This is a genomic window from Pseudomonas sp. P179, assembly GCF_000478485.2.
GTDB classification, from domain to species: domain Bacteria; phylum Pseudomonadota; class Gammaproteobacteria; order Pseudomonadales; family Pseudomonadaceae; genus Pseudomonas; species Pseudomonas aeruginosa.
Map to the genome: position 1 here is coordinate 5,129,762 of NZ_KI517354.1, position 110,357 is coordinate 5,240,118.

Below are 110,357 nucleotides of genomic sequence, written 5' to 3' on the forward strand. Positions count from 1 at the left end.
ACCTGCGCATCGCTTATCGAGACCGGCGAGGGCAGGGCATGGATGGCGCGGATATAGCTGGCGAGCGAATGCATCAGGTGATCCACGGACCGCAGCATTTCTTCAGCTTGCCGCCGGCGCCGCAGGGGCAGGGATCGTTGCGGCCGAGTTTCAGGGCCACGGTCGGATCGAGGAAGTACCAGCGACCGTTGCGCTGGACGAAGCCGGAACATTCGCGATGGGCATGTTCCCCGTCGGCGTCGTGCCAGCGCGCGACGAAGGTGACTCGCGCATGCTCCGGCTGGCCGCCGAGCACCTCGTGGTTTTCCACCTCCAGACCGAGCCAGGTGCTGCCGTGGCTCCAGGCGCGGATGCCGTCGAGATCGAGGCCGGCCTGTTGCGCCGGCAGCGTGGTGTCGCGCAGATAGTCCACCAGTCCGAGGGCGTAGGCGCTGTAGCGCGAGCGCATCAGGGCTTCCGCGGTAGGCGCGGGATGTCCCTGGTGATAGCGGCCGCAGCAATCGTCGAGCGGGTCGCCGCTGCCGCAGGGGCAGGAGGGTTGGGTCATGGTTACCACCAGTACTTGCCGAAGTTTTCCGGGTTGGCCCAGAACTTGGCGTTCAGCCAATCGGGGACCTGCTTGTATTCGTACAGGTCGTAGGTGTACAGGGTCAGCGTCTGGCCTTCGCGCTGGAAGCGTTCGCTGTTCTGCATGGCGAGGGCGAAGAAGTCGGTTTCCTGCCAGTCGCTGGCCTCGAGGTCGACCAGTACGGCGACCCGGCTGGCGTTCAGGTTGCGCACGCCCGCGAGCAACTGCAGACCGGTGCGCTGCGGCAGGTGTTCCAGGCAATCGACGAACAGCGCCAGGTCGAAGCGCTGGCCGGCCAGTTCGGCGGGCAATGCCGCCGCCGGGCTGTGCGCCAGTTGGCACTGGGGATGGTTGTGGATGAAGGCCTCCACCGCCGGCAGCCGGCTGGCGCCGACCAGCAGCAAGCGCTTCGGCGCGTAGCGGGCGAGCAACGCGGCCAGGGCCTGCTGCGGGGTGCGGGGAGAAATCGGTTCGCTCATGGGAAAACACTCTCCTGGGATTCGCCAAGACTAGCCTGAAGCGCCTGCATGGCCTAGTGCTGGCGCTTTTTTCGGCTGGGGTCTTTACTCCCTATTTGTCGGTTACAACCGATCCACGAGGAGAGTTCCAATGAGCATCACGAGGACCGCTTTACCCCTGATTCTGGTCAGCGGCTTGCTGACCGGTTGCGCAGGGTTGCAGAAAAGCGACTGGCCGACCTGTGCGGCGGTCGGTGGTGTTACCGGCGCCGGCCTGGGCGCGATCGAAAGCAGCAGCTGGGCCGGCTGGGGCGCCCTGATCGGCGGTGGCGTCGGTGCCGCCTATTGCTGGGTGCACGGTGCCGGCGAACAGGTCGCGCCGCCGCCTCCGCAGCCGGTCGAGGAAGTCGCGCCGCCGCCTCCCGTCGTCAAGGAAGAAACCATTGTCGTGCGCGACCTGCACTTCGCCTTCGATTCGTCGAAGGTGGACGCCGCCGACAGCGAGAAGCTCAACGGCATCGCCGAACGCCTGAAAGGCGAGGCGGCCAGTACGCGCCTGAGTATCACCGGGCATACCGACAGCGTCGGTTCCGATGCCTACAACCAGAAGCTGTCGGAACGGCGCGCGAATGCCGTTGCGAACTATCTGATCGATGCCGGGGTGCCTTCGAGCATCATCGTCGGCGTGCAGGGATTGGGCGAAAGCCAGCCGGTCGCCGACAACAAGACTCGCGAAGGGCGGGCCGAGAATCGCCGGGTGGAAATCCTCATCAAGCGCGAATGACGCAGGCGGCGCGGAGCAGAACGGGGGCGTCGAAGCCCCCGTTTTCGTTCATGGCTGGCGCCGCGGCGGGCTGGCGAGTATGTTCCCCCGCACACGATGTCTTGGGGGGAGTTCCATGAAAGCGTTTCTCGGGCTGGGCAAGCTCGTGACCCTGGTGTTCTGGGGCGCGGTGCTGGTCAATCTGCTGCATCCGTTCGCCTATCCGCTGAACTGGCTGTTGTCGATAGCCGGCGGCCTGATCCTGTTGATCCACCTGATCGAGATTCTCGTCCTCGGAGGACGCCTGAAAGCGCGCGCGCATCCCTGGCTGGATCGTCTCCAGGTCTTGCTGTTCGGGGTCTTCCACATGCTTGCGTTGCCGGCGTTGAGCCCGGCCAGCGAGTTACCGCAGGACAAGGAGGACGATCATGCGTAAGGCCATGCTCGGATTGTTCCTGGTCGTTCCCCTGGCCTGGGCTGGCGCCGTGTTTTCGGCCGAGGCGCCGCCGGCACGCCAGCAGGGTATCGGCGGAACCGTGAAGGTGCAGGCGAACTCGGTGATGCGCCTGCCCAAGCGGGCCCAGGAGCTGCGCCTGCGCAGAGTGGAGATCGGCGAGGATGCCGCCCTGCTGATTCCGCTGGAGGTCAGCGTCCTGCGCATCGAGGAACTGCACATGGCGAAGAACGCCCGGATCGGCGTGGCGCCAGGCGAGGAGCGAATCAGCATCGAAGTCGTCAGCGGCCGCCTGGCCGATGGCAGCATCATTTCCGCGCCCGGCGCGACCGGCACCTTCCGGCAAAGCGCCGGTAACGGCCGCGACCTGACCTTGCGCCTGCAGGCGGTGGAGGTGGAAAGCCTGCTGCTGGACGCCCGCGGTGGCGTCGGCGCTCCAGGCTACGATGGCCTGGACGGGGCTTCCGGCAAGGCCTCCGGCTGCCTCTGGGGCAGCGCGCTGAAAGGTGGCGACGGCCAATCCGGAAGCGACGGCGGTCCGGGCGGGGCGGGCGGTCGGATTCGTCTGGAAGTGCCGGGCGATTTTCCTCTGGAGCGCTTGCAAACCCGTCTGCAAGGCGGCGTCGGCGGCGCTGGAGGCAAGGCCGGCAAACCGGGTGCGGCGGATAACGCCACCGGTTGCTGGATCTACTCGGTGGATGCCGGTCGTGCGGGGCGCAGCGGAGAGGACGGCGCGAACGGCACCAACGGCAGCGACGGCAGCCTGGACGTCGTGCGCTTCTGAGGAGAGGCCGGCAGCACGGCTTCCGGCGCATCGCCGGTTCAGAGGCTCGGGCGTGCCGCTACCAGGGCTATCAGCAACAGGCCGAGGAGCAGGTTGAAGCCGACGGTGCGGCGGATCTTCCCCAGCGCCTGCCCGCCTGCCGGCCAGTCCTGGGCCTGCACCGCGCGGCGCAGTTCCGGCACTTGCAGCGCCTGCACCCGCAGGAACAGTGCCAGCATGGCGACGTAGAGCCCCATCATTACCTGTACGTAGCGCGGCGCGCCGGCGAAACCGTTGAAGCTCAGGTGCAGCATGCCGACGCCGCTGATCGGTAGCAGGATCACCGCCGCCCAGACCCAATGGAAGAAACGGCGGAACACCTCCAGCCACAGGCCCAGGCGGGCTGGGGCCTCCAGCGCGGCGACGGCCGCCGGACGAAGTATCGTCCAGGCGAAGAACATGCCTCCGACCCAGACTAGGGCGGCCAGGACATGCAGGGCGTAGACGAGGGCGTAGGGGGTCATTCGGCGATCTCCGCTGGCGGTTGTGACGAAGCGCGTTATCATAGCCGCCCTGTCGAACCACTGAAAATTTATCCAGCTATGGCGCGCCGGCGGATTCGCCTTCCGCTGCGCGCCGGGCCCAGGAATTCCATGCTCAGCGCCGAACTCAAGTCCCAGATCCAGGGTGCCTACACCCGCTTTCTCGAAGCCAAGGAGCTGAAGCCTCGCTATGGCCAGCGCCTGATGATCGCCGAAGTGGCCAAGGCCCTCGGCGTGATCAAGGAGGACGAGGAGGGGCACCGCGAGGGCGAGCCGGCGGTGGTCGCGGTGGAGGCCGGAACCGGTACCGGCAAGACCGTGGCCTACAGCCTGGCGGCGATCGCCTGCGCCAAGGCCAGTGGCAAGCGCCTGGTGATAGCCACCGCGACCGTCGCCCTGCAGGAGCAAATCGTCCACAAGGATCTTCCCGACCTGCTGCGCAACAGCGGGCTGGCCTTCAGCTTCGCCCTGGCCAAGGGCCGCGGGCGCTACCTGTGCCTGTCCAAGCTCGACGTGCTGCTGCAGGAAGGCCAGGCGCAGAGCGCGACGGCGCAACTGTTCGCCGACGACGGTTTCAACATCGATGTCGACGAGACCAGCAGCAAGCTGTTCAACCAGATGATCGAACGCCTGGCCGGCAACCGCTGGGACGGCGACCGCGACAGCTGGCCGGAGGCGATCGACGACGCGCATTGGGCGCAGCTCACCACCGATCACAGCCAGTGCACCAACCGACATTGCCCGAACTTCCAGCAGTGCGCCTTCTACAAGGCGCGCGAAGGGATGACCAAGGTCGACGTGATCGTCACCAACCACGACCTGGTCCTGGCTGACCTGGCCCTGGGCGGCGGCGCCATCCTGCCCGATCCGCGCGAGACCCTCTACGTGTTCGACGAGGGCCATCACCTGCCGGACAAGGCGATTGGCCATTTCGCCCATTTCACCCGCCTGCGCGCTACCGCCGACTGGCTGGAGCAGATCGCCAAGAACCTCACCAAGCTGCTCGCCCAGCACCCGCTGCCGGGCGACCTCGGCCGCCTGATCGAACAGGTGCCGGAGCTGGCCCGGGAGATCAAGACCCAGCAGCAGTTCATGTTCACCGCCTGCGAAGAGATCGGCGATTTCCGCGCCGGCGAGGACATGGAGGGTCGCGAGCGGCCGCGTCACCGTTTCGTCGGCGGGGTGGTCCCCGAGCATATCCGCGAGATGGGCATCGAGCTGAAGAAAGGCTTCTCCAAGCTGACCGACCTGTTCACCCGCCTCACCGATATCCTCAAGGAGGCGATGGACGGCGAAGGCGCCGGCGGCATCGCCAGCCACCAGGCGGAGGAGTGGTACCCGCTGTTCGGTAGTCTTTTGGCGCGCGCCCAGGGCAACTGGGAACTGTGGACCGCCTTCACCTGCGAGGACCCGCAGGACAGCCCGCCGATGGCGCGCTGGCTGACCCTCGCCGAGAGCGGCAGCTTCTACGACATCGAAGCCAACGCCAGCCCGATCCTCGCCGCCGAGACCCTGCGCCGCAACCTGTGGAACGTCGCCTATGGCGTGCTGGTGACCTCGGCGACCCTGACCGCGTTGGGCACCTTCGACCGCTACCGCATGCGCGCGGGCCTGCCGCGCAACGCGGTCACCGCGGTGGTGCCGAGCCCCTTCCACCATGCCGAGGCCGGGGTATTGCGGGTCCCCGACCTCAAGGCGGATCCGCGCAACGCCGCCGAGCACACCGCGGCGATCATTCGCGAGCTGCCGGAACTGGTGAAGGGCGCGCGCGGCAGCCTGGTGCTGTTCTCCTCGCGCAAGCAGATGCAGGAAGTCTTCGACGGTCTCGACCGCGACTGGCGCAAGCGGGTGTTCATCCAGGGCAACCTGTCCAAGCAGGAAACCCTGAACAAGCACAAGTCGCGAGTCGACGACGGCGAGGACAGCGTGCTCTTCGGCCTCGCCAGTTTCGCCGAAGGCGTGGACCTGCCGGGGGCCTATTGCGAACACGTGGTGATCGCCAAGATTCCCTTCGCGGTACCCGACGACCCGGTGGAGGCGGCGCTGGCCGAGTGGATCGAGGCGCGCGGCGGCAATCCGTTCATGGAGATCGCCGTGCCAGACGCCTCGCTGCGGTTGGTCCAGGCCTGCGGGCGGCTGCTGCGCACCGAGCAGGACCGCGGCACCATCACCCTGCTGGACCGCCGCGTGGTCACCCAGCGCTACGGCAAGGCTATCCTCAATGCATTGCCGCCGTTCCGCCGGGAAATCGCCTGACGCGCTGGCCTGCGCGGGAGGGCGCCAGCCTTCACGTCCGAGCCGCATCAGGAATTCCCGGCATTTGCCCAGGCCGGGATGGAGTTAAGGAAAACAGGCTTCATGATCCGTTCGCGTTGGCATCTTCCCCTGCTTCTCGGCCTGCTCGCGGTGGCCACGCCGCTGGCGGCGAGCGACACCCAGCAGGTGCTGTTCAACTTCGTCAAGCCAATGGCCGTGGTCGGCATCACCCTTGAGGATGCCGACCTGCCCAGCGCGACGGCGGAGGCCACCCCGGAGGGCGACATTCTCCGTCGCGTCACCTTCAGCCCGGCGCAACGGCCCACCTTGCGCATGAGTCCGGCGCTGGGCCGTTGGGACTGGTCCGCAGCGGACTACGTGAGCCTGCGCATCCAGAACGCGATGAGCTGGGACATGACCCTGGAGGTCGCGATCGAGGGCGAGCAGGGCGCGCCGGGGCTGCAGGCATCCATCGAGCTACCGGCAGGCCCGCCGCAGACCCTGCTGGTGCCGTTGCGGGCGGTTTCGCCAGAGGCTCTGGGCATGCGTGCGGGGCCGCCGATGCCACAGATGGTCGAAGGCCAGCGGGTGCTGCTGGCGCCACGCGTGGAGGGCTCGCTGGACCGCGCCAGGGTCGGAGCGCTGAGCCTGTCCCTGCGCTCGCCGCAAGCTCCCCGGAGTATCCTGCTCGGACGTTTCGGCATACGCACAGGGAGGGCGGTGGAGCGGAGCATCCTGACCGGCCTGATCGATCGCTATGGCCAGTACAGCCGCGCCGACTGGCCGGAAAAGATTCGTTCCGACGAACAGTTGCGCAGCGCCTATGCGGCCGAGGCCGCACAGCTCCGCGACTGGGAACGGCAGACACCGGCGCGCGACCGTTTCGGCGGCCTGCTGGGTGGGCCGGTGTTCGAAGCCAGCGGTTTCTTCCGCACGGAAAAACGTGGCGGGCGCTGGTGGCTGGTTACTCCGGAAGGACATCCGTTCTGGTCGCTGGGCGTTAATGCGGTGACCGCCGACGGCAGCCGGACCTACGTCGAAGGACGCGAGCCGATGTTCGCCGAACTGCCGGCGGAGGGTGAGCCGCTGGCCGCATTCTTCGGTGAGGGCGACGACCGCCGCGGCGTCGCCGCGCAGGCCGGGCGGCGCTTCGGGCATGGCCGCTGGTTCGATTTCCTCGGTGCCAATCGCCAGCGCATCGCTCCCCAGGCGAGTGCCGACCAGCTCGCCGGCGAATGGCGCCAGCGCACCCTGGAGCGCCTCTCGGCATGGGGTTTCAACAGCCTCGGCAACTGGAGCGATCCGGCGCTCGCCGCACAGGCGCGGATGCCCTACAGCCTGCCGCTGTCGATCGCCGGCGACTACGCCACGGTCAGCAGCGGTTTCGACTGGTGGGGAGCCATGCCCGATCCCTTCGACCCGCGCTTCGCCATGGCCGCCGAGCGCGTCATCGCCATCGCTGCTCGCGACCACCGCGACGATCCCTGGCTGCTCGGCTACTACGCCGACAACGAACTGGCCTGGGCCGGGCGCGACGGCTCGGCCCAGGCGCGCTACGGCCTCGCTTTCGGAGCCTTGACGCTGTCCATGGACAGTCCGGCGAAGCGCGCCTTCGTCAAGCAATTGAAAGCCAAGTACCTGGGCCATGAGGCATTGGCCGAGGCCTGGGGCATCGAGCTGGCCGCCTGGGAGGCCCTGGAGGCGCCGGGCTACGCGGCTCCGCTGCCGGGCGAGGGGCATCCGGCCATCGCCGAGGACTACAGCGCCTTCCTCCGGCTGTATGCCGACGCTTACTTCAAGACCCTGCGCGACGCCCTGCAATGGCACGCACCGAACCACCTCCTGCTCGGCGGCCGCTTCGCCGTCAGCACTCCCGAGGCGATCACCTCCTGCGCCCGGTATTGCGACCTGCTCAGTTTCAACCTCTATACGCCGTTGCCCGGGCAGGGCCTGGACGACTCCCTGCTGGCGCGGCTGGACAAGCCGGTGCTGATCAGCGAGTTCCACTTCGGCTCGCGGGATCGCGGTCCGTTCTGGGGTGGTGTCAGCGAGGCGGCCAATGAGCGGGCGCGCGGCGACTCCTACCGAACGTTCCTGGAGGCGGCGCTGAAGAGTCCGTATATCGTCGGCGCCCACTGGTTCCAGTACCTCGACCAACCGGCCAGCGGGCGTCTGCTGGACGGCGAGAACGGCCATATAGGCCTGGTCGGGATCACGGGCTTGCCGTTCGCCGGCTTCGTCGACACGGTGCGCCGAAGCAACCTTGCCGCCCTGTCGCGACTGTCGGCGATGGCCAGGTCCATGCCTGCCGTCGAGCCTCTGCCGCCGCGCGAGGATTCAGCCGGTTCATGAGCGCGCATTCACCGCCGCCCTCTTGCGGCGAACCCCTCTTATGTCAGGGTTCACAAGGCCGCCGAGGGCTGGAAGAATGCCCCGACCACTTTCCCACCGGAACTTGCCCATGACGCCCCAAGGCCACTGTGACAGCCGTTTCGCCCCGCTTGCCGAGGCCTTCGCCCGGCTTTTCGACAATCCGCAGGAGCGCGGCGCGGCGTTGTGCCTGGAGGTCGGTGGCGAGACGGTGGTCGACCTCTGGGGCGGCGTCGCGGACAAGGACGGCGAGCAGCCCTGGCAGCGCGACACCATCCTCAATCTGTTCTCCTGCACCAAGACCTTCACCGCCGTTGCCGTGCTGCAACTGGTGGCCGAGGGCAAGCTCGAACTGGACGCGCCGGTGGCACGCTACTGGCCCGAGTTCGCCGCGGCCGGCAAGGCAGCGATCAGCGTGCGCCAGTTGCTCTGCCATCGCGCCGGCCTGCCGGCGCTGCGCGAGCAGATGCCGCCCGAGGCACTCTACGACTGGCAGGCGATGACCACGGCACTGGCCGCCGAGGAGCCCTGGTGGACGCCTGGCGAAGCGCACGGCTATGCACCGATTACCTATGGCTGGCTGCTCGGCGAGGTGATCCGCCGGGTCGACGGCCGCGAGCCGGGCGAGGCCATCGTGGCGCGCACCGCGGCACCGCTGGGCCTGGATTTCCATGTCGGCCTGGACGACAGCCAGTTCGGCCGCGTCGCCCACATGGCACGGAGCAAGGGCAGCCTCGGCGACGCTGCCGCCCAGCGCATGCTGAAGACCATGATGAGCGAGCCATTGGCGCTGACCACCCGTGCCTTCACCAATCCGCCGTCGATCCTCACCAGCACCAACAAGCCGGAATGGCGACGCATGCAGCAGCCGGCCGCCAATGGCCATGGCAACGCGCGCGCGCTCGCCGGCTTCTATAGCGGCCTGTTGCAGGGACGTTTGCTGGAAGATGAACTGCTGGGCCAGTTGGCCCACGAACACGCGGTAGGCGAGGATCGGACCTTGCTGACCCGGACCCGCTTCGGCCTCGGCACCATGCTCGACCAACCGGGCGTGGCCAATGCGACCTACGGACTCGGCCCCAAGGCCTTCGGCCACCCTGGGGCGGGTGGCTCGATCGGCTTCGCCGATCCCGAGCGCGACCTGGCTTTTTCCTTTGTCAGCAACGCCTTGGGGCCGTATGTGCTGATGGATCCGCGGGCGCAGCAGCTGGCGCGTGTCGCGGGGGAGTGTCTGTAATCCGTTGGTTAACTTTTAACCGCTTGTCGGCTCGACGCTAAATTTCATTGCCAAATAATGGCTTAGCGACACAATCTAAAGCGTCGTATGAGATAGGGCGTTGCCGGGGCAGTGGATCGACTCCGGCATCGCTGCGATGTGACCGGCGGTTGAGCCGAACGTTCCATCGGGCTCGCCTTCTTTCACTTCCAACGGACCCCGACGTATGAAACTGCTTAAGACCTCGACGCTTCTTCTCTGCATGACCGCCTCCGGCTGCAGCTATTTCCAGACCCAGGACGCTTCCTCGCAGCCAGCCAAGGCTCCGGCCGAGCAGGCTTCCAGCCATTCATGGTGGCCGTTCGGCAAGGACGACGGACAGACCGTCGCCAAGCAGGCCACGGAACAGAAGGCCGAAGCCGAGCATGTCGGCTCCAGCCACTGGTGGTGGCCGTTCGGCAAGGACGAAGGCGGTCGGGACGTAGCCGCCAAGGCTGCGGAGCAGAAGGCCGAGATCGCCGCGGCGAAGAAAGAAGTCGCCGCCGCAGCCGAGCCGAAGGCCGCCAACCCCTGGTGGTGGCCGTTCGGCGCCAGCTCGGCGAGCAAGGCGTCGGGCAAGCCGGCACTGGTCCAGCAGAAGGTCACCAAGGAGTGGCTGGATGCCCATGAGAAAGCCCTGCGCGAAGCGATCGCCGGTAGCGAGTTTACCCTCGAACGCCGCGACAACGCATTGATCGTCATCGCCCCCGCCGACTACTCGTTCAATCCCAAGCGCCACACCATGCTGATGCCGATCACCCTCAACCCGCTGGGCAAGGTCGCCAAGATGGCCCAGGCCGATCCGCAGAGCGGTATCCTGGTACTCGGCCATACCGACAGCACCGGCAGCAAGGCGGTCAACGACAAGCTGAGCTTCGAGCGTGCCCAGTCGGTGGCGGCGATCTTCCGCCTCAGCGGCCTGAAAGGCGACCAATTGCGCCTGAAGGGGGTCGGTTCCGACATGCCGCGCGCGGACAACGCCAGCGCCGCCGGCCGCGCCCAGAACCGTCGCGTCGAAGTGCTCTATACCCAGCGCGCCAGCCTGCTGTCCCTGGCCCAGGGCAACTGAGCCGAACCGGGGCAGGGCGCTTGGCGCCATTGTCCCGGATCAAGCGCGAGGCGGAGTCTGCGGTTAAGCTATGGCGCATTTCCCCCTGGAGATGCGCCATGACCCAGTCCCTGGCCGATATGCGCCGCGAGTACACCCGCGATGGCCTCAGCGAGGCCAACGCCCCTAGCGATCCCTTCAGCCTGTTCCGCCAGTGGTTCGACGACGCGGTGAAGACCGAGCGCCTGCCGGTCGAACCCAACGCCATGACCCTGGCCACCGTCGACGCCGACGGCTATCCGCATTGCCGTATCCTCCTGCTCAAGGGCCTCGACGAGCGCGGCTTCACCTTCTTCACCAACTACGAAAGCGCCAAGGGCCGGCAACTGGCGGCCAATCCGCGGGCGGCCATGACCTTCTTCTGGCCGGCGCTGGAGCGCCAGGTGCGCATCGAAGGCAGCGTCGAGAAGGTCACTCCCGAGGAATCCGACGCCTACTACCAGGTGCGTCCGCTGGGCAGTCGCCTGGGCGCCTGGGCCTCGCCGCAGAGCCGGGTCATCGCCGATCGCGCCGAGCTGGAACGGCTGCTCGCGGACACCGAGCGGCGTTTCGCCGACCAGCCGCCGAGCTGTCCCGAGCACTGGGGCGGCTACCGTCTCCTGCCGCAGCGCATCGAGTTCTGGCAGGGGCGGCCGAGCCGCCTGCACGACCGTCTCGACTATCGACGCCAGGACGGCGGCTGGCTGCGCGAACGCCTGGCGCCCTGAATCCTCCATGTTCGAACTGGATTCGACGCTGGCGCAGCACATCGTCGATCGGGCGATGGCGATCCTGCCGCACAACATCAATGTGATGGATGCCCAGGGCATGATCATCGGCAGCGGCGATCCATCGCGCCTGCATACCCGCCACGAAGGGGCGCAACTGGTGCTGGCCAACCGGCGGGTGGTGGAAATCGACGAGCAGGCCGCCGCCTGCCTGCGCGGGGTGCGGCCAGGGGTGAACCTGCCGTTGCTGCACGCCGAGCGGCTGGTCGGCGTGCTCGGCATCACCGGCGCGCCGGAGGTGGTCCGGCCCTATGCCGAGCTGGTGCGGATGGCAGCGGAAATGCTCATGGAACAGCGCCAGATGCAGGACGAGCGACACTGGCAACGCCAGCGTCACGAAGCCTGGCTGCGCCAGTTGCTCGATCCCGGCCACGGCCTCGGGGCGCTGGCGGCCGATGCCGAACACCTGGGGCTGGCCATGCACTGGCCGCGCCAGGCGGTCTTCCTGGAGCTGCCCGAGCATGCCGATCCGCTGCCTTGCCAGGCTCGCCTGCTGGCGGCACTCGGCGGCCGGGCGGAGCACTGGAGCGCGGCGCTGGGCGAGCGCCTGGTGTTCTGGTGCCGGCCGGTAGCCCACGCAGATACGCTCGAGCACTGGCTGGAGCGCGCCGACGCGCGCGGCTGGGGCGTGGCGCGCCTGTGTGCCGGCGACCCGGCGCATGACCTGGCCGAGCTGCGCGCCTCGGCCTGCGCCGCGCGCGACCTGCTGGACTATGCGCGCAGCCGGTTGCCCGGTCGGCGGGTCGTGACCCTGGACGGACACCGCCTCGCCAGCCTGCTGTTCAGCCAGCGCGACAGTTGGCAGGTGCGGCAGCTGCTGGCGCCCTTGCAGCGGTTGCTCGACCACGATCCGCAAGGTTCGCTGGCCGCTACCCTGGAGTCCTGGTGCGCCCATGACGGGCACGCCCAGGCCTGTGCCCAGGCGCTGGGAATCCATCGCAACAGCCTGCGCTACCGACTGGAGCGCATCGCTTCGATCAGCGGGCTCGATCTCGCTCGCCTGGAGCACCGCCAGCAATTGTTGCTGGGGCTGCAATTGCTCGTTCCGCGCCGCGGGTAACGGGCGATCAATCGATTCACTGTGCAGTCGCACAAAATGTTCCCCTTCCAGCGCCGTCTTCCTCTGGCCGTTGCACAAGGCGTGTCCGGTCCCGACGGAGCGAAAATGACCCGCCCCTGGGCGCCCATCCCACACCCATAACAACAAGGAGGCGGCTCATGACCCTGGTCCTGATCCTGCTGGCGTTGATCGCCTTTATCGTCCTGTCCACCACGCGACTCAAGCTGCACCCGTTCCTCGCCCTGCTGGCGGCCGCGCTGATCGCCGGCTTCGCCTACCAGGTACCCACGGCGGAAATCGTCAAGACCGTTACCGGCGGCTTCGGCAGCATCCTCGGCTACATCGGCATCGTCATCGTGCTCGGCACCATCATCGGGGTGATCCTCGAGCGCAGCGGTGCGGCGATCACCATGGCGGAAAGCGTGATCCGCCTGCTCGGCGAACGCTTCCCGACCCTGACCATGTCGATCATCGGCTACCTGGTGTCGATCCCGGTGTTCTGCGATTCCGGCTTCGTCATCCTCAACTCGCTGAAGAACGCCCTGGCGGCGCGGATGAAGATATCCACCATCGCCATGAGCGTGGCCCTGGCCACCGGTCTCTACGCCACCCACACCTTCGTGCCGCCGACCCCGGGACCGATCGCCGCGGCCGGCAACCTCGGCCTGGACGCCAGCCTTGGCCTGGTGATCGTGGTCGGCCTGGTGGTCGCCTTCGTCACCGCGATGGCCGGCATGTGGTGGGCCAATCGCTTCGTCGGCAAGGACATTCCCCTGGTCGACGACGGCCAGGTCGTCCAGACCGAAGAGGATTTCAGCGAGCTGCGTGCCCGCTACGGCAAGCTGCCCAGCGCGACCCAGGCGTTCGCGCCGATCTTCGTACCGATCCTGTTGATCTGCCTTGGCTCGGTCGCGGTATTCCCGAGCAAGCCGCTGGGCGAGGGCGTACTGTTCGCCTGCCTGAACTTCCTCGGTCAACCGGTGATCGCCCTGCTGGTCGGCCTGGCGCTGGCCTGCACCCTGCTCAAGGACCAGAGCAAGCGCGAGGAATTCCATGAGCGCGTGGTGGAAGGCATCCAGTCGGCCGCGCCGATCCTGCTGATCACCGGCGCCGGCGGCGCCTTCGGTGCGATGCTGAAGATCACTCCGCTCGGCGACTACCTGGGCAGCACCCTGTCAGCGTTGGGCATCGGCCTGTTCATGCCGTTCGTGGTGGCGGCCGCGCTGAAGACCGCACAGGGCTCGACCACCGTGGCGCTGGTCACCACCTCGGCGCTGGTCGCTCCGCTGCTGCCGCAGCTCGGCCTGGACAGCGAGATGGGCCGGGTGCTGACGGTCATGGCGATCGGTGCCGGAGCGATGACGGTGTCCCACGCCAATGACAGCTTCTTCTGGGTGGTCACACAGTTCAGCCGCATGACCGTATCCACTGCCTATCGCGCCCAGACCCTGGCGACCCTGGTCCAGGGTATCGCCGGTATGCTCGCGGTATGGCTGCTCAGCCTTGTGCTGCTCTGATTGAAGCGGGGCCGGGGACTCCCGGCCCTGCGAGGTGACTGATGAAAATCGTGATTGCTCCTGATTCGTTCAAGGAAAGCCTGTCCGCGCCCGACGTCGCCGAGGCTATCGCCCGCGGCTGGCGGCGAGTCTTCCCGCAGGCCGAGGTGTTGCTGCGGCCACTGGCGGACGGCGGCGAAGGCACGGTCGATGCGGTACTCGCCGCCACCGCCGGCGAACGTCGCGAATGCCGTGTCGAAGGCCCGCTCGGTGAGCCGACCCTGGCGCACTGGGGCTGGCTGGACGACGCCACCGCAGTGATCGAAATGGCTTCCGCCAGCGGCTTGCACCTGGTCCCGCGCGACCGCCGCGACGCCACGCGCAGCAGCAGCCGTGGCACTGGCGAGCTGATCCGTGCGGCGCTGGACGCCGGGGCGCGGAAGATTATCCTCGGCCTCGGCGGCAGCGCTACCAACGATGCCGGCGCCGGCCTGCTGGGCGCGCTCGGCGTGCGTTTCCTGGCTGCCGACGGCGAGGAACTGGCGCCCGGCGGCGCCGCGCTGGCTGGCCTGCACAGTCTCGACCTGGGCGGGCTGGATCCGCGCCTGGTGGATGTCGCGGTGGAAGTCGCCGCAGACGTCGACAACCCGCTATGCGGGCCGCGCGGCGCGTCGGCGGTGTTCGGTCCGCAGAAGGGCGCCAGCGCCGAACAGGTGGCGCAACTGGATGCCGCCCTGGCGCACTTCGCCAAGGTGGTCGCGGCGACCCTTGGCGAGGACTTCAGCCGGGTGCCGGGCGTCGGCGCCGCCGGCGGCCTGGGTTTCGCCGCGAGGGCATTCCTCCGCGCGCGTTTCCGCCCAGGCATCGAACTGGTGGCGGAGCTGGCCGGGCTGGCCGATGCGCTGGTCGGTGCCGACCTGGTGCTGACCGGCGAGGGCCGCCTGGATGCGCAGAGCCTGCACGGCAAGACCCCGGTGGGCGTGGCGCGAATCGCGCGCCAGGCCGGCGTTCCCGTGGTAGCCCTGGCCGGCAGCCTGGGCGACGGCTACCAGCGCCTGCACGACGCCGGCATCGATGCGGCGTTCAGCCTGGCGCCGGGACCGATCAGCCTGGAGCAGGCCTGTGCCGGAGCGGCGGCGGAACTGGAGGCGCGCGCCGAGCAGATCGCCCGGCTCTGGCGCCTGGCTCAGGCTTCGCGGGAAGGGTAGTCGGCGGCGGCGCGCTCCAGCCAGGCCGGCAGGTCGCGCCGCTTCACCTTGCTGGCCTTGGCCTCGGCCAGTCGCTGTAACAGATAGTCACGCTTTTGCGGGTCGTCGCCGGCGAATGACAGCGCCAGGTCGCGGTCCATCCAGCGGCGGATGCGCCAGTAGATCCACCAGTGGAAATACAGGCCGGCGGCGGTGGTGACGACGATGATGAAATAGTCCATGGCTGTTCCTTCTGCGGGCGCTCACCCTAGCCGATCGGTCCCGCCGATGAAAGCGGGAGGGTTCGGTCGAAACTGAACGAACCTGTACCATTGCTGAATCGATTCGATTATCTCGCGCCGGCCAGGTGACAGGAGCGGCTGCGGGAGAGTCTAATATTCGTCAGTTATCCCTTTCGGAGATGCCGTTATGCGCAAGTCTGCCTTGATCGTTGCTTCCTTCACCGCCATGGCCCTGGCTCTTGGCGGCTGCCAATCCAGCCTCACCGGCGATACCTACAGCCGTGAGGAAGCCCGTACCGTGCAGACTGTACGCATGGGCACCATCCAGGCCTTGCGCCCGGTCAAGATCGAAGGCACCAAGACCCCGATCGGTTCCATCGCCGGTGCCGGCGTCGGCGGTGTCGCCGGCAGCGCGGTGGGCGGCGGCAAGGGCAGCTACGTCGCGGCCATCATCGGCGCGGTCGCTGGCGGCCTGCTGGGCGCGGCTACCGAAGAAGGCCTGACGCGCACCCAGGGCGTCGAGATCACCGTGCGCGAAGACGACGGCAGCACCCGCGCCTATGTCCAGCAGGTCGACCAGGGCCAGATCTTCCGCGTCGGCGAGCGCGTGCGCATCCTGACCGTCAACGGCACCAGCCGCGTCGCCCACTGATTCTTCCCACGTTATCCCGCGGCCGGCATTTCGCCGGCCGTTTTCGTTGTAGCGCCGAACCACTGCCGGCGTTGTCTTGCTAAGCTTCAAGTCGTTGCCGTTGCAGAGTTTTTTTCGGCTTTCCGGCAGTCGGAACGCCTGAATTTTGTAATAATTCAATCCATGACGTTCGTTCGATAGATTGCGATAATCGTAGTTCCGTCGCGCCGCGCCTGCCGGTGGCCGATGGGGCTTCGAGCTGCTGGCGATCCGGCCGCGCACCGACAACCGCGGGGAAGCACCGCCGGCCAGGCATGCCGGGGGCTCCGCCATCGAAGAGGAGTAGCCCATGATTCTGGCGCTGATCATCGCGCTGCCGTTCATGGGGGCGTTGTTGCCCCTGCTTGCCGAGCGTGGCGGCCGCACCTTGTGCGCGGCGTCCGCCGGCGTGGCGCCGCTGATCGGCCTGATCCTGTTGCTCGGGCAGCGCGGCACGGTGTTGGCCGGGCAGACCCTGACCGCCAGCTATTCCTGGCTGCCGGAAATCGGCATCAACCTCAGCCTGCGCCTGGACGGCCTCGGTTTCCTCTTCGCCCTGCTGATCCTCGGCATCGGCCTGCTGGTGATCCTCTACGCCCGCTACTACCTCTCCGAACAGGAGCCGATGGGGCGTTTCTTCGCTTTCCTGCTGCTGTTCATGGGCTCCATGCTCGGCGTGGTGCTCGCGGAAAATCTCTTGCTGATGATGCTCTTCTGGGAGCTGACCAGCCTGTCCTCGTTCCTGCTCATCGGCTTCTGGGGCAGCCGTTCCGACGCCCGCAAGGGTGCGAGGATGGCCCTGACCGTTACCGGAGGGGGCGGCCTGGCGCTGCTGGCCGGGGTGCTGCTGCTCGGCCACATCGCCGGCAGCTTCGAACTCACCGAGGTCCTCGCGGCTGGCGAGCTGATCCGCGCCCACGCTCTGTATCCGCTGGTGCTGATACTGATCCTGCTCGGCGTGTTCACCAAGTCGGCGCAGTTTCCCTTCCATTTCTGGCTGCCCCACGCGATGGCGGCGCCGACCCCGGTTTCCGCGTACCTGCACTCGGCGACCATGGTCAAGGCCGGCGTATTCCTGCTGGCCCGGCTGTATCCGGCGCTGGCCGGCACCGAGTGGTTCTTCTACCTGGTCAGCCTGAGCGGCCTGGTGACGCTGTTGCTGGGGGCCGGCATGGCACTGTTCCAGCATGACCTGAAGGGGCTGCTGGCCTACTCGACGATCAGCCACCTGGGCCTGATCACCCTGCTGTTCGGCCTCGACTCCCCGCTGTCGAACGTCGCCGCGGTGTTCCACATCATCAACCACGCGACCTTCAAGGCCTCGCTGTTCATGGCCGCCGGGATCATCGACCACGAGACCGGCAGCCGCGACATGCGCCTGATCAACGGGATGTGGAAGTACCTGCCGCATACCGCGGTGCTGGCCATCGTCGCCTCCCTGGCGATGGCCGGGGTGCCGCTGCTGAACGGCTTCCTCAGCAAGGAGATGTTCTTCGGCGAAACCCTCAGCCAGAACCTGCTGGGCAGCTTCAACTGGCTGGTGCCGGCGGTGGCGACCCTGGCCGGCGTGTTCTCGGTGGCCTATTCGCTGCGTTTCATCCACGACGTGTTCTTCAACGGCGAGCCGGCCCGGTTGCCGAAGTTCCCGCCCCACGAGCCGCCGCGCTACATGAAGGTACCGGTGGAGATCCTGGTGTTCCTCTGCCTGTTGGTCGGCATGCTGCCGGCCTACACCGTGGCGCCGCTGCTGGCCGCCGCCGCCAGTGCCAGCCTTGGCGGGCAACTGCCGGAATACAGCCTGGCGATCTGGCACGGTTTCAACCTGCCATTGCTGATGAGCGTGGTGGCGCTGGTTGGCGGTGTGCTGGTCTATGTCCTGCGCAAGCCGCTGTTCAACTGGTACGCCGGGTTACCGGAGGTGGACGCCAAGCTGGTCTTCGAGCAGCAGGTGCAACGTGTGGTGGCCCTGGCCGCGCGCCTGACCGCCTGGCTGGAGAACGGGTCACTGCAGCGCTACCTGGCCTGGCTGCTGGGCGCGGCGCTGGTCGTGGTGGCGGTCGAGCTGGCACCGCTGGCGAGGCTGACCGGCTCGCGCGGCCTGACCCCGCTGGACGGTATCACCGCCCTGGGCATGCTGGTGCTGGCCTTCAGCGGCCTGGCCACGGCGCTGTTCCATCGCATGCGCCTGGTCGCGCTATTGATCCTCAGCGTCGCCGGCCTGCTGGTGGCCCTGGCCTTCGCTCGCTTCTCGGCCCCGGACCTGGCGCTGACCCAGTTGTCGGTGGAAGTGGTGACCATGGTCCTGCTGATGCTGGCGCTGTATTTCCTGCCCTCGCGCACTCCGGCGGAGTCCTCCAGCCTGCGCGGCTTGCGCGACGTGGCGCTGGCCGGCGGGGTCGGCATGCTGGTGGCGCTGCTGGCCTACGCGGTGCTGACCCGGCCCTACGAGAGCATCGCCGGATTCTTCGTCGAGAACAGCGTCTCCGGGGGCGGCGGCTACAACGTGGTCAACGTCATCCTGGTGGACTTCCGTGGTTTCGATACCCTCGGCGAGATCAGCGTGCTGGCGATCGCCGGCGTCGGCATCTACGCGATGCTCGCCGGTTTCGCCCTGCACAAGCCGACCTGCGACCCGCAGGGTCGCAACTGGGCCCACGCCAAGCACCCGCTGATCCTGGAAACCCTGTCGCGGGTGCTGCTGCCGCTGGCGTTGCTGATCTCGGTGTTCATCTTCCTGCGCGGCCACAACCTGCCGGGCGGAGGTTTCATCGCCGGCCTGGTGACTGCCATCGCCCTGGTGCTGCAGTACATCGCCAGCGGCTCGCAGTGGGTCGAGCAGCGCCTGCCGCTGAACTATGCGGCCATGGCTGGCGCCGGAGTGCTGATCGCCGGGCTCACCGGGCTCGGCAGCTGGCTGTTCGGCTATCCGTTCCTGACTTCCGCGTTCGGCCACTTCGAGTTGCCGCTGATCGGCGAGATCGAGCTGGCCACGGCGATGCTGTTCGACCTCGGCGTGTACCTCACCGTGGTCGGTGCCGCGCTGCTGATCCTGTCCTACCTCGGCAAGCTCAGCCTGATGCCTGAACCCGTCGCACAAGAGGAGGCGCTCTGATGGAAGCCCTGTTCGCCATCACCCTCGGCCTGCTCACCGCCAGCGGCGTCTACCTGCTGCTGCGGGCGAGGACTTTCCCGGTGGTGCTCGGTCTCACGCTGATCTCCTACGCGGTCAACCTGTTCCTGTTCGCCATGGGCCGACTCGGCGGCAGCGTCGCGGTGATCGGCACTCCCGGGGAGTATGGTGATCCGTTGCCCCAGGCGCTGGTGCTGACCGCCATCGTCATCGGCTTCGCCATGACCGCCTTTGTCGTTGTCCTGGCCCTGCGTGGCCTCGGTGACCTCGGCAGCGACCACGTAGATGGCCGTCCGGACGAGGAGGAGCCGCGCCCATGAGCCATTGGCTGATCCTGCCGATCCTGCTCCCCCTGTTTGCCGGCAGCCTGCTGCTGTTGCCGCTGGCCGAGCGCTGGCAGCGCGGCCTGTCGTTGCTCGCGGCGCTGGCACTGATCCCCCTGAGCCTGCTGCTGATACGTACGGCCGCCAGCGGCGACCTGAGCGTCTATGCCTTGGGCAACTGGGCCGCGCCGTTCGGCATCGTGCTCATGCTCGATCGTCTCGCCGCCCTGATGCTGCTGGCCACCGCGGTGCTCGGCAGCGCCGCGCTGATCTACGCGCTGCGTGGCGACGACCGCCTGGGCAAGCATTTCCACGCGTTGTTCCAGTTCCAGCTGCTCGGTATCAACGGCGCCTTCCTGACCGGCGACCTGTTCAACCTGTTCGTGTTCTTCGAGATACTCCTGATCGCCTCCTACGCGTTGCTCCTGCATGGCGGCGGCGCGGAGCGGGTGCGCTCGGGCTTGCACTACGTGATCCTAAACCTGGTCGGCTCGGCGTTCTTCCTGATCGCCGTGGGTACCCTGTATGGCCTCACCGGCACCCTGAACATGGCCGACATGGCGCAGAAGATCGCCATGGCAGATGCCGAGCGCGCGCCGCTGCTGGCGGCAGCCGGGCTCCTGCTGCTGGTGGTGTTCGCCCTGAAGGCGGCGCTGTTGCCGCTGTACTTCTGGCTGCCGCGCGCCTATGCCGCGGCCAGCGCGCCGGTGGCGGCGCTGTTCGCGATCATGACCAAGGTCGGCATCTACTCGATCCTGCGGGTCTACACGCTGGTCTTCGGCGATGCCGCCGGCGAGCTGGCCAACCTGGCGCAGGCCTGGCTCTGGCCGCTGGCCCTGGCGACCCTCGGCCTGGGCGCGATCGGTGCCTTGGCGGCGCGGACCCTGCAAGGCCTGCTGGCCTACCTGGTGGTGGTCTCCGCCGGAACCCTCCTGGCTGGCGTGGCGTTGGGCAGCGAGCGGGCGCTGGCGGCGTCGCTGTACTACCTGCTGCACAGTACCTGGATCGCCGGTGGCCTGTTCCTGCTCGCCGACCTGGTCGCCCGCCAGCGCGGCGACAAGGCCGGCGACCTGGTCCAGGGCCCGGCGTTGCAGAATCCTCGGTTGCTCGGCGGGGCTTTCTTCATCGGCGCCATCGCCGTTGCCGGTCTGCCGCCATTGTCGGGGTTCTTCGGCAAGGTCATGCTTTTGCAGTCGGTCGCTCCCGGCAGCCAGGCGCTGGCCCTGTGGAGCGTGGTACTGGGCAGCGGCCTGGTGGCGCTGGTGGCGTTGAGCCGGGCCGGCAGCACGCTGTTCTGGCGCACCGGGCATACCGTGCTCGGTAGCGCCGAACTGGACCACGGCCGCTTGTTCGCCTGCATCCTGTTGCTCTCCGCCGGCCCGTTGCTGGTGTTCGCCGCGAAGCCGCTGCTGGCCTACGTCCAGGCCACCGCGGCGCAGTTGCACGACCTCGACCTGTATCGCCAGATCATCACCCGCGGAGGTGCCGCATGATCAGCCGTTCGTTGCCGCGTCCGCTTCTTCGCGTACTGCCTCATCCCGTGCTTAGTGTCCTGCTGTTGCTGGTCTGGTTGCTGCTGGTGGATTCCTTCGCCATCGGCCACTGGCTGCTCGGCGCCTTCCTCGGCGTGTGCATTCCGCTGCTGACCAACCGCCTGCTGGTCGGGCGCAGCCAGGAGTGGCATCCGTTGCTGCTGTTGAAGCTGCTGGTGCTGGTGATGTGGGACATCCTCGTCGCCAACATCCAGGTCGCCCGCCTGACCCTCGGACCGATCGAGCGCTTGCGTCCGGCCTTCGTCGAGGTGCCGATCGAGCTGGAGAACGACCTCGCCATCAGCGTGCTGGTGAGCATCGTCTCGCTGACCCCGGGGTCGGTGTCGTCGGACCTCAGCGACGACCGCAAGACCTTGCTGGTGCACGGCCTCGACGTGCCGGACAAGGCGGCGCTGATCGCCGAGATCAAGCAACGCTACGAAGCGCCGCTGAAGGAGATCTTCCCATGCTCGCTTACGTGATCCCGCTGTGCCTGGCGCTGCTCGGCCTGGCCCTGTTGCTGACCCTGGCGCGCCTGGTCAAGGGGCCGTGCCTGCCGGACCGGGCGCTGGCGCTGGACACCCTCTACGTGAACGCCATCGCGCTGCTGGTGCTGTACGGCATTTGGCGCGACAGCGACCTGTTCTTCGAGGCGGCGCTGCTGATCGCGGTGCTCGGCTTCGTCGGTACGGTGGCGGTGGCCAAATACATGCTGCGCGGAGACATCATCGAATGACTGGCGAACCCCTGAGCCTGTGGCTGGAAATCATCGTCTCGGCGTTCCTCCTGCTGGGCAGCGCCTTCGTCCTGATCGGCGCGATCGGCCTGTACCGCCTGCCGGACTTCTTCATGCGCCTGCACGGGCCGACCAAGGCCACCACCCTCGGGGTCGGCGGGGTGATCGTCGCCTCGCTGATCTATTTCTCCAACCGCCAGGCGGGCATCAGCCTGCACGAATTGCTGATCAGCCTGTTCCTCTTCATCAGCGCCCCGGTCAGCGCCTACATGCTGGCCAAGGCCGCGGTGCTGCAGCAGTTGCCGCTGGAGAAGAAGACTCGCGGCAAGCCCTGGGAGCAGTGAGGCCCGGCGCAACAGTTTTGCCCGCTTTCTGTGCCTGTCGGCGCAGCTAGCCGGCTGCCTATACTGGGAGTCCTTTTTCCGGCGCCGCGGCGGCGCCCGTGGTGGAGATTCCCTTGACTCGGACGCGCTGGTTCGCCCTGGCCTGCCTGATCCTGGCGATGGCGCTGTGGGGCAGTTCGTACGTGGTGCTGAAGGTCGCTTTCCGCGAACTGCCGCCGCTCTGGGTGATCTTCGGTCGCATGGCCCTCGGCAGCCTGGTGTTCCTCGTTGCCTGGCGCTGGCGCGGACGCATCGACTACCGCCCGGGCGACTGGAAGTACCTGCTCGGCCTGGCCGTCTGCGAACCCTGCCTGTACTTCCTCTGCGAATCCTTCGCCCTGCAATACACCAGCGCGGCCCAGGCCGGGATGATCACCGCGCTGCTGCCGTTGCTGGTGGCGGTGGGGGCCTGGTTGCTGCTGCACGAACGGATCGGCCGGATGACCTGGATCGGCTTTGGCCTGGCGGTGCTCGGTTCGATCTGGCTGAGCCTCGCCGGCGAGCCCGACCTGCACGCGCCGCAGCCGCTGCTGGGCAACTTCTTCGAACTTCTCGCGATGCTCTGCGCCACCGGCTATACCCTGTTGCTGAAGCACCTTTCGGCGCGCTACTCGGCATTCGCCCTGACCGCCATGCAGGCCTTCGTCGGCACGCTGTTCTTCCTGCCGCTGGCGCTGGCCAGCGCCGACCTGCCGAGCCAGCCCAGCGCGCTGGGGATCCAGGCGGTGGTGTATCTCGGCGTGGTGGTCACGGTGGGCGCCTACGGCCTGTACAACTTCGGCGTCGGTCGACTGCCGGCCAGCCAGGCCTCGGGCTTCATCAACCTGATCCCGGTCTTCACCCTGGTATTCGCCGCGCTGTTCCTCGGCGAAACCCTCAACGGCCCGCAGATGCTCGCTGCCGGCCTGGTCTTCATCGGCGTCGCCATCAGCCAGTGGCGCAGCGCTCCGCCGCCGCCTCCGGCCGGCGTCCTGAACTGAAGGAGTTTCCATGACCGTCGACCACCGCCAATGGGCCCGCGAGGCGATCCGCATCATCGAAGCGGATTTCCAGCGCAGCGCCGATACCCATTTGATCCCCCTGGAGACTCCCGGCCTGCCTGGCGTCGAACTGTACTTCAAGGACGAGTCCAGCCACCCCACCGGCAGCCTCAAGCATCGCCTGGCGCGCTCGCTGTTCCTCTATGCGCTGTGCAACGGCTGGCTCAGGCCGGCCGCGCCGGTGATCGAGGCATCGAGCGGTTCCACGGCGATTTCCGAAGCCTATTTCGCACGCCTGCTGGGCCTGCCCTTCATCGCCGTGATGCCGGCCAGCACCTCGAAGGAAAAGATCGCCCAGATCGCCTTCTACGGCGGCCAGAGCCACCTGGTGGAGGACCCCACCCAGATCTACGCCGAGTCCGAACGCCTGGCGCGGGAGAGCGGTGGCCATTTCATGGACCAGTTCACCTATGCCGAGCGCGCCACCGACTGGCGGGCGAACAACAACATCGCCGAATCGATCTTCCAGCAGATGCGCCACGAGCCGTACCCGACCCCGACCTGGCTGATCTCCAGCCCCGGTACCGGCGGCACCCTGGCGACCCTCGGCCGCTACGTGCGCTATCGCCAGCACTGCACCCGGGTACTCTGCGCCGACGCCGAGCGTTCGGTGTTCTTCGACGCCTATGTCAGCGGCGACCGTGGCCTAACCCTGGATTGCGGTTCGCGGATCGAGGGCATCGGCCGGCCGCGGGTCGAGGCGTCCTTCCTGCCGGAAGTGATCGACGCGATGGTCAAGGTGCCGGACGCCTGGTCGCTGGCGGCCATGCATTACCTGGCCCGACGCCTGGGGCGGCGGGTCGGCGGCTCCAGCGGAACCAACCTGATCGGCGCCCTGGTGGCCGCACGGCAAATGGTCGCGGCCGGCGAGAAGGGTTCGCTGGTGGCGATTCTCTGCGACGGCGGCGAACGCTATGCGACCACCTATTACGATCCGGTCTGGCTGGCCAGGCAGGGCTATGCGCTGGAACCCCTGGTCGAGGCGCTGGCTGCCTGCATCGAGCGGGGCGTGGCGTTGCCCGACGGGCTGCTGGTGGCTGGACTTTGAAGGAGTGGATATGCACCGTTTGCGAGCTGCCGAAACCGGCGATATCGAGGCCATGACCGACCTGTTGCTGCGCCACGGGCCGAATCCCTGGAACCATTTGCCGGAGGAGGGGGTGCGTGCGCATCTGCGAGCCATCGCCGACGGCGAGGTACGTGCCGTCCTGGCCGAGCGCGACGATCGGCTGCTGGGGTTCGCCAGCTTCCGTCGCACCGAGGATTTCGCCCATTACCAGCCGCAGCGTGCCGATGCGCCGCGGGCCTACATCTGCGAGGCGGTAGTGCATCCGGCGGCGGCCGGCCAGGGGCTCGGCAGCGCGTTGCTGGAGGCGGTGCTGGCCCAACTGGCCGACGAAGGCATCGAGGACGTCTATATCGATCGTCACGAAGAGAACCTGGCGTCGGCGGGAATGATGCGCAAGGCCGGCTTCGTCGAGCTGGAAACCTACGCCGATCCGGCGCGGCGACCGAACGGCTCGGGGCGCTCGACAGTGTGCCATCGCAATCTTTCCCTCCAGCGCAGAGCCGTGCGATGAGTTTCATCCGCCTCAAGGTGCGCGCCGCCTTCATGGTCCACGGCTACGACGCGGACAACCGGGAAATCGTCGAGCAGATCGGCGAGGAACGCTTCGTCGAGAAACTGCTGCGCATCGAACGGATCCAGTCGATCAGCGAGAAATACCTGCTGGTCAGCGCCTCCCACGGGCGCGTCGCCTACTGGGAATACGAGGGCGGCCTGACGGCGCTGCGGCGGCGCCTGGAGCAGGCCGGACTGCTCTTGTAGGGAAGGGCCGCCGCTGCGCGGCCCCTCGCTTCACTTGCCCAGTGCGCCCGGATAGGCGCAGCCGCGCAGCGTCTCGCCATCGATGCGCAGTTCGGCGGAGTAGCTGCTGAAGGCGCCGCTCATGCTGTCGGTGCAGGACGACGGGGCGATCCACAATTCGACCTTCTTGCCGTTCGCCTCGCTGGAATAGCTGGTGCTGCCGTTCGGCAGTTCCTCGGCGACGTAAGGCAAGGCCAGGGTCTCGTGTTCGGGGCGGTCCAGGCGCAGGCCCTGGTTGTTCACCCTGGCGCTCCAGAAGGGTTCGTTGCCGTTGGCGGCGAAGGTCAGCAGCTTGAAGTTCGGGTCGTCGCAGCCGGGGCCCTCGTTCTGCACGCGGTACAGTCGGCTGACCTCCAGCTTGCCGTCGGTACCGCGGACCTTGGCCGGTCCCATGGTGCCGCGCAGGTCGACGAACAGGCCCTGGGCGCCGTCGTCGAACAGGCTGTCGGCTTCGCGGCGCAGGCCGGTATTGGCCACGTCCTCGATGCTGAACAGGCGCTTCTCGGTACAGGGGCGGAATTGCAGCGCGCCGTTGATCTTCACCAGTTCGCCCTGGAAGCGGGTGTCTACACTGGTGCTCGGCGATTCGGGCTTCCACACCTGGCAGGCGGCGAACAAGGGGAGCAGGCTGTAGACCAGCAGACGGGCAGGGCGCATAGGGAAGACTCCATCGAAAATGCGCCCACGTTACCGAGCGTCCGGGCCTAGCTCAAGTCCGGATCGGACTTCATCGCAACCAGGGAGTCGATCGATGATCCAATGCAAGCGTGTATACGAACCGGCGTCGCCCGCCGATGGCCGGCGCGTACTGGTGGACCGGCTGTGGCCGCGGGGCATCCGCAAGGAGGCCCTGGCCATGGACGACTGGCTGAAGGACGTGGCGCCCTCCAACGAGGTGCGCAAGCAGTTCTGCCACGATCCGGCACTCTTCGACAGCTTCCGCGAACACTACCGCGCCGAGTTGCAGGCGCACCCGGAACATTGGTGGGGCCTGCTCGACAGCGCTCGCGAGGGCACCCTGACGCTGCTCTACGGCGCCCACGACCAGCAGCACAACAATGCCGTGGTGCTGGCCGAGTTCCTCGAGGAGGAGCTGGACCGCCAGCAGCCGGGCAGTTCGCCGACCTGCTACGCCGACCGCCTCTCCTGAGAAATATCGCTTACCAGATGCGGTACACCTGGCCGGTCTGCGCGCCTTCCACGCTGCGTGCGTAACCCAGCGCGGCGTCCGCCGCCGGAACCGGCTTGAAGCCACGGAAGTAGGGCGCGTAGCCGGGCAGCGCCTCGCTGACCACGGTCGGGCTGACGGCGTTGATGCGCAGGCCGCGCGGCAACTCCAGGGCTGCGCCGCGGACGAAGCCCTCGACGGCGCAGTTGACCATGCTCGCCGAACTGCCGAAGCGGATCGGCTGCTCGGCGAGCACGCCGCTGGTGAGGGTGAAGGAGCCCCCGTCGTTGGCGTACTCGCGGCCGAGCAGTACCAGGTTGACCTGGCCCATCAGCTTGGCGCGCAGGCCGAGCTGGTATTGCGCCTCGCCCATTTCCTCCAGGGCGCCGAAGTGCACCTTGCCGACCGCGGCGACCAGCGCGTCGAAGCGACCGGTTTTCTCGAACAGGGCGCGAATGGAGTCTGAGTCGCTGATGTCGACCTGGAAATCGCCGCTGCTGTTGCCTACCCGGACGATCTCGTGGCGCTCGCAGAGTTCTTTGTCGATACCCTTGCCAAGGGTGCCGCTGGCGCCGATCAGGATGATTTTCATACAGGCCTCTCGTTGAGTGAAGGTGAGTGGTTTCCAGTGTAGAGTCGCTTTTGCCATGGATAATCCTGTCAATCGACAACCTACCGTTTTCATAGGGAAACAATCGTGAAGGACCTGGACGATCTCGCCGCCTTCGCCGTACTCCACGACCTGGGCAGTTTCACCCGCGCCGCCGAGCGTCTCGGTTGCAGCAAGGGCCAACTGTCGAAGTGCATTGGCGTCCTCGAGCAGAAGCTCGGCGTGACCCTCTTGCACCGCACCACCCGCCGTCTTTCGCTGACCGCCGCCGGCGCCGCGCTGCTGCCCGAGGCGCAGGCCTTGCTGGTGCAGGCCGAGCGCGCGCGGCAGGCGGTGGCGCGCTTGCAGGAGCGAGCGGAAGGACGGGTGCGGGTGACCCTCCCGGTCTCGCTGGGCGAGACCCTGTTCGATGCACTGCTGGAGGACTTCCAGGAACGCCATCCGCTGCTGCGCGTCGAGCTGGACCTGTACAACGGCCTGCGCGACCTGGTTGGCGAGGGCTTCGACCTGGCGATTCGCTCTGGGGTCGAGCAGGACGCCCGGCTGGTGGCGCGGCCGCTGTTCGTCCTGCAGGAAATCACCTGCGCCAGTCCCGCCTACCTGGCGCGACACGGCGAGCCGCAACGCCCGGCCGAGCTGGCCGAGCGCGAGTGCCTGCTGAACTCGCACTACAGCGGCCACGAGGAGTGGCTCTATCACCGCCACCATCGGCTGGAGCGGGTACGGGTTGCCGGCTTTCTCGCCAGCAACCACTACAGCCTGTTGAAGAAGGCCGCGCTGGCCGGCACCGGCATCGCCCGGCTGCCGTCATACATGGTCCACGACGAACTGGGCGACGGCCGCCTGGCCTGGTTGCTGCGCGACTACCAGACGCGCAGCACGCCGATGTTCCTCGTCCATCCGTTCCAGGGCGGCCTGCCGCGGCGCACCCAGGTACTCGCCGATTACCTGCTCGACTGGTTCGAGCGCAGCCGGCGACAATTGATCGGCCTGGAGGGTTGAACATTTCGCCGCGACGCGGCTCTATTGCACTCCGGGCAGCTTCCATGCGGCCTGAAGCTCATCGCGGGCACGCCGTTGCACAAGGAACGTGACGGAACGTGGCAGAATCCCGCACCGGACCGCTCGCGTGCGAGCGGACGCCATTCATCGAACGCTTGGATAGGGACATGCAAAGCAGCTTTCCGCAATCGAACACTCCCCAGATCCGTCGCGCCGGAGTCGACCTCAACGGCGTGATGTCGGTGCTCAGCAAGCACCTCTATTCCACGCCCACCGTGGCGTTGCGCGAGCTGGTGCAGAACGCCCACGACTCGATCCTCCGTCGCCGCCTGGAGCAGCCCGACTGGCAAGGGCCGTCGCGAATCGAGGTGATCGGCGACAGTGCCAGCAACACCGTGCGCATCGTCGACACCGGCGCCGGGCTCACCGAGCACGAAATCCACGCCTACCTGGCCACCGTCGGCGTCGGCTACACCCGCGGACTGCGCCAGTCCGGCCACGAGGACAGCGGGCTGATCGGCATGTTCGGCCTGGGCTTCCTCTCCGCTTTCGTCCTGGCCCGCCGGGTCAGCGTGCGGACCACGTCCTACCAGCAGCCGGAACTGGGCTTCTGCTACGTCTCCAGCAACGCCGAGCAATACAGCGTGACGCCGATGCCGGCGCGCCCGGTAGGCACCGAGATCACCCTCGAACTGCAGGACGAATACAGTGCGCTGACCCAGGCCGCGCGCCTGCGCGAGATCCTCGAACGCTACTGCGTGCTGTTGCGCGAGCCGATCCACGTCGGCGGCGACGCCCAGCCGATCAACCCGGAGCCGCCGCCGTGGCGGCTGGCCGCCGACGCCGCGCTGCACCCGCTGCAACGGCAGCGCCGCGACCTGGAGTTCGCCGCGCGTTTCGAACATGACTTCGAACCGATCTGCTGCCTGCCGGTGCGCCCGGACGAGCGGGTCGACGTGCAGGGCCTGCTGTGGATCCAGGACGGCGGCACCTATGGCACCAGCGACAACCGCAATCTCTCGGTTTTCCTCCGCGGCATGCTGCTCGACGATGACGCCCGCGACCTGCTGCCGTCCTGGGCCGGGTTCGTCGGCGGGGTGATCGAATCGAACCGCCTGACGCCCACCGCCAGCCGCGAGGACCTGCAGCGTGACGACCATTACGCGGCGATCCAGCATGCGCTGGCCGAGGCGCTGATCGCTGGGCTCGGCGAGGTGGCGCGGCAGCAGCCGGAGGCCTGGCGGCGGGTCCTGCTGCGGCACAACGAGGCCCTGCTGGGAGCGGCGTTGTGCGACGAGCGTCTGTTCGCGCTGATGATGGACAGCCTGCGCGTACCCACCTCCCAGGGCGACCTCCCGGCTTCCGAACTCCTTTCGCGCGGAGCGGTGCATGTGCTGCTGGACAACGACAGCGGCTTCGAGGAAATGCTGTTCCGTGCCATGGGCGTACCGGTGGCCCATGGCAATCGCTATGCGGTGGTACCCTTCCTCCGTCGCTGGGCGCAGGCCAAGGGGATGCGCCTGGTGGAGCTGGGCACCGAGCAGGGCAACCGCCAGTTGTTCCGCCTCGACCGACTGCCCGAGCACGAGACCGGCTGGCTGGCCGAACACCTGGGCGGCGCCGAGGAGCAACTGGTGATCGCCCGCTTCAGCCCCGAGGAATTGCCGCTTGTGGTGGTGCCCGACCGCGACGCCGAACTCAAGCGGCGACTGGAGGACGACGAGGCCGACAAGCGTATTTCCACCGCGGCGTTGCGCCTGGCCCGGCAGTTCACCCGCAAGCTCGACAATCGCCAGCCGAGCCGGCTCTACGTCAACCTCGACAATCCGGCGGTGCAGGCGCTGCTCGCGGCCGTCGGCGAGGAACGCGACGAAGCGGCCCATGCGGCGTTGCTGCTGCGCTCGTTCAAAGTGATCATCGCCGGACAGGGACGCGGCCAGCCCGCGACCTCGCTGAACCAGGCCCTGGCCGGACTCGCCGATTCGGTGAAGCGCCTGCTGGAGCAATAAGAAAATTCGCAACACGCCTGATGGAGACTGAAGCATATGGATATCTGGAACTGGGTGGAGAAGCTCCGCGCCGACCTGCGTGAGGCCGGCCAGGAGCAGAGTGCGCGGCTGATCGACGAACTCACCGCGTACGTCTGCGACCTCGAGGTGGAGCGCGCCGAGGCGCTGTTGCCGGAGGTCAAGGCGCTGAGCCGGACGTTGAACAACCCGTGGCTGGAAATCTTCGTCCGCCACTGGGAAATGCGTAACCGGGTCGGCAACCAACTGGAGGGTGAGACCGCCCTGGCCGACGCCGTTTCCCTGTTCGAACTGGCCAACCGCGACGACACCCAGGCCTGCCCGCAGTCGGTCTGCGTGACCCAGGACCTGGCGTCGTGCTACGCCAACGTCGACGGCCCGGGCTGGGTGGAGGAACGCATCGAGGTGTGCGACGAGACCCTGGCGCGGATCGACCCGACCTGGGCCTGCTTCCACTGTCTGAGCAACGAGAAGGCCGAGGCGCTGCTCGACGACGGGCGCGGCGAAGATGCCCTGGCCTTCCTGGCCGAACAGGAGAAGAAGATCCTCGCCGCCGGCGAGGAGGTATTCGACAGCCTCCTGGAGATGCGCGTGGCGATCCTGCTGAACCTGGGGCGCGCGGAACAGGCGCTGGCCCTGATCGGCGAGATGGAGGAGAAGGTCGAGGGCGCGGAGTGGAACAACATCAGCCAGCCACGGCGTCTGTACAAGGCCCACGGCCTGGCGTTGCTGGGGCGCGACGAGGAGGCCCTGGAGGCGCTGCTGCCGTTCTCCGAGATTGCCCCGCGCTACCGTACGATCTGGCTGCGCGCCGTCTACCTGCTGCTGCAACGGACCCCTGAGCGCAACACCTGGGACTTCGGCGGGCGCCTGCAGCAGATGCTCGAACACTACTCGCAGAAGGGCGCGCACCGGGTGGTCATCGATGTTGCCAGCCAGGCCATCCGCCTCGCGTTGCAACGCGGTTCGGTATGGAGCGCCAGGCGCCACCTGGCGCTGGCCGAACAGCATGCTCAACAGTTGCAGCGCGATCGGGGCGCCAGCCAGTTGCTCGCCGGGTTGAGGGAGGAGATCGATGCCGCGCCGCAGCAGCAGGAGCTGCCGGTGCCGGCTGCGGAGTTGCTCGACTGGCTGGCTGCTCAGGGCAGCGAAGACGCGCCGCGCAACCCGGAGAAAGAAGTGCAGTGGCTGCTCCAGGCGCTGGCCGAGCGGCCCGACGACACCGCCTTGCGCGAAGTGGCCGCCTCGGCGCTACAGGCCTGCTCCGCCGACGACGAGGCCATCGACCTGCTCTGGGAGTACGTCGAGCGCCACACCGACGAGGAGCAGCAACTGGCCTACTACCTGCTCAATGCCTTGCTGGCCCGCGGCGAGTACGACCAGGTCAAGCGCCTCGGCCGGCTCTACGCCGACAGCGTGCCGCTGATCGCGCTGTGGAGCGAAGTCAAGCTGGCCGAGAAACTCAACGACTGGCCGGAGCTGGAGCGCGCCTGCCAATCGGTGCTGGAAATTTCTCCCGGCTCGCTGGGAGCCCACAGCCTGCTGGGTAAGGCGCTGATGGAGCAGGATCGCTTCGCCGAGGCGGCGCTGGCCTACCAGCGTCTGGCCGGCAAGCTGGAGGAGCCGCAGTCGGTGCAGTGGGACCAGATGACCGCCGCCAGCGCCGCGCGCGACTGGACGATGCTGCGCGAGGTCGCTGCCGGCATGGGCATGGAGTTCGCCGCCGGCGACGGACCGATCGAGGAAGACTGGGGCTGGGTGATCGTCCGCTACATCGAGGATGGCGAAGCGCTCGACTACTACGCCCGGCGCACCGGCCCGGTGACCGCGCGGGTCCTCGAGAACGCGCCGGGCAATCGCAGCCAGCGGGTCGGTGACTGGGTGGTGTTCGACGCCGGCCTGATCTATCCGGCTCCGGAAGACGAGGAGGAGCGCAAGCGTTTTGTTCCCACCTATGCGGTGGTGCACGTCCTCGAGAGCGGTGGTTACTCGCCGAGCTGGCTGGTGGACGGCGTCTATCCGGGCGACGAGGCCTTCGACGCCTTCCGCGAAACGCTCGACGCGCGCGGCTGGAAGGTCTGGGTGCACAGCAACCGCGACTACCAGGTCACCGATGCCAGCAGCGGCGAGGAACTGCGGGCGATCTACTTCACCGTCGCGACACCCGCGCAGCAGGCGCCGCGCGACCTGCACCAGGCGTTGCAGGAGGCCACCGGGCAATGGCCGCACCGCATGTGCTGGCTGCGCCTGGCGGAAGCGGCGGAGGTCGACACCCAGCCGCACCTGGACGCTATCGAGCGCTACGGCCTGTAGCCGGTACGCCTCGGCATAAAAAACGGCCCGTGAGGGCCGTTTTCGTATGCGCTGAAGTCTCCGGCGGGACGGTGCTCAGCCGCCGAGGTAGGCGTCGCGCACCTTCGGGTTGGTCAGCAGGGCGGCGCCGGTGTCGTGCATGACGATCCGGCCGTTCTCCAGCACGTAGGCGCGATCGGCGAGCTTCAACGCCTGGTTGGCGTTCTGCTCGACGAGGAACACGGTGACGCCTTCGCGACGCAACTGCTCGATGATCTCGAAGATCTGCTGGATGATGATCGGCGCCAGGCCGAGCGAAGGTTCGTCCAACAGCAACAGCTTTGGCTTGCTCATCAGCGCGCGGCCGATGGCGAGCATCTGCTGTTCGCCGCCGGACATGGTCCCGGCGCGCTGTTCGTAGCGTTCCTTCAGGCGCGGGAAGAGTTCCAGCACCTTGTCCATCTGCACCTGGTAGTCGTCCTTGTCGGTGAAGAAGCCGCCCATCGCCAGGTTTTCTTCCACCGTCAGGCGGGAGAAGACCCGGCGGCCTTCCGGGACCACCGCGATGCTCTTGCGCATGATGGTGGAGGAGGGCAGGCCGACCAGTTCCTCGCCTTCGTAGCGGATGCTGCCGCTGGCCGCCTGCGGCGAGCCGCAGAGCGTCATCAGCAGGGTCGACTTGCCGGCGCCGTTGGCGCCGATCAGGGTGACGATCTCGCCCTTCTTCACTTCCACGCTGACGTCGTGCAGCGCCTGGATCTTGCCGTAGTAGGTGGAAACCTTGTCGAAACTCAGCATGCTCACGCTTCCCCCAGATAAGCCTTGATCACGTCCGGGTTGTCGCGGATCTGCTCCGGCGTCCCGTCGGCCAGGGGGGCGCCCTGGTTGATCACCACGATATGGTCGGAAATGCTCATCACCAGCTTCATGTCGTGCTCGATCAGCAATACCGTCACGTTGTGCTCGCTGCGCAGCTTGGCGATCAGCGCCTTGAGGTCGTCGGTCTCCTTCGGGTTGAGGCCGGCGGCCGGCTCGTCGAGCATGAGGATCCGCGGGCGGGTCATCATGCAGCGGGCAATCTCCAGGCGTCGCTGCTGGCCGTAGGCGAGGGTGCCGGCGCTGCGGTTGGCGAACTCGGTAAGGTTGACTTCCTCCAGCCAGTGCGCGGCGTACTCCATGGCCTCGCGCTCGCTGCGGCGGAATGCCGGGGTCTTGAACAGGCCGGCGAGGAAGTTGGTGTTGAGGTGGCGGTGCTGGGCGACCAGCAGGTTCTCCACCGCGGTCATTTCCTTGAACAGGCGGACGTTCTGGAAGGTCCGCACCACGCCCTTGCGAGCGATCTTGTGACCGGGCAGGCCCTGGATCTCCTCGCCGTCGAGGCGGATCAGGCCGCCGGTGGGCTGGTAGAAGCCGGTCAGGCAGTTGAACACGGTGGTCTTGCCGGCGCCGTTCGGGCCGATCATCGAGACCACCTGCTTTTCCTCGACCTTCAGGTTGACGCCGTTGACGGCCAGCAGGCCGCCGAAGCGCATGGTCAGGCCGCTCACTTCGAGAATCGGTCGGCTCATGGCTTCAGCTCCAGGTGCGGGCGTTGCATCGGCAGCAGTCCCTGGGGACGCCAGATCATCATCACGATCATGGTCAGGCCGAAGATCAGCATGCGGTATTCGTTGAACCCGCGCATTTCCTGGAGCAGCACCATCACCACCGCGGCGAGTATCACGCCGAGCTGCGAACCCATGCCGCCGAGCACGACGATCGCAAGGATCATCGCCGACTCGATGAAGGTGAAGGACTCAGGCGTCACCAGGCCCTGGCGGGCGGCGAAGAAGCTGCCGGCGAAACCGGCGAAGCTGGCGCCGATGGTGAAGGCGGAGAGCTTGACGATGGTCGGGTTGAGACCGAGAGCGCGGCAGGCCACTTCGTCCTCGCGCAGCGCTTCCCAGGCGCGACCGATCGGCATGCGCATCAGCCGGTTGATCACGAACAGGGCCAGCAGCACCAGCAGCAGGGCCACCACGTAGAGCAGGATGACCTTGTAGTTGGTGTTGTAGGCGATGCCGAAGAACTCGTGGAAGGTCTGCATGCCTTCCGGCGCGCGGCGTTCGAAGGTCAGGCCGAACAGGGTCGGCTTGGGGATCGAGCCGATGCCGTTGGGGCCGCCGGTGATCTCGGTCATGTTGCGCAGCAGGATGCGGATGATCTCGCCGAAGCCGAGGGTCACGATCGCCAGGTAGTCGCCGCGCAGGCGCAGCACCGGGAAGCCGAGGAGGAAGCCGAACAGCGCGGCCATCATCCCGGCGATCGGCAGGGCGGTCCAGAAGCCGAACCCGGCGTACTCGGCGAGCAGCGCGTAGGTGTAGGCACCTACCGCGTAGAAGCCGACGTAGCCGAGATCGAGCAGGCCGGCCAGGCCGACCACGATGTTCAGGCCGATGCCGAGCATCACGTAGATCAGGATCAGGGTGGCGATGTCCACCGCCCCGCGCGAGGCGAAGAACGGCCAGACGAAAGCCACCACGACCAGGGCGAGGACCGCCCAGCGCTGGGTCGATGGCAGGCTGAGGAAGTTCTTCAGGCCGCTGCCGTTGACCTTGTAGCCGACGCCGCGACCCAGCTTGAGCGGGATGCGGTCGCGGAACAGCTGCCAGACGAACATGGCCAGGGCGGCCGCGGCGATGGTCCAGAGGGTCTGCGCATCGGCGCCGAGGACCTCGAGCTTGATGCCGACGGTGCGCAGCTTCAGGCCTAGGATCGGATAGGACACCAGGATCACGAGGAGGGCGCTGAACAGCGCGCGCTTGAGGGACTGGCTCATACTTTTTCCACCTCCGGACGACCGAGGATGCCGGTAGGTCGGAACAGCAGCACCAGGATCAGCAGGCCGAAGGCCACCACGTCCTTGTACTGGTCGCCGAACACGTCGGCGCCGAAGGCTTCGGCGACGCCCAGCAGCAGGCCGCCGAGCATGGCGCCGGGGATGCTGCCGATGCCGCCGAGCACCGCGGCGGTGAACGCCTTGATCCCGGCGAGGAAGCCGATCCCGGGGTTGATCACGCCGTACTGCATGCCCAGCAGCACCGCGGCGACGGCGGCCAGGGCGGCGCCGATGACGAAGGTGAGGGCGATGATGTTGTTGCTGTTGATACCCAGCAGGTTGGTCATCTTCAGGTCCTCGGCGCAGGCGCGGCAGGCGCGGCCCAGGCGGGAGCGGGAGATGAACAGGGTGAGGCCGAACATCACCAGGAAGGTGACGACGAAGATCAGGATCTGCATATAGGAGATCACCACGCCGTTCATGCTGCTTTCGCCGAACACGAAGTTGCCGGGCAGCAGGGTCGGGATGGCCTTTTCCTTGGAGTCCTGCGAGAGCATCACGGCGTTCTGCAGGAAGATCGACATGCCGATCGCGGAGATCAGCGGGATCAGGCGGTTGCCGCCGCGCAACGGGCGGTAGGCGACCCGCTCGATGCTGTAGCCGAAGGCACTGGTGACGATGATGCTGGCGGCGAATGCGGCGAGCATCATCAGCGGAACGCTGTCCAGCCCCATCATCGCCAGCAGGGTGATGGCGATGAAGGCGATGTACGAGCCGATCATGTACACCTCGCCGTGGGCGAAGTTGATCATGCCGATGATGCCGTAGACCATGGTGTAGCCGATCGCGATCAGCGCATAGGTGCTGCCGACGGTCAGGCCGTTAACCAATTGTTGTAGGTAATGATAAATCTCGGGCATGGGACTCTCTCGCTAAACGCCCGCCGTTGTACGGCAGGTAGACGTTCGGCTCGCGGGTGTGGGGCCGGAACGCTGCTGAGACCCGTCACGATCCGGCGCGCGGCGGGCCGGCGGGAGGCAGGGGAAAGCCGCGCTCCCGTCCACCAGGAGTGAACGCTGCCGGTCTTCGCCTGCCCTTGCCGGGCCGCCGCTCGCGGAATCATGCGGGTACTAAAACAAAGCCCACGGTGGGTGACGTGGGCTCCGTACTGCAACGATGCTTACTTGACCTCGGTCCGGGTGGCGTCCTTGTGCCACTCGTAGACGGTGAAGTCGAAGTTCTTCAGGTCGCCCTTCTCGTCGAACCCGAGGTTCCCGGTGGGAGTCTCGAAGGTGTTGGCGCGCAGGGCCTCGGCGACCTTCTCCGGATCGGCCTCGCCGGCTTTCTCGATGCCCTTGGCGATCACGGTGACCGCGGAGTAGGCGGGCAGGACGAAGATGCCGCTCGGATCCTGGTTCTTCGCCTTGAAGGCGTCGATCAGGGCCTTGTTCTTCGGATCCTGCTCGAAGGCGCGCGGCAGGGTCGCCAGCATGCCTTCCGAAGCGTCGCCGGCGATCGCGGTGATTTCGCTGTTGCCGACCCCTTCCGGGCCCATGAAGCGCGCGTCCAGCCCGGCCTGCTTGGCCTGGCGCAGCAGCAGGCCCATTTCCGGGTGGTAGCCGCCGAAGTAGACGAACTGCACGCCGGCTTTCTTCAGCTTGCTGATCAGCGCGTTGAAGTCCTTGTCGCCGGCGTTCAGGCCTTCGAAGACGGCAACCTTGATGCCGGCGTCTTCCACGGTCTTCTTCACCTCGGTGGCGATGCCTTCGCCGTACTGCTGCTTGTCGTGCAGTACCGCGATGGTCTTGTCCTTGTAGCGTTCGGCGATGAACTTGCCGGCCACCGGGCCCTGCATGTTGTCCAGGCCGATCGTGCGGAAGATCAGCTTGTAGCCGCGCGAGGTGATTTCCGGGGCGGTGGCCGACGGGGTGATCATCAGCACGCCTTCGTCTTCGTAGATGTCGGTGGCGGGTTGGGTGGAGCTGGAGCAGACATGGCCGACCACGAACTTGACGCCGTCGTTGACCACCTTGTTGGCGACCGCCACGGCCTGCTTGGGATCGCAGGCGTCGTCGTAGATCACGCCTTCGAGTTGCGCGCCGTTCACGCCGCCTGCCTTGTTGATCTGTTCGATTGCCATCAGCGCACCGGCGCGCTGCATGTCGCCGTACTGGGCTACCGGACCGGTGACCGGGCCAGCCAGGGCGATCTTGATGGTGTCGGCGGCCATGGAGTAGCTGGCGAACCCGGCAATGGCCATCGCGGCGAACAGGCGGGATAGACGCTGAGTACCCTTCTTCATAGTGCTCCACTCTTCTTGTGTGTTGTCATTGTTGTAGTCTCGCGGCCGCGGGGGCCGGAGGAGACCGGGTGATCGTCATGGACGGACCCCGGGAACTGTACCGGTACAGTGTAGAGCGGCGCTTCGTCGCTTGAAAAGCACGGCACGGCGAGCTCCCGTGAGTCGTGTCGCCTGGTTGACATAAACGTATAGAAAAACGGCGCGGACCTGCCTCACCTCCCTGGGCCCGGTTTCCCTTCGGCTGTCGTGGGCTACCGGCGGGCGTTATCATGGCGCCCATGCAATCCAGGTAGATCCCATGACAGAACAAACTAGCACCCTCTATGCCAAGCTGCTCGGCGAGACCGCGGTCATTTCCTGGGCCGAGCTGCAACCGTTTTTCGCCCGTGGCGCCTTGCTCCAGGTCGATGCCGCGCTGGACCTGGTGGAAGTCGCCGAGGCCCTGGCCGGGGACGACCGCGAGAAGGTCGCCGCCTGGCTTTCCGGCGGCGGCCTGAGCAAGGTCGGGGAGGATGCGGCCAAGGACTTCCTCGAACGCGACCCGACCCTCTGGGCGGTGGTGGTGGCGCCCTGGGTGGTCATTCAGGAACGCGCGGAAAAAGCGACGTTGCACTGATCCAGGGCGGTTTTCTTTCGCTCGACCCTGGCTAGACTGATTCCGATTCCCACCAGGAGATTCGTCATGTTCGAACCAGGCCACCTCCATCTGGTCAGCCTGCCCGGCCTCGACCAGCAGGACATCAATATCCATATCCGCTACGAGGTGCGGCAGAACGCCGAATCCGGCGCCTATGTGCACTTCGACATGGACGGCGAGATCGACGGCAAGCCGTTCAGCGACTCCTTCGAGCTGCCGCGCGATACCGCCTTCAACTTCGCCAGCGATGCCACGCGGGTCGCCCAGAAGCACGGCCTGCACCCGAAGTTCGGCGCGATCACCCGGGTGCACAAGGAATACGATGCGATGTTCGAGGACATTCGCGCCAAGCTGCATGCCCATCCCGGCGAACCGGTGGATCTCGAGCGGATCATTCGCCACGAGTGAGCCGTGTCCCTGGCGGCCGGAAGCATGGGAAAGGTCCGATATCGACGATATCGGGCCTTTTTTCGTTTGCCGGAGAAGCCGTTCCAGGGGCTTGCCACCCTTGCCGGCAAGCGGAAACGGCTTGCCGCTTGCCGCTTCCGGGTTGCCCTTAAATAAACTCAAGTTATTGAATATAAAGGTTTTTAATAATTTGGCACGGGCCTTGCTGAAGTGTTGGCGACGAAAGCCACACCGGCAAACAGGTTCGCAGCCATGAGCATCAGTTTCGACAGAGCACTCGGTATCCACCAGCAGGCCCTCAGCTTCCGCGCCCAGCGCGCCGAAGTGCTGGCCAACAACCTGGCCAACGCCGATACCCCGAACTACAAGGCTCGCGACCTGGACTTCGCCGCGGTTCTCGCCGAGCAGAAGGACAAGGCCGCCAAGGGTACCTTCGCCACCCGCACCACCAACGAGCGGCATATCGCCGCCGAAGGTTTCGGCATGGGCGAGGGCAGCCTGCAGTACCGCATCCCGGTCCAGCCGTCGATCGACCAGAACACTGTCGACGCCCAGATCGAGCAGGCCAACTACGCCGAGAACGCCATGCACTTCCAGGCGTCCTTCACCTTCCTCAACAGCAAATTCAAAGGGCTGGTCAGCGCCCTGCGTGGAGAGTAACCGCCATGTCCCTCGCCAGTGTCTTCAACATTGCCGGTAGCGGCATGAGCGCCCAGAGCACCCGCCTGAACACCGTGGCCAGCAACATCGCCAACGCCGAGACGGTTTCCTCCAGCGTCGACAAGACCTACCGCGCCCGCCATCCGGTGTTCTCCACCATGTTCCAGCAGGCCCAGGGCGACAGCGGCTCGCTGTTCGCCGACCAGGACAGCTCCGGCGCCGGCGTGCAGGTGCTGGGCATCGTCGAGGACCAGAGTTCGCTGATGCCGCGCTACGAGCCGAACCATCCGGCCGCGGATGCCAACGGCTACGTGTATTACCCCAATGTGAACGTGGTCGAGGAAATGGCCGACATGATTTCCGCCAGCCGTGCCTTCCAGACCAACGCGGAAATGATGAATACCGCCAAACAGATGATGCAGAAGGTCCTGACCCTGGGTCAGTGAGCGGAGTAGAGCATGAGCATCGATAACGTCAGCGGCACCAGCAGCAACACCGGCAACGTCAACGGCAGCAAGCGCGCCGCCGGCAGCGGCGCCACCGAGACCGGGCAGAGCGTCAAGGGCAGCAGCAACCTTGGCAAGGACGAATTCCTCAAGCTGCTGGTGGCCCAGTTGAAGAACCAGGACCCGATGTCGCCGCAGCAGAACGGCGAGTTCATCGCCCAACTGGCCCAGTTCAGCACCGTGGAAGGCGTGCAGTCGCTGAACAAGAGCATGGAGAGCATTCTCTCCAACTACCAGTCGTCGCAGGCCCTGCAAGCCTCGTCGCTGGTGGGGCGGAAGGTCATCGTGGCGACCGACAAGTCGGTGGTGGACACCAAGGACACCTTCAAGGCGTCCCTCAACCTGCCGGTCTCCAGCAGCAACGTATGGGTCAACGTCTACGACGACAAGGGCACCGTGGTCAATCGCATCAACCTCGGCCAGCAGGCTGCCGGCAGCGTCAGCTTCATGTGGGACGGCAAGGACAGCAGCGGCAACATCATGCCGCCGGGCACCTACAAGTTCGAGGCGCAGACCTCGATCGACGGCAAGACCTACGGGCTCCAGACCTACCTGCCGGCCAACGTCGACAGCGTCACCCTGGGGCAGAACGGCGGCGAGCTGATGCTCAACCTCGCAGGCCTGGGCAGCATCGCGCTGTCCAAAGTACAGATCATCGGCCAGTAAGCCGGCGTTTCCGGCAAGGAGCTATCCATGAGTTTCAACATCGGCCTGAGCGGCATCCAGGCGGCCTCCAGCGGCCTGAACGTCACCGGCAACAACATCGCCAACGCCGGCACCGTAGGCTTCAAGCAATCCCGCGCGGAGTTCGCCGACGTCTACGCCGCCTCGGTGCTGGGTTCGGGCAGCAACCCGCAGGGCAGCGGCGTGCTGCTCTCGGACGTCTCGCAGATGTTCAAGCAGGGCAACATCGACTCGACCAACAGCGTGCTGGACCTGGCCATCAACGGCAACGGCTTCTTCGTCACCAGCAACAACGGGGCGATCAGCTACACCCGCGCCGGCTACTTCAATACCGACAAGCAGGATTTCATCGTCGACAACAACGGCTACCGCCTGCAGGGCTATGCCGTCGGGCCGAACGGCCAGTTGCAGAACGGCGTGGTCACCGACCTCAAGGTCGAGCGCGCCAATCAGGCGCCGCAGGCCACCTCGAGCATCCAGCAGTCGTACAACCTCAACTCGACGCTGAAGCCGCCGACCGTGACGCCGTTCGATCCGTCCGACGCCGCTACCTACAACTCGTCCTCTTCGCTGGGCATCTATGACAGCCAGGGCAACTCCCACACCATGAGCCAGTTCTTCATCAAGAACGAGCCGGACCCGAATGCGACCCCGCCGATTCCGGAGAACAGCTGGACCATGAAAGTGCTGATCGACGGCGTCAATCCGCTCGATCCGTCGAACAAGACGCCGATGAGCTTCAACGTCACCTTCGACGCCAGCGGCCAGATGACCTCGGTTCGGGCGCCGGACGGCAGCACCAGCGGGCCGGGCTTCAGCATCGACGCGACCACCAACGTGATCCAGTTCAGTCCGGCCACCGGCAATCCGCCGACTCCCGGCACCGGCTGGATTCCGGCGGCCTCGGACGGCAAGACCCCGCCGACCTACGCCTGGAACGGCGCGACCGGTGCCGCCAGCGGCATCTCCTTCGACATGCGCAAGACCACCCAGTACTCCACCGCGTTCGCCCAGAGCAACCCGATCCAGGACGGCTACACCACCGGTCAGCTGGCAGGCCTGGAAATCGACGACACCGGGGTGATCTTCGCCCGCTACACCAACGGCCAGTCCAAGGTGCAGGGCCAGGTGGTGCTGGCCAACTTCGCCAACATCCAGGGCCTGACGCCGATCGGCAAGACCTCCTGGGTGCAGTCCTCGGAGTCCGGCGAGCCGGCGGTCGGCGCGCCGCGCTCGGGCACCCTGGGGGCGTTGCAATCCGGCGCGCTGGAAGCGTCCAACGTGGACATCTCCAACGAACTGGTGAACCTCATCGTCCACCAGCGCAACTACCAGGCCAATGCCAAGACCATCCAGACCGAGGATGCGGTGACCCAGACCATCATCAACCTGCGCTGATGACGGCGTGCCGGTGCCGTCCGGGCACCGGCAAGGCCCTTGCCGCCAGCGGCAACCCCTGGCCAGGGGTTGCCCCCGAAGCCTCCGAAAGGAGGCTTTCTGTTTTATAAAATCCTTTTAAATCAATGTATTAATTGTTTTTTCGAATTCTGGCACGGCGCTTGCTGGATAACCTGCAAGAAAGCCCGGCGGATTGTGCCGGTGCCTGGAGGATTCGATGGACAAGATGCTGTACGTCTCCATGAGCGGGGCCAGCCAGAACACCCTGGCGATGCGTGCTCATGCCAACAACCTGGCGAACATCTCGACCAGCGGCTTTCGTCGCGACTTCGAGCAGGCGCGTTCGATGCAGGTGTTCGGCGACAGCTTCCCGGCGCGGGTATTCGCCATGAGCGAGCGGCCCGGTACCGATTTCAGCCATGGCAGCCTCCAGGAAACCGGCAACGAGCTGGACATCGCCATCGACGGCGACGGCTTCGTCGCGGTCCAGGCGCCGGATGGCAGCGAGGCCTACGTGCGTACCGCCGGCATGCATATCGACGCCCTCGGCATGCTGCGCACCGGCGACGGCTTGCCGGTGCTCGGCAACGGTGGGCCGATCGCCGTGCCGCCGGAGGAAAAGGTGGAGATCGGCCAGGACGGCACCATCAGCATCCGCGCCCTTGGCGAGAACCCCAACGTGGTCGCCGTGGTGGACCGGATCAAACTGGTCAACCCGAACCTGAAGCAGATGGAGAAGGGTACCGACGGCCTGCTGCACTACAAGCCGCAGCCGGGCGAGCAGGCGCCGCTGGCCGACGCCAACGTGAAGGTGGTCTCCGGTTTCCTGGAAAGCAGCAACGTGAACGCGGTGGAAGAGATGACCGCGATCCTCTCGCTGTCCCGTCAATTCGAGCTGCACGTGAAGATGATGCGCACCGCCGAGGACGATTCGGCGGCCATGGCGCGGGTTTTGCAAATCAGCTAATCACTTGAGCGTGGTGCCATAAAACCGGCACCCGAGGAGCACGACGATGTTATCGGCACTGTGGGTCAGCAAGACCGGTCTGTCCGCCCAGGACATGAACCTGACCACCATTTCCAACAACCTGGCCAACGTATCCACCACCGGCTTCAAGCGCGACCGCGCGGAGTTCCAGGACCTGCTGTACCAGATCCGGCGCCAGCCGGGCGGCCAGTCGACCCAGGACAGCGAGCTGCCTTCGGGCCTGCAATTGGGTACCGGTGTGCGCGTCGTCGGCACCCAGAAGATCTTCACCCCGGGCAGCCTGCAGACCACCGAGCAGCCGCTGGACATGGCGGTCAACGGGCGCGGCTTCTTCCAGGTCCTGCTGCCGGACGGCACCGTGTCCTACACCCGCGACGGCAGCTTCCACCTGAACTCCGACGGGCAGATCGTCACCTCCAACGGCTTCGCCCTGGAGCCAGCGATCGTGGTGCCCAACGAGACCCAGACCTTCACCGTCGGCCAGGACGGCACCGTCTCGGTGACCACCACCGGCAACGCCCAGCCGCAGGTGATCGGCAACATCCAGACCGCCGACTTCATCAACCCGGCCGGCCTGCAGGCCATCGGCAACAACCTGTTCCTGGAAACCGGCTCCAGCGGCGCGCCCCAGGTCGGTACGCCGGGTCTCAACGGCCTCGGCACGGTTGCCCAGAACACCCTGGAAAACTCCAACGTCAACGTGGTCGAGGAACTGGTGAACATGATCACCACCCAGCGCGCCTACGAGATGAACTCCAAGGTCATCTCCACCGCCGACCAGATGTTGTCCTTCGTCACCCAGAATCTTTGACGGGCCCTGACCGGGCCCTGGCTGTACGCCGCGAGGTAGCTTGATATGAACCGGCTGATGATCGTCTCCCTGCTTGGCATCGCCACCGCCCTGGGCGGTTGCGTCAATCCACCGCCGAAGCCGAACGATCCGTACTACGCGCCGGTGCTGCCGCGCACCCCGCTGCCCGCCGCGCAGAACAACGGCGCGATCTACCAGGCCGGTTTCGAGCAGAACCTCTACGACGACCGCAAGGCCTTCCGCGTGGGCGACATCATCACCATCACCCTCAACGAGAAGACCCAGGCGAGCAAGAAAGCCAACTCCGATATCCAGAAGGACAGCAAGACCAAGATGGGGCTGACCTCGCTGTTCGGCAGCGGCATGACCACCAACAACCCGATCGGCGGCGGCGACCTCAGCCTCAGCGCCGAATACGGCGGCTCGCGCGACGCCAAGGGCGATAGCCAGGCGGGGCAGAGCAACAGCCTGACCGGCTCGATCACCGTGACCGTGGCCGAGGTGCTGCCCAACGGCATCCTCTCCGTGCGCGGCGAGAAGTGGATGACCCTGAACACCGGCAACGAGCTGGTGCGCATCGCCGGCCTGGTCCGCGCCGACGATATCGCCACCGACAACACCGTGTCCTCGACCCGCGTGGCCGACGCCCGGATCACCTATTCCGGCACCGGCGCCTTCGCCGATGCCAGTCAGCCGGGCTGGCTGGACCGCTTCTTCCTCAGCCCGCTGTGGCCGTTCTGAGGACGCTCGCGATGACCAAGTTCAAGCACCTGCTGGCCCTCGCCGCGCTGCTCCTGGCCGCCGGCGCGGCCCAGGCCGAGCGGTTGAAGGATATCGCCAGCATCCAGGGCGTGCGGACCAACCAGTTGATCGGCTATGGCCTGGTGGTCGGCCTGAGCGGCAGCGGCGACCAGACCACGCAGACGCCGTTCACCCTGCAGACCTTCAACAACATGCTGGCGCAGTTCGGCATCAAGGTGCCGGCCAACGTCGGCAACGTGCAGTTGAAGAACGTCGCCGCGGTATCGGTGCATGCCGACCTGCCGCCGTTCGCCAAGCCGGGCCAGCCGATCGACGTCACCGTGTCGTCCATCGGCAACGCCAAGAGCCTGCGCGGCGGCAGCCTGCTGATGACTCCGCTGAAAGGTATCGACGGCCAGGTCTACGCGGTCGCCCAGGGCAACCTGGTGGTCGGCGGCTTCGACGCCGAAGGCCGCGACGGCTCGAAGATCACCGTCAACGTACCGTCCGCCGGACGTATCCCGGCCGGCGCCACCGTCGAACGCGCGGTGCCGAGCGGCTTCGACCAGGGCAACAGCCTGACGCTGAACCTCAACCGCCCGGACTTCACCACTGCCAAGCGCATCGTCGACCGCATCAACGAACTGCTCGGTCCGGGCGTCGCCCATGCGGTGGACGGCGGCTCGGTGCGGGTCAGCGCGCCGCTCGACCCGAACCAGCGGGTCGACTACCTGTCGATCCTGGAGAACCTCGACGTGCAGCCGGGCGAGGCGGTGGCCAAGGTCATCATCAATTCGCGCACCGGCACCATCGTCATCGGCCAGAACGTCAAGGTATCGCCGGCCGCCGTCACCCACGGCAGCCTGACCGTGAGCATCACCGAGGACCCGATCGTCAGCCAGCCCGGTGCCTTCTCCAACGGCCAGACCGCGGTGGTGCCGCGCTCGCGGGTGAACGCCGAGGAGGAGACCAAGCCGATGTTCAAGTTCGGTCCCGGCACCACCCTGGACGACATCGTCCGCGCGGTGAACCAGGTCGGCGCCGCGCCGAGCGACCTGATGGCGATCCTCGAAGCCCTGAAGCAGGCCGGCGCGTTGCAGGCCGACCTGATCGTGATTTGAGGACGACGCCATGGATTCCCGTTTGCTCAGCGGTATCGGCGCAGGCCCCGACAGCGGCTCCTATACCGATCTCAACCGCCTCAACCAGCTCAAGGTCGGCAAGGACCGCGACGGCGAGGCGAACATCCGCAAGGTCGCCCAGGAATTCGAATCGCTGTTCCTCAACGAGATGCTCAAATCCATGCGTTCGGCCAACGAAGCGCTGGGCGACGGCAATTTCATGAACAGCCAGACCACCAAGCAGTACCAGGACATGTACGACCAGCAACTGTCGGTGAGCCTGTCGAAGAATGCCGGCGGCATCGGCCTGGCCGACGTGCTGGTGCGCCAGTTGTCGAAGATGAAGCAAGGCTCCAGGGGCAACGGCGAAAACCCGTTCGCCCGGGTCGCCGAGAACGGCGCCGGTCGCTGGCCGAGCAACCCCAGCGCGCAGGCCGGCAAGGCCCTGCCGATGCCGGAAGCCGGCCGCGACGACTCGAAGCTGCTCAACCAGAGGCGCCTGGCGCTGCCGGGCAAGCTGACCGAGCGCATGCTCGCCGGCATCGTTCCCTCCGCCTCGCCGGCCGCCAGCCAGATGCAGAGCCTGGGCCAGGACAGCTACCTGCCGGCGCAGAGCTACCCGGCGGCGAGCCGCCGCGGTTTCTCCACCGATGGCGTCGACAGCCAGGGCAGCCGGCGCATCGCCCAGCCGCCGCTGGCCAGGGGCAAGTCGATGTTCGCCTCGGCCGACGAGTTCATCGCCACCATGCTGCCGATGGCCCAGAAGGCCGCCGAGCGGATCGGCGTCGATGCCCGCTACCTGGTGGCCCAGGCCGCGCTGGAGACCGGCTGGGGCAAATCGATCATCCGCCAGCAGGATGGCGGCAGCAGCCACAACCTGTTCGGCATCAAGACCGGCAGCCGCTGGGATGGTGCCTCGGCGCGCGCTCTCACCACCGAATACGAAGGCGGCAAGGCGGTCAAGGAAGTCGCGGCGTTCCGCTCCTACTCGTCGTTCGAGCAGAGCTTCCACGACTACGTCAGCTTCCTCCAGGGCAACGACCGCTACCAGAACGCCCTGGACAGCGCCGCCAACCCCGAGCGCTTCATGCAGGAACTGCAGCGCGCCGGCTACGCCACCGATCCGCAGTACGCCCGCAAGGTGGCGCAGATCGCCAGACAGATGCAGACCTACCAGGCCGTCGCCGCCGCCGGCACGCCGCCTCTGGGTTGAGCAAGGAGGAACTGACCCATGTCCGACCTACTCTCGATAGGCCTGTCCGGCCTCGGCACCAGCCAGACCTGGCTGACTGTCACCGGGCACAACATCACCAACGTCAAGACGCCGGGCTACAGCCGCCAGGATGCCATCCAGCAGACCCGGATCCCGCAGTTCAGCGGTGCCGGCTACATGGGCTCGGGCAGCCAGATCGTCGACGTGCGCCGCCTGGCCAGCGACTTCCTCACCGGCCAGTTGCGCAACGCCACCAGCCAGAACAGCGAGCTGAACGCTTTCCTGGGCCAGATCGACCAGCTCAACTCGCTGCTGGCGGATAACACCACCGGGGTCAGCCCGGCGATGCAGCGTTTCTTTTCCGCCTTGCAGACCGCTGCGCAGAACCCGTCCTCGACCGAGGCGCGCGAGGCGGTGCTGGCCCAGGCGCAGGGCCTGAGCAAGACCTTCAATACCCTCTACGACCAACTGGACAAGCAGAACAGCCTGATCAACCAGCAGTTGGGTGCCCTGACCTCGCAGGTGAACAATCTCAGCCAGAGCGTGGCCGAGTACAACGATGCCATCGCCAAGGCGAAATCCGCCGGGGCCGTGCCCAACGATCTGCTGGACGCGCGCGACGAAGCGGTGCGCAAGCTCTCCGAGATGGTCGGCGTGACCGCGGTCACCCAGGACGACAACAGCGTCAGCCTGTTCATCGGCAGCGGCCAGCCGTTGGTGGTGGGCAATACCGTTTCGACGCTGAGCGTGGTGCCGGGGCTGGACGACCCGACCCGCTACCAGGTGCAGCTCACGCTTGGCGACTCCACGCAAAACGTGACCCGGTTGGTCTCCGGCGGGCAGATGGGCGGCCTGCTGGCGTATCGCGATACCGTCCTGGATAGCTCCTACAACAAGCTCGGCCAACTTGCGCTGACCTTCGCCGATACCGTCAACAAGCAACTGGGGCAGGGCCTGGACCTGGCGGGCAAGGCCGGCGCCAACCTGTTCGGCGACATCAACGATCCGGACATCACGGCGCTGCGGGTCCTGGCGAAGAACGGCAACACCGGCAATGTCCACGCCAACCTGAACATCACCGATACCAGCAAGCTGAATTCCAGCGATTTCCGCCTGGACTTCGACGGCACCAATTTCACCGCGCGGCGCCTGGGCGACGACGCAAGCATGCAGGTCACGGTCAGCGGTACCGGTCCCTACACCCTCTCGTTCAAGGATGCCAACGGCGTCGACCAGGGCTTCAGCGTGACCCTCGACCAACTGCCGGCCGCGGGCGACCGCTTCACCCTGCAGCCGACCCGGCGCGGCGCCAGCGATATCGAGACAACCCTGAAGAACGCTTCGCAACTGGCTTTCGCCGGGTCCGCTCGCGCCGAGGCGACCACCAACAACCGCGGCAGCGGCGCCATCGGCCAGCCGAACCTGGTCGGCGGACCGTCGCCGATCGATCCGGCGGTTCTGCAGAACGCCTTCGGCGCCAATGGTCTGCCGCTGAGCGCGACGGTCAGCGCGGATGGCAAGACCTACACCATGACCTCGCCGCTGCCGGCCGGTTGGAGTTATGTCGACAAGGACGGCAACGCGCTGCCCGGCAGTCCGACGCTGAACAGCGGTACCAGCAACAGCGTGCGCATGGCCTATACCGATCCGGGCAGCGGCCAGACCTATACCTACGAGTTCAACCTGTCCAACGTGCCGCAGACTGGCGACAGTTTCACCCTGAGCTTCAACAAGGACGGCATTTCGGACAACCGCAACGCCCTCAACCTGAATGCCTTGCAGACCAAGCCGACGGTGGGCGGTACCGGCAGCACGGGGTCTACCTACAACGACGCCTACGGTGGGCTGGTGGAGCGGGTCGGCACCCTGACCGCCCAGGCGCGCGCCAGCGCCGACGCCTCGCAGACCGTGCTCAAGCAGGCGCAGGACAGCCGCGACTCGCTGTCCGGGGTGAGCCTCGACGAAGAGGCGGCCAACCTGATCCAGTTCCAGCAGTACTACAGCGCGTCGGCCCAGGTCATTCAAGTTGCCCGCTCGCTGTTCGATACCCTGATAGGCGCGTTCCGCTGAGCGCCTTAACCGAGAGACCGTCGTCATGCGCATTTCAACGATCCAGGCTTTCAACAACTCGGTCAGTGGCATCTCCCGCAACTATGCCGACCTGACGCGCACCCAGGCCGAAATCAGTGCCGGCAAGCGCCTGCTGACCCCGGCCGACGACCCGGTCGGCGCCGTCCGGCTGCTTCAGCTGAACCAGGAGCAGGCGCTCAACAGTCAGTACAAATCGGGCATCACGGCAGCGAAGAACAGCCTGCAGCAGGAGGAGACCATCCTCAATTCGGTCGGCACGGTCATCCATCGTATCCGCGAGATCGCCGTGCAGGCCGGCAACGGCGGCCTCGACGCCTCGGACAAGAACGCGCTGGCCACCGAACTGGCGCAGCGCGAGGACGAACTGCTGAACCTGCTCAACAGCCGCGATGCCAGCGGCAAGTACTTGTTCTCCGGCAGCCAGGGCGATACCCAGCCGTTCGTTCGCAACCCGGACGGTACCTACTCCTACAACGGCGACGAAGGCCAGCGTGAGGTACAGATCGCCAGCAGCACCTTCATTGCCATCAGCGACAACGGCAAGATCCTTTTCGAAAGCGGCAGCAACGCCAACCGGGTCTCCACCGGCAAGGGCGCCGCAGGCCTGGACGCCAGCGGCAACCCCAGCGACAGCAGCATCTCCCTGGGCCTGGTGACGGACAAGGAAGCCTACGACACTGTGTTCCCGTCGAGCACGCCACCGCTGGCCAGCGATGGCGTCGGTATCCACTTCACCGACGCGAAGAACTACGTGGTCTACGACCTCAAGACGATCCCGCCGGGCTACGACTGGAGCACCAGCGACCCCAACCCGCCGAGCTTCGCCACGCTCGCCAGCGGCAAGATCGACGACAACGCCCAGACCAGCGACTTCATCACCTTCGGCGGCGTCAAGGTACAGATCGACGGCGAGCCGCAGGGCGGCGACACCTTCAGTATCAAGCGCCAGCCGGACCAGGAAAAGCGCAGCTTGCTCAATACCGTGTCGGACTTGCGCAAGGCCCTGCTCAGCGCCGAGGACACGCCGGCTGGAAACCTGGCTATCCGCGACGCGGTGGGGGTGGCGATCTCCAACCTGGACTCTTCGAACTCGCAGATCCTCACGGGCCAGGGACGCATCGGCGCGCGGATGAACGTCGCCGAATCGACGGAAACCTTCATCGACGACGTGACCCTGGTGAATACCGCCGTGATCTCGCAGATCCAGGATCTGGACTACCCTGAAGCGCTGTCACGGCTGACCCTGCAATCCACCATCATGGATGCGGCGCAGCAGAGTTTCGTCAAGATTCGCGGCTTGAGCCTGTTCAACTACCTGAGTTAAGCGGATGACAAGCGATAGCCCTGTAGGGGCGCGGAGTCGACAGCAGGCTACGGAATGACCGACAAACAACGGATAAAGGGCAGGCCTGTCGCTATCGACTACGAAAGCACGCTGGCTTTCTTCGAAGGTCGGGCCGCCCGCGAATATCGCAATGCCCTGAGTTCGACGATGTATCAGGACCAGCAGCCGGAACTGGTCGAGGAGCGCGATCGGCGCGAGAAACTGCGCGTCGCTCCGGGACTCGCCCTCGGTATGGCCCGGCGGGTCCTCGACATCGGCTGCGGTATCGGGCGCTGGGGCTGGCTGCTGGCCGAGGAAGCGCCGCAGGCCGATTACCTGGGCATCGACTTCTCCGCCGCGCTGGTGGAGAAAGCCTGCGACGAGGCACGGCAGCGCGGCTACGAGCGGCTGCTTTTCCAGCGGATGTCGGCGACCGACATCCGTCCCGCCGAGCTGGCGCTCAGTCCTCCCTACGACCTGCTGCTGGTCTCGGGACTACTCATCTATCTCAACGACAGCGACTGCCAGGAACTGTTGCGCCAGGCGCTGCAGCTGTGCGCACCGGGCGGGCGGATCTACCTGCGCGAACCGGTAGCCGTGGAACAGCGCCTGACCCTGGATCGCTTCTTTTCGAAGGAACTTGAACACGAGTATTCGGCGGTCTATCGCACCGTCGCCGAACTCAAGGACATGCTCGTACAGGCCGGCGGAGGGGAAGGGCCTGCGATTCTCGAAGAGGACTGCCTGTTCGCCGAAGCGCTGGAAAAGCGTGTGGAGACCCGCCAGTACTTCATGATCCTGCAGCGACGGGGATGACTCTGTGCGCACTGCCTACTGCTTCGACCTGGATGGAACCCTGACCCGTCAGGAACTGTTGCCGCTGATCGCGTCGTCCGTCGGTCTCGAAGACGAGATCGAGGTGCTGACCCAGGCCACCATCGACGGTTTCCTGCCGTTCGACAAATCCTTCAAGCTGCGTGTCCGCTTGCTGCGCGACGCGAACCTGGAGTGGATCCACAGCGCCCTGCGTCAGCAGGTGGAGCTGGACCCGCATATCCAGGCGTTCATTTCCGCGCGCCCTCGGCAATGCTTCGTCGTGACCGGCAACCTGGACCTCTGGGTCGAGCCGGTGCTCGAACGCCTCGGAGTGCGCAGCTTCACCTCGCGGGCGCGGATGCGCGACGGACGTCTGGAGGGAGTCGAGGAGATCCTCCACAAGGGCGACGCGGTGACCTCCCTGCGCGGCGAGTTCGAGCGCATCGTCGCTGTCGGCGAAGGGATGAACGACGTGCCGATGTTCGAGGCCGCCGATCTGCGCGTGGCCTACGGCGGAGTGCATGTGCCGAACCGGGTGCTGACCGGCCTGAGCGATTTCGTGGTCCATGAAGGAGAAGCCCTGTGTCGCCTATTGAACATGCTGTGATCAGCGCGGCGGGCATCGGCTCTCGTCTGGGACTGAACAAACCCAAGTGCCTGGTCGAGGTTGGTGGCAAGACGCTGCTGGCCCAGCACCTCGAGCGCCTGGCGGAGATCCCGAACGTCTGGGTCGTGGTGGGGTTCCAGGAGGAACTGGTCATCGAGCAGGTGCGCAACCTGCGCAGGGACGCGATCATCGTGCGCAACCCCGATTTCGACCGAACCAATACCTTGCAGAGCATCCACCGGGTTTCGCGCTATCTCGACCGGCGCTTCCTCGCCGTGGATGGCGACACCTTCATCGAGAATCGCTCGTTCGAACGCTTTCTCCGCGCTGCCGCCGGGCAGGCGGGCCTGATCGGCGTCTCGCGCTACACCACCAGCGATGGCGTGCGCGTTCTGCTGGACGCGGGTGGCGAGGCGGTCACCGCTTTCACCCGCGAGCCGCAGCACGCCTACGAATGGACGGGTATCGCGATTCTCCGGCCGGACATGGTGGTGGACCGGCCGATATACGTGTACCAGGCGCTCGAACCGTACCTGCCGCTGCCCGCGCAGGAACTCGACGCCTTCGACATCGATACCGCCAGCGACCTGGATATGGCGCGGCGCGTGCACCTGAATAACTGGAACCTGAATGATTGAGGACAGCGTGAGCGAACCCGGCCGGCGCGACGGCGGGGATGCCGGGAAGCGATTGGCCTGGCTGCAGCGGCAGGTCTTGCCGGTGCTGGAGGAGGGGGACGCGGTCTGGGTTTCCGGGCTGGACGGCGCGCCGTTCGCCGGGGGCGCACACAAGGTCGTCGAGGCTTCCGTCGCTGGCGAGCTGCCTGGCAACGAGCGTTTCCGCCTGGCTTGCCTGGGCGGGGCGGTGGGAGGCGTGGCGGACGACTGGCAGGCCATGCGCCTGCTCCTGCGCGCGGTGGAGAGCCTGGAGGATCGCGGCTGGCTGCTGCTGGAGGAGGCTCTCTCGGTATGCGCCGCAGGCGCTTGCCGGAGTCCCCAGGCGCAGGCCCGCCTGGCGCTTTCCCTGGGCTTGCGGCAGGTCGCGGAACTGCGCCTGGGCGCGCCGGACGACGGCGGACGCCAGCGGGTGCTGCAACTGTTCCGGCAGGACCTGGCGGTTGCGCGCATGCAGCGCTACTCGGGCCTGAGGGTCGCCTGTTACGGCAACATGCCTTTCCACTACCGCTCGTTGCGTCCTTTGGCCGAGTGTTTCGAGGACAGCCTCCTGAGCCTCGACATCGATGAAGTCATGGCCTGGAAACCGGACGTGATAGCGGTGGCCGACGGCTGGTCGGTGGAGTTCTGGCGCGACTACTGCGATGCGCACAACGTATTGCTGGTCGGCATGCGCCATGGCTCGGTCACCCGCTACGGATTCGCCGAGGGCACCTACCGCTACGCCGACTATCTGTGCGGCAGCGCCTGGGACATCGACGACACCCTGGCTTCCTCGGTGATGCCGCGCAACGGTTTCCTGCTGACCGGCAACGCCTGGTGCGACGAGGTGTTCCGGCTGCCCGCGAGAACCCCGGCGGAGAACGCGCCGACCATCCTCTTCGCCCCCACCTACAACCCCGAGATCAGCGCCGCCGTCCACCTCGGCGAGCGTGTGGTGGCATTGATCCGCAAGGTCTATCCCGCGTCGCGGATCATCATCAAGCCGCATCCCGCCATCGTCCAGCACGAACATGCGTTCGTCAGCGACAAGGATCTGTTCCGCGACCTCATGAAGCTCTGGCGCGAACAGTCACGCACGGACCCGCTGGTCACTCTGGTGGACGACCCCGAGGCGAGCATCGCGGCCAGCTTCGCCGAAGCCGACATTCTGCTGGCGGACCGTTCTTCGCTGATCTTCGAGTTCATGACGCTCGACCGACCGATCCTGCTGTTCTCCCGCGAACAGCGGATCGCCCGCTGGGCCTACAACCCGGAGGCTCCAGGGAACGCCTGGCGCGATATCGGACTGGAGTTCGCCGACGACGAGCAACTGCTCGACCTGCTGGCCAATGCCTTTACCCGGCACGCGGAGAGTCGCGATACCCAGGAGAACCGCACGCAGCAGCTGTACGGCCGGTTTCGCGACGGACGCAGCGTCCAGAGGGTCGCCGCAGCGATCGCCGAGGCGCCGCGCTTGCAGATCGTGCTCGACGCGCGGGCCGCTGCGGATGGCGGGCAGCGCCTGGCCGAACATTATGCGGCCTGCTTCGCCCATCGCCGTATCGACCTGATCGCTCCGTCCGGCGCGGCATTGCCGGCCGACGTGCGGCGCTTCGATTCGTGGCGGGCCTGGTGCGACGCGGAGGCTGCCACGCTCGAACGCAGGGCTTCGGCGGTGCTTCTGGTGGAAGACGACGGCCAGTTGCTGCCGGGCAGCGCGCATCAGGTAAGCGCGCTCCTGCCGGCCATCGCCATGGGCCAGTTGCGGCATGCCCGGCTGGCGTTGGAAGAGCGCGAGGCCGGGCCCGCTGGCGAAACCGACTGGAGCGCTCGCCGCCTGCACAGGTTGCTCGCCCGCCTGCAGCCGAAGCCGGCCTGGCGTCTGCTGGCGCCCGCGCTGTTGCGCGAGGAACTGGCCGACCTGCCGGACGAAGCGGAGCAGCCGTTGTGGCTGCGCGCCGTGGCGGCAGCCGAGGCGCCGGTCGAATGGCCCGTCGGGCAGTTGAACCTGTTCGCCGAAGAGGGACTGTTGCGCCAGGGCGACGTGCATATGCTCTGCGCGCGCGCTCGGCTGCGCGCGGTTCCTTGCGTGTCGGGCCTGCCGCTGCGCCAGCGCCAGGTCGTCCTGCAGGTCACGCCCTTCGCCAGCCAGCTTTACGACCGCTTCCCGTTCCAGTTGCGCGTGTGCCTCAACGGCCAGCTCTTCAGCCGCGTGAGCGTCGAGGACGCGCGAGCGAAGTCGCTGGTCCTGCCGTTCCGGGGTGACGAACGCGGTGGCATGACGATCGAACTGGAGTGCGACGGCAGCTATCCGGCTTTCGAAGGCGTTTCCACGCCGGTCTCCCTGCTGCTCCAGACCGCGTTCCAGCCGGCGCCGGGAGACTATTGCGCGGCCCTCGCGGCCGGCGCAGCGAGCCCGGAGGCGGGGGAGGACTTCCGCAGCGAATACGAGACCTGGCTGCACGGGCGCGAAGTGGAGCCGGCCCGCTACCGTCCCTTCATCGACGCTTTGCGACGCGACTCGCGGATCGAAGTCCTGGTGCTTGCCGAGGAGGCCGAGGACGCAGACCTCCAGCGCAGCCTGGCGAGCATCGACGGCCAGGCCTTGCCGGCCTGGCGCACGCGGATACTGGGCAGAGCCCCGGCGTTTGCGCGCAAGGGCCTGGCGTGGCTGGCCGAGGGTGGTTCCGCCGCCGAGCGGATCAACCTGGCGGCGGCCGCCAGCGACGCCGACTGGCTGATCGTCATCCATGCCGGAGACGAACTGGCGCGTTCCGCGTTGCTCCTGCTGGCGGAAAAGATCCGTACGGAAACCGCGCTGCTGTGCTGCTACAGCGATGAAGACCATGTGTGCGACGGACGCTACGAGGCACCGTTGCTGAAGCCCGACTTCAACCTCGACCTTCTGCGCAGCTACCCCTACTGCGGTCGTTCCCTGGCCTTCCAGCGTGCCGCCTTGCTGGCGCAGGGCGGCTTGCAGGAAGGCTTCGGCGATCTGGCGTTGCAGGACTTCATGTTCCGCCTGGCGGAGCGGGAGGGCCTGGATCGTATCGGCCATCTCGCCGAGGTCCTCTACCACAGCGCTCGCGCCTTCGGAGAATGGCTGGCGAGCGCCGCCGTGCGCCCGTTCATCGCGAGCGTGGTTGACGAGCACCTGAACCGCCTCGGGGTTCCGCATCGAATCGAGCCGGGCCGGCTGGCGGTGATCAACCGCATCGCCTACGACTATCCGGGGACGCCGGCAGTGTCCCTGCTGCTTCCCGTGGGAGACAGCCTGAGCGCTCTCCAGCGCAGCGTGGAAAGCTTCCTGGAGAACACCGACTACCCGTCCTACGAATTACTGCTGGTCGCCTCCGGCCCGCTGGCGCCCGACATGGCCGCCTGGCTGGAGGCGGTCCAGGGACTGGGGAGCGAGCAGATCCGGGTGCTCAGCCCGCAGGCTTCGAGCCTTGCCGGGTGCCTCAACCTCTGCGTGGCCGAGGCCCGAGGCGAATTCCTCCTGTCGTTGGGGGCGGGGGTCGTGGCCCTTCGTCCGGACTGGTTGCGCGAGTTGCTCAACCACGGCCACCGCCCGGAGGTCGGGGCGGTCGGCGGCAAGCTCCTGGGCCTGGACGGAACGATTCGCGAGGCGGGCCTGGTGCTTGGCCTGGGCGGCACGGCGGGCCGCGCGTTCGCCGGCGAGGCGGGAGACAGCGCCGGCTACATGCATCGCCTGCTGGTCGTCCAGAATCACACGGCTCTGTCGGCTTCCTGCCTGTTGTTCAAGCGCTCGCTGCACGACGAACTCGGCGGCTTCGACGAGAACGACTTCGCTCATGGCCACGCCGACGTCGATTTCAGCCTGCGTGCCCGCCAGCTCGGCTACCTGTCGGTGTGGACGCCCTATGCAATCCTGGCCCAGAACGGAAACGTCGAGCTGCCTTCCATGGAGGCCGATGAGTCGCTCTACCGGCGCTGGCTACCGGCATTGGCGCGGGATCCCGCGTACAACCGCAATCTCAGCCTGGAGGGGGCCGGGTTCGCCCTGGAGCGCCCCGAGGTACCGGCCTGGCAACCGCTGTTCGGACGGTCGCCGCTGCCGCGGGTCCTGGCGCATCCTGCCGATCCCTACGGTTGTGGCCACTATCGCGTGCGTCAGCCGTTCCGCGCGCTGCACGACGCCGGCCTGCTGGACGGCATGCTCAGCGAGTCGCTCCTGCAGCCGGTGGCGTTGGAGCGCCTGGAGGTCGACAGCGTGATTCTCCAGCGGCAGATCAGCGAAGAGCAGTTGCGGGCCATTTCCCGGATGCAGTCGTTCAACCGCGCCTTCCGGGTCTACGAACTGGACGACTATCTGCCCGAGCTGCCGCTGAAGAGCCTGCATCGGGCCGAGATGCCCGGCGACATTCGCCAGATCCTCGGTCGTGCCCTGGGCCTGGCGGACCGTTTCGTGGTCTCGACCGAACCGTTGGCGGAGGCATTCCGGCGCATGCACGGGGACATCCGGGTCGTGCCGAACCGCCTTCCGTTGCCCTGGTGGCGCGACCTTTCCAGTCGGCGCCGGGACGCAGAGCGGCCACGGGTCGGATGGGCCGGCGGGATCGGCCATGGCGGCGATCTCGAGGTGATCGCCGAGGTCGTGCGCGAGCTGGCGGACGAGGTGGACTGGGTGTTCTTCGGATTCTGCCCGGATGCCTTGCGTCCCTATGTGCGCGAATACCATCCGGGGGTGGAGATCGAACGCTATCCCGCCTACCTGGCCAGCCTCGACCTCGATCTCGCCCTGGCGCCGCTGGAGCAGAACCGCTTCAACGAGTGCAAGAGCAACCTGCGCCTCCTGGAGTACGGCGTGCTCGGCTTCCCGGTGATCTGCAGCGACGTGCTCTGCTATCGCGACAGTCTCCCGGTCACGCGGGTGAAGAACCGTTCCAGGGACTGGCTGGAGGCGATCCGCTCGCACCTGGCCGATGCGGACGCCAACGCCGCAGCCGGCGCGCAGTTGCGCGAGGCGGTGCGCCGCGACTGGATGCTCGAAGGCGCGCATCTCGAGGCATGGGCGGCAGCCTGGCTGCCGGACTGAATCCGGGGTTTTCTCGAACGAGGCCGGTGGCGCAAGCCATCGGCCTTTTTTCATGCCCGGCGTGCCCTGTTGCACGGGAGGGCTAAAGAAAATCGCCGGGGGGTCGATGCAATGGGTGTCGGAACTTCCACCCTCTGCCGGACCAACCGGGGGCGGTTCAGGACCGATATTGGCGAGTCCTCTTCGAAGCATGTAACCCACTGAAGAGGAAGAGAAAAAGAAAATGTTGATTTTTTCTCTAAAGCTCCGCCGGGAAACGCCGATAAACACCATGAACGCGAATTCTTGGGGCACCTGAGCAAGCAGGCCGAGAGATCGCAAGCTCAGGTAACCGAAATAGGTCCTTTGGAGGAAATCACCATGGCCCTTACAGTCAACACGAACATTGCTTCCCTGAACACTCAGCGCAACCTGAATGCTTCTTCCAACGACCTCAACACCTCGTTGCAGCGTCTGACCACCGGCTACCGCATCAACAGTGCCAAGGACGATGCTGCCGGCCTGCAGATCTCCAACCGCCTGTCCAACCAGATCAGCGGTCTGAACGTTGCCACCCGCAACGCCAACGACGGCATCTCCCTGGCGCAGACCGCTGAAGGTGCCCTGCAGCAGTCCACCAATATCCTGCAGCGTATCCGCGACCTGGCCCTGCAATCCGCCAACGGCTCCAACAGCGACGCCGACCGTGCCGCCCTGCAGAAAGAAGTCGCTGCGCAACAGGCCGAACTGACCCGTATCTCCGATACCACCACCTTCGGTGGCCGCAAGCTGCTCGACGGCTCCTTCGGCACCACCAGCTTCCAGGTCGGTTCCAACGCCTACGAGACCATTGACATCAGCCTGCAGAATGCCTCTGCCAGCGCCATCGGTTCTTACCAGGTCGGCAGCAACGGCGCGGGTACCGTCGCCAGCGTAGCGGGCACCGCGACCGCTTCGGGCATCGCCTCGGGCACCGTCAACCTGGTCGGTGGCGGTCAGGTGAAGAACATCGCCATCGCCGCCGGCGATAGCGCCAAGGCCATCGCCGAGAAGATGGACGGTGCGATCCCGAACCTGTCGGCTCGTGCCCGTACCGTGTTCACCGCTGATGTCAGCGGCGTGACCGGTGGTTCGCTGAACTTCGACGTAACCGTTGGCAGCAACACCGTGAGCCTGGCAGGCGTGACCTCCACTCAGGATCTGGCCGACCAACTGAACTCCAACTCGTCGAAGCTGGGCATCACTGCCAGCATCAACGACAAGGGTGTACTGACCATCACCTCCGCTACCGGCGAGAACGTCAAGTTCGGTGCGCAGACCGGTACCGCTACTGCCGGTCAGGTCGCAGTGAAGGTCCAGGGTTCCGACGGCAAGTTCGAAGCGGCCGCCAAGAACGTGGTAGCTGCCGGTACTGCCGCTACCACCACCATCGTGACCGGCTACGTGCAACTGAACTCGCCGACCGCCTACTCGGTCAGCGGTACCGGCACCCAGGCTTCGCAGGTCTTCGGCAACGCCAGCGCCGCGCAGAAGAGCAGCGTTGCCAGCGTCGACATCTCCACTGCCGACGGCGCCCAGAACGCCATCGCGGTAGTCGATAACGCCCTGGCTGCGATCGACGCCCAGCGTGCTGACCTCGGTGCTGTTCAGAACCGCTTCAAGAACACTATCGACAACCTGACCAACATCTCGGAAAACGCTACCAACGCTCGTAGCCGCATCAAGGACACCGACTTCGCTGCCGAAACCGCGGCGCTGTCGAAGAATCAGGTGCTGCAACAGGCCGGTACCGCGATCCTGGCCCAGGCCAACCAGCTGCCGCAGGCGGTCCTGAGCCTGCTGCGCTAAGCCCGGGAACGGTCACTCACGCGGTACTGGGAGGAAGGGGTGACCCTTCCTCCCTTTTCCCTTTGCGAGGCATGAGAAATGGACGTCGGAAATATCACTTCCCTTTCTACGTTCAAGACCGGCAGGGCCCCGGAGGCCAGCGGCGATATCTTTGCGCCGCGCAGCGCAGCGGATGGCAGCGGCAAACCGTTGCCGGAAGTGACGGCTTCCCGGGAGGCCAGCGAATCTCGCGATGACCTGGGGCTCGCCGTCAGCGACATCCAGTCTTTCGTGCAGAGCGTCAAGCGCAACTTGAACTTCAGCATCGACGACTCCTCTGGCCAGGTCGTGGTCAAGGTGATCGACGGTGACTCGGGCGAAGTCGTGCGGCAAATCCCTTCCGAAGAAGTACTAAAACTTGCCGCCCGGCTCGACGACGTACGCAGTGTCCTGTTCGAAACCCGCGCCTGACGCGCGGGTTGAACGACTTGGCATGGTGCTTGCCCTATCGAAGGGATAGGGCAGTACATGCACGGTTTTTTGACGGAGATGGATTATGGCCGGTATCTCGATAGGAGTAGGCTCGACCGATTACACCGATCTGGTGAACAAGATGGTGAACCTGGAGGGCGCGGCTAAGACCAACCAGCTCGCCACCCTGGAGAAGACCACCACTACTCGTCTCACTGCCCTGGGCCAGTTCAAGAGTGCGATCAGCGCGTTCCAGACGGCGCTCACGGCGCTGAACAGCAATGCTGTGTTCATGGCGCGCACCGCCAAGTCTTCCAACGAAGACATTCTCAAGGCGAGCGCCACCCAGAGCGCGGTGGCTGGCACCTACCAGATCCAGGTCAACAGCCTTGCCACCAGCAGCAAGATTGCCCTCCAGGCCATCGCCGACCCGGCCAATGCCAAGTTCAACAGCGGTACGCTGAACATCTCCGTCGGCGACACCAAGCTGCCGGCGATCACCGTCGACTCCAGCAACAACACGCTGGCCGGCATGCGTGACGCCATCAATCAGGCCGGCAAGGAAGCGGGCGTCAGCGCCACCATCATTACCGACAACTCCGGCTCGCGTCTGGTGCTGAGCAGCACCAAGACCGGCGACGGCAAGGACATCAAGGTCGAGGTCAGCGATGACGGCAGCGGCGGCAATACGTCGCTCAGTCAACTGGCCTTCGATCCCGCGACGGCTCCCAAGCTCAGCGACGGCGCCGCTGCCGGCTACGTGACCAAGGCGGCAAACGGTGAAATCACCGTCGACGGCCTCAAGCGCAGCATCGCCTCCAACAGCGTGAGCGACGTCATTGACGGCGTCAGCTTCGACGTGAAAGCCGTCACCGAAGCCGGCAAGCCGATCACCCTGACTGTTTCCCGGGACGATGCCGGGGTGAAGGACAACGTCAAGAAGTTCGTCGAGGCCTACAACACCCTCACCAAGTTCATCAACGAACAGACCGTGGTGACCAAGGTCGGCGAAGACAAGAATCCGGTCACTGGTGCTCTGCTCGGCGATGCCTCCGTCCGTGCGCTGGTCAACACCATGCGCAGCGAACTGATCGCCTCCAACGAGAACGGCAGCGTACGCAACCTTGCCGCCCTCGGAATCACCACGACCAAGGACGGTACGCTGGAGATCGACGAGAAGAAGCTCGACAAGGCGATCAGCGCCGACTTCGAAGGCGTTGCCAGCTACTTCACCGGCGATACCGGCCTGGCCAAGCGCCTGGGCGATAAGATGAAGCCCTACACCGACGCCCAGGGGATTCTCGACCAGCGCACCACGACCTTGCAGAAGACCCTCAGCAACGTCGACACGCAGAAGGCTGATCTGGCCAAGCGGCTGGCGGCGCTGCAGGAGAAACTGACCACTCAGTTCAACCTGCTTTCCGCGATGCAGGATGAAATGACCAAGCGTCAGAAGAGCATCACGGACAACCTCGCCAGCCTGCCTTACGGCAGCGGCAAGAAGACCTGATTCGCTGGCTGGCGGTGCGGCCCAAGGCCGTATCGCCGGCAAAAAAACCTCCCGCCCACCGTAAAGCTCCCGCGCTCCTTGCCGATAACTTGGTCATAGCGAAGCCCACTGGGAGCGGTCCATGTACGCGATGAAAGCGATGAAGCAATACCAGCAGGTCAGCATCGAGGCTCAGGTTTCCGATGCCAACCCGCACCGTCTGATCCAACTGCTCATGCAGGGTGGTCTGGAGCGTCTGGCCCAGGCGCGTGGTGCGATGGAGCGGGAGCAGATCCCGGAAAAGGGGATCCTGATCGGCAAGGCCATCGGCATCATCGGCGGCCTTCGCGAAGCGCTGGACAGCGAGCGTGGTGGCGAGCTAGCCGGCAATCTGGATCGTCTCTACGAGTACATGATCGCTCGTCTGGTCGAGGCCAATACCAGCAACGATACCAGCCTGCTAGACGAAGTCAGCGCCCTGTTGTTGGAAGTGAAGTCCGGTTGGGACGGTATTTCGCACTGAAAGAGATGTAAAGGGATCGGTTATGAGCCAAGCCACGCAACAACTGGATGAAACCCGACTCGCCCTGGCCGATGCGTTGCAGGCCGGCAACTGGGATGCCATCGGTGAGCTGGATCAGGTCTGTCAGGTCAAGATCGACCAGGCCATGCATGATGACGAGCGCGACGAGCAGGCCTTGCGCGTGAGCCTGGAGCAGTTGCTCAGCTTGTACAACGATATGCTCAGCGCTTGCCGGCAGCAGCGCGAAGCGATCGGTGCGGAGCTGACCGGTCTGCAGCGTGCGAGTAAAGGCGCCAAGGTCTACCAGATGTTCGGATAAGTTTTTCATGGCTTTGTGCCGTTACTTTGGCGCAAGGCTTTTCGGAAAAATTTACATATCCCCAAAAACCCCTGCCAGTACTGCTTTCCATGCGGTCTGTAGGGGTTTTTTATTGCCTCTCCCTGTCGGAAACAGCAAAAAAAACACGCCATAAAATTGACTAATCGTTCACATTTGACTTAACTAGTGGCCAAATGCTGGCTGCTTATTAGAAATAGGCATTAGTCCCAGCCCTCTTTCGGGTCGAGCGAGACCCATTCGATGCAAGGCAGCTGATCAAAATGTGGCGCGAAACCAAACTCTTGCTGATTGACGACAATCTCGATCGCAGTCGCGACCTGGCAGTCATTCTCAACTTCCTCGGCGAAGATCAGCTGACCTGCAACAGCGAGGATTGGCGAGAGGTAGCGGCGGGCCTGAGCAACAGTCGCGAAGCCCTGTGCGTGCTGCTCGGTAGCGTCGAGTCGAAGGGCGGTGCGGTAGAGCTGCTGAAGCAACTGGCCAGTTGGGACGAGTACCTGCCGATCCTGCTGATCGGCGAGCCGGCCCCGGCCGACTGGCCGGAAGAGCTGCGCCGCCGGGTGCTCGCCAGCCTGGAGATGCCGCCCAGCTACAACAAGCTGCTCGATTCCCTGCATCGCGCCCAGGTCTACCGCGAGATGTACGACCAGGCCCGCGAGCGCGGCCGTTCCCGCGAGCCGAACCTGTTCCGCAGCCTGGTCGGCACCAGCCGGGCGATCCAGCAGGTGCGGCAGATGATGCAGCAGGTCGCCGATACCGATGCCAGCGTGCTGATCCTCGGCGAGTCCGGCACCGGCAAGGAAGTGGTGGCGCGCAACCTGCATTACCATTCCAAGCGCCGCGAGGGGCCCTTCGTCCCGGTGAACTGCGGGGCGATCCCGGCGGAACTGCTGGAAAGCGAATTGTTCGGCCACGAGAAGGGTGCCTTCACCGGTGCCATCACCAGTCGTGCCGGACGTTTCGAGCTGGCCAACGGCGGCACCCTGTTCCTCGACGAGATCGGCGACATGCCGCTGCCGATGCAGGTCAAGCTGCTGCGCGTGCTGCAGGAGCGCACCTTCGAAAGGGTTGGCAGCAACAAGACGCAGAACGTCGACGTGCGGATCATCGCCGCGACCCACAAGAACCTCGAGAAGATGATCGAGGACGGCACTTTCCGCGAAGACCTCTACTACCGCCTCAACGTATTCCCCATCGAGATGGCGCCGCTGCGCGAGCGGGTGGAAGACATCGCCCTGCTGCTCAACGAACTGATCTCGCGGATGGAGCATGAGAAGCGCGGGTCGATCCGCTTCAACTCGGCGGCAATCATGTCGCTCTGCCGCCACGACTGGCCGGGCAACGTCCGCGAACTGGCGAACCTGGTGGAGCGCCTGGCGATCATGCATCCCTACGGGGTGATCGGGGTCGGCGAACTGCCGAAGAAATTCCGCCATGTCGACGACGAGGACGAGCAACTCGCCAGCAGCCTGCGCGAAGAGCTGGAAGAGCGCGCGGCGATCAACGCCGGGCTGCCGGGAATGGACGCGCCGGCGATGCTGCCGGCCGAAGGCCTGGACCTCAAGGACTACCTGGCCAACCTCGAGCAGGGCCTGATCCAGCAGGCCCTCGACGACGCCGGCGGAGTGGTCGCGCGGGCCGCCGAACGCCTGCGCATCCGCCGCACCACGCTGGTAGAGAAGATGCGCAAGTACGGCATGAGCCGGCGTGACGACGACCTGTCGGATGATTGACAGGTCGTTTCGCAACGCTTTGATTTTCAAATGAAAAAAATTTAGGCACGGGTATTGCTATATCTCCGTCGACCGACAGAACCATGACGTCGCGCCGACCGAGAGAAACGCAATGCAACCAGCCCTCAACGCCTTCACCGAGCAGCCAGCCGATACGGCCGAGGCCACCAGCCGCGCCGGCCTCGAGCAGGCCTTCGCGCTGTTCAACCAGATGTCCAGCCAGCTCAGCGAGTCCTACAGCCTGCTGGAGGAGCGCGTTACCGAGCTGAAAGGGCAACTGGCCCTGGTCAGCGCGCAGCGCATGGAGGAGCTGGCGGAAAAGGAGCGCCTGGCGAACCGCTTGCAGAGCCTGCTCGACCTGCTTCCCGGCGGCGTCATCGTCATCGATGCCCATGGCGTGGTCCGCGAGGCCAACCCGGCGGCCCTGGGCCTGCTTGGCGAGCCGTTGGTGGGCATGCTCTGGCGTGAGGTGATCGCCCGCTGCTTCGCTCCGCGCGAGGATGACGGTCACGAGATTTCCCTGCGCGACGGACGTCGCCTGTCCATCGCCACCCGCTCGCTGAATGGCGAACCGGGGCAACTGATCCTGCTCAACGACCTCACCGATACCCGCCGTCTCCAGGAGCAACTGGCGCGCCACGAGCGCCTGTCGGCGCTGGGGCGGATGGTCGCCTCGCTGGCCCACCAGATCCGCACGCCGTTGTCAGCGGCGTTGCTCTATGCCGGGCACCTCAGCGAGCAGGCGCTGCCGACCGACCAGCAGCAACGCTTCGCCGGGCGCCTGAAGGAGCGCCTGCACGAACTGGAGCATCAGGTACGCGACATGCTGGTGTTCGCCCGCGGCGAGCTGCCGCTGACCGACCGGGTGGCGCCGAAGGCGCTGTTCGACAGCCTGCGCGCGGCGGCCGAAGTCCATGTCCAGGGGCTCCAGGTGCGTTGGCAGTGCGAGGCGCGCGGCGGCGAGCTGCTGTGCAATCGCGACACCCTGGTGGGCACCGTGCTCAACCTGGTGGAGAACGCGATCCAGGCCTGCGGGCCCGAACTGCGCCTGAAGGTGCATCTCTATGCCCGCGCCGACAGCCTGCGCCTCAGCGTCAGCGACAACGGACCGGGTATGGACCCGGCGACCCTGGCGCGCCTGGGCGAACCCTTCTTCACCACCAAGACCACCGGTACCGGGCTCGGCCTGGCGGTGGTCAAGGCCGTGGCGCGCGCCCACCAGGGGCAATTGCAGTTGCGCTCTCGGCCGGGGCGCGGCACCTGCGCCACCTTGATCCTGCCGCTGATTCCGGCGGCGCCTCTTTCTGCGATTCAGGAGTAACCCCATGGCAGCCAAAGTCCTGCTGGTCGAAGACGACCGCGCACTACGCGAAGCCCTCAGCGACACCCTGCTGCTGGGCGGTCACGAGTTCGTCGCCGTGGACTCGGCGGAGGCGGCGCTGCCGGTCCTGGCCCGCGAAGCCTTCAGCCTGGTGATCAGCGACGTGAACATGCCGGGCATGGACGGACACCAGTTGCTCGGCCTGATCCGTACACGCTACCCGCACCTGCCGGTGTTGCTGATGACCGCCTACGGCGCGGTCGATCGCGCCGTCGAGGCGATGCGCCAGGGCGCCGCCGACTACCTGGTCAAGCCGTTCGAGGCGCGGGCGCTGCTCGACCTGGTGGCGCGCCATGCGCTGGGCCAGTTGCCGGGCAGCGAGGAGGATGGTCCGGTGGCCCTGGAGCCGGCCAGCCGGCAGTTGCTGGAACTGGCCGCGCGGGTCGCGCGCAGCGATTCCACCGTGCTGATCTCCGGCGAGTCCGGGACCGGCAAGGAAGTCCTGGCCAACTATATCCACCAGCAATCGCCGCGTGCCGGCAAGCCGTTCATCGCGATCAACTGCGCGGCGATCCCGGACAACATGCTCGAGGCCACCCTGTTCGGCCACGAGAAAGGTTCCTTCACCGGCGCCATTGCCGCCCAGCCCGGCAAGTTCGAGCTGGCCGACGGCGGCACCATTCTTCTCGACGAGATATCGGAAATGCCCCTCGGCCTGCAGGCCAAGCTGTTGCGCGTATTGCAGGAGCGCGAGGTGGAGCGGGTCGGTGCGCGCAAACCGATCAACCTGGATATCCGCGTGCTTGCCACGACCAACCGCGACCTCGCGGCGGAAGTCGCGGCGGGGCGTTTCCGCGAGGACCTCTACTATCGCCTGTCGGTCTTCCCGCTGGCCTGGCGGCCGCTGCGCGAACGCCCTGCGGACATCCTGCCGCTGGCCGAGCGTCTGCTGCGCAAGCACAGCCGCAAGATGAACCTCGGCGCGGTGGCGCTCGGCCCCGAGGCCGCCCAGTGCCTGGTCCGGCATGCCTGGCCGGGCAACGTACGGGAACTCGACAACGCCATCCAGCGTGCGTTGATCCTGCAACAGGGCGGCCTGATCCAGCCCGCCGACCTGTGCCTCACCGCGCCGATCGGCATGCCGCTCGCGGCCCCGGTGCCGGTGCCCATGCCGGCAATGCCACCGGCCACCCCGCCGAGCGTCGAGATTCCGTCGCCGGCCGCAGGCCAGGACGCTAGCGGCGCGCTGGGCGACGACCTGCGTCGCCGCGAATTCCAGGTGATCATCGATACCCTGCGCACCGAGCGCGGCCGCCGCAAGGAGGCTGCCGAGCGCCTTGGCATCAGCCCACGGACCCTGCGCTACAAGCTCGCCCAGATGCGCGACGCGGGGATGGACGTGGAGGCCTATCTCTACGCCATCTGAGTGCTCGCCATGTTCCCCAGGCCCGCCTCGTGCGGGCCTTTTGCGTCCGCCGCCGGTCGTCGCCCGGGGCTGTTCGAGCGTGCGCGCCTGCCGATAACCGGAGCAGGGACGGACCCTGCAGCGGTCGCGGGCATTGGCGGCGAACGCCGATGCCGGGCCTTGGGGCCGACTTGGCACCCTTGTTGCAACTCCTCTGCAAAGTGCCGGGCGGCGTCAAAAAAGCCGCGGCTGTTGGAGGAAGAGTCATGAGTCAGGGTGTCGAGTTCAATCGTCTGATGCTGGAAATGCGTTCCATGCAAATGGAAGCCATGGCCAAGGCCAAACCGGTTCAGGCGCCGGCCGAAGTGGGGGCGCCGAGCTTTTCGGAAATGCTCTCCCAGGCCGTGGACAAGGTGAACGAGACCCAGCAGGCCTCCACCGCGATGGCCAACGCCTTCGAGGTCGGCCAGAGCGGCGTCGACCTGACCGACGTGATGATCGCCAGCCAGAAGGCCAGCGTGTCGTTCCAGGCCATGACCCAGGTGCGCAACAAGCTGGTCCAGGCCTACCAAGACATCATGCAGATGCCGGTCTGAGCGGCGCGAGGATAACTAGTTCATGGCCGATGCACTGATCGACAGCCAGGTTCCCGCCAAGAGCGGCGGTGCCGGGATGCTGAAGAAATCCTTCCCGGGACTGTCGTTCCTCGACAACCTTTCCGAGATGACCATGCTGCGCCAGATCGGCCTGCTGGTCGGTCTCGCCGCCAGCGTGGCGATCGGCTTCGCCGTCGTGCTCTGGTCCCAGCAGCCGGACTACAAGCCGCTCTATGGCAGCCTCAACGGGGTCGACGCGAACCGTGTGGTGGAAGCGCTGACCGCGGCGGACATTCCCTACAAGGTCGAACCCAACTCCGGCGCGCTGCTGGTCAAGGCCGACGACCTCGGCCGGGCACGCATGAAGGTGGCCTCCGCCGGCGTGGCGCCGACCGACAACAACGTCGGTTTCGAGATCCTCGACAAGGAACAGGCGCTGGGCACCAGCCAGTTCATGGAAGCCACCAACTACCGCCGCGGCCTGGAAGGCGAGCTGGCGCGCACCGTGTCGAGCCTGAACAACGTCAAGGCCGCCCGCGTGCACCTGGCGATCCCGAAGAGTTCGGTGTTCGTCCGCGACGACCGCAAGCCCAGCGCCTCGGTGCTGGTCGAGCTGTATCCGGGGCGCAGCCTGGAGCCGAGCCAGGTGATGGCGATCGTCAACCTGGTCGCCACCAGTGTGCCGGAGCTGGACAAGTCGCAGGTCACCGTGGTCGACCAGAAGGGCAACCTGCTCTCCGACCAGCAGGAACTCTCCGAGCTGACCATGGCCGGCAAGCAGTTCGACTTCACCCGGCGCATGGAAGGCCTGCTCACCCAGCGCGTGCACAATATCCTGCAACCGGTGCTGGGCAACGGTCGCTACAAGGCCGAGGTGTCCGCCGACGTTGACTTCAGCGCGGTCGAGTCGACCTCGGAGATGTACAACCCGGACCAGCCGGCCCTGCGCAGCGAGCAACGCAACAACGAGGAACGGCAGAATTCGTCCGGCCCGCAGGGCGTGCCGGGGGCGCTGTCGAACCAGCCCCCGGGCCCGGCCAGCGCGCCGCAGCAGGCCACCGCCAGCGCGCCGGCCGACTACGTCGCGCCGGGCCAGCCGCTGAAGGACGCCAACGGCCAGACCATCATCGATCCGAAGACCGGCAAGCCGGAGCTGGCGCCGTACCCGACCGACAAGCGCGACCAGACCACCCGCAACTACGAACTGGACCGCTCGATCAGCTACACCAAGCAGCAGCAGGGGCGCTTGCGCCGACTGTCGGTGGCGGTGGTGCTGGACGACCAGATGAAGGTCGACGCGAAGACCGGCGAGGTCAGCCACCAGCCCTGGAGCGCCGACGAACTGGCGCGCTTCACCCGCCTGGTACAGGATTCGGTGGGCTACGACGCCAGCCGCGGCGACAGCGTCAGCGTGATCAACGCGCCGTTCGCCCCGGCCCAGGCCGAAGAGATCGACAGCATTCCGTTCTACTCGCAGCCGTGGTTCTGGGACATCGTCAAGCAGGTGCTCGGCGTGCTGTTCATCCTGGTCCTGGTGTTCGGTGTGCTGCGTCCGGTGCTGAGCAACATCACCGGCGGCGGCAAGGGCAAGTCGCTGGCCGGCGGCGGCGGTCGCGACGGCGACCTGGCGCTGGGCGAGAGTGGCCTGGAAGGCTCGCTGGCCGACGACCGGGTGAGCATCGGCGGGCCGTCGAGCATCCTCCTGCCGAGCCCCACGGAGGGGTATGATGCGCAATTGAACGCGATCAAGAACCTGGTCGCACAGGACCCGGGCCGCGTCGCCCAGGTCGTGAAAGAGTGGATCAACGCCGATGAGTAAGCGCCATGAGTGAGAATCGTCTCGCCGCCAAACTGACCAAGGTCGACAAGGCCGCCATCCTGCTCCTGTCGCTCGGCGAGACCGACGCGGCGCAGGTGCTGCGGCACATGGGACCGAAAGAGGTGCAGCGGGTCGGCGTGGCCATGGCGTCGATGCGCAACGTGCATCGCGAACAGGTCGAGCAGGTGATGGGCGAGTTCGTCGAAGTGGTCGGCGACCAGACCAGCCTCGGCGTCGGTGCCGACGGCTACATCCGCAAGATGCTCACCCAGGCCCTCGGCGAGGACAAGGCCAACAACCTGATCGACCGCATCCTCCTCGGCGGCAGCACCAGCGGCCTGGACAGCCTGAAGTGGATGGAGCCGCGTGCCGTGGCCGACGTGATCCGTTACGAACACCCGCAGATCCAGGCCATCGTGGTCGCCTACCTCGATCCCGACCAGGCCGCCGAGGTGCTCAGCCATTTCGACCACAAGGTGCGCCTGGATATCGTCCTGCGCGTCTCCTCGCTGAACACCGTGCAGCCCTCGGCGCTGAAGGAACTCAACCTGATCCTGGAGAAGCAGTTCGCCGGCAATTCCAACGCCACCCGCACCACCATGGGCGGGGTCAAGCGCGCGGCGGACATCATGAACTACCTCGACAGCTCCATCGAAGGCCAGCTGATGGATTCGATCCGCGAGGTCGACGAAGACCTGTCCGGACAGATCGAGGACCTGATGTTCGTCTTCGACAACCTCGCCGACGTCGACGACCGCGGCATCCAGGCGCTGCTCCGGGAAGTCTCCTCGGACGTACTGGTGCTGGCGCTCAAGGGCTCCGACGAGGCGATCCGCGAGAAGGTCTTCAAGAACATGTCCAAGCGTGCCGCCGAGCTGCTGCGCGACGACCTGGAGGCCAAGGGGCCGGTACGGGTCAGCGAAGTGGAAGGTGCGCAGAAGGAAATCCTCACCATTGCCCGGCGCATGGCCGAGTCCGGCGATATCGTGCTGGGCGGCAAGGGTGGCGAGGAGATGATCTGAGGTGGTCCCCCACGACAAGGACAAAGACAATCCCAGCGAACTGATCCGCGGCAAGGACGTGGCGGCCTTCGGCCTCTGGTCGTTGCCGAGCTTCGACGAGCCGCGCGACGAGCCGGCCGTTGCCGCGCCGCAGGTGCCCGCGGTCGCCGAACCCGCGCCGGCGCCGCCGGCAGTGGAAGAGGTCGAGCTGGAGACCGTCAAGCCGCCGACGCTGGAGGAGATCGAGGCGATCCGCCAGGACGCCTACAACGAAGGCTTCGCCACCGGCGAGCGCGACGGTTTCCACGCCGGCCAGTTGAAGGCGCGGCAGGAAGCCGAGGAGGCGCTGAAGGAGCGTCTGCAAAGTCTCGAGCGTCTGATGACGCAGCTTCTGGAACCCATCGCCGAGCAGGACGCCCTGATCGAGCAGGGCATGGTCAACCTGGTCAACCACGTTGCCCGCCAAGTGATCCAGCGCGAACTGCACATGGACTCCAGCCATGTCCGCCAGGTCCTGCGCGAGGCTCTGAAGCTGCTGCCGATGGGCGCGGCGAACATCCGTATCCATGTCAACCCGCAGGACTTCGAGCGGGTCAAGGCGCTGCGCGAGCGCCACGAAGAGAGCTGGCGGATTCTCGAGGACGATTCGTTGCTGCCCGGCGGCTGCCGCATCGAGACCGAGCACAGTCGCATCGACGCGACCATCGAGACGCGCCTGGCGCAGGCAGTGAAGCAACTGTTCGAGCAACAGCGCGAACAGGCGACCCATCCGCTGGCCAGCGACATCCGGATCGACCTCGACGCCCCCGGAGACGTCGATGCGCCTTGAGCGAACCAGTTTCGCCAGGCGCCTGGAGGGCTACACCGAGGCTGTCTCGCTGCCGGCGCAGCCGGTGGTCGAGGGCCGCCTGCTGCGCATGGTCGGCCTGACCCTCGAAGCCGAAGGCTTGCAGGCCGCGGTCGGCAGCCGCTGCAACGTGATCAACGAAAGCGGCTACCACCCGGTGCAGGTGGAGGCCGAAGTGATGGGCTTTTCCGGTAGCAAGGTGTACCTGATGCCGGTCGGCAGCCTCGCCGGCATCGCGCCCGGCGCGCGGGTCGTGCCGCTGCCGGACACCGGGCGCCTGCCGATGGGCATGTCGATGCTCGGCCGCGTGCTCGACGGCGCCGGCCGCGCCCTCGACGGCAAGGGCGGGATGCGCGCCGAAGACTGGGTGCCGATGGACGGCCCGACGATCAACCCGCTCAAGCGCCACCCGATCAGCGAACCTCTCGACGTCGGCATCCGCTCGATCAATGGCCTGCTCACGGTCGGCCGCGGCCAGCGCCTCGGCCTGTTCGCCGGTACCGGGGTGGGCAAGTCGGTGCTGCTGGGGATGATGACCCGCTTCACCAGGGCCGACATCATCGTCGTCGGTCTGATCGGCGAGCGGGGCCGCGAGGTGAAGGAGTTCATCGACGAGATCCTCGGCGAGGAAGGCCTCAAGCGCTCCGTGGTGGTCGCCTCGCCGGCCGACGACGCGCCGCTGATGCGCCTGCGTGCCGCGCAATACTGCACGCGGATCGCCGAGTATTTCCGCGACAAGGGCAAGAACGTATTGCTGCTGATGGACTCGCTGACCCGCTACGCCCAGGCCCAGCGCGAGATCGCCCTGGCCATCGGCGAGCCACCGGCGACCAAGGGGTATCCGCCATCGGTGTTCGCCAAGCTGCCGAAGCTGGTGGAACGCGCCGGCAATGCCGAAGCCGGTGGCGGCTCGATCACCGCGTTCTACACCGTGCTCTCCGAGGGCGACGACCAGCAGGACCCGATCGCCGACGCCGCTCGCGGCGTGCTCGACGGGCACTTCGTATTGTCCCGGCGGCTGGCCGAGGAAGGCCACTATCCGGCCATCGATATCGAAGCTTCGATCAGCCGGGTGATGCCGCAGGTGGTCGAGGCCGAGCACCTGCGCGACGCCCAGCGCTTCAAGCAGCTCTGGTCGCGCTACCAGCAGAGTCGCGACCTGATCAGCGTCGGTGCCTACGTGGCCGGCGGCGATCCCGAGACCGACCTGGCCATCGCGCGCTTCCCGGTCATGCGCCAGTTCCTGCGCCAGGGCCTTGACGAAAGCGAAAGCCTGGCGGAAAGCCGTGCGCGGCTGGCGAGCCTGCTCGCCGGCGGGCAGGCCTGAGGCGCGCTGAGGCATGGAGAAGCGCGCGGCGCGGCTGGCGCCGGTGGTGGACATGGCCAGCAAGGCCGAGCGGGATGCCGCGACCCAGCTGGGCAGGTGCCAGCAGCAATTGCTCGCGGCACAGCAGAAGCTGGCGGAGCTGGAGCGCTACCGCAACGACTACCAGCAGCAATGGATCAGCCAGGGCCAGAAGGGCGTCAGCGGCCAGTGGCTGATGAACTACCAGCGCTTCCTCTCGCAACTGGAGACCGCCGTCGCCCAGCAGGCCAACAGCGTGACCTGGCACCGCGAGGCGGTGGACAAGGCGCGGCTCAACTGGCAGGAGAGATACGCCCGCCTGGAAGGGCTGCGCAAGCTGGTCGAGCGCTACCTGGAAGAGGCGCGCCAGGCCGAGGACAAGCGCGAGCAGAAACAGCTCGACGAACTCGCCCAGCGTACCCGCCGCCAGGACGACTGACGACTCAGAAGAACGGACGCGACGCCTTCAGCATGAATGTGGTGTCGCAGTAGCTGTTGTGTCCCGAGTAGGCGCTGCAATCGCTGCCGGTCAGGCTGGTGCCGCTGTAGGACAGGTTCAGGTCGATGCCCAGCCAGGGCCGCGAGAGGTTCACCGACCAGTCGTTGAAGACGCTCACGTAGCCCCCGCCGCTGAGGCTCGCCGGGTTGTCCAGGCGATGGTTGCCGTACTTCAGGGTGACGTCGAAACCGAACGGCGGGTTGACCCCGAGGTCGGCGAACAGGGTGGTGTCGTTGCGCCCCGGGTCGCTGCTCAGGGCCGCGCCGAGCCGGCTGCCGAAGATCGACAGGCCGCCGTAGAGTTCGGCTGCGTCGTTGGCCGGCTGCTCCGGGCGGCTGTAGCGGATCAGGCCCATTTCGTAGCCCAGGCGGTTGTTCAGCGGGCGCTTGAAGCCGGCGTAGGAGTCGATCTCGGTGGGCTTGCCGGGGTCGAGGTTGGAGGTCCAGTTGCCGATGTACCAGCCACTTTCGTGGCTTAGGTCGAGGCCGCCGTGGAAACTGCCGGAACTGCCCGGGGTGACCAGGCCCTGGGCCATGCTGCGGGTCGGACTGGTGGCCAGCTTGAGTTCGAAATCGCCCAGGTCGCGGGCCATCACCTGGGCCAGGGCCGAGGAACTGGCGAGCAGGGCACAGGTGAGCACGAGCAGGTGCTTGAGCATGGTTCTCCCCTGGTAATGCGGACAACGGCGCTGCGCCGGTCTTCCCGCACGACGCCAACGGCAAGGCCGCGGCATGGGGCCGGGCGAGGTCGGGCAGGTCGGAAGGGCAGGAAGAGCGGCGAGCTAGAGCGCCACGGACCATCTTAACCAAGGTTCGGGCGGCTGACCGACCGCTCGTCAGGGCCGGCCGATCAATTGTTACCGCAGGCTTTCCGCGAGGCTGGCCAGGCGAATCACTTCCACCCGGTTGCGACCGCTGCTCTTGGCCCGGTAGAGAGCCTGGTCGGCGGCGCTGTAGAGCTGCTCGTAGCTGGCCTGGCCGCCTCCGTCGAGGCTGGCCACGCCGAAGCTGGCGGTCAGGCAGAGCACGCCGTCCTGCGTCGCCAGCGGGGTACCTTCGAGGCGTTCGCGGAGTTTTTCCGCAAGGCTGCGAGCCTGCTGCTCGGCGGTGTCGGGCAGGAGCAGGAGGAATTCTTCCCCGCCCAGGCGCGCCACGCTGTCGCTGCTACGGGTATTGCCGCGCAGCAGGTTGGCGGCATGGCGGATGACCTCGTCGCCGAAGGGGTGCCCATAGCGGTCGTTGATGTACTTGAAGTGATCCAGGTCGACCATCAGCAGGCTCAGCGGCTGCGGTTGGCGAGCGATGCGCGCGAGCTCCATGAGCACCAACTGGTCGAACTCGCGACGATTGAACAGGCCGGTCAGGGGGTCGTGACCGGCCAGGTACTCCAACTGGCGATTCTTCTCCTCCAGCTCCTGCCGCTGCAACTCCAGCTTGCGTTGCTGGCGCAGGTTGCGCACGTGGCCGTGCCAGAGGATCAGCGACAGCAGCAGGCCGAGGCCGAACGCGGTGAGGCCGTTGGCCTGGTTCGACAGGCGCAGTTGCGGGTCGGCCTGGGCGTGGTCCATCGCCACCTCGAAGGCCAGCATCGCCAGACCGTAGAAGGGCACCGCGTAGGCCGGGCGGATCAGGATGAACATGGCGCAGGCGAAACAGGCCAGCAGCAGCGGCGTGATGTTGCTGGTGATGCGCTGGTCGATGCAGGCGATGGCGACGCCGAAGCCTATGATCCCTGCGCCGCCCAGCAGGATCAGCAGGCGCATGCGCCACAGCTTGGGCGGCTGGCGGCGCAGCCATAGCGCGAGCAGGCCGATGCCGCCGAAGAGCAGGGCCATGGCGCCATGGGCGTACATGATTTCCTGGCGCCAGAGCTGATGGCCGAGGTCCGGGCGGAAGTCCTTGAGGGAAAACACCAGGATGTGGATCAGGTTGAAGGGGACGGTCAGCAGCGCGAGGTGGGTCAGACGCGAGAGATTCTCCAGGGCGATGGGAAGGGCCAGGGACGAATTCACCTCGATGGCGTGCTGGATCGATTCGAGCGTCGTTCTGGCCACGTTCTGCGGGTCCGCATGGGCGCTGTGCCATCACAGCATAGCAGCGTCGCGACGGCCGCCCTATCCGGCTTTCCGGGCCGGTCGTCCGGTTTGCACGGGCGTACCTGGCGCCGCTTTCATTCCGGCAGCCGCCTGGCCAGCAGCAGTGCGACCAGGCCCAGCAGGCTCCAGTACGCGGCCAGCGGCCAGGGACGGTCGAACGGTAGCAGGGTGGACGCGCCCAGTCCGAGGCCGATCAGCAGGTAGTAGGCGAGCCCGAACAGGGCTCCGGCGCGTCCCCGGCAATCGTCGTAGGCGTGCAGCGCCGGACCCAGCAGGTTGGGAATCGCCACGCCGAAGCCGATGAAGATCGGCAGGGCTGGCAGCGCCCAGTACAGGCCTTCGGCGTATCCGACGGCGGCCAACAGCGTCTGCGCTGTCGCGCCGGCGGCCGCCAGCGCTAGGCCCAGGCGTACCCGGCGAGCGCTGTTCCAGGTGCGCGGCAGGCGTCGGTTGAGCAAGGCGCCGAGGCTCCCGGCAATGGCGATGGCCAGGCCGATCCAGCCGAAGCCCAGGCCGGGCAGGTCGCCGACCATGAACGGCCCGGCGGCGTAGAAGGAGAACACCAGCACATTGAGCACCGCCACCAGCAGTGCGCGCGTTTGTAGCGGGCGGTCGGCCAGGACCCGTCGGAAGATCGCCAGGGTCGCGGGCTCGGGCGTGCCCGCCAGCAGCGGACGGGTTTCCGGCCAGGCCGGGACGACCAGCGCCGCCAGCGAGGCGAGCAGCACCGCCAGGGTGGCGAACACCGCCGGGTGCCCGCCGAGGTCGGCCAGCCACTGGCCGCCGAGGGGGCCGACTGCCGGCGACCAGGCCAGCACCGCGCCGAGCGTGACGAAATAGCTCATCAACGCCGGGCCTTGCAGCACATCGCGCAGGCTGGCCTGCACCGTCACCGAGCAGGTCGCCAGGCCGAGGCCCTGGACCAGGCGACAGGCAAGCAGGTAGGAATAGTCGGTACTGGCCCAGGCACCGAAGGTCGCCAGGGCCGCCAGGCCGAGCCCGCCGAGCAGAGCCGGGCGCCGGCCGAGGCGGTCGGCCAGCCAGCCCCAGAGCCAGATGCCGGGGGCGAAACCGACGAAGAACAGCGCCATGGTCCACTGGCTGGTAGCGTCGTCCAGTCGCCAGTGGCTGGCCAGGGCCGGCAGCGCGGGGGAAAGGATGGTTTCGGCGACTTGCGGCAGGGCTAGCAGGGCGAGCACCAGCAGCAGGGGAGGGCGAGGACGGTCAGGCATGATGGCTCCGGAAAAAAGAGCCAAGCCTAGGCCGCCTGCGCCTGGCAGAATGCTGCGGTCAGGACGGAAAACATCGCGAAGAGGACAAGGTGCCGCGCTATCCCTACGAACGGGTCGAGGATCCCGATCTCGCCCGCTGCCCGGTGGTCGGCCTCGAGGTCGACAGCACCGGCCACCGCAGCGACTGGCATTGCCACCGGCGCGCGCAGTTGCTGTACATGGCGGCCGGTAGCGTCACGCTGTATTTCGCCGAGCGCATTTGCCAATTGACGCCGCTCCAGGCCGCCTGGCTGCCGGCCGGCGTGCCGCATCGCACGGTCCTGCACGGGCGCTTCGCCTACCGTAGCCTGTACTTCGAACCCTCGGCGTTCGCCGAGCTGCCGGACAGCGTCCAGGTCCTCGAAGTCGGGCCGCTAATGCGCGAACTGATCCTGCGCATGACCGGCTGGGCAGCCGACTTGCAATTGGAAGGGCCGCACCTGACGCTGTTGCGCGCACTGTTCGATGAACTGGCGAGCGCGCCGGCACACGCCGCGAGCCTGCCGATGCCGCGCGATGCGCGGGCGCTGAAGGTGGCTGAGGCGCTGCTGGCGCAACCCGCGCTGGACTGGAGCATCGAGGCATGGGGACGTGAGGTCGGCGCCAGCGGGCGGACCCTGGCGCGTCTGTTCACCGAGCAGACCGGCCTGGGTTTCTCCCGCTGGCGAACCCAGGCGCGCTTGTTCGAAGCGCGGAGGCGCCTGGCCGAAGGCCGCTCGGTGACCGAGGTCGCCCACGCCCTGGGCTACGCCAGCGACAGCGCGTTCATCGCCATGTACCGGCGGGTCTGCGGGCAGTCGCCGGGGCGCGCCCTGCGTGGCCTCGAATGAGCGCTCAGAAGCGTTCGTGGAGGCCGAGGTAGCGCCATTCGCCGAGCGGTAGCCTGGCCAGCGACAGCGCGCCGATGCGCAGGCGGCGGATGCTCCGCACTTCCAGCCCCTCCCTTTCGCACATGAAGCGCAACTGGCCGGGCAGCACGTCTTTGAGGGCGAAGCGCAGGTGGCTTTCGTTCTGCCAACTGACCTTGCACGGCGATAGCCTGCGGCCCTGGTAGGCGAGGCCGTGGCGCAGGCGCTCGAGGCCGCCGGCGGCCAGGTCGCCGGCGACCTCGACCAGGTATTCCTGCTCCAGCCGTGCACCGTCGTCCACCAGCTTGCGCAGTACGCCGTGCTGCTGGCTGAACACCACCAGCCCCGAAGCCTCGCTGTCCAGCGCAAGGGTGGGACGCTGGCGGGCGAAGTGTTTTTTCAGCGCTCGCAAGGGACTGGGGTCATCGCTCCAGCGCCGCCCCGCAGCGAGCAGGCCTTCGAAATCGTCGTGGCGCCAGCCGGCCGGCTTGTGCAACAGCAGGGTGGCCGGTTCGATCGTTTCCGCGCGGGCGCCCGGCAGCAGCTCCACGCGCTGGTCGAGCACCTTGAACTGTGGCTCCTCGATCACTTCGCCGTCGACGCTGACCCAGCCGCCCTCGATGTACAGCTCGGCTTCGCGGCGCGAGCAGGCGGTGAGTTCGGCGAGGCGTTTGGACAGGCGGATCGGGTCGGTCATGGCGAGGCTACTGGAATGAAAGACCGCCAGTTTACTCGTTGTGGCGATGGGCGCCGAGGAATGATTCGGCGCCCGCTCGGTCCCAACTTAAGGAACCGGAGAGGAGACCCTCATGCAGTCACGCCTGATCGATGGCCTGGAATGGGACCTGGACGAGGATGGCAGCGGCGGCCTGTGCAACGTCCATGGCGACAAGGTCCATCTGCGCCAGGGCGACATGGACGGCGCCTGCGGGCCCTACTGCCTGGTCATGGCGATGCTGGTCCGCGGCCAACTGCGCCGGCGCCAGGCCAAGGGCCTGGAGCGGGTCGACAGTCGCAGTCGCTACGGGCGCCTGATGAAGGCGCTGGACCAGCACGGCCCGCTGCTGCGCGTCGGCACCACCGGCGTCGACCTGCTGGAGCTGCTGGCCGAGATCAACGATACCGAGCATTTCGCCCTCAAGGGCGAGGGGCGCAGGTTGGTCCGGCACACCCGCGAATACCTGGAGGCCGGCTTTCCGGTAGTGCTCGGTTTCCACGGCCGCAAGGGCAGCGATATCCGCCACTGGGGCCTGGCCATCGGCATGAGCGAGCGCGCCTTCCTGCTCCTCGACCCGGCCCACGACCTGCCGCGCGGGCAGGCCTGGAACGCGGTGATCACCAGCGAGGCGCACGGTTCCCGGTTCGGCTATCGCTATATCAATGCCAAGGGCACCTGGGCGGTGACCCTCAAGGAAATGGTCGCCTTGCTTTGAGGGGCGGGTTTGTTACAGCCTGTGTGCGGACTGCCAGGCGCGGCGGATCTGCGACTAGAGTGGTGTTTTTCGCTTGGGGAAGGAGAGAACGCATGCCGGGCCTGTCTTTGAATGCCATCCTGCTGAGCGCCGTCGCGCTGCTCGCTCCGTCGGTCGAGGCGGTGGACGCCGGTCGCCACGACAGCGAGCTGGGCGCCGTCGAGGTCACCCCGGTGGTTGGTGGTCTGGCCTATCCCTGGGCCGTCGCCTTCCTGCCGGACAACCAGGGCATATTGGTCACCGAGCGGCCCGGCAGCTTGCGTTTCGTCAGTCCCGAGGGACAGTTGTCGGCGCCGCTGGAAGGCGTACCCAGGGTCTTCGCCAGCGGCCAGGGGGGACTGCTCGACGTCGCCTTGTCGCCGGGGTTCGCCGAGGACCGGCTGGTCTACCTGACCTATGCCGAGGCCGGCGAGGACGGCCGCGCCGGAACGGCGGCGGGACGTGGCCGGTTATCGGCGGACAAGCGACGGCTGGAGGGCTTCCACGTGATCTTCCGGCAGTTGCCGAAGCTTTCCAGCGGCCATCACTTCGGCTCGCGCCTGGTCTTCGACGGCAAGGGCCACCTGTTCATCGCCCTCGGCGAGAACAACCAGCGCAGCACCTCGCAGGACCTGGACAAGTTGCAGGGCAAGATCGTCCGCCTGTATCCGGACGGCGGCGTTCCCAAGGACAATCCCTTCGTCGGCCGTGCCGACGCGCGGCCCGAGATCTGGAGCTATGGCCACCGCAACCAGCAGGGCGCCGCGCTGAATCCCTGGACCGGCCGGCTCTGGACCCACGAGCACGGCCCGCGCGGCGGCGACGAGATCAACATACCCCAGGCCGGCGGGAACTACGGCTGGCCGCTGGCGACCCATGGAATCAACTACACCCTGCTGCCGATCCCCGAAGCCAGGGGCAAGGCCGTCGAAGGTACCGAGGCGCCGCACCATGTCTGGGAGAAGTCGCCGGCGATCAGCGGCATGGCGTTCTACGATGCGCAGCGCTTCCCGGCCTGGCAGCATAATTTGTTCATCGGCGCGCTGGCGACGCAGGAACTGATCCGCCTGCAACTGGATGGCGACCGGATCGTCCACGAAGAGCGCCTGCTGGGCGATCTCGGGGTGCGCATCCGCGACGTGCGGCAGGGCCCGGACGGCTATCTCTACCTGCTCACCGACCAGAAGGACGGGCAATTGCTGCGCCTGGGGTTGGCGCGCTAGCCTTCAGCCTTGGTTGCGCTTGAGCTGGACGTAGAGCGCCTCGACCTTTTCCCGGGCCCAGGGCGTCTTGCGCAGGAAGGCGAGGCTGGACTTGATGCTCGGGTCGTTCCTGAAACAACGAATGTCGACCCGTTTGCCAAGCTCCGCCCAGCCGTGGTGGGCGACCAGTTCGGTGAGCAGTTTTTCCAGGGTGACGCCGTGCAGTGGATCGGGATGGCCAGGCATGAAGGGCTCGGGATTCAGGCAATGAAAAAGGGGATGGAGCGTGGCACATCTGCGTGCCGGCCTGCCATCCCCTTCGTAGTCCCCGGCGAGGGGCGGGCGATCAGCGCTTCTTGCTGATGGTGATCTGCCGCGACGGGCCGTAGACCTGGCCGCTGACGCCCTTGGCGATCTTCTGGATCTCGCCGCCGGCCTGGAGGAAGGCGGCGACCTGCGCTTCGATGGACTCGCGGGTTTCGACCGCGGGAGCCGGCTTGGCGGCTTTCGGCGCGACGGTTTTCTTCATGATGGCCATATCCGGGGACCTGTCTCTGCATTAAATATGGCCGTTCATTATAACCGAAGCGGCGTTTTATTTCATCTTGAATATTGTCGATCAGATTTCGGACGTAACCTGCTGTTTTCTATAAAGTCCGTTAGGCAATACCCGAGCGAGGCGCTGCGGCATTGGCGATCCGGCGGTGAACTGCTCGAGGTCTCCGCGGCTGGATGTTCCGCCGACCCCGGGCGACGCAGGATACCGCCAGGTGGATAACTCCCTTCGCGCATCCCGGCATGAATTCCAATGTTTGCATTAGTTGATGCGAGAAAGTTCTCCGGGCCTCTATCTCACCTATATCGAGAATAATGAAAAGTTCACGATTAGTTATCGGCTAAGTTGCCCGGATATATACGTCGATATCATCGCGCTGCCGGCCGGGGCATGCATCGCCTCGCTGCGTTCCCGGTGCTAACCTGCGGAACCCCAGCCGCCGAGCGAGCGCCGCATGCCAGCCATTCTCTCCTCCCGCCAACGTATCGCCCTGCGCCTGGCCTGGCGCTTCATGGCGCCTTACCGCTGGCGCATGCTCGGGGCCCTGGTGGCGTTGCTGTTCACCGCGGCGATCACCCTGTCCCTGGGCCAGGGCATCCGCCTGCTGGTGGACCAGGGGTTCCTCACCGCCTCGCCCGAATTGCTCAATCGCTACATCCTGCTGTTCTTCGTGCTGGTGCTCGGCCTGGCCGTGGGCACCTTCGTGCGCTTCTACCTGGTGTCCTGGATCGGCGAGCGCTTCGTCGCCGATATCCGCAAGCGCGTGTTCGACCACCTGATCGAGTTGCATCCCGGTTTCTACGAAACCAACCGTAGCTCCGAGATCCAGTCGCGCCTGACCGCCGACACTACGCTGCTGCAGACGGTGATCGGTTCCTCGCTGTCGATGGCCCTGCGCAATGCCCTGATGCTGGTCGGCGGGGTGCTGCTGATGTTCGTCACCAACGCCAAGCTGACCAGCATCGTGGTGCTGGCGTTGCCGCTGGTGATCGCCCCGATCCTGCTGTTCGGCCGCCGCGTGCGCAGCCTGTCGCGGGAAAGCCAGGACCGGGTGGCCGACGTCGGCAGCTACGTCGGCGAAACCCTCGGCCAGATCAAGACCGTGCAGGCCTACAACCACCAGGTGCAGGATCGCCAGCGCTTCGCCGGCACCGTCGAACGCGCCTTCGACACCGCGCGCAAGCGCATCGCCCAGCGCGCCTGGCTGATCACCGTGGTGATCGTGCTGGTGCTCGGCGCAGTCGGCATCATGCTCTGGGTCGGCGGCCGCGACGTGATCGCCGGCAGCATCTCGGCCGGCGAACTGGCCGCGTTCGTCTTCTACAGCCTGATCGTCGGCATGGCCTTCGGCACCCTCAGCGAGGTGATCGGCGAATTGCAGCGCGCTGCCGGCGCCGCAGAGCGCATCGCCGAGCTGCTCAGGGCGCGCAGCGAGATCCGCCCGCCAGCGCAACCACGCAAGCTGGCGGCGCGGGTGAGCGGGAGGATCGAATTGCAGGCGGTGCGCTTCGCCTATCCGACCCGTCCCGAACACTGGGCCATCGACGACATCAGCCTGGCCGTCGAACCGGGGGAAACCCTGGCCCTGGTCGGACCTTCCGGTGCCGGCAAGTCGACCCTGTTCGATCTGCTCCTGCGTTTCTTCGATCCGCAGCAGGGACGGCTGCTGCTGGACGGACAGCCGATCGTCGAACTGGACCCGGCCGACTTGCGCCGCAGCTTTGCCCTGGTGTCGCAGAACCCCGCGCTGTTCTTCGGCAGCGTCGAGGAAAACATCCGCTACGGCCGTCCGCATGCCAGCGCCGCCGAGGTCGAGGCCGCAGCGCGTGCCGCGCATGCCCACGAGTTCATCCTGGGTCTGCCGCAGGGCTACGCCACCCACCTGGGCGAGGGCGGCATCGGCCTGTCCGGCGGCCAGCGCCAGCGCCTGGCGATCGCCCGGGCGTTGCTGGTAGACGCGCCGGTGCTGCTGCTCGACGAGGCGACCAGCGCCCTGGATGCGGAAAGCGAGCACCTGATCCAGCAGGCCCTGCCAGGCCTGATGAGCGGACGTACCACCCTGGTGATCGCCCATCGCCTGGCCACGGTACAGAGCGCCGACCGCATCGCGGTGATCGACCAGGGGCGGCTGGTGGCCATTGGTAGCCATGCCCGGCTGATCGCCGAGAACCCGCTCTATGCGCGCCTGGCGGAACTGCAGTTCGCTGCCGGCGGACGCTAGCTTCAGAGCGGCTTGTCGATGCCCGCGTACTGCTTGTCCAGCTCGTCGATACGCTGCGCGTAGGCGCGGGAGAGGCAGTCGGTGTCGCCACCGCAGCGCCGGCGCTCGCGCAGCCAGTCCTGCTGCCGGTCCTGCATGGCGCCGCGGCCGCCCATGGCGAACAGGCCGCGGAGGAAGCGGTACTTGACGCTCATCTCGACGTCCTTGTCGTTCAGCGCCCGGTTCGCGCAGATGGCCTTTTCGTCCGCTCGCTCAGCCTTTTCGCAATCGAAGCTGGCCGCTTCGGCCAGGGGCGCCAGCAGGAGTCCGCCGAGGGCGAGGAATGCCAGGTGCTTCATGCCGTTCTCCGTTTCGCCTGGTTGCTTGCGAATCTTCGACGCCCGCGACGGCGCTGGGTTCAGCGGGGAGCGCGCGGCGGCCGGGCGGGCCGCTCCGGCGCGGTCAGTGCGAAAGGATCAGGGCCTTCTGCTCGGGGATGACGGTGCGCTCCCGAGGGGCGTCCGCGCGTTCCGCTTCCTCGGTTTCGGGGCGGTTGGCGAACAGGCTTTTCAGGGTGCTCAGCAGCGGCTGTTCCTTCGCCGCTTCGGCGACCTGGCTGCGGCTTTCCACGGGTTCCGGGTTGGCCGCCGTGACCACGTGGAAGTCGCTGATCTCGATGATCCCGCGGCCCTCGGCGAGCAAGTGGAAGGAGAAGGCCTTGCGCGCTTCCGGGTTGTCGAAGGTGAAGCTCATGTCCAGCGGCTTGCCTTTGAGCAGGCGCGGGATGTCCGGTACCGGTATGGGAACGTCGCGTTCGAACTCCTTGGTCTTCAGCGTCACCCGGGCGCCGTTGCGGTCCATCTGCAAGGCGCGGATCTTCAGGGTGACCGTGGTCCTGCTGTTCTTCGGCATCTCCAGGTATTGCGCGCCGATCAGGTTGTCGGTCCAGTCGTTGTGGGTTTCCGGCTTCAGGCGGATGCGTTCGTGGGTGGCGAACTGGAACTCCTGGCCCAACTGGCCGGCCTGTTGCACGGAGTGGTCGAGGACGGCGGCGCGCTGGCTGACCAGGCGTGCCTGGCGTCCGCTGAAGCGACCGAGGAACTCGGCTTCGTCGGCGATGAAGCCCTCGCTGCGGTAGCGCCGGCAGACCTGCTGGAAATCGCACTCGACGAAGGTGGCCTTGCCGTCGTGGTGGCGCAGCATGCCGTTGGTGTAGGACATCATTTCGCGACCGCTGGCGTAGTCGCGGAACAGCGAGCGCCCGGAAATCCCCGCCGGCACGCGGTAGCCGAAATAGTCGAGGACGGACGCGGCGAGGTCGACGTGGCCGTAGACGCCGCTCTTGATCGGCGGCAGCGCCGCCTGTTCCGGTGCCAGCACCAGGTTGAAGCCCCAGGCCGAGGCGAGGCGCACCTGGTCGACACCGTGGGATTCGTCGGAAGTGAGCACCACCAGGGTGTCGCGCAACACGCCCTGTTTCTCCAGGTCGGCGAGGAAGGCGCCGATCGCGTCGTCGAGATAGGCCACCGCGGCCTGCTTGGCGTTCGGGTAGAGGGCCAGGTAGTCGGCAGGCGCCGAGTAGGGCTGGTGGGTGCCGACGGTGAGCAGGGTCAGCATCCAGGGTTTCTTCTGCTGGCGCAGCTGCTTCACGTAGGTCGCGGCGCCCTCGAAGAAGGCCTTGTCGTCCATGCCCCAGGGAAACTCCAGGTAGGACGTGTTGCGGAACCAGTCGCGCCCGAGGGTCTTGTCGAAGCCCATCTGCGGCATGACCTTGTCCTTGGCCATGAAGCGCAGGCCGGCACCCTGCAGGAAGTGCGTGCTGAAACCGTGCTGGCGCAGCTGGGCGGGCAAGCACTCCCTAGCCCGGGCCGGGTTGTTCAGCAGCTCGACGCCCTTCGGCGTGCCCGAGTCGAGCTTGCTGTAGTCGCCGCAGAGCATGGCGTAGAGGCCGCGGATGGTCTGGTGGCTGTGCAGCACGTAGTCCGGGGTGGTCATCGCCCGTTCGGCCCAGCCACTCAGCCTGGGCATCGGCGCTTCGTGGTAGCTGCTGTTGATGGCGGCGCGGTTGGCGGCGATATACGCGCCGGGGATTCCCTCCATGGCCACGATCAGGACGTTGCGCGCGCGCCCTCCGCCGGCCAGCAGCGGCGTTCCGGAAAGGTCGAGCTGGTTGAGCCCGGCGACGTCCGGCGGGGTGTCCGGACGGTCGTCGGCGAGCCAGTCTTCGACCGCCAGTTGGCCACTGCTGAGCGCGCTGGCCAGCAGCTTGTGCGGCAGGTTGTACTGCTGCCATTGGTCGGCATCGCTCGGACGCAGGTATTGCAGGCCGACATGCGCCGCCAGGAACGCCGCCGGCAGCGCGTAGGCATAGCGCGGCAGGCGCGGACCGCGGCGACGCCAGAGCAGCACGCAAAGCAATGTCGCGCCACCGAGGCCGAGCGCCAGTGGCAGGTGGGCGAGGCCGCCGCCCTGGGTGGAGCTGCTGACGAACTGCGGATCCAGCAGGTACTTGAGGTCGGAAGGTTCCGGCATGCGCCCGACCGCGCCGACCAGTTCGGCATTGCCGATCAGGAACAGGCACCAGAGCAGCATGACCGGGAGCGCGAACCACAGGGAGCGTCGATGCAGGAGCAGCACCAGCAGGCTGCCGAGGGCCAGGTCCGAGAGATAGCCGAACGGCGTCGACCAGCCGAGCCAGTAGCGGCCGGCGAGGGGAACGACCAGGAACAGCGCGGCCAGCGCCAGAAGCGAGCCGCAAGATGAGAGCCAACGGCTGAGTGGACGCACAGGAACTCCTGATGAGCGGCAGCGAGAATCCTTGATAAGGATGTTCCAAAAAAGTCTTTAGGGTTCACGATTTTGAAACATCGTTGTGCTTACTGCCAGTAGACAGTCGGCATTTGGGAAATGTCCGCGTGGTTCAGGATGTTTCGGCGCGAATGGCCGGCAAGGCGATGAGCGGCGTCGGCGTACCGGCAAAAACTTCCGCCCGCATGCGTGGCGCCCGGTAGAATGCCGCCCCTTCGACAGGGGGAGACAACATGGCGGTCATCGGGCGTTTCAATTCACTGCAGGTGGTCAAGCACACGGAGTTCGGGCTCTATCTCGACGGTACCCAGCACGGCGAGATCCTCCTGCCCAAGCGCTATGTGCCGAAGGACCAGCCCAGCGAAGTGGGCGACTGGCTCAACGTGTTCATCTACCTGGACAGCGACGACCGCCTGATCGCCACCACTCAGACGCCCAAGGTCCAGGTCGGCGGTTTCGCCAGCCTGAAGGTCGTGGAGATCAACCGGATCGGCCTGTTCCTCGACTGGGGCCTGCCCAAGGACCTGCTGCTGCCGCATTCGGAAGAAAAGCGTCCGTTGCAGGTCGGCGACTACTGCGTGGTCTACGTCTACCTGGACAAGCGCACCAACCGCATCACCGCCACCGCACGCCTGGACCGCCAGTTGGACAACCTGCCGCCACGCTACAGCGTCGGCCAGGCGGTCGACCTGCTGGTGGTGGAGCGTACCGAGATGGGCTTCAAGGCGATCATCGAGGGCAAGCACTGGGGCCTGATCCACAAGAACGAGGCGTTCAAGTTCCTCCGCAGCGGCATGCGCGAACAGGGCTACATCAAGGAATTGCGCGCGGACGGCAAGATCGCCCTTAGCCTGCAGCCGGTCGGCGCCGAGGCCGCCGTCGAGCTGAGCCAGCAGATTCTCGCCCGGCTGCTGGAGGCCGGCGGCAGCCTGCCGCTCAGCGACAAGAGTTCGCCGGAAGATATCCACCGGCTCTTCGGGGTCAGCAAGGGGACCTTCAAGAAGGCCATCGGCGGCCTCTACAAGAAAGGCCTGATCCTGATCCACCCGGAACGCATCGAACTGCCGCGCTGAGGTTTCCGCTCAGGGCTGGAGGAACGGGGCGAAGTCCAGGCCAGCGCCGCCGGGGCGGACGTCGCGCAGGCGCTTGCCGGGGTCCGCGCTCAGCTCCAGGCTGAGGGTCGGCCGGCGGGCGTTCTTGTCGCGCAGTTCCAGGCTGTCCTGCTGCTGGCGAAGGAAACCGGTGGGCACCTTCAGGTGCTCCACTGCATCGCCGGCCGGGTTCGCCAGCAGCAGGTTGAGGAACTTGCCGGCCTTCAGTTGGCTGAGCGGAATATCGAACCACCAGACGTTCTTGCTCTTGTTGAAGCGGGCGAGCAGGGTGTTGCCGGCATCCAGCACGGACATGCCCAAGGCCTGGTTGAGCTGTGCGATGGCTGCCGCTTTATCGAGTTTCATGGAGTTTCCTGACGGGCCGCGCCGGCCGGGATGGCGGGCGGGTAGCCGGATATTCTAGCAGCCGGAGGGACGCCGCAGGACCTGCGCGGTGCGCAGGCCCCGCCGCTCAGACCATCCGCCGGAACTGCCGCCAGCGTTGCTGCCAGCCCAGCAGCAGCGGAGAGACCGCGGGGCCGGTGCCGGCGTCCTGCAGGCGCGGGTGGTGGCTGACCACGTTGACCAGGATCGGCTCCTGGGCGTTCTTCACATCGACGAAGAACAGGTGCTGCCCCTGGTGCAGGCGTTCTTCGAAGGGACGGAAGGCGCGGTTGGTGCGCTGCAGGCCGAAGAAGCTGCCTTCCCACAGGCAGAACGCGCAGAGCATGGCGCCGAGGAATATCACCGGAATCCAGCCGGCGGCGGTTTCCGTCCAGCCGCTGGCATAGGCGAAGGCCACGGCGACGATGGCCAGGACGAGGCCGACCAGCAGGCCGACACGGCCGGAGCGGACCACATCCTTCTTCATGAACGGAGAGACTTCGTGCAGATGGCGCTGGCCGGTCTCCGCGTCCTTTTCGCTGAGGACGTGGATCTGCTCGGTGGCGATGCCGCTGGCTTCCAGTTCGGCTTCGAGCCGTTCCAGCTCGTCGAGGTTGTCGCTGATGTAGTAATGCCGGTTCATGGCATGCCTCCCATCGTCTGACGGCCTGTTCCTTGGGCGAACAGGCAAAGGTCGATACCCCCTGTCGGTGAATCCCGGAGCACCCGCAAGCGGCAGGTCGGCCGGGATTGTCGGTTTCTTGCGCAGCATTCAGTCTAGCATCCGCGGCAGCGGCGGCCGGTACGCCGGTCTGCTGGCTTCTTCCTTCAACATAGGCCGGAAGCGGGGTAGTGGCGGGGCCGGGCGATGGACGGGCCAGGTACGGGTGGGCCGTACGCAGCCCGCGAGCGCAGGATTACTCGGCGGGAACGATGATGGCGACGCGGCGGTTCTCGCTGCGGCCGGCGCGGGTCTTGTTATCGGCCACGGGCTTGCTCATGCCAAGGCCGCGGACCTCGATGTTGGCCGCCGGCATGCCGGCTTCGCGGAATACCGCGGCCACCGATTCGGCGCGCCGTTCGGAGAGCTTTTGATTGTAGCCTTCGTCGCCGTAGTTGTCGGTGTGGCCTTCCAGGCGGACCTTGTCGATGTCTACCGCGAGCAGGGCGCGGGCGATCTTGGTCAGGGTGTTGCGGCTGTCGGGATTGAGACGGTCGAGATTGTTGCCGAACAGCACCTTGCTCGACATGCCGAACTCCCAGCCTTCGTCGCGGAGTTCGAAGCCCTGCTCCTGGAGCACGGCGATCTGCTCGGCGCTCAGGCCGGTCTGCGGCGGCTTGGTCTGGCAACCGGCCAGGCCCAGCACAAGGCTGAACAGGGCGAGGGCGAGCAATCTACTTGGGTGGAGCCTCTGGGGTAGCACTGTCTATCTCCTTTTCTTCCTGAAGGATGCGGGGGTCGTTGAGTTCCGCCAGGCGCCGGCTGCCGCGGGCCTGGCGCTTGGCGATGTACATCGCCATGTCGGCGTCGTGGAGCAGCGCCGCCGGGGTATCCGCATGCTCGGGATAGAGGGCGATGCCGATGGTCAGTGAGGTACTCACCGTGCTGCCGTCGCTGAGCCGGATCGGCGCCTGCATGCTGGCGATGATGTTGTCGGCGATGCGCAGGGCGTCGGCGCCGGACGCCAGCGGTGCGAGCAGGACGGCGAATTCGTCGCCGCCCAGGCGCGCCACCAGGTCGCTTTCGCGCAACTGCCCACGGATGCGCATGGCGATGTTGACCAGCACGGTGTCGCCGGCGGCATGGCCGAGGCGGTCGTTGATCTCCTTGAAGCGGTCGCTGTCGATGAACAGCACCGCCAATTGCTCGCGATGCTCGTTGGCATCGCGCAGCGCCCGGCTCAGGCGGCCTTCGAAGAAGGCGCGGTTGGGCAGGCTGGTCAGGCTGTCGTGGTGGGCCTGGTGCGCCAGCGAGGCGTTCTCGTCCTGCAGGCGCGCCTGCCAGGATTCGAGTTCGTCGAGCAGGGCGTTGAAGTCCTCGCCCAGTTGGCTCAGCTCGGCGATGCCGGCTTCCGGTACGCGCTTCTCGAAATCCCGTTCGCGGCGCACGGTATGCGCGACCTTCGCCAGTTGGTCGAGCGGGCCGACGATACCGCGTACCAGCCGCCGCGACAGGTAGAAGGCGCCCAGGGCGGTAAGCAGCAGGCACAGGACCATGCCGGCGAAACCGGTGAGCAGGAAGCGCAGCAGGCTGCCGCCGGAGCCCTTCACCTCCACCGAACCGATCTTCTGGCCGTCGTGCAGGATCGGTTGTTCGGTCGGCGCGCTGAGCAGCCAGTGCGCCAGTTGCTGTTCCAGCAGGTGCAGCGGCCCGGTGCTTTCCCGATGCCAACTGGCCAGGGTCTGTCCCTGGCGGTCGTAGACGATGGCGCTGGAGACCTCTTCGCTGGAGGCGATCAGCGCCAGGGACTCCTCGGCGGCCTGGGCATCGCCGAAGACCACCGCGGCCTCGACGGTATAGCTGATGGAACGGGCGATCAGTTGCTGGTTGGGGTCGGCATAGGCGCGCAGGGTCAGCAGGCCGACCAGGGTCACCGCCAGCCCGGCGGTGAATACCGCGACCAGCGCCACGCCCAGGTGCGCGCGATAGAGCACCCGGCGCAGCGATGGATTGGAACCCGTATAGCGACGACGACGGTTCATCACGGAGTGGCCTGCCGCCTTGCCAGTTTCAATACGCTCGGGTGCACGCGTACGCCGCTGCGGGCGATGGAGTCGAGATTGGCCTCGAAGGTGATGCGCGGGCCGCCGACGTTGAGGCAGAACATGCTGCCGACGCTGCATTCGGTGCCGCGCTCGCTGATGGACAGCACCGGATGCCCGGCCAGGCTGCGGAACACCTGCTGGCGCTCGCGCTCGTCGACCACTCCGAGGTAGATCACGTTGCAGAGCGTGCCGAGGTCCGGGTTGTCCACCGCGCGGCGTTCCGCATGCACGCGCCTGCCATTGGCCTGCACCATGCCGCGGAGCAGGCCGTCGGCGTACTCGGTCGGTCCGACCACGCAGAGTTGCAGGACCGCCGGCTCCTTCGGCCAGCGCACGTAGCTGAATATGCCCAGCAGAACCTGGCTGACCGCATTGCTGCGTTGCTCGATCGACGTCCGTGCGTCGTCCGCCCACAGGCCTCCGCCGCCCAGGCAGGAAACCGCCAGGACCAGGCAGGCCAGGGTGCGCCTGTAGAGGTCGAGGGGCTGCAAGGTGGGCAACGAAGGCAAAAAGGTTTCCTCCAGGAAAACGTAGCGGGGTGGCACGACTGGCCAGTGTAGTCGGTGTGCGGCGAATATTACCGGATGTGCCGGGAAAGAAAGCCGTTCGGTGTCAAATCAATGGCGCAATTGCCGGAGATGGAAGCGCTTTGCGTCTTGTCCTGTCTGGTTTTCTGGCTGAGCATGTAGGGCGTTACTGACCTTTATCAGGGGGCGGCATGATCCGGGAAATCCTCAAGATGGGTGACGAGCGCCTGTTGCGTATCGCGCAGCCGGTGCCGTCCGAACTGTTCGGCAGCGAGGAGCTGCAACGGCTGATCGACGACATGTTCGAAACCATGCATCACGTCGGCGGGGTAGGGCTGGCCGCGCCGCAGATCGGCGTCGACCTGCAGCTGGTGATCTTCGGTTTCGAGCGCAGCGAGCGCTATCCGGACGCCCCGGCCGTGCCGCCGACCATCCTGCTGAACCCGCGGATCACCCTGCTGGACGACGAGATGGAAGAGGGCTGGGAGGGGTGCCTGTCGGTGCCGGGGTTGCGCGGCGCGGTATCGCGCCATCGGCGCATCCGCTACCAGGGCCTGGACCCGCAGGGACAGCCGATCGACCGCAGCGTCGAAGGGTTCCATGCGCGGGTGGTGCAGCACGAGTGCGACCACCTGATCGGCCGCCTGTATCCCTCGCGAATCACCGACTTCAGCAAGTTCGGCTTCACCGAGGTGCTGTTCCCCGACCTGGACCCCGCCGCGGACGATTGAGCGGTTGCGCCTGCGGCTCTGCTCCGGCCTGGCTCAGCTCCGCGGTGGGGTGCCGAGCGGCGCCGTCGGAGCGTGTTTTTTCGCTCGTTTCGCCAGGCGTTTCTCCTGGGCGGTTTTCAGCGGTTTCCTACGAGTTTCCTTCTTCGCGTTCAGTCCCTTGCTCATGGCGTTCACCTCCCCACGCAGCACCTGCGTGGCGCGCCGGATGGCCGATGGCGTCCGCGGCGCCGGACGGCGGCGGACGCTTCCAGCATAATGCGTGGCGCAGCGCCCGGCGCGGGCGGCGATCGACGGCGCTCAGCGCAACTGGCGTTGTGCGGTGATTTCCGGCAGGTCCTGGCGGCGCAGATAGACCAGTAGCGGCTCGCCGATGTTCAGTCGTTCGTTGATGTTCTGTTCCAGCAGGATCTGCAACTGCTCGCGGCCCAGGCGCATGACGTCGTCGCGTACCGAACTCCAGACGAACTCGCTGGTGGGCGTGATGCTGTCGTCGGCTACGTCCATGCCGAAGGAGTCTTCGCTGAAACGCACGATGTAGCGGCCGGTCTTGCGGTTGAAACCGACGAACCCCTTGAGGGCATCGGCGGCCTGGCAGATGTCGGTGGATGTGATGCTCATGCGGAACCTCCCTGAACGTTCCTGTTTCTCTGGGCGCACGCATGATCGGCGGCGCCCCCGTTCTGCGGCGGGGGTCGCTGGTGCCGAGCGGGGTATTCTGCCAGTTGCCGCCGCCCGGGGAAGAGGGCGGATCGCGAACGGTAGTGGGACGGATTGTCGCGACCTTGGTTAAACCGCCGCCACGCGCTAGGCTCGGGGTTCGCAGCCGACCGAGTGGAGAACAGCGCCAGATGCCAGGGGCCGTGGATTTCAAGGAGCGGATATCCCGCCAGCGTCCGCATGACAGGGAAACCTACGGACATGCCGGGAATACCGATCTGCAAGACATCGTCTACCAGTTGGAAAGCGACCGCGGGCGCATCGTCAATTCCGCCGCCGTGCGTCGCTTGCAGCAGAAGACCCAGGTCTTCCCGCTGGAGCGCAACGCGGCGGTGCGCAGCCGCCTGACCCATTCCCTGGAAGTGCAGCAGACCGGGCGTTTCATCGTCCGCACGCTGTTCCGCCAACTGGGCCCGCGTGCCGCGGAGGTCGGCCTGGACGGGCTGGAAGGCGCGCTGGAAAGCCTGGTGGAAATGGCCTGCCTGATGCACGACGTCGGCAATCCGCCGTTCGGTCATTTCGGCGAGTACGCCATCAACGATTGGTTCGAACGCAATCTCGACGCCCTGTTCGAGCGCCGCGTACCGCCGGGCCAGGGCGACGGCCTGTTGCAGCAGCGCATGCTCACCGACCTCAAGCATTTCGAAGGCAACGCCCAGGCCATCCGCCTGGTGGTGAAGCTGCTGCGCCTGAACCTCACCTACACGCAGACCGCCGGCCTGCTCAAGTACGTGCGTCCGGCCTACGAGCCGAAGCCGGACAAGGCAGCGGCGAACCACTACCTGAACAAGAAGCCGGGCTTCTATCTTTCCGAGGAAGCCTTCGTCGACGAACTGCGCCAAGTCCTCGGCATGCGCCCGGGCACTCGCCACCCTGTGGCCTACATCATGGAAGCGGCCGACGATATCTCCTATTGCCTGGCCGATATCGAAGACTCGGTGGAAAAAGGCATCCTCGACATCCGTCAATTGGCGGATCTGCTGGTGAAGAAGTTTGCCGTCCACCATTCGCCGGACGCGCCGATTCCCGGCGACGCGGACAACATGAGCTTCCAGCGGATGGTCGACTACTCACTGGAAAAGGCCGAGCGGGAGCCGATCAACAAGGTCAGCGAATTCTTCATCCGCCTGCGGGTGAAAATGATCCACCCGCTGGTCCAGCACGCCGCCCAGCAGTTCATCGACAACCTCGAAGCGGTTCATGCCGGCACCCTCGGCCGCGCGCTGATGGAGGACGGCAGCCTGCCGCACGCCATCGTCCAGACGTTCAAGGACGTGGCCATGGAATGGGTGTTCTGCCATCCGGAGGTGGAAACCCTGGAATTGCAGGGCTACCGCATCATCCAGGGCCTGCTGGATTTCTACGCGCCGCTGCTGCGCCTGCCGGCCGAGGAGTTCCAGGCCCTCGCCGAAGGTCGCCAGGCCGCCGCGCCGCATCCGCAACTGCTGGTTCGGCGCCTGCCGAGCCAGCAGATCAAGGCTTACCTGGAGGCCATGAAAGGTGTGGCGGAGGACCCGTTGCAGCGGCAGTGGGAGTTCTACCACCGCTGCCGTATGCTCCAGGATTTCGTCAGCGGCATGACCGACCAGCATGCCCAGGACGAATACCGCGCGTTGTCCGCGCTGTAAGCGGAGGAGCGAGATGCGCGCTGTCGTCGAACTGCTCGCCGGCGCCCGCCGCCTGGTGATCTTCACGGGCGCCGGGGTGTCGGCGGAAAGCGGGATTCCCACCTTCCGCGATGCCCTTGGCGGTCTCTGGGCGCGCTACGATCCGGCGGCCCTGGCTACGCCCGCGGCCTTCGCCGACGATCCCGCGCTGGTCTGGGGCTGGTACGAGTGGCGCCGCCTGAAGGTGCTGGGTGTCCAGCCGAATCCCGCGCACCGGGCGATTGCCGCATTGAGCGGACGGATCGCCGACACCCGGTTGGTCACCCAGAACGTCGACGACCTGCATGAACGCGCCGGCAGCCGCGACGTCCTTCACCTGCATGGCAGCCTGCACGCGCCGCGTTGCGCGACCTGCGCGGCAGCCTACCGGGACGCCTTGCCCGATTCGGTCGAGCCGGAAGAGGGACGACGGATCGAGCCGCCGCGTTGTCCGGCCTGCGGCGGACAGGTCCGGCCGGGCGTGGTCTGGTTCGGCGAGGCGCTGCCCGAGGCGGCCCTGCGCGAGGCTTTCGCCGCGGCCTGCGAGTGCGACCTGTTGCTCAGCGTCGGCACTTCCGGCGTGGTGCAGCCGGCGGCGCGGATACCCGGACTGGCGCTGGAACACGGTGCCAGCGTCGTGCATGTGAACCCGCAACCGGTGCGCACCTGCCATCCGCGCGAACACTGTCTCGTCGGTCCGGCCGGCGAGGTGCTGCCCGAACTGTTGCGCCGGGCGTTTCCCAGCTGAGGCGGCTCAGCCCTGGGACGAGCCGAAGAGGATCACCGCGGAACCGATCAGGATCAGCAGCCAGTAGAGCGCGCCGAGCACGATGAACAGCAGGTTGTAGCCCGAATAGCCGGCGTTGCCCGTGCCCTGCGGGTCGCCGCTGGCGAGGTTGGCCTGGCGCTGGATGTTGCGCATCGGGATCAGCGGCGTGAGCAGCAGCAGGAGCGAGGGCAGCGAGTAGGGCTCCAGCGCGGGGACCACGTCGGTGAGGTGGCTGATCAGGTTCGCCGCGACCGTCAGCAGCACCGCCCAGGTCGCATCCTTGCTCGGGCTCCATAGTGCCTGGCGCTCTTCCGGCAGGGCCTGGTGGATCCGCCGGGCGAGGGCGTGGAAAAAGAAGATGCCGAAGATCGCCCGCCATACCGGGCTGATCCGCCGCTCCATCTGCGGTTGCTGGGCCTTCCAGTGCTTGTACATCCAGTACACGCCGTACAGCCCCAGGGTGAGGAGGAAGAGCACGCTCATCTTGCCCAGCGAGGTGACGAAGAAATGCGCCCGCTTCGCGCCGCGGGTTTCCACCAAGGGCGCTTCCGGGGTCTTGTAGACGTTTTCCATAACTGATCCGGCAGTCCTTGAGAAAAACCGCCATTTTGCCTTCCGCCGCTCCGTCAGGCCAGCGGCCAGGGGCGTTGCCGCCCCGGCCGTCCGATCAGGCGTTGCGGCTGGGCGGCGCCATGAACTCGGGACCGACCGGATCCTGGATGGTCTCGGCGAGGATCCGCTCGATGCGGGCCATGGCCTCGTCGTCCAGGCGCCAGCCGAAGGCGTCGGCGATGCCGTTCAACTGCTCCGGCTTGCGCGCCCCCCACAGCGCCACCGTAGGGCCGCGATCGAGAATCCAGCGGATGGCCAGGGCCAGCACCGACTTGCCATAGCGCTCGCGAGCCAGTTCCTCCAGTTGCGCGACCGCTGCCAGGTACTGGGCGAAGCGGGGCTGCTGGAACTTCGGGTCGGACTTGCGCAGGTCGTCGCCATCGAAGCGGGTCTCGGCGTTCATCCGTCCGGAAAGCAGGCCGCGGCACAGCGCTCCGTAGGCCAGCACGACGATGCCGTTGCGCTCGGCGTAGGGCAGCACGTCGGCGTCGATGGCGCGCTCGAACAGGTTGTAGGGTGGCTGCACGCTGGCCAGCGGAGCGAACTGGCGGAACCCGTCCATCTGTTCCGGCGAATAGTTGCTCACGCCGATGGCGAGGATCTTGCCGTCGCGGCGCAGGCGCTCCAGTTCGCCGGCGGTTTCCTCGTGCGCCACCAGCGGGTCCGGCCAGTGAATCTGGTACAGGTCGATGCGATCGGTCTTCAGCCGCCGCAGCGAGTCCTCGACCTCCCGGCGGATGCGTGCGGCGGAGGCGTTGCGGTGGATGCCCGCGTCGCTCCACTCCAGCGCCGCCTTGGTGGCGATCACCGCCTTGTCGCGCAGGCCCTGCAAGGCCTTGCCGACGACCTCCTCGGAATGGCCGAAGCCATAGACCGGCGCGGTGTCGATCAGGTTGATCCCGGATTCCACCGCACGCCGGATGGTTTCCACCGACGTCGCGTCGTCAGCGCCGCCCCACATCCAGCCGCCGATGGCCCAGGTGCCGAGGCCGATGCGCGAGACCGGCGTGTCGATACCCTCGATGCGAATGCTTTCAACACTCATGGAAATACTCCTGCAGATCGGGAAAACGCTTGCCGGCAATGCGCCCGGCGGCACGGAGCGATTACTCTAGATCACCCGAGATTGAATGTGGCTCAATGCTGCATTGACCTCCGAGAACTGCCAGGAGCCCTGGAATGCCGGCTTTCACCCGTTCCGAACTCGCCGACCTGAACGTCTTCATGACCATCGTCCGGCGCCGCAGCTTCCGTCACTCGGCCCAGGAACTGGGTGTCAGTACCTCGGCGCTGAGCCACAGCATGCGCAACCTCGAGGCGCGGCTCGGGGTGAAGCTGCTCAACCGTACCAGCCGTTCGGTGGTGCCGACCGATGCCGGCAGCGCGCTGGCGGCCAAGCTGGAGGATGGTTTCCAGGTGATCGGCGAGGCGCTCGGCGAGCTCGATGCCTATCGCACCTCGCCGGTGGGCCGGCTGCGCCTGAACGTGCCGCGCGATGCCTCGCGGCTGCTGCTGGGGCCGGTCCTCAGGCGCTTCACCGAGGCGTATCCGGACCTGCAACTGGAACTTTCGGTGGAGGACCGCATGGTCGACATCGTCGCCGACGGCTACGACGCCGGCATCCGTTACGGCGGCACGGTGCCCCAGGACATGGTCGCGGTGCCATTGACCGGGGAGCTGCGCTGGGTGGTGGCCGCGTCGCCCGATTACCTGGCGCGCCACGGCGTGCCCCAGCGGCCGGACGACCTGTTGCGGCACGCCTGCATCCGCATGCGCCTGGGCGACAACTCGTTCTACAAATGGGAACTGGGCGACGGCGAGCGGATGGTCGAGGTCGACGTGCCCGGCCCCTTCAGCGTCAACGAAAGCAATACGGCGGTTGCCGCGGCCCTGGACGGTGTCGGCCTGGCCTACTGCCTGGAGGTGGGAATCGCCGAGGAGCTGCGTAGCGGCCGGCTGCAACTGGTATTGCCGGACTGGACCTCGATGGGCGCGCCGTTCTGCCTCTACTATCCGAGCCGACGCCAGCCGCAACCCGGCTTGCGCCAACTGATGGAAATAATCCGCGGCGACTGGCTGGGGCGTGCCTGAATCGTCCTCCCGCCAAACCTTGCAAGGAGCCCCCCATGCTCACCGGTCTCAATCACCTGACCCTGGCGGTCGCCGACCTGCCGGCCAGCATCGCCTTCTACCGCGATCTTCTCGGCTTTCGCCTGGAAGCACGCTGGGACCAGGGCGCCTATCTCGAACTGGGTTCACTGTGGCTGTGCCTGTCCCGGGAGCCGCAGTACGGCGGGCCGGCCGCGGACTACACGCACTATGCCTTCGGCATCGCCGCCGCGGATTTCGCCCGCTTCGCCGCGCAGCTGCGCGCGCATGGCGTGCGCGAATGGAAGCAGAACCGCAGCGAGGGCGATTCGTTCTACTTCCTCGACCCGGACGGCCATCGCCTGGAGGCCCACGTCGGCGACCTGCGCAGCCGGCTCGCGGCGTGCCGGCAAGCGCCCTATGCGGGAATGCGTTTCGCCGACTAGGCCTTGGCCTTGCCGGAAGCTACGGACGCCACGGCCGGGCCGGCGAGGCGCTTCAGCAGGCGCGGGCGGTTGCGCTCCAGCGCGCCGCCGCGTCCCCGCAGGCCGTCCCACAGGCCCCAGCCCAGGCAGCGCAGCTTGAGCAGCTTGTCGCGTTCGAGCAGGAGCACCGCGAGGCCCTGGGTCAGGGTCGGCAGGTTCGCCAGCAGGGCCAGCGGCGAGGACCGGGCGTAGCGGCGCAGGACCAGCAGGCCGTTGCGCGCCAGGTAGTAGCGGCGCAGCGGGGCGTGGTTCATCGCGCTGAGGCTGAGACCGCCGAGGCGGCGGGTCTTGCGCGTGCCGATGCGGTGCTCGAGGACCAGCCGCGGGTCGACGTACAGGGGCACGTCCAGCGCCTGGGCGCGCAGGCTGTATTCGGTGTCCACGTGGTCGATGAACAGTTCCTCGTCGAAGTGGCCGAGGCGCTGGTAGGCCTCGCGGGTCAGCAGGCAGCCGGAGGAGATCAGGAACGAGGTGCGCTGCGGGGTCGTCAGGCCGTCCAGAGACAATTGCCTGAGCGTCAGTCCGTCGAGATGGATGGCCGGCAGGAAGCGCCGGTCACCCCGGTCGAAGATCCGTGGGCCGAGCAGGCAGGCCTGACCGTTGCGCGCCTGCAGGTTGCGCCACTGGGCGGCGAGGAAGGCGCCGCCGGGACGGGAGTCCTGGTCGAGCAGCAGCACACCCTGCACGCCACGCCGGAACAGCGCGTCGAGCCCCTGGTTGAAGGCGCCGGCGATGCCCTGCCGGTTGCCGTGGTGCAGCACGGCGATGCCTTGCCCGCGCAGCCGGGCATTGCGCTGCGGATCGCTGTGCGGTGAGTTGTCGACGGCGAGGAAGCGCAGTTGCGGAAACGCCGCCGCCAGTTCGCCAAGGTGTTCCAGGTCGTCGTCGCCAGGATTGAACAGTACCACCAGCACGCCCATGTCTATCCGGTCCATGATCGTTCTTCTCCCGTAGGTCGAAGTTGCCAGGCCAGGACCAGCCCGGCCAGAACGAGAAGGGCGCCGGCGAGGAATGGCGCGCCGGCCAGGGGCAGCGGCGCGAGCGGACCGCTGCCCCAGTGGAACAGGCCGCTCATCAGCGGCGGACCGACGATCGCGGCGAGGCTCATCAGGCTGCTCAGCACGCCCTGCAACTCGCCCTGGCGGTCGACCGGCACGCGGGCCGAGAGCAGCCCCTGCATGGCCGGGGTGGCGAGGCTGCCGAGCGCGAAGGGCAGCAGCGCGCAGACCAGCCAGAATGACGAGTCGACCAGGGCGAACAGCAGCAGGCCGCAGCCTTGCAGGGCGAGGCCCAGGCGCAGCAGGCGGGCGTCGTCCAGGCGCCGCTTGCAGAGGTTCACGCCGAGGGTCTGGGCGAGCACCGCGAGCACGCCGTAGAGGGCCAGCGAGTAGCCGATCCAGGCGCTGCTCCAGTGAAACTTCTCGATCACGAAGAACGGCCAGACCACCATCACCGCCTGCAAGCCGAGGAATACCAGGGCAAGCACCGCCAGCAGGCGTCCGACCCCCGGTTGCCGAGCCAGGCCGCTGATCGAGCGCAAGGCATTCATCCGCCTCGGGTCCAGGCGGCGGCGTCGCGTCGGGGGCAGGGTTTCCTCGAGGAACAGGCCGGCGAGCAGGGCGTTGAGCAGGCACAGGCCGGCGGCCAGCAACAGCGGCAGCGTCGTGCCGTGCACCGCCAGCAGCCCACCGAGGGCGGGGCCGAGGATCATGCCCAGAGCGAGGCCGGCGTACAGCCAGCCGAAGTGCCGGGTGCGCTGCCCGTGCGTGCCGAGGTCAGCCGCGCAGGCCATCGCGGTGGCCACGCTGGCGCCGGTGAGCCCGGCCAGCGCGCGACCGAGGAACAGCATCCAGAGGCTGTCGGCCAGCGCCAGCAGCAGATAGCTGAGGGCGAAGCCGAGCATCGCCAGGACCAGGACGGGGCGGCGTCCGAAGCGGTCGCTGAGGCTGCCGAGGACCGGCGAAAAGAACAATTGCAGCAGCGCGAAGGTCATCACCAGGGCGGCGCCCCAGGTGGCCGCGTCGCGGACCGCCAGCGGCGCCACGCTGCCGATCAGCGTCGGCAGCAGGGGCACGATCAGGCCGACGCCAGCGGCATCCAGCAGGCAGGTGAGGAACAGCAGAGGCAGGACGCGTTTCGCGCCGGGACCGTGTTCCCGCGTGGCGGAGGGGCAGAGGCTGGTCGTGGACACGCCAGGATCCTCCCGGCGAACACAGGAAATCCTGATCCTGGGACGCCAGCGAGGGCAAGGGAAACTACCGGAATTCATAGGTTCGACGAACGGTCGCGGCAACGCCGGCGGGCGGCGTGATGTCATAATGATGCGACCCGTGCGCCAGTCGGGTATCCTTGCCGGCCTCTCAACGTTGTTTCCTAACGATATTTTCCTCCTGTCGCGAGCAAAGGGATTTCAATGACGCCCAGAAAAGGAAAGCTACCTGCCGTGCTCGCCTGCATGGCAGCGCTGGCGGGCTGCAACATCAACCCGGCGAACCAGGGCTCGGTGTCGTCCTGGTTCTCCATGCGCGCCGGCGATCCGCCCAGTTTCGTCACCGGCGTGGTCGGCTTCGAGAACACCGGCAGCAACGACCCGTCCACCCGCCTGACCCTGCGTTTCCGCGATCCCGCCTCCAAGACCCATGCGGCCCACGTCACCACCTCGTCGTACTCCGAGCTGTTCAGCCTCGCACTGACGCCGCGCTACTACGAGCTTTACGAGTTCGAGGTGAGGTACCTGTCCTATACCGTCACCCGCGAGACCGGTGCGTACGAGGAGCGCTGCGAGGCCAACGGCGAGGCGCTGGAGAAGACGGTCCGGAAAAGGAAGCGCAGCGTCACCCACACGGCGGTGAACGTGGAGTCCAACTGTCGTTCTACGCCGCTGACCAAGACCGACTACTACTACGAGACCTATACCTCCAAGCCGTTCTCCGCGCCGTTCCGTGCCGAGAGCTTCGCCACCAACTACATCGGCGACTTCCGCGTGCAGTGCAGCTACAAGGAGAAGAAGGGCAAGACCCTCGTCGACAGCTGCCATCTCAACTACGGCGCCGTCAGCCGCGATCGGGTGGATGCCTGGGTGGCGCAGATGAACGAGGCAGACAAGGACAAGCGCGAGCCGCTGCCGCCGGTACGCCAGCAGGCGGTCGACACGAAGAAGGCCGGCAAGCTCATCCATTCGGTATTTCGCTGAGGCGCTCGCTCAAAGAGCGCCGGCGATCGCGCGCCAGGTGTCGGCGTATCGCCATCGCAGCCAGGCGACCAGGCAGCGCTCGTGCCAGCGTCGCAGGGCGCAGCTCCTTTGCCGCGCCAGGCGTCGCTCGATGGCCTCTTCCAGCCAGGCCTCGTCGAAGGCGGTCCATACCGCCGGAGCGGGGCTGAGCAGGTTGCCGTGGCAGACCGGCGCCACTTCCTCGAAGAACAACCGCTCCAGCAACGCCGGGTCGACGCCCTTTATCCGCCGGGCGATATCCTCGGGCTCCAGGAGAGTGTCGACGAAGGCGTCGGATAGCGCGTGGCGCAGTCGTCGGCGTTGGCTCGGGTCAAGGGCCATGGCAGGTATGGGTCCGCAGGCTGGTGCGCAGGCAGCATAACCCGCCACGGCCAGCGCGGAGAGGCGTCAGGCTCGACGGGGACGCCAGGAGCGACGACGAAGGGGTGGGCGCTGGCGGCCGAACCAGCGCCAGCGGTTGCGCCGTAGCGCCTCGTGGCACTCGTCGCGCAGCCAGGCTGGCAGCAGGCGCAGCCAGCGCAGGTGACGCCAGGGGCCCGGCAACAGGCGCAGCACCTCGAGCAGGGCATCGTTGTCGTCGCAGGCGTAGGCGCCGTCGACGAACAGCCAGGTGTTGAAATGATCGGGTGCCAGCCCGAACCAATCGAGAATCGCCAGGCCTTCGGCGGACTGCGCGGCAAGCAGCTTCAGCCGGTGGTCGGCGCGGCGTGCCAGGAAACCGCTCCAGAGCGTGCAGAAGCGGCAGTGCTGGTCGTACAACACGACCTTGTCGCCGGGCTTGAGGTACGGCGGCAGTGACATGAGGGGCCCCCTTGGGTTCGGCTTTGTGCGCAAGCCCGGAACCGTAACGGCGGGAAGGGAGGACGACTAGTCGGTGTGCTGTCAGAGTTTTCTTTCTGTGCGGTCATCGATTCGTCTTTCGCCGGACGGCGTCGGGCAACGCGCCATTCCTCTTCCTGAAGGACGATGCTGCGCCAGGCCGGTTTAAGTTCGATGACGCCGGGACGAACGGGAGATGTCCCCGTCCGTGGGGCACGGACGGGGCGCGGCGGGGAATCAGCGGGCGAACGCTTCGAGAAGGGTCTTGGCGGCCAGCTTGCCAAGGTTGTTGGAGGCCAGCGGGCTGTCGCCGGTGAGCAGCTTGCGGTCGCGGTGGACCTGGCCGGTGATGCCCTTGTTGAGGATCTTCACCCCGAGCTTCTGCAGGTTCTCGCCCACCAGCCAGGGCAGGGGACCGGGCATGTAGCCGATCTCCAGGTTGGCACCGGTGTCCAGGGCGTCGGGGAACACGCAGATCTCGTAGCCCTTGAACGGGTAGTCCTCCGGCTTCTCGTCGACCGCCGGTGCCAGCAGGCAGGCCGGACCGTGGCAAAGGGTGATGATGTAGCGGTCCTTGGCGAGGAAGGCATTGAGCAGCCGTTTCACCTCCCGGCTGTGCGGAATGCCCGCCAGCACGCCGTGGCCGCCGGGAACGAACACCGCGGCGTACGGCGAGTCGTCGGCGACGGCCTGCTCCAGGAGGTCGGCGAGCTTCCGCGGCGCTTTCAGCTTGGGCAGGTACTTCGCGTAGATGCTCTTCACCGCCTCGTCCTCACCGGGCATCGCCCACATCTCCAGCTTCACCGGGTTGCCGGAGAGCGTGGCGACATCGAACTCGAAGCCGGCCTTGTCCAAGTGGTACATCGGCAGGAGCATTTCCACCGGGTGGTTGCCGGTGGAGAACATGCTGCCGTTCTGCATCAGGATGTAGCGTTCGTCGGTACCGATCATCAGCACCTTCTTGCCGCCCTTGTACGGGGTCGGGTAGTCGGCGCCGTCGAAGTCGGTCTTCGCCGAGGTGTACTGGCTCAGGGAATAGGGCGAGGGAAAGAACGCGTTGTGCTCGGCGTGGTCGGGCGTCGGGGTTCTGCTGGTATCGCGCTCGTTGCTCATGGCTCGTTCCTTTCTGCGTGATGGAGGTCGTACCAAGACGATAGGCGGGGTCGCCGGCCGGCGAAATAGGGGAAATCCCCTAACCCACGATCGGTCGCCTGAGGGTTTTCCCCTATGGGCTTTTGCCGGCAAGCCGGGGATCATGCGGAAAAAGCCAGGAACGTCCGCTCCATGACCGACTACGCCAGCCTTCTCTTCGACAGCGTCGCCCGGCTGCGCAAGGCCGCTACCACCGAGGCGGTCTGCCGCGAGATGGTGGAGTTCTCCGCACGCCTGGGCTTCGACCGGGTGATCGTCTGCAGCCTGTTCCCCCGCCCCGACGAGGACGAACTGATCGACGAGCTGTTCTTCGTCCATGGCGACTGGGCCGAGGGGCGCAGCGCCCAGCAGCGCGACGCCTATCTTCTGCACTGTCCGGTCACCCGGCACATCCTCGAACTGGACGAGCCGTTCTTCTGGTCGAAGAGCCCCTCGGAGGATCCCGAGCGCATGACCTACCGCATCGTCCGTGGGGTCCGCGACCTCGGCCAGGTCAATGGCATGCAGGTGCCGGTGTTCGGCCGCAACGGCCTGGAGGGCGCGGTGTCTTTCGCCGGCGAGCGGCTGGACCTGAATGCCGGTTGCAAGCTCGCCGCCCAGGCCTTCTGCCCGATCCTGTTCTTCGCCCTGAAGCGCCTGCGCGGCCCTGTGTCGGCGGGCGATGCGCAAGCGCTCAGCGAGCGCGAGCGGGAAGTCCTGCAATGGATCGCCCTGGGCAAGCAGCAGGCGGAGGTGGCGGCGATCCTGATGATTTCCGAGCGCACCGTGGAGAATCACCTGCGTGCCGCCCGCCGCCGTCTCGGCGCGGCGTCCACCGCCCAGGCGGTGGCGCGGGCGCTGCGCCTGGGCGATATCGAGGTCTGAGCGGCCTCAGGGAGCTGACGTGAGGACGATCTTGCCGATGTGCTGGCCGGAGTCCATCAGTTCGTGGGCCTGGCGCGCCTGTTCCAGGGGGAAGGTGCGGAACACCTGCGGCCGGACAGTGCCGGCGCGCACGTGCGGCCAGACCTGGCGCTCCAGTTCGGCGATGATCGCGCCTTTCTCGTCGTGGCTCCGCGAGCGCAGGGTCGAGCCAAGATGGACCAGGCGCTTGCTCAGCATCGGGAACAGGTCGACTTCGGCGGCCTTGCCCTTGATCACGCCGATCTGCACGATCCGTCCGTTCATCGCCGCCGCCTGGTAGTTCCGCGTCACATAGTCGCCGGCAACGATATCGACGATCACATCGACCCCGCGACCTTCGGTGCCGCGCAGCACTTCCTCGACGAAATCCTGCTCGGTGTAGTTGATCGCCAGGTCAGCGCCGAGGCGCAGGCTGGCCTCGCGCTGGGCCTCGCTGGAGATCGTGGTAAAGATTTTCGCCGCGCCGAAGGCCTTGCCCAGCATGGTCGCGGCGGTGCCGATGCCGGAGGCGCCACCGTGGACCAGCAGCGTCTCGCCGGCCTTGAAGCCACCGCGCTGGAACAGGTTGACCCAGACGGTCATGAAGGTTTCCGGCAGCGCCGCCGCTTCCTCCATGCCCAGGCCGTCGGGCAGGTGCAGGGTGGTGCGCTCGTCGGCCACCGCGAACTGCGCGTAGCCGCCGCCGGGAATCAACGCCATCACCGCCTCGCCGACGGCGAAGCGGCTGACCTCGCTGCCGACCGCCCGCACCGTGCCGGCGATCTCCAGGCCGGGAATGTCCGAGGCGCCGGGCGGCGGGTCGTACACGCCCTTGCGCTGAAGCACGTCGGGACCGTTGACGCCGGCGGCGCGGACTTCGACCAGGACCTCGCGCGGGCCGGGCGTCGGCAGCGGCCGGCTGGTCGCCACCAGTACCTCGGGGCCGCCGGGCCGGGCGATCTCGATGGCGGTCATTCGTTCGGGAAATCGGTTCGTACTGCTCATCGCATGCTCCTGGGAAAATGGTTCGGACCTGGTTCGCATGGTAAGCAGCGCGGATGCCGTGGTCGCGCAGCGCTTTTTCATTAGACTGATGCGAAAATGCATCAGGAAAACCGCCATGAATTGGGACGACACCCGCGTCTTCCTCGCGCTCTGCCGCGAGCACACCCTGCGCGGCGCCGCCCGCGCGCTTCACGTCGACCAGGCCACGGTGGGCCGGCGGCTGGCGTCGCTGGAGGCGGCGCTGGGCTCGACCCTGTTCCTGCGCACCTCGTCCGGCTACCTGCTGACCCCGGCCGGCGAGGCGGCCTTCGAACTGGCCGAGAAGATGGAACGCTCGGCCCTGGAGTTGCTGCGGCGGACCCGCGGGATGGACCACCGACTGTCCGGCGAGGTGCGGTTGTCCACCACCGACTCCCTGGCCGTCGACTTCGTGCTACCCGCCCTGGCCCGCCTGCACCTTGAACACCCGGATATCCGCGTGCTGCTCGACAGCGCTTCGGCCGTGGTCGACCTGCCCAAGCGCGAGACCGACATCGCGATTCGCACCCTGCGGCCGGAAAATCCCGATTTGATCCTGAGAAAACTCGCCAGTTGGCCCATGGGCCTGTTCGCTTCCGCGGACTACCTGCGGCGCAACGGCGTACCGGTGCCCGGCGAGCGTTTCCGCGGCCACGACCTGGTGATGTACGAACCCTATTGGCACAGCCAGCGCGAACTGACCCTGGGCGGCGAGCCGATCCGCGACGGCCGGGTGGTCATCGCGGTGAATTCCAACATGATGGTGCGCCAGGCCCTGGCGCGTGGCCTGGGGCTCTGCGAGCTGCCGCTGTACATGGGCGAGCGCGACGGACTGGTGCGGGTCTGGCCGCAGCGTGAGCGACGCCGGCCATACGAGGTGTGGATGGTTACCCACAAGGACCTGCGCCACACCGCGCGGGTCCGCGCGGTGATCGAGCGGCTGGTGGAGGCGTTCGCCGAAGCGCCGGCCTGAGCCTGCAACGCCGGCGCCGGGTTCCGGTCGAATGCGGCGGCGCGCCGCGGAATCGCGCATCATAGGCGCCATCAGATCGAGGAGATTTCCATGGCAATCCCAAGCATCCCGCGTTTGGCCGTACTGACGCTCGGACTGGCGCTCGCAGCGGCCGCCAGTGCCGCCGACGAGGCGCAACTGGTCGAGGCGATCAACGCCTACCGTGGCCAGGTGCAGTCCTGCGGCGGGCAGGCCAGCGGCGAACTGCCGCCGCTGGCCGCCGATCCGCGCCTGGCCTTGCCGGTGAATGCCGCCGGCGACCTGCAGCAGGCGATGGCGCAGGCCGCCTACCCGATGGTCAACGTGCAGTCGATCAGCCTTTCCGGGCCGCGCGATGCCGGCGCGGCGATGAAGGCGCTGGAGGAAAGCTTCTGCCGCGTGGTGCTCGACCCGCAATTCGTCGACGTCGGCGTCAGCCGCCAGGACCGCGACTGGCGCATCGTCCTCGCCCGGCCATTGCTGCGCGGCGGCATGGGCGATTGGCAGGCGGAAGGGCAGAAGCTCCTCGAACGGATCAACGCCGCCCGCGGGCAAGCCCGCCAGTGCGGTGGCAAACCTTACGCAGCGACCCAGCCGCTGGCCTGGAACGCCACCCTTGGCGGCGCCGCCGAAGCGCATTCGCGGGCGATGGCCAACGGCAATTTCTTCGACCACCTCGACCGCGGCGGCCGCACCCCCGGCGACCGCGCCGAGCTGGCCGGCTACAGCGGCGGGCTGATCGGCGAAAACATCGCCGCCGGCCAGGACGGGGTGGACAAGGTGGTCGACGGCTGGCTGGCCAGCCCGGGCCACTGCGCCAACCTGATGAATCCCGGCTACCGCGAGCTGGGCGCGGCCTACGCCACCGATCCGAAGAGCGACGCGGGAATCTACTGGACGGCCATGTTCGGTTCGCCCTGAAGTCCTCCGCGCCCGGAGCTGACGACGGGCTGTGCGCCTTCCGCAAACGAAAAACCCGGCGCCATGGCGCCGGGTTCCCTTTCAGCCTGTCCCGCCCTCAATGCGGCGCATTGAGGGTCAGGCGCATGTGCCGGTTGACATCCTTGTACAGCAGGTAGCGGAAGCGCCCCGGGCCGCCCGAATAGCAGGCCTGCGGGCAGAAGGCGCGCAGCCACATGAAGTCGCCGGCCTCCACCTCGACCCAGTCCTGGTTCAGGCGGTACACCGCCTTGCCTTCCAGCACGTACAGGCCGTGCTCCATCACGTGGGTCTCGGCGAAGGGGATCACGCCGCCCGGCTCGAAGTTGACGATGTTGACGTGCATGTCGTGGCGCATGTCGCTCATGTCGACGAAGCGGGTGGTGCTCCAGCGGCCTTCGGTGTCCGGCATCACCAGCGGCTGGATGTCCTGCTCGTTGGTGACGAAGGCTTCCGGCAGCGGTACGCCGTCGACCTTCTGGTAGTGCTTGCGGATCCAGTGGAAGCGGGTGTGCTGGCCGGTGGTATTGCGCACCTTGTAGTCGGCGCCCGGCGGAATGAAGGCGTAGCCGCCCGGCTGCATGGCGTGGACCTGGCCCTGCAGGGTCAGGCTCAGCTCGCCCTCGACGACGAACAGCACGGCCTCGGCGTTGGGATCCTGCTCCGGTTTGTCGCTGCCACCGTTGGGCGCCAGTTCGACGATGTACTGCGAGAAGGTCTCGGCGAAGCCGGACAGCGGGCGGGCGATCACCCACATGCGCATGTTGTCCCAGAACGGCAGGTGGCTGGTGACGATATCGCGCATCACCCCCTTGGGAATCACGGCATAGGCTTCGGTGAACATCGCCCGGTCGGTGAGCAGCTCGGTCTGTGCCGGGTGCCCGCCGTGCGGCGCGTAGTAGCTGGACTTGGACATGGAGCGTTTCCTCGTTGTTGTCTTGCTGCCGGCTCACGCGCCGCCGGAGCGAAACGGGCGGGCGCGAGCCGTTGCTGACGGCAACGATATCCAGCGCCTTGCGCATGCACAAATTAAATGTTGGAATCCAGCATATTCATTTTTCGAATGCGGGGCGGCTCCGGGTATCTTCCGCCAGCACCCGCGACAGCACGCGTGCCAGTGCCTTCACCATCGGATCCGCCGCCGGCCGGTGCAGCAGCGCCACTTCGAACACGTCCACCGCCGGCAGCCCGGCGTTCTTCGGCAGCACCGCGTGGCCTGCGCTCACCGCGCGCAGCGGCAGCAGGCCGATGCCCATGCCGTCGGCGATGGCCGATTGCAGGCCGCTGAGGCTGGAACTGGTGAAGCTGATGTGCCAGCGCCGGCCGACCGCTTCCAGGGCGGCGATCATCTCGTCGCGGTAGACCCCGCGCGGCGGGAAGGTGACGATGGGCAGCGGGTCGAGGTCGATGCAGGGGTTCCTGGCGCTGTCCACCCAGCATGTCTTTTCCGGCCAGCAGGCCAGTGCCTCGCGGCTGGCGCGGCGCTGCTTGAGCAGCACCAGGTCCAGTTCGCCGCGGTCGTAGCTGGCGCTGAGGTCGCGGCTCATGCCGCTGGTGACTTCCAGCTTGACCTGTGGATAACGCCGGTTGAAGGCCGCCAGTCGCTCGGTGGTACGGCCGGCGGCGAAGTCGTCCGGCACGCCGATACGTACCGTCAGCGCCACCGTGGCGCCGGATAGCGCCTCGGCCAGTTCGTCGTTCAGTGCCAGCAGGCGGCGGGCATAGCCGAGCAGCGTATCGCCGGCGTCGGTCGGCAACACGTCGCGGTTGCCGCGCTCCAGCAGGCGGTGTCCGGCCATTTCCTCCAAGCGGCGAACCTTCTGGCTGACGGTCGACTGGGTCGAGTGCAGGCGCGCGGCGGCAGTGGTGAAGCTGCCGCAGTCGGCCACCGTGACGATGGCGCGGAGCAGGTCGAGGTCGAACAGGCGGCTATTCGATTTTTCACTGTCGCTCATGGTCGTATCGCATTTTCGAATGTCGTCGCCGCTTTTAGCAGGCCGTGCCGTCAGCGGCAACCGCTCAGCGTCGACGCAGCGTGCCCAGCGGTCGACCAATGCGCTGAAAGCGGCGGGAAACCCGCCAGGCGGTCATGCATGCGCCAGGAACAGGACCGCGGAGCGCTACTCGGGCACCTCGACGTTGACCTGCAGCGCGTCGTGGCGCCAGTACTCCAGGTCGCAGTCGATCAGGCGGCCCGCCTGGTCGCGGTTGATCCGCACGATCTGTAGCGCCGGGCTGCCCACCGAGACCCGCAGCGGTCCCGCGGCCTCCGCCGGGAGGATGGTCGGGACCATTTCGAAGCGCACCCGGCCGTAGCGGATGCCGTAGTGGTTGGCGTAGAGATCGGTCAGCGAGCGAGTCAGGTCGAAGCGCTCGATGCCGGGAAAGTAGGCGGGATTCAGGTAGTGCTCGACGTACAGCACCAGCCGCCCGTCGACCCGCCGCGCCCGGCGGATCTGGAACACCCGCGACAGCGCCGGCAGCTCCAGGCGCTGGCAGATGTCGACGCTGGCCGGGATCATCGCCGCGCCGAGCACCTCGGTCTCCGGCACCCGGCCCTGGTCGGCGACCATCGCGTGGAAGTGGCTGCGCACCAGCGGGTTGTACAGCAGCCGCTGCGGCGAGACGAACCAGCCGCGGCGTTCCTCGCGGTAGATCAGGCCCTGGTCCTCCAACTGGCCGAGCGCCTCGCGCAGGGTGATGCGGGTGGTCGAGAACAGCTCGCTCAATTGCCGTTCGCTGGGCAGCTTGCTGCCGCGCGCGAGCAGGCCGCGCTCGATCTGCTCGCGCAGGGACTGGTAGATCACCGTCAGGGGGCGGGACGGCTCGTCGCGCATATCGACGCTTCTCCGCTGGGGCTCCGGGGGGCTACAGGGTAATGCTTCCGGGCCGCCGGCGGTATAGCGCGGCGCGCCTTCTCAGCGCCATTCCAGCACTGGCCAGCCGGCCTCGCGGGCGTGCCCGAGCAGCGCCGGGTCGGGGTTCACCGTGTGCGGTCGGTCGACCCGCGAGAGCAGCGGCAGGTCGTTGCGCGAGTCGGAATAGAAGGTCGCGCCGGCCAGCGTCTCGCCCTCCTGGGCCAGCCAGGCGTCGAGGCGACGGACCTTGCCCTCGCGGTAGGTGAGGGTGCCGCGGGTGCGCCCGGTGTAGAGGCCGTCGCGCTCCTCGATGTCGATCGCCAGCACCTCGTCCACCCCCAGCCGGCGGCCGATGGCGCTGACCAGGAAGTGCGCCGAGGCGGAGATGATCAGCAGGCGGTCGCCGGCCTGGCGGTGGCGTTCCAGGCAGCGCAGGGCGTCGGCGTGGATGCGCGGCGCTATGATCCGCGCGACGAAATCCTCGACGGCGCCGGCGATCTCCGCCGGGGTGCGGCCGGCGATGGGCGCCAGGCTGAAGTCCATGTAGTCCTCCATGGCCAGCCGGCCCTCGGCATAGAGTTCCATGAGGCGGCGTTCCTGGTGCAGGAAGGCGGTCTTCTCGACCCAGCCCAGTTCGGTCATGTAGCGCCCCCAGAGGGTCGCGCAGTCGCCGTCGATCAGGGTGTCGTCGAGGTCGAAGAGGGCAAGTGGCATAGGCGGTTCCTTGTTCGCTAGGGATTGGCCCGGCACGCCTGGCGCCGGGCGGTGGTTCGGCGAGGTTTCAACGCGGCTTGCCGGCCGCCAGCAGCGGCCCGCCGGCATGCGCCTTCGGTTCGACGCGGCACGCGCCTGGCCGGCTGTTCCAGAACGGCACCAGCAGCAGGCTGGCGAGCAGCGCGGTGGCGGTGAACACGAAGAACACCGTGAGGGTGTCGAAGTAGCCCGGCAGCAGGCCGCCGAGGATCGCCCCGACCGAGCCGCAGCCGTTGACGAAGCCGGTGGCGGTACCGGCTGCTTCGCTGGTACCGAAGTCGATGGCGGCGGCGCCGCTGATCATCGAGTCCGGCCCGTAGAGGGTGACGCCCATCATGAACAGCAGGCCGACCACCAGGTACAGGCTGCCGCTCTGCATCGCCGGGACGAACAGCGCCAGGCTCACGGTCAGCGCCGCCAGGCTGAGCACGCAGGCCGGCATGCGGCGGGCGCCGAACAGCTTGTCCGAGGCCAGGCCGATGAGGATCGGCCCGGCCAGCCCGGCGACCTCGAAGGCCGAAGGCACGATGGCCGAGGCGACCTTGCCGATCTCCGGCATGCGTTCGTAGATGATCACCGGGCCCCAGAGCAGGATCGCGTAGCGCGCCGGCTTGAGCAGGAAGTAGGCGATGCCGAGGACCAGCACGTGGGGATTCCTGAGCGCCTTCAGCAGGGCGCCGGAATGGCTCGGCCGGGGCGCGTTGGCGGGGCGCGCGGCCTCGGCCTCCACGGACGGCAGGCCAACGTCCTGCGGACGGTTGCGCTGGAGGAAGAAGAACAGCACGGCCACCGCCAGCACCACTCCCGCCGAGGACAGGAAGGCCATGCGCCAGTCATGCGTCAACCGGTAGGCGCACCAGCCGGCGAACGGCGTCGCCACCAGCCCGCCGAAGGCGTAGCAGGTACTCCACAGGCCGAGCACGCGGCCTCGCTCGTAGGTGGCGAAGAAGGCGCCGATGTTCTTGCACAGCCCCGACCAGCCGGTGGACTGCGCCAGGCCCTGGACCACCATGCAGGCGGCGAAGATCGGCAGGGTGGCGAAGGTACCCATCACCAGCGCCGCCAGCGCCGAGGTGAGCAAACCGCCGAGCACCACCACGCGGGTGCCGAAGCGGTCGGCGAACACCCCCCACATGAACTGGCCCACGGCGTAGGCGGCCAGGTAGAGGGCATCGAGATCGGCCATGGCGCTCTTGTCGAGCTCGAAGGAGGGGTCTTCGGCGATGCCGAGCTTGGCCACCGAGAAGGCCTTGCGGGTGAAGTAGAAGGCGGCGTAGGCCAGCCAGGTGATGACGAAGATCTGGATGCGCCAGCGCTGGAGCGATTGCCAGCCACGGTGCAGGGTACCGTTGTGGTT

At 66.8% G+C, this 110,357-nt stretch carries 111 protein-coding genes (2 of these 111 running past the window's edge); 71 read left to right on the forward strand and 40 right to left on the reverse strand.

Annotated features, from left to right (window positions below):
* The 3 genes in view from HMPREF1224_RS35930 to HMPREF1224_RS35940 are tightly spaced (at most 2 nt apart) and all read right to left on the reverse strand, a layout consistent with a single transcriptional unit that may run on beyond the window.
* Positions 1-74, reverse strand: partial view of a hypothetical protein gene (locus HMPREF1224_RS35930; RefSeq protein ID WP_003082000.1) — the start only. 244 nt of this gene lie to the left of the window's left edge; the window shows 74 of its 318 coding nt (coding positions 1-74); the start codon lies at positions 72-74; the stop codon falls past the left edge of the window.
* The gene (locus HMPREF1224_RS35935; protein WP_003082003.1) at positions 74-547 is read right to left on the reverse strand and encodes a YchJ family protein; all 474 of its coding nucleotides are present in this window, start codon (positions 545-547) and stop codon (positions 74-76) included. Before HMPREF1224_RS35935 ends, HMPREF1224_RS35930 begins: the two co-directional genes overlap by 1 nt.
* A 2-nt stretch (positions 548-549) precedes the next feature.
* Positions 550-1,047: a DUF6231 family protein gene (locus tag HMPREF1224_RS35940; RefSeq protein WP_003086343.1), complete on the reverse strand. Its 498-nt coding sequence runs from the start codon at positions 1,045-1,047 to the stop codon at positions 550-552.
* Between the two features lie 130 nt (positions 1,048-1,177).
* Here HMPREF1224_RS35940 and HMPREF1224_RS35945 point away from each other — a divergent pair, with 130 nt between their 5' ends.
* From HMPREF1224_RS35945 to HMPREF1224_RS35955, 3 genes are all read left to right on the forward strand, one after another.
* Complete coding sequence (locus HMPREF1224_RS35945) at positions 1,178-1,810, forward strand: OmpA family protein (protein WP_003082015.1); 633 nt, start codon at positions 1,178-1,180, stop codon at positions 1,808-1,810.
* 115 nt (positions 1,811-1,925) lie between these two features.
* The gene (locus HMPREF1224_RS35950) at positions 1,926-2,225 is read left to right on the forward strand and encodes a DUF1145 domain-containing protein (protein ID WP_003082018.1); all 300 of its coding nucleotides are present in this window, start codon (positions 1,926-1,928) and stop codon (positions 2,223-2,225) included.
* Positions 2,218-3,027 (forward strand): hypothetical protein, encoded by an 810-nt coding sequence (locus HMPREF1224_RS35955; protein WP_003112523.1) that lies wholly within the window; start codon positions 2,218-2,220, stop codon positions 3,025-3,027. The genes HMPREF1224_RS35950 and HMPREF1224_RS35955 overlap by 8 nt, the downstream gene beginning before the upstream one ends.
* Positions 3,028-3,065: 38 nt before the next feature.
* Here HMPREF1224_RS35955 and HMPREF1224_RS35960 read toward each other — a convergent pair whose 3' ends face one another.
* Positions 3,066-3,530: a CopD family protein gene (locus HMPREF1224_RS35960; RefSeq protein ID WP_003082024.1), complete on the reverse strand. Its 465-nt coding sequence runs from the start codon at positions 3,528-3,530 to the stop codon at positions 3,066-3,068.
* A 129-nt stretch (positions 3,531-3,659) separates the two neighbouring features.
* Between HMPREF1224_RS35960 and dinG the strand changes: the two genes are divergently transcribed.
* The 8 genes from dinG (at position 3,660) to HMPREF1224_RS36000 (ending at position 15,068) form a co-directional block, all read left to right on the forward strand.
* On the forward strand, positions 3,660-5,804 hold the full coding sequence (gene dinG, locus HMPREF1224_RS35965; RefSeq protein WP_003112522.1) for an ATP-dependent DNA helicase DinG: 2,145 nt from the start codon (positions 3,660-3,662) through the stop codon (positions 5,802-5,804).
* A 78-nt stretch (positions 5,805-5,882) separates the two neighbouring features.
* A complete protein-coding gene (locus HMPREF1224_RS35970; RefSeq protein ID WP_074198672.1) occupies positions 5,883-8,156 on the forward strand; it encodes a beta-agarase in 2,274 nt (757 codons plus the stop codon).
* 109 nt (positions 8,157-8,265) lie between these two features.
* Positions 8,266-9,411 carry a serine hydrolase domain-containing protein gene (locus HMPREF1224_RS35975; protein ID WP_003163128.1) on the forward strand — a complete coding sequence of 382 codons (1,146 nt, stop codon included), beginning with the start codon at positions 8,266-8,268 and terminating at the stop codon, positions 9,409-9,411.
* A gap of 205 nt (positions 9,412-9,616) precedes the next feature.
* A complete protein-coding gene (locus HMPREF1224_RS35980; RefSeq protein WP_003082037.1) occupies positions 9,617-10,498 on the forward strand; it encodes an OmpA family protein in 882 nt (293 codons plus the stop codon).
* Between the two features lie 98 nt (positions 10,499-10,596).
* On the forward strand, positions 10,597-11,244 hold the full coding sequence (pdxH, locus tag HMPREF1224_RS35985; protein ID WP_003112518.1) for a pyridoxamine 5'-phosphate oxidase: 648 nt from the start codon (positions 10,597-10,599) through the stop codon (positions 11,242-11,244).
* Between the two features lie 7 nt (positions 11,245-11,251).
* Positions 11,252-12,364, forward strand: coding sequence for a CdaR family transcriptional regulator (locus tag HMPREF1224_RS35990; protein ID WP_003112517.1), 1,113 nt, complete (start codon positions 11,252-11,254; stop codon positions 12,362-12,364).
* Positions 12,365-12,522: 158 nt separating this feature from the next.
* Positions 12,523-13,881 carry a GntP family permease gene (locus tag HMPREF1224_RS35995; RefSeq protein ID WP_010793904.1) on the forward strand — a complete coding sequence of 453 codons (1,359 nt, stop codon included), beginning with the start codon at positions 12,523-12,525 and terminating at the stop codon, positions 13,879-13,881.
* 41 nt (positions 13,882-13,922) lie between these two features.
* Positions 13,923-15,068 (forward strand): glycerate kinase, encoded by a 1,146-nt coding sequence (locus tag HMPREF1224_RS36000; RefSeq protein ID WP_003082051.1) that lies wholly within the window; start codon positions 13,923-13,925, stop codon positions 15,066-15,068.
* On the opposite strand, the gene HMPREF1224_RS36005 is transcribed toward HMPREF1224_RS36000, so the two are convergent.
* A complete protein-coding gene (locus HMPREF1224_RS36005; protein ID WP_003082053.1) occupies positions 15,047-15,289 on the reverse strand; it encodes a hypothetical protein in 243 nt (80 codons plus the stop codon). The genes HMPREF1224_RS36000 and HMPREF1224_RS36005 overlap by 22 nt on opposite strands.
* 187 nt (positions 15,290-15,476) lie before the next feature.
* Here HMPREF1224_RS36005 and HMPREF1224_RS36010 point away from each other — a divergent pair, with 187 nt between their 5' ends.
* The 11 genes from HMPREF1224_RS36010 to HMPREF1224_RS36060 all read left to right on the forward strand — a co-directional run bounded on the left by HMPREF1224_RS36010 (position 15,477) and on the right by HMPREF1224_RS36060 (position 24,931).
* Positions 15,477-15,941: an outer membrane lipoprotein gene (locus tag HMPREF1224_RS36010; RefSeq protein WP_003082056.1), complete on the forward strand. Its 465-nt coding sequence runs from the start codon at positions 15,477-15,479 to the stop codon at positions 15,939-15,941.
* 328 nt (positions 15,942-16,269) lie between these two features.
* Positions 16,270-19,071, forward strand: a complete 2,802-nt coding sequence (locus HMPREF1224_RS36015) for a monovalent cation/H+ antiporter subunit A (RefSeq protein ID WP_010793905.1) — start codon at positions 16,270-16,272, stop codon at positions 19,069-19,071.
* Positions 19,071-19,409 (forward strand): Na+/H+ antiporter subunit C, encoded by a 339-nt coding sequence (locus HMPREF1224_RS36020; RefSeq protein ID WP_003082068.1) that lies wholly within the window; start codon positions 19,071-19,073, stop codon positions 19,407-19,409. Before HMPREF1224_RS36015 ends, HMPREF1224_RS36020 begins: the two co-directional genes overlap by 1 nt.
* Positions 19,406-20,905 (forward strand): monovalent cation/H+ antiporter subunit D, encoded by a 1,500-nt coding sequence (locus tag HMPREF1224_RS36025; RefSeq protein ID WP_003082071.1) that lies wholly within the window; start codon positions 19,406-19,408, stop codon positions 20,903-20,905. Before HMPREF1224_RS36020 ends, HMPREF1224_RS36025 begins: the two co-directional genes overlap by 4 nt.
* A complete protein-coding gene (locus tag HMPREF1224_RS36030) occupies positions 20,902-21,426 on the forward strand; it encodes a Na+/H+ antiporter subunit E (RefSeq protein ID WP_003112515.1) in 525 nt (174 codons plus the stop codon). Before HMPREF1224_RS36025 ends, HMPREF1224_RS36030 begins: the two co-directional genes overlap by 4 nt.
* A complete protein-coding gene (locus tag HMPREF1224_RS36035) occupies positions 21,411-21,680 on the forward strand; it encodes a K+/H+ antiporter subunit F (RefSeq protein WP_003082079.1) in 270 nt (89 codons plus the stop codon). Before HMPREF1224_RS36030 ends, HMPREF1224_RS36035 begins: the two co-directional genes overlap by 16 nt.
* A complete protein-coding gene (locus tag HMPREF1224_RS36040; protein WP_003082083.1) occupies positions 21,677-22,024 on the forward strand; it encodes a Na+/H+ antiporter subunit G in 348 nt (115 codons plus the stop codon). Before HMPREF1224_RS36035 ends, HMPREF1224_RS36040 begins: the two co-directional genes overlap by 4 nt.
* Before the next feature lie 113 nt (positions 22,025-22,137).
* Complete coding sequence (locus HMPREF1224_RS36045) at positions 22,138-23,043, forward strand: DMT family transporter (protein ID WP_003082086.1); 906 nt, start codon at positions 22,138-22,140, stop codon at positions 23,041-23,043.
* A gap of 10 nt (positions 23,044-23,053) precedes the next feature.
* Entirely contained in the window at positions 23,054-24,151 is a 1,098-nt protein-coding gene (locus HMPREF1224_RS36050; protein ID WP_003112514.1) for a PLP-dependent cysteine synthase family protein, read from the forward strand.
* A gap of 10 nt (positions 24,152-24,161) precedes the next feature.
* Entirely contained in the window at positions 24,162-24,683 is a 522-nt protein-coding gene (locus tag HMPREF1224_RS36055) for a GNAT family N-acetyltransferase (RefSeq protein ID WP_003082093.1), read from the forward strand.
* The gene (locus HMPREF1224_RS36060; protein ID WP_003082096.1) at positions 24,680-24,931 is read left to right on the forward strand and encodes a hypothetical protein; all 252 of its coding nucleotides are present in this window, start codon (positions 24,680-24,682) and stop codon (positions 24,929-24,931) included. Before HMPREF1224_RS36055 ends, HMPREF1224_RS36060 begins: the two co-directional genes overlap by 4 nt.
* A gap of 30 nt (positions 24,932-24,961) precedes the next feature.
* Here HMPREF1224_RS36060 and HMPREF1224_RS36065 read toward each other — a convergent pair whose 3' ends face one another.
* Positions 24,962-25,627 carry a COG3650 family protein gene (locus tag HMPREF1224_RS36065; RefSeq protein ID WP_003082099.1) on the reverse strand — a complete coding sequence of 222 codons (666 nt, stop codon included), beginning with the start codon at positions 25,625-25,627 and terminating at the stop codon, positions 24,962-24,964.
* A gap of 94 nt (positions 25,628-25,721) precedes the next feature.
* Here HMPREF1224_RS36065 and HMPREF1224_RS36070 point away from each other — a divergent pair, with 94 nt between their 5' ends.
* Entirely contained in the window at positions 25,722-26,120 is a 399-nt protein-coding gene (locus tag HMPREF1224_RS36070; protein ID WP_003116310.1) for a DUF488 domain-containing protein, read from the forward strand.
* A 10-nt stretch (positions 26,121-26,130) separates the two neighbouring features.
* Here HMPREF1224_RS36070 and HMPREF1224_RS36075 read toward each other — a convergent pair whose 3' ends face one another.
* Positions 26,131-26,730, reverse strand: coding sequence for a short chain dehydrogenase (locus tag HMPREF1224_RS36075; protein ID WP_010793906.1), 600 nt, complete (start codon positions 26,728-26,730; stop codon positions 26,131-26,133).
* A 105-nt stretch (positions 26,731-26,835) separates the two neighbouring features.
* Here HMPREF1224_RS36075 and HMPREF1224_RS36080 point away from each other — a divergent pair, with 105 nt between their 5' ends.
* The 3 genes from HMPREF1224_RS36080 (at position 26,836) to HMPREF1224_RS36090 (ending at position 32,090) form a co-directional block, all read left to right on the forward strand.
* The gene (locus tag HMPREF1224_RS36080; protein ID WP_010793907.1) at positions 26,836-27,750 is read left to right on the forward strand and encodes a LysR family transcriptional regulator; all 915 of its coding nucleotides are present in this window, start codon (positions 26,836-26,838) and stop codon (positions 27,748-27,750) included.
* Between the two features lie 98 nt (positions 27,751-27,848).
* The gene (locus HMPREF1224_RS36085; protein ID WP_074198671.1) at positions 27,849-29,759 is read left to right on the forward strand and encodes an ATP-binding protein; all 1,911 of its coding nucleotides are present in this window, start codon (positions 27,849-27,851) and stop codon (positions 29,757-29,759) included.
* A 36-nt stretch (positions 29,760-29,795) separates the two neighbouring features.
* On the forward strand, positions 29,796-32,090 hold the full coding sequence (locus HMPREF1224_RS36090; protein ID WP_003082116.1) for a tetratricopeptide repeat protein: 2,295 nt from the start codon (positions 29,796-29,798) through the stop codon (positions 32,088-32,090).
* A gap of 75 nt (positions 32,091-32,165) precedes the next feature.
* Here HMPREF1224_RS36090 and HMPREF1224_RS36095 read toward each other — a convergent pair whose 3' ends face one another.
* From HMPREF1224_RS36095 to HMPREF1224_RS36115, 5 genes are all read right to left on the reverse strand, one after another.
* Entirely contained in the window at positions 32,166-32,867 is a 702-nt protein-coding gene (locus HMPREF1224_RS36095) for an ABC transporter ATP-binding protein (RefSeq protein WP_003086389.1), read from the reverse strand.
* A gap of 2 nt (positions 32,868-32,869) precedes the next feature.
* Positions 32,870-33,637 carry a high-affinity branched-chain amino acid ABC transporter ATP-binding protein LivG gene (livG, locus tag HMPREF1224_RS36100; RefSeq protein ID WP_003082125.1) on the reverse strand — a complete coding sequence of 256 codons (768 nt, stop codon included), beginning with the start codon at positions 33,635-33,637 and terminating at the stop codon, positions 32,870-32,872.
* On the reverse strand, positions 33,634-34,887 hold the full coding sequence (locus tag HMPREF1224_RS36105; RefSeq protein WP_003082131.1) for a high-affinity branched-chain amino acid ABC transporter permease LivM: 1,254 nt from the start codon (positions 34,885-34,887) through the stop codon (positions 33,634-33,636). The genes livG and HMPREF1224_RS36105 overlap by 4 nt, the downstream gene beginning before the upstream one ends.
* Positions 34,884-35,807, reverse strand: a complete 924-nt coding sequence (gene livH, locus HMPREF1224_RS36110; protein ID WP_003086391.1) for a high-affinity branched-chain amino acid ABC transporter permease LivH — start codon at positions 35,805-35,807, stop codon at positions 34,884-34,886. The genes HMPREF1224_RS36105 and livH overlap by 4 nt, the downstream gene beginning before the upstream one ends.
* A gap of 260 nt (positions 35,808-36,067) precedes the next feature.
* On the reverse strand, positions 36,068-37,189 hold the full coding sequence (locus tag HMPREF1224_RS36115) for a branched-chain amino acid ABC transporter substrate-binding protein (protein ID WP_003082136.1): 1,122 nt from the start codon (positions 37,187-37,189) through the stop codon (positions 36,068-36,070).
* 298 nt (positions 37,190-37,487) lie between these two features.
* On the opposite strand from HMPREF1224_RS36115, the gene HMPREF1224_RS36120 reads away from it, so the two are divergent.
* From HMPREF1224_RS36120 to fliJ, 31 genes are all read left to right on the forward strand, one after another.
* The gene (locus HMPREF1224_RS36120; RefSeq protein ID WP_003086400.1) at positions 37,488-37,805 is read left to right on the forward strand and encodes a DUF2288 domain-containing protein; all 318 of its coding nucleotides are present in this window, start codon (positions 37,488-37,490) and stop codon (positions 37,803-37,805) included.
* 66 nt (positions 37,806-37,871) lie between these two features.
* Positions 37,872-38,234 carry a DUF5064 family protein gene (locus HMPREF1224_RS36125; protein WP_003082140.1) on the forward strand — a complete coding sequence of 121 codons (363 nt, stop codon included), beginning with the start codon at positions 37,872-37,874 and terminating at the stop codon, positions 38,232-38,234.
* Between the two features lie 252 nt (positions 38,235-38,486).
* Entirely contained in the window at positions 38,487-38,894 is a 408-nt protein-coding gene (flgB, locus tag HMPREF1224_RS36130; RefSeq protein WP_003082144.1) for a flagellar basal body rod protein FlgB, read from the forward strand.
* 5 nt (positions 38,895-38,899) lie between these two features.
* Positions 38,900-39,340: a flagellar basal body rod protein FlgC gene (gene flgC / locus HMPREF1224_RS36135; protein ID WP_003082150.1), complete on the forward strand. Its 441-nt coding sequence runs from the start codon at positions 38,900-38,902 to the stop codon at positions 39,338-39,340.
* 12 nt (positions 39,341-39,352) lie between these two features.
* On the forward strand, positions 39,353-40,066 hold the full coding sequence (gene flgD, locus HMPREF1224_RS36140) for a flagellar hook assembly protein FlgD (RefSeq protein WP_003082153.1): 714 nt from the start codon (positions 39,353-39,355) through the stop codon (positions 40,064-40,066).
* 27 nt (positions 40,067-40,093) lie between these two features.
* Positions 40,094-41,482 (forward strand): flagellar hook protein FlgE, encoded by a 1,389-nt coding sequence (gene flgE / locus HMPREF1224_RS36145; protein WP_003082154.1) that lies wholly within the window; start codon positions 40,094-40,096, stop codon positions 41,480-41,482.
* A gap of 217 nt (positions 41,483-41,699) precedes the next feature.
* Positions 41,700-42,449: a flagellar basal-body rod protein FlgF gene (gene flgF / locus HMPREF1224_RS36150; protein ID WP_003082159.1), complete on the forward strand. Its 750-nt coding sequence runs from the start codon at positions 41,700-41,702 to the stop codon at positions 42,447-42,449.
* Positions 42,450-42,495: 46 nt separating this feature from the next.
* Entirely contained in the window at positions 42,496-43,281 is a 786-nt protein-coding gene (gene flgG / locus HMPREF1224_RS36155) for a flagellar basal-body rod protein FlgG (protein WP_003082164.1), read from the forward strand.
* Between the two features lie 45 nt (positions 43,282-43,326).
* Positions 43,327-44,022 (forward strand): flagellar basal body L-ring protein FlgH, encoded by a 696-nt coding sequence (gene flgH / locus HMPREF1224_RS36160; protein ID WP_003082166.1) that lies wholly within the window; start codon positions 43,327-43,329, stop codon positions 44,020-44,022.
* An 11-nt stretch (positions 44,023-44,033) separates the two neighbouring features.
* Positions 44,034-45,143: a flagellar basal body P-ring protein FlgI gene (locus HMPREF1224_RS36165; RefSeq protein WP_003082169.1), complete on the forward strand. Its 1,110-nt coding sequence runs from the start codon at positions 44,034-44,036 to the stop codon at positions 45,141-45,143.
* A 10-nt stretch (positions 45,144-45,153) separates the two neighbouring features.
* A complete protein-coding gene (flgJ, locus tag HMPREF1224_RS36170; protein ID WP_003082172.1) occupies positions 45,154-46,356 on the forward strand; it encodes a flagellar assembly peptidoglycan hydrolase FlgJ in 1,203 nt (400 codons plus the stop codon).
* 18 nt (positions 46,357-46,374) lie between these two features.
* The gene (flgK, locus tag HMPREF1224_RS36175) at positions 46,375-48,426 is read left to right on the forward strand and encodes a flagellar hook-associated protein FlgK (protein WP_003082174.1); all 2,052 of its coding nucleotides are present in this window, start codon (positions 46,375-46,377) and stop codon (positions 48,424-48,426) included.
* Between the two features lie 25 nt (positions 48,427-48,451).
* Positions 48,452-49,771: a flagellar hook-associated protein FlgL gene (flgL, locus tag HMPREF1224_RS36180; RefSeq protein WP_003082175.1), complete on the forward strand. Its 1,320-nt coding sequence runs from the start codon at positions 48,452-48,454 to the stop codon at positions 49,769-49,771.
* Positions 49,772-49,825: 54 nt separating this feature from the next.
* The gene (locus tag HMPREF1224_RS36185; RefSeq protein ID WP_003082176.1) at positions 49,826-50,587 is read left to right on the forward strand and encodes a class I SAM-dependent methyltransferase; all 762 of its coding nucleotides are present in this window, start codon (positions 49,826-49,828) and stop codon (positions 50,585-50,587) included.
* A gap of 4 nt (positions 50,588-50,591) precedes the next feature.
* Positions 50,592-51,194 (forward strand): HAD-IB family phosphatase, encoded by a 603-nt coding sequence (locus HMPREF1224_RS36190; protein WP_003082178.1) that lies wholly within the window; start codon positions 50,592-50,594, stop codon positions 51,192-51,194.
* On the forward strand, positions 51,170-51,832 hold the full coding sequence (locus tag HMPREF1224_RS36195) for a phosphocholine cytidylyltransferase family protein (RefSeq protein ID WP_003082180.1): 663 nt from the start codon (positions 51,170-51,172) through the stop codon (positions 51,830-51,832). The genes HMPREF1224_RS36190 and HMPREF1224_RS36195 overlap by 25 nt, the downstream gene beginning before the upstream one ends.
* Complete coding sequence (locus tag HMPREF1224_RS36200) at positions 51,825-56,909, forward strand: CDP-glycerol glycerophosphotransferase family protein (protein WP_010793909.1); 5,085 nt, start codon at positions 51,825-51,827, stop codon at positions 56,907-56,909. Before HMPREF1224_RS36195 ends, HMPREF1224_RS36200 begins: the two co-directional genes overlap by 8 nt.
* A 360-nt stretch (positions 56,910-57,269) precedes the next feature.
* A complete protein-coding gene (gene fliC, locus HMPREF1224_RS36205; RefSeq protein ID WP_003112503.1) occupies positions 57,270-58,736 on the forward strand; it encodes a B-type flagellin in 1,467 nt (488 codons plus the stop codon).
* A gap of 78 nt (positions 58,737-58,814) precedes the next feature.
* The gene (locus HMPREF1224_RS36210) at positions 58,815-59,186 is read left to right on the forward strand and encodes a flagellar protein FlaG (protein ID WP_003082188.1); all 372 of its coding nucleotides are present in this window, start codon (positions 58,815-58,817) and stop codon (positions 59,184-59,186) included.
* 85 nt (positions 59,187-59,271) lie between these two features.
* Entirely contained in the window at positions 59,272-60,696 is a 1,425-nt protein-coding gene (fliD, locus tag HMPREF1224_RS36215) for a flagellar filament capping protein FliD (protein ID WP_003082190.1), read from the forward strand.
* A gap of 121 nt (positions 60,697-60,817) precedes the next feature.
* Complete coding sequence (gene fliS, locus HMPREF1224_RS36220) at positions 60,818-61,198, forward strand: flagellar export chaperone FliS (protein ID WP_003082192.1); 381 nt, start codon at positions 60,818-60,820, stop codon at positions 61,196-61,198.
* Positions 61,199-61,220: 22 nt separating this feature from the next.
* Positions 61,221-61,517, forward strand: a complete 297-nt coding sequence (fleP, locus tag HMPREF1224_RS36225) for a pili length/flagellar attachment protein FleP (protein WP_003082194.1) — start codon at positions 61,221-61,223, stop codon at positions 61,515-61,517.
* A 281-nt stretch (positions 61,518-61,798) separates the two neighbouring features.
* On the forward strand, positions 61,799-63,271 hold the full coding sequence (gene fleQ, locus HMPREF1224_RS36230) for a transcriptional regulator FleQ (RefSeq protein ID WP_003086448.1): 1,473 nt from the start codon (positions 61,799-61,801) through the stop codon (positions 63,269-63,271).
* 112 nt (positions 63,272-63,383) lie between these two features.
* On the forward strand, positions 63,384-64,592 hold the full coding sequence (gene fleS / locus HMPREF1224_RS36235; protein ID WP_003086450.1) for a sensor histidine kinase FleS: 1,209 nt from the start codon (positions 63,384-63,386) through the stop codon (positions 64,590-64,592).
* A 4-nt stretch (positions 64,593-64,596) separates the two neighbouring features.
* Entirely contained in the window at positions 64,597-66,018 is a 1,422-nt protein-coding gene (gene fleR / locus HMPREF1224_RS36240) for a sigma-54-dependent response regulator transcription factor FleR (RefSeq protein ID WP_003082202.1), read from the forward strand.
* Between the two features lie 245 nt (positions 66,019-66,263).
* Complete coding sequence (gene fliE, locus HMPREF1224_RS36245; RefSeq protein WP_003086454.1) at positions 66,264-66,593, forward strand: flagellar hook-basal body complex protein FliE; 330 nt, start codon at positions 66,264-66,266, stop codon at positions 66,591-66,593.
* Positions 66,594-66,615: 22 nt separating this feature from the next.
* Positions 66,616-68,412, forward strand: coding sequence for a flagellar basal-body MS-ring/collar protein FliF (gene fliF, locus HMPREF1224_RS36250; RefSeq protein ID WP_003109118.1), 1,797 nt, complete (start codon positions 66,616-66,618; stop codon positions 68,410-68,412).
* Between the two features lie 5 nt (positions 68,413-68,417).
* Positions 68,418-69,434, forward strand: coding sequence for a flagellar motor switch protein FliG (gene fliG / locus HMPREF1224_RS36255; RefSeq protein ID WP_003082212.1), 1,017 nt, complete (start codon positions 68,418-68,420; stop codon positions 69,432-69,434).
* A gap of 1 nt (position 69,435) precedes the next feature.
* On the forward strand, positions 69,436-70,242 hold the full coding sequence (fliH, locus tag HMPREF1224_RS36260; protein WP_003082217.1) for a flagellar assembly protein FliH: 807 nt from the start codon (positions 69,436-69,438) through the stop codon (positions 70,240-70,242).
* A complete protein-coding gene (gene fliI / locus HMPREF1224_RS36265) occupies positions 70,232-71,587 on the forward strand; it encodes a flagellar protein export ATPase FliI (protein ID WP_003086458.1) in 1,356 nt (451 codons plus the stop codon). The genes fliH and fliI overlap by 11 nt, the downstream gene beginning before the upstream one ends.
* Positions 71,588-71,600: 13 nt before the next feature.
* Positions 71,601-72,044 (forward strand): flagellar export protein FliJ, encoded by a 444-nt coding sequence (gene fliJ, locus HMPREF1224_RS36270; RefSeq protein ID WP_003082220.1) that lies wholly within the window; start codon positions 71,601-71,603, stop codon positions 72,042-72,044.
* Between the two features lie 4 nt (positions 72,045-72,048).
* Here the strand turns inward: fliJ and HMPREF1224_RS36275 are convergent, their stop codons facing one another.
* The 3 genes from HMPREF1224_RS36275 to HMPREF1224_RS36285 all read right to left on the reverse strand — a co-directional run bounded on the left by HMPREF1224_RS36275 (position 72,049) and on the right by HMPREF1224_RS36285 (position 75,431).
* Entirely contained in the window at positions 72,049-72,762 is a 714-nt protein-coding gene (locus tag HMPREF1224_RS36275) for a TorF family putative porin (RefSeq protein ID WP_003086461.1), read from the reverse strand.
* Positions 72,763-72,960: 198 nt separating this feature from the next.
* Positions 72,961-74,157, reverse strand: coding sequence for a diguanylate cyclase RoeA (roeA, locus tag HMPREF1224_RS36280; RefSeq protein ID WP_003082226.1), 1,197 nt, complete (start codon positions 74,155-74,157; stop codon positions 72,961-72,963).
* A 116-nt stretch (positions 74,158-74,273) separates the two neighbouring features.
* A complete protein-coding gene (locus HMPREF1224_RS36285; RefSeq protein WP_003082230.1) occupies positions 74,274-75,431 on the reverse strand; it encodes a multidrug effflux MFS transporter in 1,158 nt (385 codons plus the stop codon).
* Between the two features lie 89 nt (positions 75,432-75,520).
* Between HMPREF1224_RS36285 and HMPREF1224_RS36290 the strand changes: the two genes are divergently transcribed.
* Positions 75,521-76,300, forward strand: coding sequence for an AraC family transcriptional regulator (locus HMPREF1224_RS36290; protein ID WP_003082235.1), 780 nt, complete (start codon positions 75,521-75,523; stop codon positions 76,298-76,300).
* A 4-nt stretch (positions 76,301-76,304) separates the two neighbouring features.
* Here the strand turns inward: HMPREF1224_RS36290 and HMPREF1224_RS36295 are convergent, their stop codons facing one another.
* On the reverse strand, positions 76,305-77,015 hold the full coding sequence (locus HMPREF1224_RS36295; protein WP_003112501.1) for an rRNA pseudouridine synthase: 711 nt from the start codon (positions 77,013-77,015) through the stop codon (positions 76,305-76,307).
* Between the two features lie 112 nt (positions 77,016-77,127).
* On the opposite strand from HMPREF1224_RS36295, the gene hcuA reads away from it, so the two are divergent.
* On the forward strand, positions 77,128-77,751 hold the full coding sequence (hcuA, locus tag HMPREF1224_RS36300) for a hydrophobic compound transporter HcuA (protein ID WP_003082239.1): 624 nt from the start codon (positions 77,128-77,130) through the stop codon (positions 77,749-77,751).
* Positions 77,752-77,843: 92 nt separating this feature from the next.
* Positions 77,844-78,992: a hydrophobic compound transporter HcuB gene (hcuB, locus tag HMPREF1224_RS36305; RefSeq protein WP_003112500.1), complete on the forward strand. Its 1,149-nt coding sequence runs from the start codon at positions 77,844-77,846 to the stop codon at positions 78,990-78,992.
* 3 nt (positions 78,993-78,995) lie between these two features.
* Here the strand turns inward: hcuB and HMPREF1224_RS36310 are convergent, their stop codons facing one another.
* Positions 78,996-79,217 carry a VF530 family protein gene (locus HMPREF1224_RS36310; protein ID WP_003082243.1) on the reverse strand — a complete coding sequence of 74 codons (222 nt, stop codon included), beginning with the start codon at positions 79,215-79,217 and terminating at the stop codon, positions 78,996-78,998.
* A gap of 100 nt (positions 79,218-79,317) precedes the next feature.
* On the reverse strand, positions 79,318-79,509 hold the full coding sequence (locus tag HMPREF1224_RS36315) for a hypothetical protein (RefSeq protein WP_003109112.1): 192 nt from the start codon (positions 79,507-79,509) through the stop codon (positions 79,318-79,320).
* A 472-nt stretch (positions 79,510-79,981) separates the two neighbouring features.
* Between HMPREF1224_RS36315 and hcuC the strand changes: the two genes are divergently transcribed.
* On the forward strand, positions 79,982-81,748 hold the full coding sequence (gene hcuC / locus HMPREF1224_RS36320; protein WP_010793910.1) for a hydrophobic compound transporter HcuC: 1,767 nt from the start codon (positions 79,982-79,984) through the stop codon (positions 81,746-81,748).
* Positions 81,749-81,750: 2 nt separating this feature from the next.
* On the opposite strand, the gene HMPREF1224_RS36325 is transcribed toward hcuC, so the two are convergent.
* Both HMPREF1224_RS36325 and HMPREF1224_RS36330 read right to left on the reverse strand, forming a co-directional pair.
* On the reverse strand, positions 81,751-82,086 hold the full coding sequence (locus HMPREF1224_RS36325) for a lysozyme inhibitor LprI family protein (RefSeq protein ID WP_003112498.1): 336 nt from the start codon (positions 82,084-82,086) through the stop codon (positions 81,751-81,753).
* Between the two features lie 103 nt (positions 82,087-82,189).
* A complete protein-coding gene (locus HMPREF1224_RS36330; RefSeq protein WP_010793911.1) occupies positions 82,190-84,514 on the reverse strand; it encodes an LTA synthase family protein in 2,325 nt (774 codons plus the stop codon).
* Between the two features lie 254 nt (positions 84,515-84,768).
* Here HMPREF1224_RS36330 and HMPREF1224_RS36335 point away from each other — a divergent pair, with 254 nt between their 5' ends.
* Entirely contained in the window at positions 84,769-85,608 is an 840-nt protein-coding gene (locus tag HMPREF1224_RS36335; protein ID WP_003082250.1) for a CvfB family protein, read from the forward strand.
* Between the two features lie 9 nt (positions 85,609-85,617).
* Here HMPREF1224_RS36335 and HMPREF1224_RS36340 read toward each other — a convergent pair whose 3' ends face one another.
* From HMPREF1224_RS36340 to yfiR, 5 genes are all read right to left on the reverse strand, one after another.
* Positions 85,618-85,992, reverse strand: a complete 375-nt coding sequence (locus tag HMPREF1224_RS36340; protein ID WP_003082252.1) for a hypothetical protein — start codon at positions 85,990-85,992, stop codon at positions 85,618-85,620.
* Between the two features lie 106 nt (positions 85,993-86,098).
* Positions 86,099-86,653, reverse strand: coding sequence for a magnesium transporter (locus HMPREF1224_RS36345; protein ID WP_003112496.1), 555 nt, complete (start codon positions 86,651-86,653; stop codon positions 86,099-86,101).
* Between the two features lie 274 nt (positions 86,654-86,927).
* The gene (locus HMPREF1224_RS36350; RefSeq protein WP_003082254.1) at positions 86,928-87,434 is read right to left on the reverse strand and encodes a small colony variant regulatory network protein YfiB; all 507 of its coding nucleotides are present in this window, start codon (positions 87,432-87,434) and stop codon (positions 86,928-86,930) included.
* Positions 87,406-88,713, reverse strand: coding sequence for a small colony variant regulatory network diguanylate cyclase TpbB (gene tpbB, locus HMPREF1224_RS36355; protein WP_003082256.1), 1,308 nt, complete (start codon positions 88,711-88,713; stop codon positions 87,406-87,408). Before tpbB ends, HMPREF1224_RS36350 begins: the two co-directional genes overlap by 29 nt.
* Positions 88,713-89,285, reverse strand: a complete 573-nt coding sequence (gene yfiR / locus HMPREF1224_RS36360) for a small colony variant regulatory diguanylate cyclase inhibitor YfiR (protein ID WP_003115307.1) — start codon at positions 89,283-89,285, stop codon at positions 88,713-88,715. Before yfiR ends, tpbB begins: the two co-directional genes overlap by 1 nt.
* A 209-nt stretch (positions 89,286-89,494) precedes the next feature.
* On the opposite strand from yfiR, the gene def reads away from it, so the two are divergent.
* Positions 89,495-90,034, forward strand: a complete 540-nt coding sequence (def, locus tag HMPREF1224_RS36365; RefSeq protein WP_003120589.1) for a peptide deformylase — start codon at positions 89,495-89,497, stop codon at positions 90,032-90,034.
* A 33-nt stretch (positions 90,035-90,067) separates the two neighbouring features.
* On the opposite strand, the gene HMPREF1224_RS45995 is transcribed toward def, so the two are convergent.
* Positions 90,068-90,199: a hypothetical protein gene (locus HMPREF1224_RS45995; protein WP_254919836.1), complete on the reverse strand. Its 132-nt coding sequence runs from the start codon at positions 90,197-90,199 to the stop codon at positions 90,068-90,070.
* A gap of 132 nt (positions 90,200-90,331) precedes the next feature.
* Complete coding sequence (locus HMPREF1224_RS36370; protein ID WP_003082265.1) at positions 90,332-90,652, reverse strand: DUF2025 family protein; 321 nt, start codon at positions 90,650-90,652, stop codon at positions 90,332-90,334.
* A gap of 230 nt (positions 90,653-90,882) precedes the next feature.
* On the opposite strand from HMPREF1224_RS36370, the gene dgt reads away from it, so the two are divergent.
* Both dgt and HMPREF1224_RS36380 read left to right on the forward strand, forming a co-directional pair.
* Positions 90,883-92,379 carry a dGTPase gene (gene dgt, locus HMPREF1224_RS36375; protein WP_003109104.1) on the forward strand — a complete coding sequence of 499 codons (1,497 nt, stop codon included), beginning with the start codon at positions 90,883-90,885 and terminating at the stop codon, positions 92,377-92,379.
* A 13-nt stretch (positions 92,380-92,392) separates the two neighbouring features.
* Positions 92,393-93,145 (forward strand): SIR2 family NAD-dependent protein deacylase, encoded by a 753-nt coding sequence (locus HMPREF1224_RS36380; protein WP_010793912.1) that lies wholly within the window; start codon positions 92,393-92,395, stop codon positions 93,143-93,145.
* A 6-nt stretch (positions 93,146-93,151) separates the two neighbouring features.
* On the opposite strand, the gene HMPREF1224_RS36385 is transcribed toward HMPREF1224_RS36380, so the two are convergent.
* Together HMPREF1224_RS36385 and HMPREF1224_RS36390 are read right to left on the reverse strand one after the other, a co-directional pair.
* Entirely contained in the window at positions 93,152-93,739 is a 588-nt protein-coding gene (locus HMPREF1224_RS36385) for a DUF4234 domain-containing protein (protein ID WP_010793913.1), read from the reverse strand.
* Positions 93,740-93,833: 94 nt separating this feature from the next.
* Positions 93,834-94,823: an aldo/keto reductase gene (locus HMPREF1224_RS36390; protein WP_003082273.1), complete on the reverse strand. Its 990-nt coding sequence runs from the start codon at positions 94,821-94,823 to the stop codon at positions 93,834-93,836.
* Between the two features lie 134 nt (positions 94,824-94,957).
* Here HMPREF1224_RS36390 and HMPREF1224_RS36395 point away from each other — a divergent pair, with 134 nt between their 5' ends.
* Together HMPREF1224_RS36395 and HMPREF1224_RS36400 are read left to right on the forward strand one after the other, a co-directional pair.
* Positions 94,958-95,869 carry a LysR family transcriptional regulator gene (locus tag HMPREF1224_RS36395; RefSeq protein ID WP_010793914.1) on the forward strand — a complete coding sequence of 304 codons (912 nt, stop codon included), beginning with the start codon at positions 94,958-94,960 and terminating at the stop codon, positions 95,867-95,869.
* A 35-nt stretch (positions 95,870-95,904) separates the two neighbouring features.
* The gene (locus HMPREF1224_RS36400) at positions 95,905-96,312 is read left to right on the forward strand and encodes a FosA family fosfomycin resistance glutathione transferase (protein ID WP_003082280.1); all 408 of its coding nucleotides are present in this window, start codon (positions 95,905-95,907) and stop codon (positions 96,310-96,312) included.
* Here the strand turns inward: HMPREF1224_RS36400 and HMPREF1224_RS36405 are convergent.
* Positions 96,309-97,286 (reverse strand): rhamnosyltransferase, encoded by a 978-nt coding sequence (locus HMPREF1224_RS36405; RefSeq protein WP_003082283.1) that lies wholly within the window; start codon positions 97,284-97,286, stop codon positions 96,309-96,311. The two genes, HMPREF1224_RS36400 and HMPREF1224_RS36405, sit on opposite strands and share 4 nt — an antisense overlap.
* The gene (locus HMPREF1224_RS36410; protein WP_003082286.1) at positions 97,274-98,542 is read right to left on the reverse strand and encodes an MFS transporter; all 1,269 of its coding nucleotides are present in this window, start codon (positions 98,540-98,542) and stop codon (positions 97,274-97,276) included. The genes HMPREF1224_RS36405 and HMPREF1224_RS36410 overlap by 13 nt, the downstream gene beginning before the upstream one ends.
* Positions 98,543-98,854: 312 nt before the next feature.
* Here HMPREF1224_RS36410 and HMPREF1224_RS36415 point away from each other — a divergent pair, with 312 nt between their 5' ends.
* On the forward strand, positions 98,855-99,544 hold the full coding sequence (locus tag HMPREF1224_RS36415) for a hypothetical protein (protein WP_003082288.1): 690 nt from the start codon (positions 98,855-98,857) through the stop codon (positions 99,542-99,544).
* 9 nt (positions 99,545-99,553) lie between these two features.
* Here the strand turns inward: HMPREF1224_RS36415 and HMPREF1224_RS36420 are convergent, their stop codons facing one another.
* From HMPREF1224_RS36420 to hchA, 3 genes are all read right to left on the reverse strand, one after another.
* Positions 99,554-99,904 carry a DUF7079 family protein gene (locus tag HMPREF1224_RS36420; RefSeq protein ID WP_003082290.1) on the reverse strand — a complete coding sequence of 117 codons (351 nt, stop codon included), beginning with the start codon at positions 99,902-99,904 and terminating at the stop codon, positions 99,554-99,556.
* 66 nt (positions 99,905-99,970) lie between these two features.
* Positions 99,971-100,384, reverse strand: a complete 414-nt coding sequence (locus HMPREF1224_RS36425) for a thiol-disulfide oxidoreductase DCC family protein (protein ID WP_003116330.1) — start codon at positions 100,382-100,384, stop codon at positions 99,971-99,973.
* Between the two features lie 255 nt (positions 100,385-100,639).
* Complete coding sequence (gene hchA / locus HMPREF1224_RS36430; RefSeq protein ID WP_003082292.1) at positions 100,640-101,515, reverse strand: glyoxalase III HchA; 876 nt, start codon at positions 101,513-101,515, stop codon at positions 100,640-100,642.
* Between the two features lie 171 nt (positions 101,516-101,686).
* On the opposite strand from hchA, the gene HMPREF1224_RS36435 reads away from it, so the two are divergent.
* A complete protein-coding gene (locus tag HMPREF1224_RS36435) occupies positions 101,687-102,418 on the forward strand; it encodes a PA1136 family autoinducer-binding transcriptional regulator (protein ID WP_003082295.1) in 732 nt (243 codons plus the stop codon).
* A 6-nt stretch (positions 102,419-102,424) separates the two neighbouring features.
* Here the strand turns inward: HMPREF1224_RS36435 and HMPREF1224_RS36440 are convergent, their stop codons facing one another.
* Entirely contained in the window at positions 102,425-103,411 is a 987-nt protein-coding gene (locus tag HMPREF1224_RS36440) for an NAD(P)H-quinone oxidoreductase (RefSeq protein WP_003082297.1), read from the reverse strand.
* 145 nt (positions 103,412-103,556) lie between these two features.
* Here HMPREF1224_RS36440 and HMPREF1224_RS36445 point away from each other — a divergent pair, with 145 nt between their 5' ends.
* Both HMPREF1224_RS36445 and HMPREF1224_RS36450 read left to right on the forward strand, forming a co-directional pair.
* A complete protein-coding gene (locus HMPREF1224_RS36445; RefSeq protein WP_003082301.1) occupies positions 103,557-104,432 on the forward strand; it encodes a LysR family transcriptional regulator in 876 nt (291 codons plus the stop codon).
* 90 nt (positions 104,433-104,522) lie between these two features.
* Entirely contained in the window at positions 104,523-105,371 is an 849-nt protein-coding gene (locus HMPREF1224_RS36450) for a CAP domain-containing protein (protein ID WP_010793917.1), read from the forward strand.
* Between the two features lie 97 nt (positions 105,372-105,468).
* On the opposite strand, the gene HMPREF1224_RS36455 is transcribed toward HMPREF1224_RS36450, so the two are convergent.
* From HMPREF1224_RS36455 to HMPREF1224_RS36475, 5 genes are all read right to left on the reverse strand, one after another.
* Entirely contained in the window at positions 105,469-106,305 is an 837-nt protein-coding gene (locus HMPREF1224_RS36455; RefSeq protein WP_003086528.1) for a bifunctional allantoicase/(S)-ureidoglycine aminohydrolase, read from the reverse strand.
* Positions 106,306-106,441: 136 nt separating this feature from the next.
* Positions 106,442-107,344: a LysR family transcriptional regulator gene (locus tag HMPREF1224_RS36460; RefSeq protein WP_003109090.1), complete on the reverse strand. Its 903-nt coding sequence runs from the start codon at positions 107,342-107,344 to the stop codon at positions 106,442-106,444.
* Positions 107,345-107,509: 165 nt separating this feature from the next.
* Entirely contained in the window at positions 107,510-108,226 is a 717-nt protein-coding gene (locus HMPREF1224_RS36465) for a UTRA domain-containing protein (RefSeq protein ID WP_003082314.1), read from the reverse strand.
* 81 nt (positions 108,227-108,307) lie between these two features.
* Positions 108,308-108,961, reverse strand: coding sequence for an HAD family hydrolase (locus HMPREF1224_RS36470; protein WP_003082318.1), 654 nt, complete (start codon positions 108,959-108,961; stop codon positions 108,308-108,310).
* A 67-nt stretch (positions 108,962-109,028) separates the two neighbouring features.
* Positions 109,029-110,357, reverse strand: partial view of an MFS transporter gene (locus HMPREF1224_RS36475; RefSeq protein ID WP_010793918.1) — the 3' portion only. Its footprint extends 6 nt past the window's final position; 1,329 of the gene's 1,335 nt are visible here — the last part of the coding sequence; the start codon falls outside the window, past its right edge — the gene reads right to left on this strand; it ends in the stop codon at positions 109,029-109,031.

Bases quoted from the DNA above. Each gene is read 5' to 3' on its own strand.
- flgF (WP_003082159.1), top strand. From the start codon at position 41,700: ATGGACAAGATGCTGTACGTCTCCATGAGCGGGGCCAGCCAGAACACC.
- fleP (WP_003082194.1), top strand. From the start codon at position 61,221: ATGAGCCAAGCCACGCAACAACTGGATGAAACCCGACTCGCCCTGGCC.
- flgL (WP_003082175.1), top strand. From the start codon at position 48,452: ATGCGCATTTCAACGATCCAGGCTTTCAACAACTCGGTCAGTGGCATC.
- HMPREF1224_RS36185 (WP_003082176.1), top strand. From the start codon at position 49,826: ATGACCGACAAACAACGGATAAAGGGCAGGCCTGTCGCTATCGACTAC.
- dgt (WP_003109104.1), top strand. From the start codon at position 90,883: ATGCCAGGGGCCGTGGATTTCAAGGAGCGGATATCCCGCCAGCGTCCG.
- HMPREF1224_RS36030 (WP_003112515.1), top strand. From the start codon at position 20,902: ATGATCAGCCGTTCGTTGCCGCGTCCGCTTCTTCGCGTACTGCCTCAT.
- flgG (WP_003082164.1), top strand. From the start codon at position 42,496: ATGTTATCGGCACTGTGGGTCAGCAAGACCGGTCTGTCCGCCCAGGAC.
- tpbB (WP_003082256.1), bottom strand. From the start codon at position 88,713: ATGAACCGTCGTCGTCGCTATACGGGTTCCAATCCATCGCTGCGCCGG.
- flgE (WP_003082154.1), top strand. From the start codon at position 40,094: ATGAGTTTCAACATCGGCCTGAGCGGCATCCAGGCGGCCTCCAGCGGC.
- HMPREF1224_RS35940 (WP_003086343.1), bottom strand. From the start codon at position 1,047: ATGAGCGAACCGATTTCTCCCCGCACCCCGCAGCAGGCCCTGGCCGCG.
- hcuC (WP_010793910.1), top strand. From the start codon at position 79,982: ATGCCAGCCATTCTCTCCTCCCGCCAACGTATCGCCCTGCGCCTGGCC.
- livG (WP_003082125.1), bottom strand. From the start codon at position 33,637: ATGAGCCGACCGATTCTCGAAGTGAGCGGCCTGACCATGCGCTTCGGC.
- HMPREF1224_RS35980 (WP_003082037.1), top strand. From the start codon at position 9,617: ATGAAACTGCTTAAGACCTCGACGCTTCTTCTCTGCATGACCGCCTCC.
- HMPREF1224_RS36315 (WP_003109112.1), bottom strand. From the start codon at position 79,509: ATGGCCATCATGAAGAAAACCGTCGCGCCGAAAGCCGCCAAGCCGGCT.
- HMPREF1224_RS36040 (WP_003082083.1), top strand. From the start codon at position 21,677: ATGACTGGCGAACCCCTGAGCCTGTGGCTGGAAATCATCGTCTCGGCG.
- HMPREF1224_RS36425 (WP_003116330.1), bottom strand. From the start codon at position 100,384: ATGTCACTGCCGCCGTACCTCAAGCCCGGCGACAAGGTCGTGTTGTAC.
- HMPREF1224_RS36050 (WP_003112514.1), top strand. From the start codon at position 23,054: ATGACCGTCGACCACCGCCAATGGGCCCGCGAGGCGATCCGCATCATC.
- HMPREF1224_RS36010 (WP_003082056.1), top strand. From the start codon at position 15,477: ATGCGCAAGTCTGCCTTGATCGTTGCTTCCTTCACCGCCATGGCCCTG.
- HMPREF1224_RS36055 (WP_003082093.1), top strand. From the start codon at position 24,162: ATGCACCGTTTGCGAGCTGCCGAAACCGGCGATATCGAGGCCATGACC.
- livH (WP_003086391.1), bottom strand. From the start codon at position 35,807: ATGCCCGAGATTTATCATTACCTACAACAATTGGTTAACGGCCTGACC.
- flgD (WP_003082153.1), top strand. From the start codon at position 39,353: ATGAGCATCGATAACGTCAGCGGCACCAGCAGCAACACCGGCAACGTC.
- HMPREF1224_RS35970 (WP_074198672.1), top strand. From the start codon at position 5,883: ATGGAGTTAAGGAAAACAGGCTTCATGATCCGTTCGCGTTGGCATCTT.
- HMPREF1224_RS36025 (WP_003082071.1), top strand. From the start codon at position 19,406: ATGAGCCATTGGCTGATCCTGCCGATCCTGCTCCCCCTGTTTGCCGGC.
- HMPREF1224_RS36385 (WP_010793913.1), bottom strand. From the start codon at position 93,739: ATGGAAAACGTCTACAAGACCCCGGAAGCGCCCTTGGTGGAAACCCGC.
- HMPREF1224_RS36455 (WP_003086528.1), bottom strand. From the start codon at position 106,305: ATGTCCAAGTCCAGCTACTACGCGCCGCACGGCGGGCACCCGGCACAG.
- HMPREF1224_RS36015 (WP_010793905.1), top strand. From the start codon at position 16,270: ATGATTCTGGCGCTGATCATCGCGCTGCCGTTCATGGGGGCGTTGTTG.
- HMPREF1224_RS36020 (WP_003082068.1), top strand. From the start codon at position 19,071: ATGGAAGCCCTGTTCGCCATCACCCTCGGCCTGCTCACCGCCAGCGGC.
- HMPREF1224_RS36275 (WP_003086461.1), bottom strand. From the start codon at position 72,762: ATGCTCAAGCACCTGCTCGTGCTCACCTGTGCCCTGCTCGCCAGTTCC.
- HMPREF1224_RS36325 (WP_003112498.1), bottom strand. From the start codon at position 82,086: ATGAAGCACCTGGCATTCCTCGCCCTCGGCGGACTCCTGCTGGCGCCC.
- HMPREF1224_RS36405 (WP_003082283.1), bottom strand. From the start codon at position 97,286: ATGGACCGGATAGACATGGGCGTGCTGGTGGTACTGTTCAATCCTGGC.
- fliE (WP_003086454.1), top strand. From the start codon at position 66,264: ATGAGTCAGGGTGTCGAGTTCAATCGTCTGATGCTGGAAATGCGTTCC.
- flgC (WP_003082150.1), top strand. From the start codon at position 38,900: ATGTCCCTCGCCAGTGTCTTCAACATTGCCGGTAGCGGCATGAGCGCC.
- HMPREF1224_RS36445 (WP_003082301.1), top strand. From the start codon at position 103,557: ATGAATTGGGACGACACCCGCGTCTTCCTCGCGCTCTGCCGCGAGCAC.
- def (WP_003120589.1), top strand. From the start codon at position 89,495: ATGATCCGGGAAATCCTCAAGATGGGTGACGAGCGCCTGTTGCGTATC.
- hcuB (WP_003112500.1), top strand. From the start codon at position 77,844: ATGCCGGGCCTGTCTTTGAATGCCATCCTGCTGAGCGCCGTCGCGCTG.
- hchA (WP_003082292.1), bottom strand. From the start codon at position 101,515: ATGAGCAACGAGCGCGATACCAGCAGAACCCCGACGCCCGACCACGCC.
- HMPREF1224_RS36335 (WP_003082250.1), top strand. From the start codon at position 84,769: ATGGCGGTCATCGGGCGTTTCAATTCACTGCAGGTGGTCAAGCACACG.
- HMPREF1224_RS36420 (WP_003082290.1), bottom strand. From the start codon at position 99,904: ATGGCCCTTGACCCGAGCCAACGCCGACGACTGCGCCACGCGCTATCC.
- HMPREF1224_RS35950 (WP_003082018.1), top strand. From the start codon at position 1,926: ATGAAAGCGTTTCTCGGGCTGGGCAAGCTCGTGACCCTGGTGTTCTGG.
- fliJ (WP_003082220.1), top strand. From the start codon at position 71,601: ATGGAGAAGCGCGCGGCGCGGCTGGCGCCGGTGGTGGACATGGCCAGC.
- flgK (WP_003082174.1), top strand. From the start codon at position 46,375: ATGTCCGACCTACTCTCGATAGGCCTGTCCGGCCTCGGCACCAGCCAG.
- HMPREF1224_RS36440 (WP_003082297.1), bottom strand. From the start codon at position 103,411: ATGACCGCCATCGAGATCGCCCGGCCCGGCGGCCCCGAGGTACTGGTG.
- HMPREF1224_RS35990 (WP_003112517.1), top strand. From the start codon at position 11,252: ATGTTCGAACTGGATTCGACGCTGGCGCAGCACATCGTCGATCGGGCG.
- flgJ (WP_003082172.1), top strand. From the start codon at position 45,154: ATGGATTCCCGTTTGCTCAGCGGTATCGGCGCAGGCCCCGACAGCGGC.
- HMPREF1224_RS36370 (WP_003082265.1), bottom strand. From the start codon at position 90,652: ATGAGCATCACATCCACCGACATCTGCCAGGCCGCCGATGCCCTCAAG.
- HMPREF1224_RS36095 (WP_003086389.1), bottom strand. From the start codon at position 32,867: ATGCTGAGTTTCGACAAGGTTTCCACCTACTACGGCAAGATCCAGGCG.
- HMPREF1224_RS36340 (WP_003082252.1), bottom strand. From the start codon at position 85,992: ATGAAACTCGATAAAGCGGCAGCCATCGCACAGCTCAACCAGGCCTTG.
- fleR (WP_003082202.1), top strand. From the start codon at position 64,597: ATGGCAGCCAAAGTCCTGCTGGTCGAAGACGACCGCGCACTACGCGAA.
- HMPREF1224_RS36450 (WP_010793917.1), top strand. From the start codon at position 104,523: ATGGCAATCCCAAGCATCCCGCGTTTGGCCGTACTGACGCTCGGACTG.
- fleS (WP_003086450.1), top strand. From the start codon at position 63,384: ATGCAACCAGCCCTCAACGCCTTCACCGAGCAGCCAGCCGATACGGCC.
- HMPREF1224_RS36065 (WP_003082099.1), bottom strand. From the start codon at position 25,627: ATGCGCCCTGCCCGTCTGCTGGTCTACAGCCTGCTCCCCTTGTTCGCC.
- dinG (WP_003112522.1), top strand. From the start codon at position 3,660: ATGCTCAGCGCCGAACTCAAGTCCCAGATCCAGGGTGCCTACACCCGC.
- HMPREF1224_RS36165 (WP_003082169.1), top strand. From the start codon at position 44,034: ATGACCAAGTTCAAGCACCTGCTGGCCCTCGCCGCGCTGCTCCTGGCC.
- HMPREF1224_RS35945 (WP_003082015.1), top strand. From the start codon at position 1,178: ATGAGCATCACGAGGACCGCTTTACCCCTGATTCTGGTCAGCGGCTTG.
- fliS (WP_003082192.1), top strand. From the start codon at position 60,818: ATGTACGCGATGAAAGCGATGAAGCAATACCAGCAGGTCAGCATCGAG.
- pdxH (WP_003112518.1), top strand. From the start codon at position 10,597: ATGACCCAGTCCCTGGCCGATATGCGCCGCGAGTACACCCGCGATGGC.
- fleQ (WP_003086448.1), top strand. From the start codon at position 61,799: ATGTGGCGCGAAACCAAACTCTTGCTGATTGACGACAATCTCGATCGC.
- HMPREF1224_RS35995 (WP_010793904.1), top strand. From the start codon at position 12,523: ATGACCCTGGTCCTGATCCTGCTGGCGTTGATCGCCTTTATCGTCCTG.
- HMPREF1224_RS36345 (WP_003112496.1), bottom strand. From the start codon at position 86,653: ATGAACCGGCATTACTACATCAGCGACAACCTCGACGAGCTGGAACGG.
- HMPREF1224_RS36285 (WP_003082230.1), bottom strand. From the start codon at position 75,431: ATGCCTGACCGTCCTCGCCCTCCCCTGCTGCTGGTGCTCGCCCTGCTA.
- HMPREF1224_RS36035 (WP_003082079.1), top strand. From the start codon at position 21,411: ATGCTCGCTTACGTGATCCCGCTGTGCCTGGCGCTGCTCGGCCTGGCC.
- HMPREF1224_RS36210 (WP_003082188.1), top strand. From the start codon at position 58,815: ATGGACGTCGGAAATATCACTTCCCTTTCTACGTTCAAGACCGGCAGG.
- HMPREF1224_RS36120 (WP_003086400.1), top strand. From the start codon at position 37,488: ATGACAGAACAAACTAGCACCCTCTATGCCAAGCTGCTCGGCGAGACC.
- HMPREF1224_RS36295 (WP_003112501.1), bottom strand. From the start codon at position 77,015: ATGACCGACCCGATCCGCCTGTCCAAACGCCTCGCCGAACTCACCGCC.
- HMPREF1224_RS36435 (WP_003082295.1), top strand. From the start codon at position 101,687: ATGACCGACTACGCCAGCCTTCTCTTCGACAGCGTCGCCCGGCTGCGC.
- HMPREF1224_RS36470 (WP_003082318.1), bottom strand. From the start codon at position 108,961: ATGCCACTTGCCCTCTTCGACCTCGACGACACCCTGATCGACGGCGAC.
- HMPREF1224_RS36310 (WP_003082243.1), bottom strand. From the start codon at position 79,217: ATGCCTGGCCATCCCGATCCACTGCACGGCGTCACCCTGGAAAAACTG.
- HMPREF1224_RS36395 (WP_010793914.1), top strand. From the start codon at position 94,958: ATGCCGGCTTTCACCCGTTCCGAACTCGCCGACCTGAACGTCTTCATG.
- HMPREF1224_RS36000 (WP_003082051.1), top strand. From the start codon at position 13,923: ATGAAAATCGTGATTGCTCCTGATTCGTTCAAGGAAAGCCTGTCCGCG.
- flgH (WP_003082166.1), top strand. From the start codon at position 43,327: ATGAACCGGCTGATGATCGTCTCCCTGCTTGGCATCGCCACCGCCCTG.
- HMPREF1224_RS35935 (WP_003082003.1), bottom strand. From the start codon at position 547: ATGACCCAACCCTCCTGCCCCTGCGGCAGCGGCGACCCGCTCGACGAT.
- HMPREF1224_RS36390 (WP_003082273.1), bottom strand. From the start codon at position 94,823: ATGAGTGTTGAAAGCATTCGCATCGAGGGTATCGACACGCCGGTCTCG.
- HMPREF1224_RS36070 (WP_003116310.1), top strand. From the start codon at position 25,722: ATGATCCAATGCAAGCGTGTATACGAACCGGCGTCGCCCGCCGATGGC.
- HMPREF1224_RS35975 (WP_003163128.1), top strand. From the start codon at position 8,266: ATGACGCCCCAAGGCCACTGTGACAGCCGTTTCGCCCCGCTTGCCGAG.
- HMPREF1224_RS36465 (WP_003082314.1), bottom strand. From the start codon at position 108,226: ATGCGCGACGAGCCGTCCCGCCCCCTGACGGTGATCTACCAGTCCCTG.
- HMPREF1224_RS36105 (WP_003082131.1), bottom strand. From the start codon at position 34,887: ATGAGCCAGTCCCTCAAGCGCGCGCTGTTCAGCGCCCTCCTCGTGATC.
- fliG (WP_003082212.1), top strand. From the start codon at position 68,418: ATGAGTGAGAATCGTCTCGCCGCCAAACTGACCAAGGTCGACAAGGCC.
- HMPREF1224_RS36380 (WP_010793912.1), top strand. From the start codon at position 92,393: ATGCGCGCTGTCGTCGAACTGCTCGCCGGCGCCCGCCGCCTGGTGATC.
- HMPREF1224_RS36075 (WP_010793906.1), bottom strand. From the start codon at position 26,730: ATGAAAATCATCCTGATCGGCGCCAGCGGCACCCTTGGCAAGGGTATC.
- HMPREF1224_RS36200 (WP_010793909.1), top strand. From the start codon at position 51,825: ATGATTGAGGACAGCGTGAGCGAACCCGGCCGGCGCGACGGCGGGGAT.
- hcuA (WP_003082239.1), top strand. From the start codon at position 77,128: ATGCAGTCACGCCTGATCGATGGCCTGGAATGGGACCTGGACGAGGAT.
- flgB (WP_003082144.1), top strand. From the start codon at position 38,487: ATGAGCATCAGTTTCGACAGAGCACTCGGTATCCACCAGCAGGCCCTC.
- fliD (WP_003082190.1), top strand. From the start codon at position 59,272: ATGGCCGGTATCTCGATAGGAGTAGGCTCGACCGATTACACCGATCTG.
- fliC (WP_003112503.1), top strand. From the start codon at position 57,270: ATGGCCCTTACAGTCAACACGAACATTGCTTCCCTGAACACTCAGCGC.
- HMPREF1224_RS36005 (WP_003082053.1), bottom strand. From the start codon at position 15,289: ATGGACTATTTCATCATCGTCGTCACCACCGCCGCCGGCCTGTATTTC.
- HMPREF1224_RS36125 (WP_003082140.1), top strand. From the start codon at position 37,872: ATGTTCGAACCAGGCCACCTCCATCTGGTCAGCCTGCCCGGCCTCGAC.
- HMPREF1224_RS35960 (WP_003082024.1), bottom strand. From the start codon at position 3,530: ATGACCCCCTACGCCCTCGTCTACGCCCTGCATGTCCTGGCCGCCCTA.
- HMPREF1224_RS36060 (WP_003082096.1), top strand. From the start codon at position 24,680: ATGAGTTTCATCCGCCTCAAGGTGCGCGCCGCCTTCATGGTCCACGGC.
- HMPREF1224_RS36460 (WP_003109090.1), bottom strand. From the start codon at position 107,344: ATGAGCGACAGTGAAAAATCGAATAGCCGCCTGTTCGACCTCGACCTG.
- fliF (WP_003109118.1), top strand. From the start codon at position 66,616: ATGGCCGATGCACTGATCGACAGCCAGGTTCCCGCCAAGAGCGGCGGT.
- HMPREF1224_RS36115 (WP_003082136.1), bottom strand. From the start codon at position 37,189: ATGAAGAAGGGTACTCAGCGTCTATCCCGCCTGTTCGCCGCGATGGCC.
- fliI (WP_003086458.1), top strand. From the start codon at position 70,232: ATGCGCCTTGAGCGAACCAGTTTCGCCAGGCGCCTGGAGGGCTACACC.
- HMPREF1224_RS35955 (WP_003112523.1), top strand. From the start codon at position 2,218: ATGCGTAAGGCCATGCTCGGATTGTTCCTGGTCGTTCCCCTGGCCTGG.
- HMPREF1224_RS36400 (WP_003082280.1), top strand. From the start codon at position 95,905: ATGCTCACCGGTCTCAATCACCTGACCCTGGCGGTCGCCGACCTGCCG.
- HMPREF1224_RS36090 (WP_003082116.1), top strand. From the start codon at position 29,796: ATGGATATCTGGAACTGGGTGGAGAAGCTCCGCGCCGACCTGCGTGAG.
- HMPREF1224_RS45995 (WP_254919836.1), bottom strand. From the start codon at position 90,199: ATGAGCAAGGGACTGAACGCGAAGAAGGAAACTCGTAGGAAACCGCTG.